The following is a 113178-nucleotide window of genomic DNA, read 5'->3' as shown; positions in this document are numbered from 1 at the left end:
CACAACGAAGATATCGCCTTGCTTCAGCGTACCGGTTTCCACCAGTACGGTCGCAACTGGGCCACGACCCACGTCAAGCTGCGCTTCAATCACAGCACCTTGTGCGGCGCGATCAGGGTTGGCCTTCAGTTCGAGGATTTCGGACTGCAGCGCAATCGCCTCAAGCAATTCATCAAGGCCCTGACCGGTGGTCGCGGACACTTCGACGTCCTGTACTTCACCGGACATCTTTTCGACGATGACTTCGTGCTGCAACAGGTCGGTGCGGACCTTATCGGGGTTCGCGGCTGGCTTGTCGCACTTGTTGATCGCCACGATCATCGGCACGTTGGCGGCCTTTGCGTGGTTAATCGCCTCAATCGTCTGGGGCATCACGGCGTCATCTGCTGCAACCACCAAAACGACGATATCCGTGACCTGCGCACCACGGGCACGCATGGATGTAAACGCCGCGTGGCCAGGTGTATCGAGGAAGGTCAGAACAGACCCGCCTTCGGTTGTGACCTGATAGGCGCCAATGTGCTGCGTGATGCCACCGGCCTCACCTGCCACAACACGGGCGTTCCGGATCGCGTCCAAAAGCGATGTTTTACCGTGATCAACATGACCCATGATCGTGATGACCGGCGGGCGGCCTTTCAGATCTTCGGGGTTGTCGTCTGTGATGTTGATCACATCTTCGACGTCGGCGTCAGACACGCGGACCACGTTGTGGCCGAATTCTTCAACGATCAGTTCAGCGGTGTCCGCATCGATTGTCTGGGTTTGTGTCGCCATGATGCCGTTGGTCATCAACGACTTCACAACATCCGCAACCTTCTCGGACATCCGGTTGGCAAGTTCCGACACCATGATAGCCTCGGGGATTTGCACGTCACGGATAACCTTTTCGCGTTCAACCGCTTCGCCCATGGCTTTTTTGCGAGCACGTTCCTGCTGGCGCTTCATCTGCGCCATGGACCGCTGACGGCCACCTTCGCCGCCGCGCAATGCTTGGTTCAGCGTCAGTTTGCCAGAACGACGACCGTCGTCTTGCTTGGCTTTGCCACGCTGGTCACGATCGTTTTCTTTCTTGCGCGGGGTGGCAGCCGGGGCCGGGCCACTAGGCGCACGACGCTGGGCCGGGGCCACAGCGGGATCGATCGCCGCGGGGGCCGCCGCCGCCTGTGCAGCAGCTTCGGCTTCACGCTTTTTGCGCTCTTCCTCTTCCTGCTTGGCCTTAACGGCCTCCTCGCGCTCTTTTTCTTCGCGCTCTTTGGCTTCTTGTTCGGCACGCCGTTTGGCGCGCTCTTCAGCGCGGGCTTTTTCTTCGGCTTCGCGCTTGGCGGCATCTTCAGCTTCGCGGGCCTTGGCGGCCTGCAATGCTTTCATGCGACGCTCAAGTTCCGCCTCGGAGATACCAGCAGGACGCTTGGACGGGTCGCCGCCCAGTGGCGTTTTCGCAGCACCGCCAGATGCTGCAGGCTTCGCTGCACCCGGTTTGGGCACAACAACGCGCTTGCGCTTTGTTTCAACAACAACGCTTTTGGTCCGACCGTGGCTGAAGCTTTGCTTCACCTGACCGGGCCGTGCAATTCCAAGTGGTTTTTTGCCGTCTGAATCGCTCATGTAGCTTTACTATCCTCTCGGGCGGTGTCGTCACCGCCACTTATCTCACGCAGGCCTCTCAGCTTTGCGGCTTCCTCTACTACACGGTCACTGAGTCCACCAGAGGCGAGCGCCCCATGTATCACAGTTTGCCGTCCGAATGCCAAACCCAATTCCAGGGCCGTCAGGCATCCGTAATATCTTGCGCCCTCAGGCGTCCAAAGTTTTGTCTTCCCACGTTCAGACCCGTCAGAGGCCTGCAACAAGGCGCGGACATTGGCTGCGCCGGACAACCAGCCCTTGACCTTTTCAAAGCCACAAACGGCCAACCCAGCCTTGCGCGCCAAAGCAATCAGATCAACCACGCGGCGGGCCAACTGGCGTTCTACCTCATCGGCCAAACCGTCGGGCACCTGTACGGGTGCCTTGGCCGATTTGGAAAACTGGCCCTTACCGGCCTTATCCAACGCATCGCGGCTCGCGGTGACCCACATACCGCGACCGGGCAATTTACCCAACACATCCGGCACAACCGTCCCATCGGGGCCGACAACGAACCGGATCAGCCCCGCCTGAGGCGCGACCTCACCGGTGACGATGCACCGACGGTCTGGGACATCACGGTCCTTGGAGCGTCCACCACGCGCCATCAGGTGCCTCGGAGGCCTGAGATCAGGCCTCCTGCTCCTCGTCTTCAGCGGACTCTTCGGCAGACACAAGGTCATCCGGATCGACCCAACCCAACATAACGCGGGCTGTCATGATCATGTCCTGTGCTTCTTCAAGGCTGATGTCGAAGGGTTCAAGCGACCCGTCATCTTTGCTGCGTTCGCCATCTACGACTGTCCAGCCACCGGCCAGTTCCCAATCCGCACAGGTCGCAAAGTCTTCAAGCGTTTTAACGCCGTCGTTTGCCAGCGCTTCAATCATTTGGGGTGTCAGACCTTCGAATGCAATAAGGCTGTCTTCGACACCCAACGCACGGGCGTTTTCAAGCGCCTTGGCGTTCTGTGCATCAATGACATCACGGGCACGGGCCTGCAATTCGCCTGCGGTTGCTTCGTCCACGCCATCAATGACCAGCAGTTCATCAACCTCGACATAGGCGACTTCTTCGAGGTTGGTGAAACCTTCGGACACCAACAGCTGGGCGAAGAATTCATCCAGATCGAGCGTTTCCATGAACAGTTTGGTGCGCACTTCAAACTCTGCCTGACGACGCTTGGATTCTTCTTCCTCGGTCAGGATGTCGATATCGAGGCCGGTCAGCTGGGATGCCAGACGCACGTTTTGACCACGGCGACCAATGGCCAGGGACAGCTGCTCTTCCGGAACGACAACTTCGATCCGTTCGGCTTCCTCGTCGAAGACAACCTTGGACACTTCAGCAGGCTGAAGCGCGTTCACGAGGAACGTTGGCATGTCTTCATTCCAAGGAATGATGTCGATCTTTTCGCCTTGCAATTCGTTTACAACGGCCTGCACCCGGCTGCCGCGCATACCAACGCAGGCACCCACGGGGTCGATAGACCCGTCATAGGAAATCACGGCGATCTTGGCGCGCGAACCCGGGTCGCGGGCGACGGCTTTGATTTCGATGATGCCTTCATAGATTTCAGGCACTTCCATTTTGAACAATTCAGCCATGAATTCAGGCGCGGTGCGGCTCAGGAAAATTTGGGGGCCGCGCTGTTCGCGACGCACATCCTTGATGAAACACCGGATACGATCGTTCGGGCGATAGCTTTCGCGACCGATCTTTTCGTTGCGACGCAGGATCGCCTCACCAGTGCCCACATCAACGATGACGTTGCCGTATTCTTCGCGTTTGACCTGCGCGTTGATGATGGTGCCAGCACGGTCTTTGAAATCTTCGTACTGCTTGTCACGTTCGGCTTCGCGGACCTTTTGCAGGATCACCTGCTTTGCGGATTGGGCAGCAATGCGGCCCATCTCAACCGGGGGGACTTCTTCGACCAGCGTATCACCAACCTGTGGCGCGCCAGAGAAATCCTCAACCACAGCGCCTTCGCGCATCCAGTAGGACCCGGCTTTGGGCTGTTCAAAGTATGGCTTGGCCTGATCCACGGAAAATTCCGCCTGATAATTTTCAAGCTCCTCTTCCTCGACGACGGTGCGCACACGAGTAAATGTCGCGCGGCCTGTCTTGCGGTCGATGGACACGTCGATGTCCATCTCAGCGCCGTAACGGGATTTTGCCGCACGGGCGAGGGATTCTTCCATCGCTTCCACGACCAAACCGGGGTCGATCTGCTTTTCGCGGGCCACGGCCTCGGCGGTTTGCAACAGTTCAAGCTGGTTGGCAGATGTAATCGCCATCAGTCTTTCTCCTCTTCAGAGCCGTCCAACACGGTCTCAACTTCGTCAAATTGTGTCTCATCGATCTGGCCCGCATCTTTGCGGCCCCGCAAAACGTCGCGGATCAATTCATCGGTCAGAACCAGCTTCGCATCGGTCAGCCAGTCAAACTGCAGGCCGATGGTCATGGGTTCGCCGTTCTCTTCGATCTCAATCAAAACTTCGGAGCCTTCGGTCCCTTGCAGCGTACCTTTGAACCGGCGACGGCCATCAATCAGCTGCTCGGTTTCGATCTTGGCCTCAAAGCTTTCCCATTGATCAAAATCTTTCAGACGTGTCAGCGGCCGGTCGATACCTGGGCTGCTGACCTCAAGCGTATAGGCATCAAGGATCGGGTCTTCGACGTCGAGAACGGCAGAAACAGCCGTGCTGATCTGCGCGCAATCATCAACCTCAATCGTGCCATCGGGTTTCTGCGCCATGATCTGCAGGATCGATTCTTTGCCGGTCATCAACCGCACGCGCACGACCTCATACCCCATGTCCTCAATGACGGGGGTGATGATTTCTGTGATGCGACGATCCATTGCCGCGCGGGCGATCAGGTCTGACATTCGGTCCTCTGGCGTGTTGGACAGCGGGCATAAAAAAACGGGCCCGCGGCCCGTTGGTGTATCCGGTGGGCTTCGGGGGTGGAGGCCGAAGCGCCGCTGTTGGGGCACATATACGGACAACAAAGCGAAACTGCAAGGGCTGCTTGATAGGCGTAAAACGCCGTGGCGGTTTTCGCGGATACCATACGTCAAAAATCCGCCCTAATCAGCCGTTAACCATACGCTGTCAAAGACCAGAGGAGATGAATTATGGATATGACACTTTTGTTCGCCGTCGGCGGCGCGTCATTTTTGTGCGGTGTCGCACTGATGTATCTTGTGATGATGCGCACAATGAAAAAGCGCATTGCCGAAGGCGCGTTCAAGCCTGCCTAAAGACCACGGTTTTCGCGCACCTACGGGATCGCGGGAACCAACCAGTTATCACACGCGTTCTTTTGATGGATTGTGAAAGAACTTTGCGTGTCTGACCTCAAGACGATCAAACATCTGTTGGCTGGGATTTTGTTCCTGCTTTTGTTCGGCGCTGTATTCTTCACGCGCGAACTGGTTTTGCCTGTTCTGCTGGGACTTATCATCGCGATGACATTCAGCCCGCTCTGTCGGGTCCTTGTGCGGGCGGGTTTGAATCAAGTCATCGCTGCAACCTTGATCGTGATCAGCCTTGGATCAATCCTGACACTGACCTTGGTGATCGTCGCCGCGCCGATTTCCGACTGGTTGGCGGACCTGCCCGGTCTTGAAAGCGAAATCCGCAGCAAAGTCGCCAGCCTGTCCAGCAGCGTCGAAACCGTCCGAGACGTTGCTCGACAGGTCGAAGGCATTGCTGAGGACACAAGTGCAGGCGACGAGAATGTGCAGCGCGTCACCGTCGAACAACCGCAGCTTTTGACGACGGCAGCGTCAGGTGCGGTGACGATCCTCACCACGATGATGATAGCCTTGGTGCTGGCCCTGTTCTTTTTGTCGTCCAACGCCCTGATCATCGACAAAATGTCCCGTCTGTCACAAACGACGGAACAGCGTGATATGGCCATTCAAGCCCTCAACGATGTGGAACGCGGTATCTCCCGCTACCTCTTGTCGATCACGGTGATCAACGCGGGCCTTGGGTTGTGCGTCGCATTGGCGATGTGGGCCTTGGGGCTGTCGATGCCGTGGATTTGGGGCGTTGTCGCGTTTTTGCTGAACTTCATTCCTGTCCTCGGGGCGATGGCAGGGTCCGTGGCCATCTTTGCCATCGCGATCATCCAGTTTGACACCATTGCATATGCCGCACTTGCGCCTGTCATCTACATGACCCTCAGCAGCTTTGAGGGCCAGTTCGTAACACCCGCACTGGTTGGCAAACAGATGGAGATCAACGCCGTATCGGTCATTCTGACAGTCGTGGCATGGGGCTGGCTATGGGGCATTCCGGGCGTTGTTATCGCAGTGCCGTTTTTAGTGATCGTCAAATCCATTGCGGACAATGTGCCCGGCTGGAAGACCGTATCCCTGGTCCTGTCCCCCGTCAGGGAAGACCAACCCTCCAAATGAAAAGCCCCACCGGTGAGGGCGGGGCTTTCCAGAATTTATCTTAGGCGATTTACGCCACAGACCAACGTTCAGCCATGCGGGCGTTGTCCATCTGCCAGAGGTTACCCACTGTGTCAGGGGACATGATCCGGTTGTTCACGGCCTGAACATAGTTCGCAAACATCGGGATCAGAACACCGCCCTCGTCACGCAGGATCTGCTGCATTTCAAAGTACTGCATCTGACGCTTGTCGCTGTCGAGTTCGGCACGCGCGCTCAGCAGCAGTTCCTGGAACCGGGCGCTGTCCTTGCTGTCCCACTGGCTGTCGTTCCATGGCACACCTTCTTCGTAGGCGGTCGAGAACATCCAGTCTTCTGTCGCGCGGCCGGACCAGTAGCTGGCGCAGAATGGCTTGTTCAGCCAAACGTTTGACCAATAGCCGTCGGCCGGCTCCTGAATCACGTTGATGTTGATGCCAGCGGCAGCCGCAGATGCCTGGAACAATTGGCCCGCATCAACCGCGCCTTCAAACGCAGCATTGGACGCAGAGAATTCGATGTCGAGGCTGTCCATACCTGCCTGCTGCAGGTAGAACTTCGCCTGATCGGGATCGTATTCCAGCTGCTCCATCTCGGCATGGTAGTACTGGTTTGCAGGGCCGATGGGCGTGTCGTTGCCAACAGCACCGTGACCCAGCAGGATCTTTTCGACCAGTTCCTGACGGTTGATACCGTACTTCAACGCCTTGCGGACGTTGACGTCATTGTAAGGTGCGACGTCTGTCAGCATCGGCATGGAGTAGTGCTGGTTGCCGGTGACTTCCTGAATGCGCAGCGCGGGGTTGGCGCGCAGCAGGCTTTCGGTCTTGAAGTCGATCCGGTTGATCGTATCAACCTGACCCGTCATCAGCGCGTTCATACGGGCCGTGTTGTCGTTGATCGCAATGTATTCGATCTCGTCAAAGAAGCCGGCGCTGTCGCCTTTGTAGTGGTCAGGATAACGGGTCGCAGTCATGCGAACGCCGGGATCAAAGGACTGAACCTGATAGAGGCCCGTGCCGATGCCCTGCGCAATGGCCTCTTCGATCTGGCCCGCAGGATACATCAGGATGTGGTAATCCGACATGAGGTACGGGAAGTCGGCATTGCCCGAGGCCAGCACGAATTCGACCTGCGTCTCGCTGAGCTTGTTCATCTCGGTGATGGCTTCGACGATCGGCTTGGCGGCGGACTTGGAATCCTCGCCCACGTGCATCTGCAGCGATTCGATCACGTCATCGGCGCCGAAAGGCTTGCCGTTGTGGAACGTCACACCCGAGCGCAGGTTGAACGTCCAGGTCTTGGCGTCGGCGGTGGCTTCCCAGCTTTCGGCCAATTCGCCAACAAGGGAGCCGTCTGCGGCAACCTCGGTCAGGCAATCGAACACGCAGCCATGGGCCGATGCGATCATGAAGATGTCCGAGTGGGTACGTCCGTCCCAGCTGTCCGAGGTGTTCGCCCCGCCCAGACCGGCCGTCAGTTTGCCCCCGCGCGTCTGTGCGCGTAGCGGCAGGCCCGTTGCCGCCAGAACACCGGCCGCAACACCGGATTGCAACAATCCACGTCTGCTAATTCCATACATATTTTAGTCTCCCTGAGTTTATGACGCTTATTCTACGCCGATTCGGTCACATTTTATCAACAGCGGCATCGCCGATGTTTTCAACGCCCCGTTCTTTCAACAGATCTGTCAGCCAATCGGGGTCCATTTCAGGGACCGAGCTGAGAAGCAGATCTGTGTAGGCATGGTGCGGAGGCGTAAACATTTCGGTCTTCGGACCTTGCTCCACGACTTTGCCATCCTTCATTACCACAACTTCGTCCGCGATGGATTTCACAGTCGCGAGATCGTGGGTGATAAACATATACGACAGCCCGAGGGTGTCCTGCAAATCGGCCAAAAGTCGCAAGATGCCTTCGGCCACAAGCTGATCGAGGGCTGACGTGACCTCATCGCAGATGATGAACTTCGGCTCTGCGGCCAGCGCACGAGCGATCCCGATCCGCTGTTTTTGCCCACCTGACAGTTCGGACGGCAGGCGATTGTAATATTGTGACGGCTCCAACTCGATCTGATCGAGGAGTTCGTTCACGCGTTCCCGTTTCTGCGCCCCACGCAAACCGCCATAAAACTGCACGGGTCTGCCGATGATCTCACCGATGGTTTTCCGGGGGTTAAGGGCCGTGTCCGCCATCTGGTAGATCATCTGCGCCTGACGCAGCTGATCTTTGGTGCGCTTGCGGTAGTCGGCAGGAAGGGTTTCACCATCAAATGCGATTTCGCCCATGCGTGGCGGCAGCAGGCCGGTGATGCAACGTGCTGTTGTTGATTTGCCGGATCCGGATTCACCGACGACTGCAACCGTTCGGCCCGCATGAATATCGAAGCTCACGTCATGCAACACGTCCGTTGTGCCATAGGCAGCCGTGATACCGCGCACGGACACGACAGGCACCGCACCGGCAGGTGGGGGCGGCTGTTGTGGCCGTTGGAATTCGCGCACGGCCCACAGGGACTTGGTGTAGTCTTCCTTGGGTGCAGACAGCATTGTGCGTGTGTCCGCCTCCTCAACCTCATCCCCGCGCAGCAGGACTTTGATCTTGTCGGCCATTTGCGCCACCACGGCGAGGTCATGGGTGATATAGATCGCAGCGGTATCAAACTCCTCCACGATCTCACGGATCGCGGCGAGGACTTCGATCTGCGTTGTCACATCCAGCGCCGTTGTTGGCTCGTCAAAGATGATCAGGTCGGGACGGCATGACATGGCCATCGCCGTCATGGCGCGCTGCAACTGTCCACCGGACACTTGGTGCGGATAGCGAAACCCGATCTCATCAGGGTTGGGCAGCCGCAGTTTACGGTACAGTTCAATCCCGTCTTCGACGCTGCTGGACCGGTTGGCGACACCATGTTGGGTCGGGCCCTCGGTGTGCTGATCAATCAGTTTGTGCGCGGGGTTGAACGACGCCGCAGCCGATTGCGCCACATAGGCGATGCGTTTGCCCAAAAGGCTGCGTTTGGTCGCGGCGGAGGCACTGACCAGATCAATCCCGTCAAATTCAACCGACCCACCCGATATGCGAACGCCATCACGGGTATACCCCATCGACGCGAGCCCGATGGTGGATTTCCCGGCACCGGATTCCCCGATCAGCCCGAGGACCTCGCCTTTGCTCAATTCAAGGTCGACACCGTTGATGATAGGGTTCCATGTCTCGTCCGAGCGGCCTTCGATCTTCAGGCCCTTGATGGTCAGCAAACGGCTCATTCTTTTAGCCCCGATGATTTGTGCAGCATCCAGTCGACCACGAAGTTCACAGCAACGGTGAGCAAGGCAATGGCACCCGCAGCCAGCAACGGCGCGACAGCAGCAGTGGGCGCAAACGCCGCGAAGTTGATGAAGGGCGCAAGGTCACGGACCATCGTGCCCCAGTCTGCCAAGGGTGGCTGAATACCCACGCCAAGGAACGACAAGGCGGCAATCGTCAGGAAGACAAAGCAGAAACGCAGGCCAAATTCGGCAAGCAACGGCGCCATGGCGTTGGGCAGGATTTCTTTGAACACCAGATAACCCAGACCCTCACCCCGCAGTTTGGCGGCCTCGATATAATCCATGACCACGATGTTCAGACCCACAGCGCGCGCCAGTCGGTAGACCCGGGTGCTGTCGATGACAGCGATGATCAACACCATAAAGATCGTCAGCGGCACGCCCAGTTCGTTGGCCCAAACAGACGCAATCGTCATCAAGAGCAAAGCAAAGATCAGCGATGGGATCGCCATCAGCACGTCAACACCACGCGACAACAGCTGATCCAACCACCCCTGCAACGTCGCCGCCAGAAAGCCCAAGGACCCCCCGATGAAAAACGCCAGACAGGTGGTGACAAATGCGATGCCAACAGTGTTCTGCGCACCGTAGATCAGGCGGGACAGAATATCGCGGCCAATCTGGTCGGTCCCCAGCGGATAATCGGGGTTGCCCCCAATCGCAGGATCACCGCCGGCCATCACATTTGCGGCCCCCAGAATTTCGGCCTGACCATAGGGCGCGATGGCACCGGCAAAAACCGCCACAACCGCGTAGATGATGATGACCAAAATACCAAATGCCGCCGTCAGAGGCATCGACCGGAACATCTTTTTCGTCCCTTCGGTCCCGACCTTGCGGCCGAACAGTCGGAACAGGAATGCGGCAATCGCCGCGATGATGAACCCCTGAACGGCCCAGCGGAAGAACACCACGCCCGCGTTTGGCACGCCGGTGTCCAGCACCTTGGGCTGGAAGTAATAATAGATCGCCCAAACGAACAACGCCGCGGCAAGGACATATCCGAAGGCCACACCAAAGGTCATATCGCGGAAGCGTGGCGCATTGCCCGTCGCCGTCTGCCCTGCAAAACGGAACACGTAGGCGCTAACAAAAAGCGCAACGAGGAGTGCTGCGAACATCATCAAGCCGCTCATTTCGGGTGCCTCAGGCGTGGGTTGGACACGATCGACAAGATGTCAGCGGTCAGGTTCAACAGGATGTAGGCAGCGGCAAAGATCAGGCAGCAGGCCTGCACAACGGGGATGTCACGAATTTTTACGCTGTCGACGAAAAGCTGGCCGATGCCTGGATAAACGAAGACCACCTCAACCACGACCACACCAGTGATCAAATAGGCGAGGTTCAGCGCGATCACGTTGATGATTGGCGCCAACGCATTGGGCAGCGCGTGCTTCACGATCACCCGCATCGGGCTTAGCCCCTTCAGGCGCGCCATTTCAATGTAGGGCGACGCCAGCAAGTTGATGATCGCGGCCCGTGTCATCCGCATCATGTGCGCAGTCACAACCAAGGTCAGTGTCAGGGCGGGCAACATGGATTTTTCCAGCCGCTCAGAGAACGGCATGCCGTCAAAAATATTCGACAGGCTCGGGAAGATCGGGTTCAGCACGGCGAGGAACAAGATCAGGATATAGGCCATGAAAAATTCAGGGCTGGAGATCGAGCTTAGAGTAAAAATGTTCGCGGCTTTGTCGAACGCCGTATTCCGATAGAGCGCCGCCAGAATGCCCAACGTCACCGCCAAGGGCACCGCGATGCTCGCGGTCACAGTGGCAAGGAACATCGTGTTCGACAAACGTGGCGCGATTTGTTCGGCTACGGTCACAGACCCTGCCCCGCCAAAATTCGCAAAGTTCAACTGGGCGAAACTGGTGCCCAGATCGAACGTCAGCATGCCCATCAGCCATTCAAAATACCGAACGACGAGGGGCTGATCCAACCCGAGGTCCTGTCTGATTTTTGCGACGGATTCAGGGGTTGCGCCCTGCCCCAAAATTGCTTCAGCAAAATCACCGGGCAGTAGGTTGACCGCGACAAAGATAACGATTGAGACCACGAAAAGCGTTACGAGGCCCAGCCCCAAGCGCTGTAAAATAATTCGTAATAGAGATGACAAGCTCTGTCCCCTGATTTCCCTAGGAATCAGGTTAATGACTAGGGACCAGCAATCAACCCCCTATATTGTCGTGATTTTTGAGACTCCGATGGCCTTCATCGTCTTGACCAACTCAGCCGAAATGCCGGGTTCTGACAGCGCATGCCCAGCCTTGCCGACCATCACAAGGCGACTTGCGGGCCACAGCCGCGACAGACTGTAGGCAGAGACCGGAGGACAGATCATATCATATCGGCCCTGCACGATCACGCCGGGGATATGGGCGATCTTGCCCATATTTTCCAAAATCTGCTGATCGTCAGCAAGGAAGCAACCATTTGAAAAGTAGTGGTTTTCCAGACGGGCAAACGCCCGCGCGTATTCGGCAGGACCAGACCCCCCGCTACCTTCACTGTCAATTGATGCCAGAGCGTTTTCCCAAGAGGCCCAGGCACGGGCATACCGGGTTTCAAGCATGGTATCACCAGAAAACAAGCGCCGGTTGTAGGCCGCGATCATGTCGCCTCGTTCATCTTCGGGGATCAGGCCTACGAATTGCTGCCATAGATCGGGCCAGAAGTTTCCAGCACCCCCGCCATAGAACCAATCCAGTTCCCGCTGGGTGCTCAAAAATACACCGCGCAGGATCAAATGGGTGGCACGGGACGGATGGGCCTGCGCATAGATCAGGGCCAAGGTCGCGCCCCAGCTTCCACCGAACACGATCCAACGGTCGATATCCAAAGTCTGCCGGATCAATTCAATATCGGCCACAAGGTGCCATGTGGTGTTGTCAGTGACACTGGCATGCGGTCGCGATCGCCCGCAGCCGCGCTGGTCAAACAGAATGATCCGGTAGATGTCAGGATCAAAGTAGCGCCGCATCATAGGGCTGCAGCCGCCACCGGGCCCACCATGCAGGACAACAACAGGCATCCCGTCCGGATTGCCGCATTGTTCGACATAAACAGTATGACCATCGCCCACGTCCAGCATTCGCTGATCGAAGGGATCAATCGGCGGAAAAAGATGTGCGCCTGCGCGTTTTTGACCTGAGACCTTATCCATATTCGACCTATATAGCCCGTTAGATATATTGCCCAGTCAAGCCGGGCGCACAAAGACAGTTTCGGAGGCATCCATGCAAGGCGCACAGACAACCGTTGATCCAGGCGAGATCGCCAAGTTTGAGGCCATGGCTGCGGAATGGTGGGATCTCGAAGGTAAGTTCAAGCCTCTGCACATGCTCAACCCCACGCGGCTGGATTACATCACGCGGCAAATCGCGGCGGAGTTTGATCGTGATTTGACCGACGATAAACCCTTCGCGGGTTTGCGCATCCTCGATATCGGGTGCGGTGGCGGTTTGCTCTGTGAACCCATGGCACGTTTGGGCGCGGACGTCGTTGGGGCCGATGCGGCAGAACGCAACATTCCTGTCGCTGTGGTCCATGCCGAACAATCCGGGCTTGAGATTGATTATCGTCACACCACGGCTGAGGACATGGCCGCCGCGGGCGAACAATTCGATATCGTCCTGAACATGGAAGTGGTGGAACACGTCGCCGACCCGCTGTCTTACCTGACAGCATGCCAGCAACTGCTGAAACCGGGTGGGCTGCACATCTGTTCAACCATCAATCGCAATCCTAAAAGTTTCGCCATGGCGATTGTCGGCGCTGAATATGTCATGCGCTGGCTGCCCAAGGGCACCCACGAATGGAACAAATTTATCACCCCCGATGAACTGTTTGATCTTATGACACAGGCAGGTCTGAACCCTGTGGACCGTAAGGGGTTCAAATTCGACTTTCTGGGATGGAACTGGTCCATTTCGGACACTGATATGTCCGTCAACTACGTGACCGCGGCGCTTAAGCCCGAAGTCTAATACCCCGGCTTCGACATGCAATGGATCGTCTCGGCATGGGCAAACCCCATCCGCAGATAAAGGCGTCCCGCCGCACTGTCCGCTTCGGCCACGATGGTGACTTTGGCATCGGGCGCACGGCCCAGCGCCCAAAGGGCGGCCGTGCGTAGCAAAGCCGCGCAGATACCGCGCCTTCGGTGTGTGATCTTGGTCTCTACACATTGATACCGCGCGACGGTTTGGTCGTGGAACATCCCCATATGTGCCACCAACTGGTCCCCGTCGAACGCACCGAACCATCCGCCCATATCTTGCGCGATCAGTTTTTGCCGGTTGGCATTTCGTTTCATCAAGAAAGGCCGGTGGGTGTCTGCTGGGTAGCCTTCTTCGATGCCGACCTCATCCATCAAATCCAAAACCTGCGCCCATTCAGCATCCCCCTCAATCTGTCGTAAGGTGATCCCATTTGGTACGGGCGCATCGCCAATCGTGCCGCGTAAGACAAGCGCATCGGTGCTGTCTGTCGTCCCGCCGAGCGTTGAAAAATCGGGAAGGTCCGACACGGAAAGGTTAGGCATATCCCACACAATCGCGCGGCGGCTGGCCGTCGGAAAATACCGTTCGAACAAGGCAAACACCTGATCCGCCGTGCGGCTATTGCTGTGCAGGATCAGTTGATTGCCATGCCAGAAATCAGGCTCTGTCGGGGTGGTTTGGACGGCGTAGTCATCAAACCAGTCTAAGCGCGACACACCTGTCATCGTCAGCAACTCACTGCGCATCTCAAGTGAACGCAGGGTCACTCGCCCTCGCTCAACTTGATCCGCAAGTCCCGCATCACCGGCAAAATTTGACGCACCTTTTCCGCGCCCACCTGTTCCACCGCTTCTGCGATAATGGGCGCAATCGCGGCAAGGGCGGCATCCCGTGCACTGCGGCCTGACGGACTAATGGTGACCATCTTGCGCCGCGCATCATCCCAATCGGGACGGATGTGGATGTATCCCGCGACTTCAAGTTTCCGCAGCGTGTTGGTCATCGCCCCACGCGTCAGATGGAATGTCCGCGCCAGTTGCGCAGGGGTCCGTTCGGACTGGGTCCGTGCCAGATGATTGAGAACCGAGAAGTGCGACAAAACCATGCCACGCGGCAACGCCTTGGCCACGTTGTTGCGGGCCAACTGATCGACCGTCAGGATTTCGCTGAACAGCGCGACGGCAAGGCTATCAGTTTGGTTGCTCATATCTCGGGCCGCTGAACTTTCTGTCATGGGTCAGCGCAGGAATGCGCTTGCGTGCTTTAGACACTTCCCTGACGTCTAGATCAACGAATGTGATGCCGCAATCTGTGCCAGCGTCGGCCAGAACCTCCCCCCACGGGGAAATGGCGAGGGTATGACCGTAGGTTTCGCGCGCCTTGGCCGATGTTGTGGCATGCGTCCCTGTTTGCGCCGCAGCAAGAACATAGCAGCCCGTTTCAATGGCCCGTGCCCGCAACAGTGGTTCCCAATGGGCGGCCCCAGTGACGGGGGAGAACGCAGAGGGCACCAGCAGGATATCGGCCCCCGCTTTGGCCAGATCACGGTGCAGTTGGGGGAATCGAAGATCATAGCAAATGGTCAGACCAATCTTGGCAAAGCCCGCATCAGCCAAAACGGCATGATCGCCCGGCGCATAGCCGGAGGATTCATTGTATGTCTCAGCCTCGCTCACCTGAACGTCGAACATATGTATCTTGTCGTAGCGCGCGGCGATCTGACCGTCAGGCGTGATCAAAAACGATCGGTTCACGAACCGGCCGTCCGCCCCGCCCTTCAACGCAATGGACCCGACAGACAGCCAGATGTTGTGACGCTGGGCGGTCGCCTGTAGGGCGGTAAGCGTCTGATCCTCGGCCTCGGTCTGCAAAACACGCGTCTGGTGGGCGCGGTCCATGCTGACGCAATTTGTGACTTCCGGCGTGCAAATGAAACCGGCCCCTTGGGCGGCGGCCTCGGCGATCAGGCCTTCGACTATTGTGAGGTTTTGGGCCGGGTCATCCGATGAGGTCAGTTGAAGAAGTGCGACCTTCACGCGTTCAACAGGGCGTCCAGTTTGCCGGCACGGTCGAGTGCGGCCAGATCATCGCTACCGCCGATGTGTTTGCCATCGATAAAGATCTGAGGAACGGTGCGCCCGCCATTGGCACGCTGCATCATCTCAGCACGCCGGGACGGGTCGGCCATGACGTCAACTTCGGAAAAGCTGACGCCTTTGGAGGTCAGCAATGATTTGGCGCGGTGGCAAAAGCCGCAGATGGGCGTGGTATAGAGTTCGACGGTGGCCATGGGGCATTCCTTTGATTGATTTACCCCTATTTAGGCATCCTTGACCACGCGGGCCAGTGCCAGCACGCAAACGTCATCTGCACCAGCGGCAAAGCACGCCTCCGTCGCAGCGGCAAAAGTGGCACCGGATGTCATGACGTCGTCGATCAACACAATCTGCCTGCCTTTGATCACGTCGCGCGCCTTCGGGTTGGCACATATGGCGGCATCCAAGGCCGCGAACCGCTGGTCTTTTGTATGCCCCTCCAACGGGGCGGTGGTTTTGATGCGGTCCAATGCGTCGACCAAAAGGTGCGCGCCGGTCACCTGCGCCAGCTGGGTCGCAAGCAATGCTGCTTGATTATAGGTCCGCCTGATCAGCCGAAACCGATGCAGTGGCACGGGCACGATCAACGAACTATCCGCCACGATATCGCGCCCAGCGCGCGCCAGCCACGGACCTGCGGCGCGGGCCAGATCGGTCCGATCACCGTGCTTCAAAGACAGCACAAACCGCCGCGCCTTATCTTTATAGACCAGCGCGGCGCGCCCCTTGGACCAAGGGCGCGCAATCGTCATGCAATCGTCGCACAAGATGGCTGGATCGGGCGTGCCACTGCCAGGCAAGGGCTGGCCACAGCCATCGCAACAAAACCCGTCAATAAAGGGCGTTTCGGACCAACAGGACCCACAGAGCGCGAAGTCGCCTTCGGTCCGGGCCTCACACATGACGCACTGTGGCGGGTAGATCGTCTGGATCAGACTTTGCAACATGGGCCAAACCTCCTATCTGACGGTCATGGACACGCCACCCCGCCTAACCGACCGCCCTGCCCTCGCCCGCAACCGTGCGCGCGCGGATGCAATGTTTCTGCAAGAGGCCGCCGCCGATGACGTGCAGGAAAGACTGATCGAGGTTAACAGAACGTTTACGTCACCCGCGGTTGTGACGGGTTTTCCCGATTTCTGGCGAAATCAAATGCCTGAAGCCCAGATTGTGGCGGACGGGGACACCCTTGATCTGCAAGAAAACGCCCATGATCTGATCATCCACGCCCTGTCGCTTCATTGGGCGGATGATCCGATTGGGCAATTGGTGCAATGCCGTCGCGCTCTCAAACCCGATGGTCTTTTGCTGGCGACGCTTTTTGCGGGGCAAACGCTTCATGAATTGCGCAGTGCGCTGGCGCAGGCCGAAGCGCAGGTGACCGGTGGTCTGTCGCCACGCATTTTGCCCATGGGTGAGGTTCGTGATTTGGGCGGGCTGTTGCAACGTGCAGGCTTTGCCCTGCCGGTGGCCGATATGATGCCCCTGACGGCGAGCTATGAAACCGCGCTGCATCTGATGCGCGATCTGCGCGCCATGGGTGAGGCCAATGCAATGGACGCACGTCGCAAGACCTTTACCCCGCGCGCGGTGATCGGTCAGGCGGCGTCCATCTATCACGACGCCTTCGGCACGCCCGATGGCCGCATCCCCGCGACGTTTGAAATAATTGCGCTCACCGGTTGGGCCCCGGCTGACAGCCAACCCAAACCCTTGCGTCCAGGATCAGCCACCCACCGTTTGGCCGATGCGCTGGGCACATCAGAAACCCCCTTAAATCGGTCCAAAGATTGACGGGCCGCGTAATACCGTTATCTGACCCCAATGAAACCCGATGATGCACACGAGGCCCCGATGTTTGATGCCAAGTCAAAAGACACGCTGAATGATGTCGCCGTGTGCCCGATGCACGCGCCTTCCGATCACCCGAAGATCAAACCGGCCAAGGTCGGTGTTCTGCTGGCCAACCTCGGCACACCGGATGCGACCGACTATTGGTCCATGCGCCGCTACCTGAATGAATTCCTCAGCGACAAACGCGTGGTCGATTATTCTGCATGGGTCTGGCAGCCGCTGCTTCAGCTTATCATCCTGACGAAGCGTCCTTTTTCCAGCGGTGCGGCCTACAAAAGCATTTGGAACGAAGAGGCGAATGAAAGCCCCCTTTTGACCATCACCAAAGCGCAAACGGCGGCTATGAAAGACCGGCTTAAGGATATCTACGGCGACGATGTCGTTGTCGATTTCTGCATGCGCTACGGCAACCCCTCGACCAAATCCAAAGTGCAGGAAATGATCGAGGCCGGGTGCCAGAAAATCCTCTTCTTCCCGCTGTATCCGCACTACGCGGGCGCCACATCCGCCACAGCCAATGACCAGTTTTTCCGCGCCTTGATGGACGAAAAGTGGCAGCCGATCGCGCGGATTGTCGAACCTTACTATGAAGACACCGCCTATATTGAGGCTTTGGCCCAATCCATCGAAACAGCCTATGCCAAGGCCGAAACGCGGCCCGAGGTTCTGGTGTGTTCCTACCACGGCGTCCCGCAGCGCTACCTGCGCGAAGGCGATCCTTACCACTGCCAGTGCCAGAAAACGACGCGTTTGCTGAAAGAACGGCTGGGTTGGGACGACACTCAGATCATAACCACCTTCCAAAGCCGTTTTGGCCCTGAGGAATGGTTGCAGCCCTACACTGTCGAAGAGGTCGCGCGGCTGGCGGAAAAAGGCAAAACCAACATCGCCGTCTGCGCGCCTGCATTCTCAGCCGATTGCATCGAGACGCTTGAAGAGATCAACGAAGAGATCAAGGAAAGCTTCGAAGAAGCGGGCGGTGAACATTTCACATACATCCCCTGCCTCAACGATGATCCGGCCCACATGGATGCACTTACCGGTGTGGTCCAGCGGAACCTCAAAGGCTGGCTGGACTAGCCTCACCAAATTTCAGTTTGGCAAAAGAAAAGGCCGCCCGATTGGGGCGGCCTTTCCAATAAAACTGCGGCAGCAGAATTACTCGGACATCGCAACCGCGATGAGAGCAACCAGGATCAGTGGAATGATCAGGCCAGCAGAAGAAGAGGAACCTGCGGTCTCTTCGATCACGACAACTGGTTCCATTTCCATGACTGGCTCAGCCAGGTTACCAGCGAAAGCTGTGGAAGCGGCGCCAGCGAAAGCAGCGGCAAGTGCGAATTTTTTCATTTTAGTTCTCCAGTTAATTGCCCACGGCAAAGTAAGTGAGGTCGCGCCATGGGCACCCAAGACTTCCCTCGAAGTATGCAAAATCACGATTGCGATAAGAATGCAAAGGATATGCAGGTAAAGGTCAGGAAAACCAATCCCGTTGTGGTCAAATCAGCAACACATAGATGCCGCATTCAAAAACAAGACGTTATGCCACTTTTGGCGGACTCCGCATGTTCCGCAAATCGACGGCGTCTAATTTGGCCCCCGTCATTCATAAAAATAGTTTCTTCTCAAAGGGTTATTCCATTTTCGAAACTGTTTTTGACTGGTTAACAACGTGGTCCGAGAGCCCGTGACGTGATCGCCATTTGGGCCCTTGGGGCTAAACCAGACGGGCTATTCGGACGACAGTTTGGGCCAATCGCACCCTATCCCCTCGTTTTTTCGGCACCACATCCGTTTGGGTCAAAAAAACGGAAGCATGCGAAGAGAATCATTGAGAAATTCAGCCTGTTCGCCTCTGGATCGGCCAAAATACGCCAGAGATTATGGCCTATATGCCTCACCCACATAGCAAAGTGATGGCACGTGATAGGGTTTCGCGCTGTTGTGGGTTTGAATCAACACACTCAACCGGCTATGGCATAAAAAAACTTTGAAAGTGTTCATATGCTACGTCGTTCTTTTGTTGCAGGGTTAGTGACCGTCGGCCTTACGGCGTGCGGTGGACCTCAGGCTGGCATCGGTGCTGATGGCCTTCCCGGCCAGCAGATCTACCGAATTTCCCCGCGAGATGCGGGCGACATTCAGTTTCGCATGCTCGATGGTCTAAACGCATTGCGCCAAGCTGCAGGCGCTGGACCCGTTCAATTGAACGCGCAACTTAATGCAGCGGCTGCGACGCATTCCCGTGATATGTCGGTACAAAACCGCCCTTGGCATTTTGGGTCCGACGGATCATCCCCTATCGACCGTTTGCAGCGAGTTGGCTATTCCGGCCGCCTGACCGGTGAGACAATCTCAGAAACCTATGAGACCGAGCTTGAGACATTAGCCGCATGGATGCATCAGCCGAATACGCGGGCTGTGCTTCTGAACCCGACAGCCAATGACATGGGCTTTTCGTGGTTTCAGGAAGGCAACGGCAAGATCTGGTGGACGTTGGTTCTGGCAGACCGGACACGTACAGCTGCCAAAGCGCAAGTGAACCCTCTCGCGCTGCAGTGATTAGGGATAGACGAAGATCGGCGTCCCGACGTTGACCATCGCATAGATATCTTCCATTTCGCGGTCCTTGACCGCCAGACAGCCCCACGTCCAATCCTCATCATTGCGGAACCTTTTGGGTGTTCCGTGAATGAAGATGTCACCGCCGAGTGACTGCCCCATGGCTGCGGCTTTTGCGCGGTCTCGGGCATTTGATAAGAAATCCCGATTGACAGGTGAAACTGGCTGTTGGGGTTTTTGCGGTCGATGAAGTACGCGCCTTCCGGCGTACGCCCGTCGCCTTCAATTTCCTCGTGACCGGTCGGGGCAAAGCCCAGTTCGAAATCGTAGGTCTTCAAGACATCTCACTGGTTGAGAAGGTACATCTTGCGACAATCCTTTTGCACAACGATGCTTGTGACAGGCGGACCTGTGTAAATGCGAAACTTATTCGAACACGCGGTCAACGCGAAAAGCGCAGCAACGCTTGTGAATTTGCGTCGGTTCATCATTACTTTACTGCCCATTTGGGTTTTCTTTTTGCTTTCCTGAAAGCCGATGATCTGCCTAGGATCACCTCTGGGTTTTAGGTCACGTCCGTGTGAAGGATGCCACAACCTCAACGTGAGGGGACCAGCGGAATTGGTCAACGACATCGATCCACCCCATGGTAAAACCGGCCGAGACCAGCGCAGAGGCATCGCGGGCGAAAGTCACAGGATTGCACGACACCATCGTCACGGCCTTCAGATCGGACGCCGCCAAAGTCGTGATTTGGGCCTGCGCGCCAGCACGTGGGGGATCAAGAACGGCCAAGTCAAAACGGTTCAGTTCATCTGGCTCCAATGGACGACGAAACAGATCACGCGCCTCGGTCGTGACAGTTTTGAGGCCTGTCGCGTGACGCCAACCGCGGTCTAGTGCGGCCAACATCTCGTCCTCTCCCTCGATGGCGTGGACTTCGCATTTTGCAGCCATAGGCAGGCTGAAGGTGCCCGCGCCAGAAAACAGGTCAACAACCGTCTTGGCTTTGCCCAGTGATCCCATGACCGCATCGACCAAGGCCTGTTCACCTTCACGGGTGGCTTGCAAAAACGATGCCGCAGGCGGGGCCACGCGGGCTGTCCCAAACTGCTGGTCTGGCGATTTACGCGTGACAACGACATCGTCGTTCCACGCCAGACGCGCCAGATTGTGCGCATCCGCCACGCCCGCCAGTTCGATCCGCAACGGGCCATCAAGATCCCGCTCGGTCGCCACATGCACATCCAATCCGCCCATTGTGTCGGTGACGGTCAAATTGACCTCAGACTTGCGGGAGGCCGCGATGACAGTCAGCGCCTCCAACGCGGGAAACCCGGCGCGAATGCCGGGCAGCAACAGCTGGCAATCGGGCACATCAATCAGCGCGTCAGAACCTTTTGCGTGAAACCCGACCATCGCGCCCTTCTTGGTCCGACGTCCCGAGAGCCGCGCGCGCCTGCGGCTTTGTGGCGGAGACGTGTGAACGGTGCGCAGGGGAAACGGCAGTTCACGTGCAGCCAGCGCGCGTTCCACAATCTGCGTTTTCCACGCTTCAACAAAACTGTCGGACGCATGTTGCACGGCGCAACCACCGCAGCTTTTGAAATGACGACACGGCGCTTTGACACGGTCCACCACCGGCGTGATCACGCGAGGCGTGCCATCGGCCTGAACCTCGACCTCTTCTCCGGGCAAAACCCGTTCGATCAGGGTGCCATCGGCCAACTGACCCAGACCCGCCTGCGTTATCTTTTCAACAATTTCAGTCATTCACTCAGCCGCGTTGTCTGCCGTATCAAACCCACCGGATTGGCGGGTCCAATAACGGGCATATGTGCCATCTTGCGCCAGCAGGTCATCATGGGTGCCTTGTTCCACAATGCGGCCCTGTTCAAGCACAATGATGCGATCCATGTGGGCGATGGTCGATAAACGGTGCGCAATAGCCACGACGGTTTTGCCCTCCATGGCGCGATCAAGGGCGATTTGAATGGCGGCCTCGACCTCACTGTCCAAGGCGCTGGTCGCCTCATCCAGCACCAGAATTGGCGCGTCTTTCAGCATGGCCCGCGCCAGCGCGATGCGCTGCCGTTGGCCGCCCGATAATTTCACACCCCGTTCACCAAGATGGGCGTCAAAGCCGGTCCGCCCCTTAGTATCACGCAGGTCTTGAATGAAAGATTCGGCTTCGGCCCGTTGAGCAGCATCGCGCAGTTCGTCATTTGTAGCGCTCGGTCGCCCGTATAGGATATTCGCCCGAACGGATCGATTGAACATCGCCGTTTCCTGCGTGACCACGCCAATGGCGTGACGCAGGCTGTCTTGGGACACATTTGAAATATCCTGCCCATCGATAGAGATGGACCCCGATTTGGCATCGTAAAGGCGCAACAACAGGTTCACGAGGGTCGATTTACCCGCACCTGATCCGCCGACGATCCCCAGTTTTTCGCCGGGCCGCACAGTCAGACTTACATTGCGCACGCCGCCGCCTGTGCCGTCATAATCGAAGGTCACGTTGTCAAATGTGATTGCGCCACCGGACACGTCCAACTCCGCCGCATTTGGCACATCGGTCAATGTGTGTCCCCGCGCCAAAAGCTTCATCCCGTCCTCAATCTCACCCACGTCTGCGTAGATCGACATGAGGGTGAAACTGATAAAGCCTGTCATCTGGCTCAACCGAATGGCGACCGCACCCATAGCTGCGATATCCCCCGCGCTGGCCCCCGGTTGCATCAGGCCAATACCAACGAGGGCTATGGGCAAAAGACCCGCGATGAAGGTCAGGCCAAGCCGGAACAGCACGCTGATTTCACCAAAGTCACCTTGGCGTTCATGCAATTCACGCATGGCGCGGATTGCTTGTTCGTCTTCATGTTCGGCGCGGGCGAACAATTTGACCGTTTTGATGTTGGTCACCGTATCAACGACCTGCCCCGCAACCTGGCTGCGCGCCTCGGCACGGGCACCGGCACGGGACCGCACCTTGGGGATCGTAACACGCAAGAATGCCAGATATCCTAGAAACCAGACCAGCATGACCAGCACCAGAACCGGCGCGATGGTGGCAACCAGAACGACAGCACCCAGAACACTGGCCAACCCGAACAAGATCGGACCACTGCTTTCGGTGATCGCCTGCGCCATAGCGCCAGCCGTTTGCATGTGTTTTTGCGCGATCCGTCCGGCGAAATCATCGTCAAAGAAACTGACGGCCTGATTCACGCTGTGGCGATACAGCCGCTGCAACGTCTGGGTAAAAATACCGGGGCCAAGGATAATCGATTGCACATAGGCCACCGCACTGAACAAGGCAGGCCGCGCGAAAAGCAGCAGCCCCAAGGCAAGCGCAAGGATCCAGCCCGCATCCGCCAAGGCGCCTTCTGCGACGGCGTCGACAATGCGGCCCAACGCCCAAGCGGTCGCGACTTCGGTGGCACCATGAAGCAATGACAAACCGATTGTCACACCAATGGCCCAGCCCGCGCCGCGTACCGACCAGCGGACGAATTTCAACAGCGATTGGGGCGGCGGCGTGACGGCGCGGTCTTCGCTGCGCAAGGCGCGCACGCCCCACCTGACGGCGCGATGCCATAGATCAAGGATCATTCAGCGGCCTCCGCATCGGTGCCGATAAACCCGCCGGATTGCCGTTTCCAGAACCCTGCATATTGCCCGCCCAGCGCCAGAAGGTCGTTGTGGGTTCCGTCTTCGACGATGCGGCCAGCATCCAAAACCACGATCCGGTCCATCTGTGATATTGTGGACAGACGGTGGGCAATGGCGATGACAGTTTTGCCCTGCATCAGGTCCGACAGGGTTGCCTGAATGGTCGCCTCGACCTCAGAATCCAGTGCAGACGTCGCCTCATCCAGCAGCAAGATCGGTGCGTCTTTCAGAATAACCCGCGCCAGTGAAATGCGTTGCCTTTGACCGCCCGACAGTTTCACGCCGCGTTCACCAACCTGCGCATCATAGCCCTTGCGGCCCTCGCCATCTTCGAGATCAAGGATAAAATCATGGGCCTCCGCCCTTTTGGCAGCGGCGATCATCTGGTCTTCGGTCGCTGTGGGGTCACCATACAGAATGTTGTCGCGGACCGAACGATGCAAAAGTGAGCTTTCCTGCTGCACCATCCCGACCGCTTTGCGCAGGCTATCCTGACTAACCCCCGCGATGTCCTGCCCATCGATAAGAATGCGCCCGCCCTCGGCGTCATAAAACCGCAGCAGCAATTTCACGAGGGTTGATTTACCCGCACCGGACCGCCCCACAAGACCGATCTTTTCACCGGGCTGGATGGAAAGCGACAGCGCGTCGATGCCACCACTGTCACGCCCGTAGTGGTGGGTCAGTGCCTCAACCTCAATCGCGCCGCCACGAACGGTCAGGTCGCGCGCGTCCCCTGTGTCTTTGAGGGTGATCGGCTGGGCAATCGTTTCCATCCCCTCGGACACAACGCCAAGGTTCTGGAACAGGTTCGTCACCGCCCACATGATCCAGCCAGTCATTGCATTCAACCGCAACGTCAGCGCGGCAGCCGCGGCCACGATCCCAGCAGAGGCCAACCCGCCGGACCACAACCACAAGGCCCAACCGACCACGGACACGATGAGGAACCCGTTCAGGATCACCAGTGAAACATCCATGATCGTATAAAGGCGCATTTCCCGTTGCAGGGCTGTGCGTGTCGCCTCAATCGCTTCGCGGGCATAGATGATCTCACGATCATGGTGCGCGAACATCTTGACCGAGTGGATGTTGGTATAACTGTCAACGACGCGGCCCGTCACCTCAGACCGGGCATCCGATGACGCCTTGGCCGCAGGTCCGACCCGGCGGACCGTCCACCGGACGAGGGCGGCATAAAGGACAAACCAGATCACCAATGGCAGCAACAACCGCGGGTCCGCGCCCATCAACAAGACCGCCGCGCCGATGATATAGGCCAAGGCAAATGTCACCGCGTCAAAGACCTGAAACGCAACCTCACCAGCAGCAGGCGGGGTCTGCATAATGCGGTTGGCGATGCGCCCGGCGAAGTCGTTTTCAAACCAGCCAACCGATTGACGCAACACATGGCGGTGGGCGCGCCACCGCACAATAGTGCCGAAATTGGGCACGATGGATTGGTTCAAAAGCGCCACATCAATGACCTGCAACAGCGGCCGCAACGTCAGCAGGAACAGGCCGACAGCAAAGAATTCCCAGCCGTAGTCTGACCAGACGGTCCCTTCCGATCCTGGTGCAATCAGATCAACCAAACGACCCATGTAGGCGATCAACCAGATCTCAATCACGGCGACAACGACAGACATGATCCCCGCCGCCCAGAATACCTGTTTGAACGGACGGGCATAGGTTTTCAGGAACGGCCAAAGGCGCGTAGGTGGGCTGTCGTCCTCCACATAGGGTTCATACGGGTCGACGAGATTTTCGAAAAAGCGGAACACAGGATTGTCCTTTCCTGTGCTGATGTAGACCGGTTCTCCCTACAGGAAAACCAACGCTGAGAAAACGGCGAGGGCGACGGCCATGATACGCATGAAAATGCGCCACTTTGCCGGATCGGACAGCAAGGTTTTTAGAAGGCTCCCCGCATAGGTCCAGAACAGGCAGACGCACAGGTTCGTCACTGAGAACGTAACCGCCAAAGTGGTGGCTTGGGCAAACGGCGCCATCCCCGCCACCATGGCTGAGGCGGACGTCGCAACCGCCCATATTTTCGGGTTCACCCATTGGAACAGCATGGCTTGGACAAAAGTGAAAGGCTGGTCCGTATCCTTTGCCTCAGCAGGTTTGGCGTGCCACAGCTTCCACGCCATCCACAAGATCCACAGCGACGCGATGATCATCAAGACCAACCGCAAGGCGGGATAGGCAGTGATCAATGCGCCAAGACCAAGGCCGGTGACAAAGGCGATAACGCCAACGCCCAGCGCCACGCCCAACAGGTGGGGCAGCGTCCGCCGAAACCCGAACCGTGCGCCTGAGGCTGTGAGGAGGATCACATTCGGGCCCGGTGAAAACAGGCCGAAGAATACAAACCCGATCAGTGCGGTCATGTTATTTTCAACAAATCGTCACGTGTGAATGAGAAGCGTGATTTGATCCAAGCTGACTCAAGCATCTTAAGCTGGTCGCCCAGTGCTTTGCCCGAAAACTTGGGCATCAAATCGGGGGCTGAGACTGGAAACTTTGCCTTGGCCCCTAAGGCCGCATCGGCCTGTGCGACCTCATCAAAGGGCTGAAGGAGGACCGCCCAGCGCAGCAGCAAACACTGCAACGCAGGCAGGTACCCGTGACGATAGCCAAGTTCATGGGCGGGGGTCAGTGTGCCTGCTTCTTTGCGGACCAAATCGACTTTGGCTGCGTCTCGTTTGGAAAGCCGCAACCGTTCCGCGACATCCTCACATCCCAAAGACGCCAATCGTGTGGGCATGTCCCTGATGCCAGCAACCGCAGACGTTTCTTCAAGATCAATCAAACGAGCGAGCGTTACGACACCTGCGCCTGGCAGGATGCGGCCCAGAACGCCCGAATGTTCCATCATGCCAACAGTGGGCGCTGCATTCATGTCCGACACAATTCGGGTAAATTCCATGCCGATCCGTTCGCGCGATACGCCGTCCAACCCATCGGCCAGCATCGCGCAGGCAGATAGGCCGTCCGCATCCACCCCGTCCTCCGATGCGCCATGGGACCCGGTGAAGCGGAAAAAGCGCAGGATACGCAAGTAGTCTTCGCGGATGCGCTCCGTGGGATCACCGATGAACCGGATATGCCGCCGCGCGAGGTCCGTTGATCCACCCACCACATCACGCACAGCGCCGGTCCGGTCTGCATAAAATGCGTTGATGGTGAAGTCGCGGCGCATGGCGTCGTCTTCGATCCGGTCCGAAAAAGCAACAACGGCGTGGCGGCCATCGGTTTCCACGTCCTTGCGGAATGTCGTGATTTCGTACGCGGGCGCGCCCTTAGGCGGCACTGCGGTGACGGTGCCATGGTCGATCCCTGTGGGGACAGATTTCCAGCCCATATCATCAATGATCTTGGTGGTTTGATCCGGCCGCGCATCGGTGGACAGATCCACGTCTTTGACCGGACGATCCATGGCAGCATCCCGAACACATCCGCCCACGGCGTAAATCTGATGACCTGCATCTTCAAAGGCCGCCATCAAAGATTGCAAAGGCGGGTGGACCAGCCAATCGGGTGCGCCAATGGTCGTCAGCAGTCCGTCCGTGCCGATCATTCCCAAACCTCCGCCAACCCATGCAGCATCCGCGCGGTCGCGCCCCAGATATAATAAGGGCCGAAAGGAACTGTGTAGTAGAACCGTTTTTGCCCGCGCCAACGTCTACCTTCGATGGCGAAATTGGCGGGGTTCATCACATGAGACAAAGGTACGGTGAAAACTTCTGCCACCTCACCGGGTTCGGACACAAATCCCAGGTCTGCTGGAACCATGGCGACAATGGGCGTGACGGCGTAGCTGGTGACGGTTTCATGGCTGGGCAGCGGGCTGAGGATATCGACGCGGGAGGGATCGAGGCCGATTTCTTCCTCAGCTTCACGCAGTGCCGTATGTGTCAGATCGCGGTCTGTGTCGTCACGCCGACCGCCGGGAAAAGCAATCTGTCCGGGGTGGTGTTTAAGGTGTGCTGCACGTTTCGTCAGGATCAGCCGGGCGTCTTCCGTGACGGCGATAAGAACGGCTGCCTCTTTCAACACTCTGCTTTCGGGCAACACCACGCCCGGGTTCAGATCGAAATCCGATGACGCTTGCCGCACCCGTTCAATTGCGCGGCAAAGCGTTGTTTTCATGTCTTCAGGGCTTTGCATCCGGCCCGTCCGTGGCCTCAAACCCCAGCGTTTCGGGCTGAAATTCATAATGCGCCCCGCAGAACTGACAGTCGGCGGTCACGATGCCTTCATCCGTGGTCATCGTTTTGATGTCCTTAGCGGAATAGATCGACAGGGACTGCCGAACCTTGTCGTCGGAACACGAACAGCCGAAGTGCACAGGTTGTGGGTCGAACACACGGGGTTTTTCTTCGTGGAACAGCCGGACCAACAGATCGGTTGGCGCGACACTTGGGCCGATCAATTCCATCTCCTCTACAGTGCGCAAAAGGTGGTTCGCCCGGTTCCAGTTTTCGCTTTCGTCGTCATTCAACAAGTCTTCGGCGGTGGTCAATCCATCCTCTGCCGCATCGCCGGGATTGGCCAAGGGTGACGCCTTGGGCATTGCCTGCATCATGATCCCACCTGCGCGCCAACCTTCTTTGCCACCAGGTTCAGAGGACTTTCCAAACGTCAGTTGGAACGACGTGGGAAGCTGTTCGGACTGCGCAAAGTAAGCCTCGGCGCAGGCGGACAGCGATGCACCGGCAATCGGCGTGATCCCTTGGTACGGGGTCGTGCCTTTGCCTTGATCAATGAGGATCGCAAAGTAGCCTTTCCCGATCTGGCTGAACGGATGACCCGTAGGATCAATGCGGTCCTTGTCATAGCTGGCATAGGCACGGATGCGGGCAGGCTCCCCCTCTTTGGTGGGGCCATAGTAATCCGTCGCAATCAATCGGGCCGGTCCGTCACCGCGCACCTGCAAGGACAATTTCCACCGCAAATCGATGGTCTGACCAATCAGTGCTGTCAGCAAAGCCATCTCAGCCACCAAGGCTTCGACCGCCGGAGGGTAATCATGCTGCGCGAGGACTTGATCCAAAACGCCATCCAAACGCGCAACGCGTCCGCGGATATCGGAGTTGTCCAGTTGAAACGGCAGAACGGTATCGTCCCACGCAATATGTGATGCAGTGGTCATTTGGCTTTCCTAACAAGTCAGGGATTGGCATACCGCGTCCATATAGGTGTCACAAGATGAGGTAAAAGGGTCATGATACGGCGGTACGGCGAACGTGTTGACCCTGCTATGCGGTATACGCCGCGTCCAGGGGCCTATGTCATCCTGCAAAGGGGGGCAGATTTGCTTCTGACGATACAAGATGGTGACGCGCCAGAATTGCAGCTGCCAGGTGGTGGGATCGATGCCGGCGAACATACTTTACCCGCTTTGCATCGTGAAGTGATGGAAGAAACCGGCTGGCGCATGGATAAACCCCGCCGCCTAGGTGCCTTTAAACGCTTTGTTTACATGCCGGAGTACGACCTGTGGGCCGAAAAAATCTGCACGGTGTACTGGTCCCAACCGACCCTTAGGTTCGGCCCACCCTCGGAGGCCGGACACCACGCTATTTGGGTCCCTATGGCTGAGGCCCCTGCCCTTTTATCCAACGAGGGTGACGCGGCATTTGTCGCCAGCTTGCTCTAACCTGCAAATAAGCGTAATTCGCGGCAAACAGCCTTAGGAGTTTGCCCCATGTCCGCGCCCAAAAAAGTCGTCCTCGCCTATTCCGGTGGTCTGGACACGTCAATCATCCTGAAATGGTTGCAGACGGAATATGGCTGTGAGGTCGTGACCTTCACCGCTGATTTGGGCCAAGGCGAAGAATTGGAACCCGCGCGCGAAAAGGCCGTGACGCTGGGGATCAAGGAAGAAAACATCTTCATCGAAGATGTCCGTGAAGAATTCGTGCGCGATTTCGTCTTTCCCATGTTCCGCGCCAACGCGCTGTATGAAGGTCTGTATCTGCTGGGCACGTCCATCGCGCGGCCATTGATTTCGAAACGTTTGGTTGAAATCGCAGCAGAAACTGGCGCCGATGCTGTATCCCATGGTGCGACCGGTAAGGGCAACGATCAGGTCCGGTTTGAACTGAGCGCATATGCCCTGAACCCCGACATCAAAGTCATCGCCCCATGGCGGGAATGGGATTTGTCGTCTCGCACCAAACTGTTGGATTTTGCCGAAAAGAACCAAATCCCGATTGCCAAAGACAAACGCGGCGAAGCGCCGTTTTCGGTCGATGCGAACCTGTTGCACACCTCATCCGAGGGTAAGGTCCTTGAAGACCCGGCCGTGGCCGCACCCGACTATGTCTATCAGCGTACCGTCGCGCCAGAGGATGCACCTGACACAGCCGAAGTTATCGAAGTCACCTTTGAAAAGGGCGACGCAACAGCCATCAATGGTGAGGCAATGTCGCCTGCGACCATCCTCACGAAGCTGAACGAACTGGGCGGCAAACATGGGATTGGTCGGTTGGATTTCGTTGAAAACCGGTTTGTGGGCATGAAATCACGCGGCATTTATGAAACGCCGGGCGGGACAGTATTGCTTGAGGCCCATCGCGGAATTGAACAGATCACGTTGGACAGCGGCGCTGGGCATCTCAAAGACAGCTTGATGCCACGTTATGCCGAACTGATTTACAACGGCTTCTGGTTCTCCCCCGAACGCGAAATGCTTCAGGCCGCAATCGATAAGTCACAAGAACATGTCAGCGGAACGGTTGCGCTGAAGCTTTACAAGGGGTCGGTCAACTGTGTGGGCCGGTGGTCAGACCACTCCCTCTACTCCGAAGCGCACGTGACGTTTGAAGATGATGCCGGGGCTTATGATCAGAAAGACGCCGCAGGCTTCATTCAGTTGAACGCGCTGCGCCTGAAGCTGCTGGCCGCACGGGATCGGCGGTTCAAATAACGCCGCAGCGTCACGGTTGAACCAAACCAACAACGCCCGCCTTATGTGCGGGCGTTTTCATTTAGGACACCGACATGCTGACTGATCTTTTGCCGAAACTTCAACGGGCCCTTGAAACCAAACCGTTCGACGGGAGCCTTAAGTTTGACTGCGGCACAGACGGTGTGATCGTGCTGGCAGATGGCACCGCCACCGACGTTGATCGCGATGCCGACTGCACGCTGAAAATGTCTGGCGAAAACCTGTTGAAGCTTCTTGGCGGGAAGCTGAACCCCATGACCGCATTGGCGCTGGGCAAGATTAAAATCAGCGGCAATCCGGCGGTGGCGATGCGGTTGAAGGACCTGCTTTAGACCTGAAGGCACCAGTGGCCCTCGTCGTGCGATAAAGTTGGCGTGACCTATCCGTTTGGTGAATTGCATTGAAGGGATGTTCCCGCGATGCTTACCCAAACAAGGAGGCAAGCCCATGCATTCGTCCATGAGAAATCTGAAAACCCTCGCACTGGCCGTTGGAATTGGTGTGGCGTCCTTGCTTCACGCCGGCAAAGCCGAGGCGCGGGATATGCAAACGATCACGGTGGCCGGCGGCTGTTTCTGGTGTGTTGAGGCAGATTTCGAAAAAGTGCGCGGCGTACGTGAGGTGACGTCAGGCTACATCGGCGGAACGACCGAGAAACCTCTACCTATCGTCAAGTGACGGGCGGAAGCACGGGCCATTACGAAGCGGTTGAGATCGGGTTTGATCGCGACCAAATCACCGAGCGTCAGATTTACGACCTGTTTTTCCGGCCCATTGACCCGCTGGACGCAGGCGGACAGTTTTGTGACCGTGGGGACAGCTACCGCACGGCGATTTTCGTCTCTACTCAAGCGCAACTTGATGCCGCGCGCGAGGCTAAAGCTGCGGCAGAGGCAGAGTTGGGCCAAACCGTCGTAACCCCGATTTTGCAGGCAGCCCCGTTCTATGACGCCGAAGCCTATCATCAGGATTACTACAAGGGCCGAAACCGGCTGCTGACCCGCGCAGGGGTAAAGACCCAGGAAGAGGCATATCAGTTTTACCGCGATGCCTGCCGCCGTGATGAACGGGTTGAGGCTGTTTGGGGCGCGGACGCCCCGTTTATCAACTGAACGCCTGAACCTCCGCCAGATCAGGGATGACATCTGCGGTGCCACTGCGTGTGACCATAAGCGCAGATGCTTTGGCCGCTGTTTTCAAAGCCTGCTCCATCGGCTGGCCCCGATCCAAACCGGCGAGGGTATAGCCCGTGAACGTATCCCCTGCCCCAGTGGTATCAACGGCATTCACCTTGTGAGAGGCGATGTCGATCTGCCCGTTTGGGCCGAACCATGTAGCCCCCTTTGACCCCAACGTGACAACAACGTCTTTGACCGGCAGGTCTGCTGGCCCTTCGCCGGTGGCCTGTTTGAGCTGGTCAGCCTCAACTTCGTTGAGGATCAGAAAATCCAGATACGGAAGAAGCGATTTTGTGATCACAGGGTCGAACGGGGCGGCTGCATAGGCCACGTTGAGACCCATATCCCGGGCGAGTTTGATCGCCTTTTCCTGCAAGTTGACTTCGTTTTGGCAGACAAACCAATCACCCGTTTGTGCCTGCGTTAGAGCCTGTTTCAGGTGGTCCGCAGGGATAACGCGGTTTGCACCCGGATAGACCATGATGGCATTTTCACCGTCATTCGCCACAAAGATGATTGCATGTGCGGTATCGGTGTCCACCGTCGTGATAGCGCGGGTATCGACACCGTATTCCATCAGGCGGTTAACGGTCCATTTGCCGTCTTTACCAACGGCCCCAATGTGGCGCACATGCGCGCCTGCACGGGCGGCAGCGACAGACATATTTGCGCCTTTCCCGCCGAGATAGACACTATGGTCCGACCCATCGAGGGTTTCACCCGGGGCCGGAATATGCGGGACGGCATAGACGTGGTCAGCATTGATGCCACCAAGATTCCAGATCGCCATCTACTTGGCCGTGCTTGAGGCGAGGACCGCCATGTTAAGGATGTCGTTCACAGTGCTGACCGTGGAACAGATTTGGATGGGCCGATCAATACCAGCAAGGATCGGACCGATGACCGTAGCACCTGCCATTTCCTGCATAAGCTTGACCGAAATGGATGCCGAATGGCGGGCAGGGACAACAAGGACATTGGCGGGGCCTGTTAGCCGCTGGAAGGGATAAGCCTCCTGCGCCTTGGTATTGAGGGCCACGTCGACCGTCATTTCACCTTCGTATTCAAAATCAACGCCCCGCGCATCAAGAACATCGGGCGCACGGTGCATCTTTTCAGCCCGTTCTGAGACCGGATACCCAAAGGTAGAGAACGACAGGAACGCAACGCGAGGCTCAAGCCCCAATGTCCGCGCAACCTCCGCCCCCCGTTCAGCGATATCAGCAAGATCGTTTTCATCGGGCCATTCGTGAACAAGCGTGTCGGAGATCAACACGATACGACCCTTGTGGAGGAGCGCGGTGACCCCGACCGCGCCATCATGAGGGCCCGCATCAAAAACGTGATTGATCAGTTCAAGCACATGCGCAGACTTACGGGTCGCCCCCGTCACCATCCCATCAGCATGACCATGGGCCAACATAAGTGAAGCAAAGACATGCCGATCGCGTGAGGCCATGCGGTGGATATCCTGCCGGTCATGGCCCTTACGTTGTAGGCGGTCATAGAGGAAATCCTTATAGGTCTCCAAATGATCGGTGTTGGCGGCATTGACGACGTGCAGTTCGCGCACTGCATCGCCAAGTCCCTCGGCCTCAAGCTTTTGCTTTACGTCTTTGGCGCGGCCAACGACCAGCGCACGACCAAACCCGGACCGTTGGTATTGCACAGCGGCACGTAACACGCGGGGGTCGTCGCCTTCCGCAAAAACGACGGTATTCTGGTTGGCTCGGGCACGGGCGTTAATGCCGCGCAGGATCGACGCCGTCGGGTCCATCCGCGTTTTCAAGCCAAGTTCGTAGCTATCCATGTCTACAATCGGGCGGCGCGCAACGCCAGTATCCATACCTGCACGGGCAACGGCAGGCGGGATAACGTGGATGAGACGAGGATCGAATGGCGTGGGAATGATATAATCGCGCCCGAAGGTGAGCTTTTTGCCATAGGCCATCGCAACCTCATCAGGCACGTCCTCCCGCGCAAGTTGGGCAAGGGCGTGGGCACAAGCAATCTTCATTTCATCATTGATGGCGCGGGCGTGAATATCGAGGGCACCACGGAACAAATAGGGAAACCCGAGGACGTTATTCACTTGGTTGGGATAATCGCTTCGGCCGGTGGCGACGATGGCATCGACGCGGACTTGATGCGCCTCTTCGGGGGTGATTTCCGGATCTGGGTTCGCCATGGCGAAGATGACGGGGTTGTCGGCCATGGACAGAACCATGTCAGGCGTGACGGCGCCTTTGACGGAGACGCCAAGGAACACGTCGGCGCCTTTCATCGCGTCCTCAAGACTGCGCAGGTCGGTTGAAATGGCGTGGGCCGATTTCCACTGGTTCATACCTTCGGTACGACCTTGGTAGATCACGCCTTTGGTGTCACAAACGATGCAATTCTCGTGCCGTGCGCCCATTGCTTTCAATAGTTCAATACAGGCGATGCCCGCAGCCCCAGCGCCGTTCAGAACGATTTTGACGTCTTCGATCTTTTTGCCTGAAATATGTAGCGCGTTGATCAGGCCAGCGGCGCAGATAACGGCTGTGCCATGTTGGTCATCATGGAAGACGGGGATGTCCATTTCTTCCTTGAGGCGCTGTTCGATCATGAAGCACTCAGGCGCCTTGATATCCTCAAGGTTGATCCCGCCGAAGGTAGGGCCCATTAGCTTTACGGCGTTGCAAAAGGCATCCACGTCCTCGGTATCAAGTTCGATATCGATGGAATTCACGTCAGCGAAGCGTTTGAACAGTACGGCCTTCCCCTCCATCACCGGTTTCGACCCTAGTGCGCCCAAATTGCCCAATCCAAGGACGGCTGTACCGTTTGAAATGACCGCGACCAAATTGCCCTTGTTTGTGTAATCGTAAGCGAGTTCAGGGTTTGCGGCGATGTCTTCGCAAGGAACCGCGACGCCGGGGGAGTAGGCAAGCGACAAGTCACGTTGGGTCGTCATTGGGACGGTCGCGTTAATCTCCCATTTGCCTGGTGTTGGTTCCAGATGAAATGCGAGCGCGTCTTCACGCGTGATTTTCGTGTTCGCCATGTGTGCCTCCCTTTGACCTGACATTGATAGGGGGCCGGATCAGGGGCGGCAACCGCCCGATTTTGCACTTTCGTCGCTAACATTGGCTGGATAGGTTGCGGGGAGAGCATCCGGGGGGATCCATGAGCAGCACCGTGACGCCAATGATGGCGCAATACCTTGAGATTAAAGCCGATCACCCGGACGCTTTGCTGTTCTACCGGATGGGTGATTTCTATGAGCTGTTCTTTGAAGATGCCGTGAAGGCGGCAGAGGCGTTGGATATCGCGCTGACCAAACGAGGCAAGCACTTGGGTGAAGATATCGCTATGTGCGGCGTCCCCTTTCATGCAGCCGAAGGATATCTTCTGACATTGATCCGCAAAGGGCATCGCGTCGCGGTTTGTGAACAGTTGGAAAGCCCCGCGGAGGCGAAAAAGCGCGGGTATAAGGCGGTCGTCAAACGCGGGGTGACGCGGGTGGTCACGCCTGGGACGCTGACCGAAGATTCACTGCTCGATGCACGGCGGCATAACTTTTTGGCGGCCTACGCCGACGTGCGCGGGGAAGGTGCTTTGGCCTGGGTGGACATCTCAACCGGTGCATTTTCCGTTCTGGGCTGTGACGCGTCAGGGCTGGGGCCTGAGTTGGCGCGACTGACCCCGAAAGAGGTGTTGCTGGCGGAGAGCGGTGAAGCCGGGTTCGGTGAGATCGTCGAGGATTCAGGTGCTGCCTTAACTGTTCTAGGAAACGCGGCATTCGACAGTACGAATGGCGAAAAGCGCTTGAACAGTGTCTATTCCGTGAAGTCTTTGGACGGGTTCGGGGCGTTTTCACGTGCCGAAGTTGCGGCGATGGCTGCAGTTGTTGAGTATCTGGACATCACCCAAAAGGGGAAATTGCCCATGCTCCGCCCACCGGTGCGCGAAGCAAGGGATGCAGCGATGCAAATTGATGCAGCGACCCGGCGTTCGTTAGAGCTAACCCGCGGAATGTCCGGCGGGCGGGCAGGGTCGCTATTGTCTGTTGTGGACAAAACACTGACATCGGGTGGGGCACGGTTGCTCGAACGCCGCATGTCGTCGCCATCGCGTGATTTAGGGCTGATCGGCGCACGCCATGATGCTGTGGCTTGGTGTTTAGAGCGGGGCGATATCGCGGCCCTTCTGGAAGACCGATTGCGGGAGGTGCCTGATCTTGATCGCGCCCTTTCGCGGTTGTCGCTGGATCGGGGCGGGCCGCGTGACATGGCGGCCGTCCGTGGCGCGATTGCGCAGGCGGCGGTCATAGCGGACGCTTTGCCAGAAGACATGCCTGAGGTCTTAGGGCAGGCGGCGCGGAGTTTGATAGGGCAGGACACGCTGTTGGATCTGTTGGACGCAGCACTTGTTGCCGAACCGCCTTTATTGGCGAGGGACGGGGGGTTTGTTGCGACAGGTTATGACGCCGACTTGGATGAATTCCGGTCATTGCGCGATGAGGGCCGCTCTGTGATTGCGCAGATGCAGTCGCGCTATGCTGATGAAACCGAGATTGCCGCACTTAAGATCAAGCACAACAATGTACTGGGCTATTTCATCGAAGTAACTGCCACCCATTCCGCCAAAATGTTGGCTGCGCCGCTGTCCGAAACATTCATACACAGGCAGACGACAGCCAACCAAGTGCGGTTCACGACGGTAGAACTATCGGAGTTGGAAAGCCGTATTTTGAATGCGGGCGGGCAATGCCTTGAAATTGAAAAACGGCTCTATTCCAGCCTGAGACATGCTATTTTAGATCAAGCGCCCGCGCTTTTTGAACTGGCGCGCGGATTGGCGGAGTTTGATCTGAACGCCGCCTTGGCGCGATTGGCACGGGAAGAGGGTTGGCTCCGGCCCGTGATGTCATCAGGGCGTGAATTTGTGATCACAGATGGGCGGCATCCGGTGGTTGAGGCCGCGTTGAAGCCGACAGGAACGCCTTTTGTGGCCAATGATTGTGATTTATCGGCGGAGTCGATCTGGTTGCTGACGGGTCCGAACATGGCGGGTAAGTCGACCTATTTGCGTCAGAACGCTTTGATCGCAGTTCTGGCGCAGATGGGGGCATTCGTACCGGCGTTGGAGGCTCATATCGGCGTGGTCAGCCAGATATTCAGCCGCGTCGGCGCGTCAGATGATTTGAGCAAAGGGCAGTCCACGTTCATGGTCGAAATGGTTGAGACAGCGGCGATCCTAAACCAAGCGGACGACCGCGCCTTGGTGATTTTGGATGAAATCGGGCGGGGCACGGCGACCTATGACGGATTGTCGATCGCCTGGGCGACCTTAGAGCACTTGCATGATGTGAATCGCTGCCGCGCGCTGTTTGCGACGCATTACCATGAGATGACGCAGTTGTCGGAGAAGTTGGATTCTGTCGCCAACGCGACGGTGACGGTGAAGGAGTGGGAAGGGGACGTAATTTTCCTCCACGAGGTGAAACGTGGCACGGCCGACCGATCTTACGGTGTGCAAGTGGCGCGACTGGCTGGTTTGCCCAGCGTTGTCGTCGACCGTGCGAAAGTCGTTTTAGAGGCCTTGGAGAAGGGCGAACGGGAGGGCAAACAGAAGGCCGTCATCGACGATTTGCCGCTGTTTAGTGCCACACCAGCGCCCGCCCCAACAAAAACCGCGCCATCCGAAGTGGAGGCGCGGCTGAAAGATGTTTTACCAGATGATCTGTCGCCCAAAGCGGCGTTGGATCTGATTTACGAGCTTCGTGGGTTGGTTAAGACTTCGGAGTAGAAGACACACCGACCTGCGCAGGTCGCAACAAACGGTCGTGCAACATAAAGCCGGTTGTGGACACCTGAATGATGTCGCCCTTTTGGGTGCCGGGCACGGGCGCTTCGAACATAGCTTCGTGGTGCTGAGGATCAAATTTATCGCCAACCTCGGGGCGGATCGGGTCGATACCGTGCTTTTTGAACACTTCGACCAAAGCACGCATCGTCAGTTCAACACCCTCAAGCAGCGCTTTGTCGCCGTCTTTGCCGTCTTCCTTGGCATTGGCCAGCGCACGTTCAAGGTTGTCATAGACAGGCAGAAGATCACGGGCGAGGCGGGAACCGCCGTAATTCTCGGCCTCACGCCGGTCACGGTCGGCCCGTTTGCGGGTGTTTTCGGCGTCAGCGAGGGCACGCATATAGGCGTTCTTCAGCTCATCAATTTCAGCCTGAAGTTCGACAGTGTTTTCATCGACCTCTTCATTGGCGAGGTCTTCGAGGGTCATTTCATCCTCAGGGCCGCTGTTCACGTCAGCCATGATGTCATCCAGAAATTCGTTTTCTTTGTCAGCCATAACTCTGCCTTCTTATCCGCGGTCCGAAATCAGTTTCCCGACCAGTTGCGCGGTGTAATCCACGATGGGCACGATGCGCCCGTAATTGAGGCGGGTGGGTCCGATGACCCCGACCGCGCCCACGATCTTTCGATCAGCGTTCATATATGGGGAAACCACCAAAGAGGAACCCGAAAGTGAGAAAAGTTTGTTTTCAGACCCGATGAAAATGCGCACGCCTTCGCCAGCCTCCGTCAGATCGAGGAATTCAGCGATGTCGCGTTTGCGTTCAAGGTCGTCAAAGAGGGTGCGGATGCGGGCGAGGTCGGATTGGTCATCGTCAGACAACAAATTGCCGCGGCCACGCACGATCAGACGTTCGGTCGATTCGCCTTTGTTTTCCCAGATGGCGGCGCCGGATTCGACCAGTTCACGTGCGATGCTGTCGATTTCCTGACGGCGGGTTTTCATCTCACGTGAGATCGCGTGGCCAAGCTCCGTCAGTGTGCGGCCCTCGGCGAGGGAGTTGATGAAATTCGCAGCCTCCCGCATTGATGACGGCGTTTGACCGGGGGGCGGGGTGAAGACGCGGTTTTCTACGTGACCATCGGCAAACACAAGAACAACGAGGGCGCGGTCAGCGGCGAGGCTTACAAACTCTATATGTTTGATCGCGGCTTCATGTTTGGGGGCGAGGACAAGGCTGGCACCTTGGGTCACACCAGACAAAGCGGAGCCAACGCGATCCAAAAGCGTGGTCACATCGTCGGAGTTGCCGCCCATGGTCTGATCGATCGCGGCACGGTCGGTGCCGTCCAGATCGCCTACCTCAAGCAGGCCATCCACGAACATACGCAGGCCTTGTTGGGTCGGAATACGTCCGGCAGAAATATGCGGACTATCGAGCAGACCAAGATATTCGAGGTCTTGCATGACATTCCGGATCGTCGCCGCGCTGACCTGTTCGGACAATGTGCGCGTCAGTGTTCTGGATCCAACCGGTGAGCCTGTTTCCAAATACCCCTCAACCACGCGGCGAAACACCTCGCGTGAGCGGGCGTTCATGTCATCAAGGCTGGGCGTTTGATCGGTCATGGGCGGTCCCTTGGGGCGATGGCATATAGGCCTGTGCGTGCCGAAAGGTCAATCGGGGTTGGAATTAAGGGGCAGGGGGCGTATCGGACAGGGGAAAGTCACGAAAGGACATATGATGCGACCCTCTGGACGTCAGATAGATGAAATGCGGACGATTTCAATTGAGACAGGCGTGACCCGCCATGCGGAGGGTTCGTGTTTGATCAAATGCGGAGACACGCATGTGTTGTGCACTGCAACGATTGATGACCGCGTTCCGCCGTTCTTGAAGAACTCCGGTTTGGGGTGGGTCACTGCAGAATATGGCATGCTGCCCCGCGCAACAAACACGCGGATGCGGCGGGAGGCCAAGAATGGACAGAGCGGCCGGACACAGGAAATCCAACGGTTGATCGGGCGGTCTTTGCGCGCAGGTGTGGACCGGGTGGCTTTGGGTGAGCGACAGATCGTTGTGGATTGTGATGTGATCCAAGCCGATGGTGGAACCCGCTGCGCGTCGATCACGGGTGGCTGGGTCGCGCTGAAGCTGGCGGTCCAAAAGCTGATGAAAGCGGGCGACGTTGTGTCTGATCCGCTGGTCGATCCGGTGGCGGCTGTGTCTTGTGGTGTCTATGCGGGGCAGTCCGTTCTGGATTTGGATTACCCCGAGGACAGCGAGGCCGGTGTTGACGGAAATTTCGTGATGTCGGGGTCAAAGCTGATCGAGATTCAGATGTCGGCGGAAGGTTCAACGTTCAGCCGTGACCAGATGAATGCGATGATGGAACTGGCGGACAAGGGCATTGCGGAATTGTCTGCCGCCCAGCTGGCAGCTGTGAATGCGTAAGTTTGACGGACAGGAGCTGCTGATCGCGACACACAATCGCGGCAAGCTGGAAGAGATCGCGGATTTGCTGTCCCCGTTCGGGGTATCAGTCTCGTCGAACGCCGATCATGGGTTGCCTGAACCAGAAGAGACTGAAACGACGTTCACTGGAAACGCGCGGATCAAGGCCCGTGCGGCTGTGAAGGCGACCGGGCTGCCGGCCTTGTCCGATGACAGTGGGATTACGGTGGATGGACTTGATGGCGCGCCCGGGGTGTATACGGCGGATTGGGCCGAAACCCCAACGGGCCGTGATTTTGAGATGGCGATGACCCGCACGTGGTCCGAACTGGAAGCGCGGGACGCCCCCCATCCCCGCCGCGCGCAATTTCGCTGTTGTCTGGTCCTTGCCTGGCCCGATGGGCACGATGAGGTATTCGAAGGCGTGATGCCCGGTCAATTGGTGTGGCCTATGCGCGGTGATCAAGGGCATGGATATGATCCGATTTTCCAACCCGACGGGTATGACATCACCTTTGGTGAAATGGACCGTTGGGAGAAGAACAAGATCAGCCACCGCGCCGATGCCTTCACCAAACTGATCGAGGGCTGCTTTGCCTGAAGGTGGCTTTGGCATCTATCTGCATTGGCCATTTTGCCAAGCGAAGTGTCCTTATTGCGATTTCAATTCCCACGTCGTGGCGACAGTGGACGACGATGCTTGGGCCTCTGCGTTTGAGGCGGAGTTGGACCGTATTGCGGACCTGACCGGAGGCCGCGTTCTAAATTCTGTGTTTTTCGGCGGCGGAACACCGAGCCTCATGAAGGTATCCACCGTTGAACGCATTTTGGACCGGATCGCAAAGCACTGGCGCTTGGCCAATGATCTGGAAGTCACATTAGAAGCGAACCCGACATCGATCGAAGCTGACCGTTTTGCTGGTTATCGTAAAGCCGGGGTAAATCGGGTGTCCGTTGGCGTGCAGGCTTTGGACGATAAAGATCTAAAGGCTTTAGGCCGATTGCATTCCGTTGCCGAAGCCTTGACTGCTGTCGACGTTGCGCGCTCCACCTTTGACCGCGTCAGCTTTGATCTGATTTATGCTCGGCAACACCAAGACGTTGCGAGCTGGCGTAAGGAGCTGACGCAGGCATTGTCATTTGATCCCGATCATCTGTCTTTGTACCAGCTCACAATCGAAGACGGTACAGCATTTGGTGACCGATTTAAGCGCGGCACACTGAAAGGTCTTCCCGATGAAGATGTCGCGGCCGATCTATGGGATGTAACCCAAGAGCTATGTGTTGAAGCCGAGCTTCCGGCATATGAAGTGTCTAATCATGCTAAAATAGGGCAAGAGAGCAGACACAATCAAATCTATTGGGCATCTGGAGACTGGGCTGGAATCGGGCCCGGTGCTCACGGTCGTTTGACGTTGGATGGCGTTCGGTTCGAAACCATCGGGGCGCGGGCGCCTGCCGCTTGGTTGGAACGTGTAAAGGCGACCGGATCGGGCGACGTTTCTAAATCGGCCATGAATGAAAAAGACGTGTTGTCCGAGCGTATTCTTATGGGCCTGCGGATGAGGGACGGCATCGAGCTTCCATCGTCTTGGATTGACGAAAATAGAAAAAATATCAATGTGTTAGCTGATCTAGGGCTCCTCTATCAGACCCATCGCACCTTGCGCGTGACGCAATCAGGCCGACCTGTTCTGAATGCCATCATCGCAAAACTGCTGGCCAACTAGCCGCCTGACAAAAGGCGAAGAAGATCGTCAAGTTGTTCAAGATCACGGTAATGCAAAACCAGTTGGCCATTTTCTCGACCTGCGGCGTGGTTCACATTAACCTTCATCCCTAGTTGAGCAGAAAGTTCATTTTCCACCTGAATAGTGTCTGCATCCTTCGCCGGGGAGGCGGCTTTCGTTGGCTTAGGCTTGTCAGATTTTGCGGCTTTACTCAGCTTCTCGGCATCTCTGACGGAAAGACCTTTCTTTACGATCTCGGCCGCCAAGGCGTCTGCATCGGGATGTCCAACAAGTGTACGCGCATGACCGGCAGAAAGCCGTCCATCAGCCAAGAGCGATTGAACGGAATCTGGAAGCGAGAGGAGGCGAACCGAGTTTGCGATATGGCTTCGGCTTTTGCCGAGAGCTTTGCCCATTTCCTCCTGCGTCCGTCCAAACTTTTCCATCAGTTGTTTATAACCCGCCGCTTCATCAATGGCGTTAAGGTCAGACCGTTGAATATTCTCAATGATCGCAACTTCTAGGACTTCAACATCGTTGAAATCGCGAATAATGACGGGGACTTCATGGAGCTTGGCCCGCTGGGACGCACGCCAACGGCGTTCACCGGCGACAATCTCATATGATCCTTTCGGACCCTCTTTCCGACGCACGATGAGTGGCTGAATAACCCCCTTTTCGGAAATCGACGCAGTAAGATCATCCATAGCCTGATCATCAAAAGAGCGGCGCGGCTGATCTGGATTTGGGTAAATTTGTTCAATGGGAATTTGACGCTCAGATGCCACTGTCGCGGCTTCACCTTCGGCAGGAGCCGGCGGAACATCGGACATCAGAGCGGATAGACCACGCCCAAGACCACGTGCTTGTTTTCTTGAATTGCTCATGAGGCTTTCCGATCAGAGTGTGACGCACGTTTGGTAAGCTCTTTGGCCAAATCAACGTAGGCAATAGAGCCCTTGGAGGCAGGGTCGTAGTCAATCGCGGAGAGCGCATACGAAGGCGCCTCGCTCAAACGCACATTCCGCGGGATGACCGTCTGAAAGACCATATCTCCTAAGTTACTGCGCGCATCTTCCTCGACTTGTTGAGAGAGATTGTTTCGTTTGTCGTACATCGTCAGGACAACGCCCTCAATCCTGAGGTTTGGATTCGCAGTTTGCCGCACTTCACGAACAGTCAGCATCAATTGGGATAATCCTTCCAGTGCAAAGAATTCGCTTTGAAGAGGCACAATGACGGAATCCGATGCGATCATAGCATTTACCGTCAATATATTGAGAGATGGCGGACAGTCGATCAAGATGTAGTCTAAGTTCAGAGCATCGATACTCGGCTGATGGATCGCGTCATGTAGCATAAAGCTTCGTTTTTCGTTCGCCATCAGGTTCATGTCAGCGGAACTTAGATCGGTGGTTGCCGCGATGATCAAGAGGTCTTCAACGTTTGTAGTTTGGGCAGCTTCGGTTGGACCCGCCTCACCAGACAACAGATCATAGGTGGTCACAAGACGATTTTCTGGATCAATACCGAGCCCGGTGGACGCATTGCCCTGCGGATCAAGGTCAATGAGCAACGTTCTATGCCCCTGTTTTGCCAAGGCAGCGCCAAGGTTAATGGTTGTCGTTGTCTTGCCCACGCCGCCTTTTTGATTGGCCACTGCGATAATTTTGGGGTTGGTTGTGCGACTAATGTTCACGAGGGGCTATCCTTGAGATTTCGAGTACTCCAGCATCGGGATGAGTATGGCTGGGGTGAATTGTGAGGTCAAAATCATACTTTTCTTTGGCAACTGAAATTTCATCTATATGTTTTGATCCCTTAGGAAACAGACACATCCCCGATGGCTTGATGAGATTGGAGGAGTAGTGCAGAAGGTCCGACAGCGGCGCTAGCGCCCGAGCAGACACAACATCCGTCGGTGACACTGAAACATCCCCTATACGGCCAGCGACAATTGTCACGTTAAGATGCAATTCTCGCTTTGCAGTTCTTAAAAAAGAACACTTTCTTTGGTCACTCTCAATTAAAGTGATCGGCCGCGAGTCAGGATCCAGAATTGCGATGACAAGTGCCGGAAGACCGCCACCACTGCCCATGTCTGTCCAAGACGCCCATCCTTCCGGCGCCAATTTGTATAACTGGGCGCTGTCTACAATGTGACGCGTCCAGAGATCGGGTACACTTCTTGGCGCAATTAGGTTGATGGACTTGGTCCATTTTTCGAGAAGCGTGCCAAAATTCTCTAACTTCTCTATTGTTTCACGTGAAACATTTAGCTGTCTCAGGACTAAATGATCGGCCATCAAGACGCCTTTTGACCGAAAGACAGGTGCTTCAGTTCAGCTAGGATGAGCATTAATGCCGCGGGGGTCATTCCATCCACTCGAGATGCTTGAGCTAAATTATCGGGCTTTGCTGCAATTAACTTGGTCCGAAGTTCATTCGAAAGACCATCTATGCCGTCATAAGAGAAGTCATGCGGTATCGATTTATTTTCGTCTCTTTTGAGGGCTTGTACATCATTGGCTTGGCGGTTGATGTAGTGGGCATAAAGGGCATCCCTCTCTAGTTGAGTCCGTATATCCCCAGCCAATTGAGCGAGTTCGGGCTCGAATGAAAGAAGTGTTTCAATCTGAGTTCCAGCAATGGTCAGCGCCTCATACAGGCTCCGCCTTGGACCATCCGCACTCACTTTTACCCCAGCAGCATTCAAATCTCGTGATGGAACACTCTTCCCTTCAAGCAGACCCATACCTTTTTCAAGGTTATTCTTCTTTTCCTTGAACACCTTCCAGCGTCTATCACCCACACAACCGTGTTGATGGCCAATCGGAGTTAACCTCTGATCCGCATTGTCTGCTCGCAAGGACAGCCTAAACTCGGCGCGGGAGGTGAACATTCGATAAGGTTCAGTCACACCTCTGACTGTAAGGTCATCGACCATCACCCCAATGTAGGACGTCGCCCTATCAAACATGACCGGTGGCCGATCATGCGCCGCAGCTGCAGCATTCAATCCTGCAACAAGGCCTTGCGCTGCAGCCTCCTCATATCCAGTCGTTCCATTGATTTGACCAGCCAAATAAAGGCCTGGGAGAGACTTGAGCTCTAGCTTCATACTCAGACTTCTCGGATCAACGTAATCATACTCAATGGCATAGCCAGGCTGAAGAATCTCCGCATTCTCAAGCCCATAGATTGAGTGAACGTAATCCATCTGCACATCAACCGGCAAAGACGTCGAAATTCCATTTGGATAGACCGTGTCGTCAGTCAGTCCTTCAGGTTCTAGAAATATTTGGTGAGATGACTTATCAGCAAATCTTACGACTTTATCCTCAATCGAAGGGCAATATCTTGGTCCGACTCCATCGATGTGCCCACCATACATTGCGGATCTCTCGAGGTTGGTCCGAATGATTTCATGGGTCTTTTCATTGGTATGGGTAATTCCGCAAGAAATCTGATCTGCGATGGCAGTCTTATGAAGGAACGAAAAAACGTCCGGAACAGGATCTGCATCTTGATGATCGAGCACATCCCATCTGAGTGTCTTTCCGTTTAGTCGGGGCGGCGTACCAGTTTTTAGGCGGCCCAATGGTAAATTTAACTCATCCAATCGGTGCGCCAGAGAAACCGAAGGCGCATCGCCCATTCGGCCGCCCGATGACGCTTCATCACCAATGTGGATGACTCCGCGCAAAAACGTCCCTGATGTCAGAACAACGGAACGAGCACTGATTTCCGTACCATCAGCAAGGACAACGCCCTCGACCCTATTTTTTCTGACAATTAGATCAACCACTTCCCCCGTCAGAACGGATAAATTCTCGTAACCGTAAATCAGATTGTGAACTGCTCGCTTATACAGCGCACGATCTGCCTGGGTCCTCGGCCCCTGTACTGCTGGCCCTTTTTTGCGGTTCAACAGCCTAAACTGAATTCCGGCCCGATCAGCGGCAATACCCATGATCCCGTCTAACGCATCAATTTCGCGAACGAGATGCCCCTTACCAAGACCACCGATAGCTGGATTGCATGACATCACGCCCAAATCTGCAGCACGCAGTGTAATCAAAGCGGTTTTTGCCCCCATGCGAGCGGACGCACATGCGGCTTCACTTCCGGCGTGTCCACCGCCAACAACAATAACGTCAAACTGATGTTTCACGTGAAACAATCCTTATTTACCGATGCAGAAGCTTGAGAAAATTTCATCTAACAGATTCTCGACGTCGACGCGACCAATCAAAGCATCCAATGATCTAATTGATTGACGCAGGTCCTCGGCAATTAAATCCACCGGCAAAGAGTGATCCTCAAGAGAGGCGAGAACACCTCCCAACTTGCCAGACGCTTCCTTCAGCGCAACTTCATGGCGTTGACGAGTCGCGACGCCAGCACCCGCCACTCGACTGGAAAGGTATTCACTGATTTTGTCCAACAGCTCTTCAACACCTTCAGAAGTCTTGGCGGACAGCGAAAGGCCCTGACTTGAACCCCCCAAATCTGACTTTGACCGGACAAACAAATCAAGTCCGTCCTCGCCAAACATATCGTCAAACCGACCATCGACGGACAGATGAATACGGACATCTGAATTCAGGGCACGCGTACGTCCACGTTCGATCCCTATTTCTTCGAGCACATCCGCACTATCTCGCAGTCCGGCTGTGTCCAAAATCGTAACGGGAAAACCATTAAGGTCCATTTTTACTTCGATCACATCACGGGTTGTCCCTGCGATCTCAGAGGTAATGGCTGCTTCACGACCAGCAAGACGATTTAACAAAGTCGACTTACCCGCATTGGGAGGACCCACAAGAGCAACCTCAAATCCGTCCCTCACGCGCTCACGAATAGCGACACCGTTTGCCTCTCGCTGGACATCTTCCAAAACGCTTTGCAGAAGACCACGAACTTCTGGAAACACATCAATCGGAACATCTTCGTCAACGAAATCGATGGTCGCTTCAATAAGCGACGCGGCCCGAACCAGATCATGTCGCCAACCGTCAACCAAAGCGCCCAAATCACCACTGAACACCTTCAGAGCTTGGCGCTGCTGGCTTTCCGTTTCCGCATCAATCAGATCGGCCAGACCTTCAACTTGGGCAAGGTCCAATGCACCCGATTCCAGTGCACGTCGTGTAAATTCTCCAGGCTCCGCCGGGCGCAACCCAATTTGTCCCAATTCCGAAAGCAGAGCAGCTACGATAGCTGGCGATCCATGGGTTTGAAACTCAACGACCTGCTCCCCAGTAAAACTTCGTCCAGGCCCGAAGCTCAGTACAAAGGCTTGATCAATCAAGGTTCCATCACAAGACACAAGTTGGACCAACTTACGATCATGTGGCTCAACTCGGGCACCCAGACGACCCGCAGCATCTAAAGCCTGTGGGCCTGATACCCGAACAACTGAAACGCCGGCCTTACCGGCTGCAGACGCCAATGCAAAAATTGTATCCATCGTATCAACCCATTGTTTTATAACAATAAGTTAGGTGTTCATTGAATCGAAGAAGTCCGAATTGGTCTTGGTCTGTTTCAATTTCGAAATCAGGAACTCAATCGCATCTGTCGTTCCCATAGGGTTAAGAATCCGACGCAAAACATAGGTCTTTTGTAGGTCAACCTTGTCGACCAACAAATCCTCTTTCCGGGTACCAGATTTAAGAATGTCCATTGCAGGGAACACACGCTTGTCCGCCACCTTGCGGTCCAGAACAATTTCAGAGTTACCGGTACCTTTAAACTCTTCGAAAATAACTTCATCCATCCGGCTACCGGTATCGATCAGAGCAGTCGCAATAATTGTCAAAGACCCGCCCTCTTCGATATTCCGCGCCGCACCAAAGAACCGCTTCGGACGTTGCAACGCATTGGCATCTACACCACCAGTCAACACTTTACCCGATGATGGCACTGTCGTGTTAAACGCACGGCCCAGACGTGTGATGGAGTCCAGCAAAATCACGACATCCCGCTTATGTTCTACAAGCCGCTTGGCCTTTTCGATCACCATATCGGATACCGCAACGTGGCGGGATGGCGGTTCATCAAAGGTCGAGCTCACAACTTCGCCTTTCACAGACCGCTGCATGTCTGTCACCTCTTCGGGGCGCTCATCGATCAACAAAACAATCAGGTAGCATTCCGGATGGTTGGCCGCGATCGAATGGGCAATATTTTGCAAAAGGACCGTCTTACCCGTCCGCGGCGGGGCCACGATCAAGGATCGCTGTCCCTTCCCAATCGGCGCCACCAGATCAATAATCCGCGCAGACCGGTCCTTGGCCGTCGGATCATCTGTTTCCATGTTGAGACGTTCATCAGGATAGAGAGGTGTCAGGTTATCGAACGCAACCTTGTGACGCGCCTTTTCAGGGTCTTCGAAGTTGATCTTCTCGACTTTGGTCAAAGCAAAGTACCGCTCTGTGTCAGATGGTTCTTGAATGACACCCTCGACCGTATCTCCAGTCCGCAACGCATGCAGACGGATCATTTCCGGTGAAACGTAAATATCGTCAGGACCCGGCAAATAGTTTGCCTCGGGCGACCGCAAAAAACCGAAGCCATCTTGCAGAACCTCAAGAACACCATCACCGCCGATAACCCAATCATCTTCGGCGCGTTCCTTGAGAATGGCGAACATCATGTCGCCCTTACGCATCGTTGACGCGTTCTCAATCTCAAGCTCTTCAGCCATAGACAACAAATCTTTTGGGCTTTGCGCCTTCAAGTCTGCAAGGTTCAAACGGTCGATGGATGTCATGTCTTCAGACATTACGGATCTCCGGGCCGCAACCGCAGCCTCTTCATTCTTAGATCTGGAAAAAACCACCTTCGGACGAAGGTTGACGATCACTAGGCAATAAAACCCAAGCTGTCAATTCAAGGCAAGAAGTGTCGAAAACCCCGTATCTTTCTTTCTCAATAAAAAAGAATCTTAAGAATGTAGTTGAAGTAGTAGGCATGTGGAAAACATGCCAGATCAGGATTGTCCCCGTTATTATCCACGGAATACAGGTGACAGACCTGTCAAAAAATTCTGTTCATGATCTACTAAATATTTAAATTTATTACATAAAATATAGAAATATCGGTTTGATCTGTAGCATGATTTGAGTCCCTCCAGAACTTATCCACATCCGTGATTCTTCCTTGTCCCGAGGGGATAACCCGTCATGGATCAAGGATATCTCGTATAACTTTTTCAAGTTCGGGGTTCTCTTGCTCTTAACCCCATTTCCGCCCATCACATGTCCAGCGGTTCACCCACGGGGATATCCACATGTCTTTTGATCTTATTCTCGCCTCCGCCTCCGAAAGTCGGGCGAGGTTACTACAGCAAGCGGGCGTTCTGGTCGAAGCCATACCAGCGCGAATCGATGAAGATTCGGTCAAGATCGCGTTGGAAGCAGAGGATGCTCCACCCCGTGATATCGCCGATACTTTGGCCGAGATGAAGGCGAGAAAGGTCGCGGAAAAGGGGTCTGGCCGCCTCATCCTCGGGTGCGATCAGGTCCTCGCTTTCAAAGGGGGCATTTTGTCGAAGCCCACTTCGCCTGAGGATGCGCACGACCAGCTGACCCAATTACGGGGGGAGACGCATCAATTACTGTCTGCTGCGGTCATCTATGACGGGCTTGAACCGGTTTGGCGGCATGTGGGCGTCGCCCGTTTAACCATGCGCGACTTCTCCGACGCGTATTTGGACGACTACATCGACCGGAATTGGGACAGCATCCGGTGGTCTGTTGGCGGCTATAAAATCGAAGAAGAAGGCATTCGTCTTTTCAGGTCTATAATGGGGGACACATTTACCATTCAGGGCCTGCCACTGTTGGAACTCTTGTCTTATCTCACGCTTCGCGGGACATTGCGTGCATGACTGATCGATCAATCCCCCTCGCTGGCGTTATCGGGAATCCGATTTCACACTCCAAATCGCCTAAACTGTTTCGCCATTGGCTTAAGACCTACAACCGCTCCGGCTACTACATCCCAATGCCTGTGCAGGAAGGTGACCTTGAAACCGTCATCCGGACGCTTCCCTCTATGGGGTTCGTCGGGTGCAATGTGACGATCCCGCATAAGGTTGACGTCTTGCAGATCGCGGATTTGGCCACCGACCGCGCGACGCTGATCGGCGCAGCGAATACGCTGATTTTCCGACGGGACGGTAAAATCCATGCGGACAATACGGATGGTTACGGTTTTATCGCCAACCTTAAACAAGGCGCACCTGGCTGGGCCCCATCCATCGGTCCGGCGGCAGTTTTGGGCGCAGGCGGCGCGGCCCGTGCCGTCATTGCATCGTTGATTGAGGTTGGCGTGCAGGAAATCTACCTCACGAACCGAACACGCCCAAAAGCCGAAGCCCTGCAATCGGCTTTTGGCACCAAAGTGACGGTCGTCGATTGGGTTCAGGCGGGCAACATGCTTGAAGAAGCAGCGACCGTTGTGAACACTACGTCGCTCGGCATGCAAGGCCAACCTGAATTGCGGGTGCCTTTGGACGGTCTGCGCCGTGGAACCGTGGTGACTGATCTTGTTTATACGCCGCTAAAAACTCGGTTCTTGGCCGAAGCGGAGGAGGCGGGCTGCATCACCATCGACGGCCTCGGCATGTTGTTGCATCAGGCGGTGCCAGGTTTTGAAAGGTGGTTCGGCGTGCGGCCTGAGGTGGACGTTGATACACGGGCTGCCATTCTGGGATGACCTACGTCCTTGGATTGACCGGTTCGATCGGCATGGGCAAATCCACAACGGCGCGCATGTTTGCGAGTGAAAGCGTGCCGGTTTGGGATGCGGATGCAACGGTTCGGATGCTCTATGCCAAGGGCGGCCCTGCCGCGCACAAGGTGGCGCAGCTTTATCCCGATGCGATGGACCGTGGTGCTGTGTCTCGTGACAAACTTCGGGGCTTGATTGCGCAGGATCCGGGGATCCTCGATCATCTGCAAGACATCGTGCATCCTTTGGTCGCAAAAGACCGCGCTGATTTTCTATCTGTCACGACATCGCCGGTCGTCTTGCTGGATATCCCGCTTTTGTTTGAAACGGGTACCGACGCGGTTTGCGATGGCGTTGTCGTCGTCACCGCCTCAGCCGACGAACAGCGCAGACGCGTGCTTGAACGCGGCGAGATGTCCGAGGCGGACCTCAATATGATCCTGTCCCGCCAGATGCCAGATTCCGAAAAACGCGCCCGTGCCGATTGGGTGATTGAAACAACATCGCTGGACGCCGCCCGCCACTCTGTGAGAGATATCTTGCAGCAAATCAAAGGCAGGCAGACCGATGCGTGAAATCGTACTTGATACCGAAACCACTGGGTTTGAACCCAGCGAAGGTGACCGGATTGTTGAGATCGGGGCGATTGAGCTGCACAATCATATGCCGACCGGCCGGACCTATCACCAATACATCAACCCTATGCGATCCATGCCCGCCGGAGCCTTTGAAATTCATGGGATCGGTCCGGATTTGTTGGACAGCCCACGCCCTGCGGAAAAGGGTGAGGTGATCCTGAAAGACAAACCTGTCTTTGCCGATATCGCGCAGGCCTTTGTGGATTTCATTGGCGACGCCAAACTGGTCATTCACAACGCAGCTTTCGATATGAAATTCCTGAATGCGGAGCTTGGCTGGCTCAACCGCCCGCTTTTACCGATGGATCAGGCACTCGATACGCTGGCGATTGCACGTAAGAAATTCCCCGGCTCACCCGCATCACTGGACGCGCTGTGTCGGCGCTTTGGCATCGACAATTCAAACCGTACGCTGCACGGCGCGCTGTTGGACAGTGAAATTCTGGCTGAGGTTTACCTTGAACTGATCGGGGGCCGGCAGCCTGATCTGGTGTTGGCTGGCAATCAGACCGCCAAGACATCTACGACCGGCGGGTCAGATTGGCGCCCTACGCCGCGCCCTAATCCGCTGGGGTCAAAAATAAACGCGGCGGAGGCAGAGGCCCACGCCGCGTTCGTTGAAAAACTGGGCGACAACGCCCTTTGGAACAAACTTTAGGCGTCTGCTTTTTTCTGCTGTGCCGCGCGCAGGGCCAGCTGCTGACGATAGATGGCCACAAAATCGATCTGTTCAAGGTTCAGCGGCGGGAAGCCACCGTCGCGTGTCACGTCGCTGACGATGCGGCGGATGAACGGGAAAGTCATGCGCGGGCATTCGATCATCAGGTAGGGGTGCATCTGCTGTTCTGGTACGCCTTCGATTTCGAACACACCGGAATACTCCAGCTCAAGCAGGAACAAGGTTTTGTCAGACCCTGCGTTGGTGGATGTAACCTTCAGCTTGGTGATGATTTCGTACTGGTTGTCCGCACCGCGCTTGCGGGCATCAAGGTTCACTTCAACCTTGATCTCTGGCTTCACTTCGCCATCGACACCTTTTTGCGCCATGACGTTTTCAAACGACATATCGCGCACAAACTGGGCGAGGATGCGCTGTTTGATCTGCGGTGGTGTTGCGGCAGCGGCGGCGTCTGTTGCGCCATTTGCGGGTGTAGTGTCGTCTTCGGCCATGTGGCCCTCCGGATTTCAATAAAGTTGTCGCTGTGTATCAGGCCCCGCAGGGGGCCTCAATGTTTCGTCCAGCCAGACGGGCCGCTTTGTGGTGGGTTTTGGAGGTCAATTTCCTCAAACTCACCATCAATCACACGGTCTTGGGGGTGGCGGGGGTGTCTGGCAGCTGTGCCTTGGTCCGGTCCCATCTGGAATGAGTGGATTTTGACACGGGATTTGAGGTGCCGGTAAACGGCCGTTCGCACTGCGGGGATCAGGAGCGCAAAACCGACAAAATCAGTAAAAAACCCCGGCGTCAGCAACAAAGCGCCGGAAAACAGGATCATTGCGCCATGGGCCAAGGGTTCTGTCGGGTCTTGCAACGTTGAAAATGAGGATCGTAGGTTCAACATGGCCTGCGCGCCCTGACTGCGAACCATCCACGCACCTAAAATGGCCGTCAAAACGACGATCGCGAGCGTCCAGCCCAACCCGATTGCGCCGCCAACTTGGATAAAAAGCGTAATTTCGAGCAGTGGAATGCCGATGAAAAGCAAAAGAAGCAGCATGTGCCCTCCGGTGAGACAATGAATCACGGGGGTGACGGTGGACTCGGCCCACCCCCAACCCTACATAAGGCTGGTAAGGCTTCGTTACCACTTATTGGAAAGAAACATCCATGAATTCGCCCATTCTTCAGCTTCTGGTGCTCGCCGGAATTGCGATTTTCCTAATTCTGCGACTGCGCAGCGTGCTGGGAACACGCGAAGGGTTTGAGAAGCCTCAGGTGCAGCCACCAACCCAAACACACCGCGCTGCACCTGAATTTGACGTGATCGAAGGCGGTCCGGACCCCGATGTGACGGATTATGTCGATGCCGACAGCAATGCAGCGACTGCCCTGACCGCAATGAAATCCGCAGATCGGACGTTTAACGTGCGGGAATTCCTACGCGGTGCACGCGGTGCCTACGAAATGATTTTGACCGGCTTTGAAAAAGGCGATCTGGCTGAAATCAAACCCTTTTTGTCCGATGACGTGTATGAGGCCTTTGCCGGTGTCGTTGAGGCACGTGAGCAAAATGGCCTCAGCGTCGATTTCACCTTTGTCGGTATTTCCGAGACAACCTTGGTTGATGCGACATTCGACGACGTGACCAAAGAGGCTGAGATTTCGGTTCGATTTATCGCGGAAAGCACCTCAGCGGTGTATGACAAGGGCGGTGATCTGATCGAAGGATCGCCTACAGATGTTAAGAAACAACGCGACGTTTGGACGTTTGGCCGTACGATGGGCACGGGCGATCCGAATTGGTTCCTCGTCGCCACGGGCGAATGATCCTGCGCGCGGCAGCCTTCGGGCTGTCGTTTTTTGCGGCGGAGGCGGCCATGGCACAACCCAGCTATCAGTTGTTGCAGTTTGACGATTTGTCTGGCTGGGCAGACGATGACCATCAGGCCGCTATGGAAGTTTTCCTGAGCACCTGTAGCGACATGCGCGACCCCGCGTGGTCCGCACTGTGTGACGTTGCAGGACAACGCCAAGAACCGCGAGATTTTTTCGAACGGTTTTTCACGCCTGTCCTGATCGAAGACGGTCAGGACGCATTGTTCACGGGATATTTTGAACCCGAGCTTCGCGGGTCTTTGACCCGTGGTGGGCCATATCAATACCCCTTGTACCGGCTTCCTGCGAACCCGGGAGAATACTCCCGACGTGAAATTGAAGAAGGCGCTGTGTTTGACGGGCAGGGCCTAGAAATCGCGTGGATCGATGATCCGGTCGATGTGTTTTTCCTTCAGGTGCAGGGGTCTGGTCGTGTGAAACTCGACACCGGTGGCTGGCTGCGTGTGGGATATGGGGGCGCCAATGGGCGTGAATATTCGTCCGTTGGTTTGGCACTTGTCGAACGCGGAGTGTATCAACCCCATCAGGTGTCCGCAGATGTGATCCGCAATTGGGTCCGTGCCAATGGTGCGGTCGGGCGCCAGCTTCTTTGGGCGAATGAAAGTTTCGTTTTCTTCCGCGAAGTGAATGAGGTCCCGGCAGACAAGGGCCCGCTCGGTGCGATGAACCGGTCCGTGACAACGATGCGCACGGTTGCGGTCGATCCTGCTTACGTGCCCTTAGGTGCGCCTGTCTGGATTGAAAAGCAGGGACGTGATCCATTGAACCGGTTGATGGTGGCGCAAGACACGGGGTCCGCGATCAAGGGGTCGCAACGGGCCGATATTTTCTTTGGCACAGGCGATGATGCCGGTCAGGCTGCGGGTCGCATCAAGGACGGGGGCCGCATGGTTGTGTTGATGCCGGTCCAGTCGGCCTATGCGCTTTTGCCGGATGTGATTGAATGAAACGCCCGCGTCATTTGTCCACCGAAGAACGCGCTTTGTGGGATTTGGTGGCAAAACGGGCAGAGCCTTTGGAGAAGCCCCGTGCGAAGGCTGTTCGCCCTTCGCCAAAAATGCCGGACGTGAAGGGGACGCCGCAACCGCGGTCTATCCCATCGTTCAAAGTGGGCGAACGGGTCGATCATTCCGCGGATCACGATCTACTGCCATCGCTAGGTCAGCAGTTACGGGCTGCACCGGTCCAGATGGATCAAAAGGCCTATGGTCGGTTGCGCCGTGGCAAGTTGAAACCTGAGGCCCGGATCGATCTGCACGGCATGACCTTGGCGCAGGCGCATCCTGCGTTGACGGGGTTTATTCTGCGGTCTGCCTCCATGGGGCATCGGTTGGTTCTGGTCATCACCGGCAAGGGCAAGAACCGAGATGACGGTGGGCCGATCCCGACGAAGTTTGGCGTGTTGCGTCATCAGGTGCCACAGTGGCTGGCGATGGCGCCCTTGAGCGGCTTGGTTTTGCAAGTGACCGAAGCGCACATCCGCCATGGCGGCGGCGGGGCCTACTACGTCTACCTACGCCGAGGCCGCTGATCGTTTGGCGACTGCGACAGGATACAGCAACAAAAGCGCAGCAATCGCGAAGGTCGCAGCATAGCCCAACATTTGGACCTCAAATCCGACACCACGATCAATGAGCCATCCGGACACACCGGGGCCAAGCGCCGAACCGAGCACCATCAGCGCAGTGGTTGCGGCTTTGATTGATCCTAAATGCAACGTGCCAAAAAATTCAGCCCAACAGGCATTAAGTAACGTGGCTTGCCCCCCGCCAGCCGCCCCCATCAGAATGATTGCCAGTGCAGTCCACCCCAAGGACGGTGCGTACCAATGGAGTATGAAGGCGACCACATAAGGGATGAGGTAAAACGGTAAAAGCCGCACGGCACCCAAACGATCAACCAGCCAGCCAAACAGGATTGTTGATGCGAACAGGGTGATCGTGCCCAGCGGAAAAACCGCCACAAGGGCAAGGTGGGACCAGCCTTTGATCTCCGCGAAGTGGACTTGATGAAACCAGAATGCGGTCCCAAAGCCAGAGAACGACATGACAGCCGGGGCCATGGCCCAGAACAGCGGATGACGCAGGGCATCGGCGCGGGTCCAGTGTTTTCCGAACAGGCCGGTGGATTGGTCTTCGTCGGCAACGGACTGCGGCGTGCGTTCCAGCCGAAGGAACCTGTAAAGGACGGGGGCCATGGCCACGCAAAACAGCGCGCAGCCGATCCAGATCAGATGCCAGTCGACGTAGGATTTCAGCCAGACCATCAAAAGCGGCAACGTGGCCTCACCCAGCATAAAGCCCATGGCGGCCACGGCCAACGCGCGGCCGCGCGTGGCGACAAACCAGCGGGCCATGGCAACTGTGGCCACATGGGTCGTCATCCCCTGACCGAAGAACCGCAAAAAGAAGACGACAAAGGGCAGAGCCGAGGCGATCGGGTTGACTGCCATCAGCAGGCAGGACAGACCCAACAGCAAGACCACAGTGATGCCCAGTTGTCGCACACGAAACCTGTCCGCCAAGCCCCCTGCAAAAACCATCACCGCCGCGGATGCACCGGTGCCGATCATATAGATCACGCCCCATTCCCCGTTTGTCAGACCGTAACTTTGCCGGATTTCACCCCCGAAGATTGAGATGAAGAAGGTCTGTCCGAAACTGCTGAGAAACGACAACAATGCGCCCGTCGCAAGGAAGGGGGCGTTGTGTTTGATGAAGGTCAGATAGCCAAGATCGCTCATCCGCCTTTGTTGGACGGCTTGGGCGTTGGTGAAAACCCCTAAAGCACGTAGCGGCTGAGGTCCGTGGACCGGCTCAGTTCGCCCAAATGTTCTTCGACAAAGGCTGCATTCACGTCGATGACGTCACCGGATCGATCCGGTGCAGTAAAGCTAAGGTCTTCGAACACACGTTCCATGACCGTATAGAGCCGCCGCGCGCCGATGTTTTCGACACTTTCGTTCACCTCTGCCGCAATACGGGCAAGGGCGGCGATCCCATCGTCGGTGAAGGACACGGTCACTTCCTCGGTTCCCATAAGGGCGGTGTACTGGCGGGTGAGCGCGTTGTCGGTCTCTGTCAGGATGCGGACAAAATCATCCTCGGTCAGGGCGCGGAGTTCAACACGGATCGGCAGGCGACCCTGCAATTCGGGCAACAGGTCAGACGGCTTGGCGATGTGGAACGCGCCGCTGGCGATGAACAGGATATGGTCGGTTTTGACCGACCCATGTTTGGTGCTGACGGTGGTGCCTTCGATCAACGGCAACAGATCGCGCTGCACCCCTTCGCGGGACACATCCGCACCACGGGCGTCGGCGTTCCGGCAGACCTTGTCGATCTCATCCAGAAAAACGATGCCGTTTTGTTCAACCGCCTCGAGCGCCTTTTTGGTGACTGTTTCGTCATCCAGAAGCTTGTCCGCCTCATCAGCGATCAGCAGATCGTAACTGGCGGCGACGGTGACTTTTTTGCGGACGGTCCGTCCGCCAAACGCCTTGCCAAACATCGCACCCAGATCCATGCCGCCCATGCCAGGGGGTTGGCCGGGGATTTCCATGCCGCCAAGGGGGGATGATGTGTCGGTCAGTTCTAGTTCGATGATCGTGTCATCCAATTCCCCTGTCTTGAGCTTTTTGCGGAACATATCGCGCGTGCCAGATCGCGCATCTTCTCCGGCAATGGCGGTGATGACACGTTCTTCGGCGGCCTCATGGGCCTTTTGTTTCACATCGTCACGCATGTAGTCGCGGGTTTCGACAATGGCCGCTTCGACCAGATCGCGCACGATCTGCTCCACATCTCGGCCGACATAGCCCACTTCGGTGAATTTGGTCGCCTCAACCTTAATGAAGGGCGCGCGGGCGAGTTTCGCCAGACGACGGGAGATTTCGGTTTTGCCCACACCAGTGGGCCCGATCATCAGGATGTTCTTTGGGTAAACTTCGTCGCGCAGGTCATCGCCAAGCTGCTTGCGCCGCCAGCGGTTGCGCAAGGCCACAGCGACGGCGCGCTTGGCATCCTTCTGACCGATGATGAACCGGTCGAGTTCGGAGACAATTTCGCGGGGGGTGAGGTCAGTCATGGCGGTTCCTTTCGGGGGCCAAAGCCTCAACGAGGCTTTGAGGACAGAGTTTCAAGGAAACTCTGCCGCTAGGACGAGATGGTTTCGACAGTCAGGTTGCCGTTCGTGTAGACGCAAATTTCAGATGCGATGACCATAGCCCGACGTGCAATGGTTTCGGCGTCAAGGTCCTGATCCATCAGGGCACGACCAGCAGCCAGTGCATAGTTGCCTCCGGACCCGATGGCAGTGACATCATGTTCGGGTTCCAGCACATCACCAGCGCCCGTGATGACGAACAGGTCTTTGCCGTCGCTGACGATCAACATCGCCTCAAGCTTTTGCAGGTATTTGTCGGTGCGCCAGTCTTTGGCGAGTTCGACCGAAGCGCGGGCGAGTTGTCCCGGTGTTGCTTCAAGCTTTTTCTCAAGCCGCTCAAGCAAGGTAAACGCATCCGCCGTTGATCCGGCAAAACCGCAGATCACGTCATTGCCGCCGGGCGACAATCGCCGCACCTTGTGGGCAGTGCCCTTCATCACGGTTTGACCGACGGACACTTGCCCATCGCCTGCGATGACGACGTCGTTGCCTTTGCGCACACCGATAATTGTTGTCATGTCGTGTCCTACTCATGCTTTGAATTTATATGGCGGCGCCGGGCGCAGCCTGCAAGGCTACAACGCAAAAGGGCGCCCCGTATGGGACGCCCCTTATAAGAAATTCAAGGTCTTAGATGCTTTCTTCGATCCAACCCTGCAGTGCAGCTTTTGGGGCCGCGCCTGTTTTGTTAGATACGACTTCGCCGTCTTTGAACATGAACAGCGCTGGAATGCCGCGCACACCCATTTGGGCGGGGGAATTAGGGTTTTCGTCTACGTTCACTTTGACGATCTTTACCTTGCCGTCCATTTCTGTGGACAGTTCTTCCAAAGCGGGGCCGATCTGCTTGCAGGGGCCGCACCACTCTGCCCAGAAGTCCACGACGACTGGAATGTCGGACTGGCGCACTTCGGCGTCAAATGTTGCGTCTGTTACTGCTACGGTGGCCATCGGCTCTGCTCCTGAATGTTTGTTTGAGGTCGGAACGTATGGGGGACATGGGGGGGCCGTCAAGTCGTGGTCACGCCTTTGAGAGCAGCGTCGAGGATCGTGTCGGGCAGTTCCGTCGTTGTACGCGATTTGGTCCACAAAAGAACCGTGCGAATTCGGTGACTTGGGTAAATCAGCCGCAGCGCATCGCGATATGCCGCCATCTGACGGATAAGGCCATCAGGCGTTTTATCTGACGTCGGTGGCGTGGCGCGGTTCGATTTATAGTCGATCGCGATCACGTCCGTGTCCGTCACCAACAGCCGGTCAATCAGGCCAAAGGTACGGTGCGGTCCGATATGGGGCAGATCGGCGGAAATCGGGACTTCCACCAAAGCGTCCTCAAACACCCAAGCAAGGGCTGGATCGTTCAAAACCCCCGTTGCCTCAGTGATCAAGTTGTCGGAGTTTTCAATCAGGCCTGTGTCCGGTTGGTTTGCGATCAGCGCCTTTGCGACGGTGGTGCGGTGTGACGGTTCAATCTCCGGCAAGACCTCAAGCAGAAGATGGATCAACCGCCCGAAGGCCAAGGCCGTTTCACTGTCATCTGTATGAGTCTCGCCGGGCATAATCTTGGCCCCGCCAAGGTCAGACGGGGAAAGGGTCGTCGGACGATCCGGGATCGGTGGAATCTGTGCGCCGAAGTCAGGGCTCAGGGTGGCAGGTGCCGTGCTTTGTTGCGGCTGAACCATCTGCCCCGCATCCCAATTCCAACGGCTAAACCGTTTGCCAGTCCCAATGGACGTGTCCAGATCAACGGCATCGAGGTGCGACATCGCGCTTAGGGTCGTTGCGTGCCAACTGTCATCCACGTCTTTGCCAGTATCACCAGCGGCAGCCACAATCAGCCAGTTTTCCGCACGTGTCAGGGCCACGTACAACAACCTGCGTCGTTCGCGATCTTGCGCCTCTAGCATATCGTCCTTCACGTCCGTCAGAACGGCGGGCATCTCGGCTGATTTGGGTTTCCAGAACACATTCTTGTCGCGGACTAGGAAATCACCCTTCACCTCCCGCTTGCGCTTTGTCGTGTCAGGCAGGATGACGATCGGGGCTTCTAGCCCCTTGGCGCCATGCACTGTCATCACGCGGATGCGGTCGCCCGCGCTGTCCATCTGCCGTTTGACGGTGACGTCTTCGGTCTGCAGCCAGCTGAGGAATCCGGTAAGGCTGGGCACCGCGGATTGTTCGTATCCCAAGGCCTGTGACAAAAGCGCGTCAATGCCGTCTTCGGCCTCATGCCCCAGTCGAGCAATCAGGTTCTTGCGGCCATTGTGTCGGATCAGCAAGCGGTTGATCAGATCATAGGGGCGCAGAAAATCGGACTGGTTCCGCAAGTCGGTCAGAACAGCGCGGGTTGCGTCATGTTTGCCGGATGTGCGCAAAGCTTCCCACAAGGTCTGGCCCTTGGGGCGGGGCTGGGCGAGGTGGTAGAGTTGCTGTTCGGACCACCCAAACAGCGGTGATTTCAGTGCGGCAGCAAGAGACAGGTCATCGTCTTGCAGCGACAAAAACTGCAACAAGGCGGAGATGTCTTTGACCGCCAGCTCACCGCCCAGCTTCAACCGGTCCGCCCCTGCAATATTAAGGTTCGAAGCTTTGCAGGCGGCGATAATTTCCCCAAAAATGTCTGACCTGCGCTGCACGAGGATCAGGATATCACCGGGCGTGATTTTGCGACGGCCCCATTCCGCATCGTCGCGGCCTTTGATCGGCAGCGTGTCATGCTTGATCATGCGTTTGATTTCGGCGGCGATGGTACGGGCCAAAATGACCTCGTGATTGGTGTCCCCTTTCAGGTCCACGGGGTCGTCCCATTCGCGGTCATCATCTGACTTGGACGGTTCGATCACGGGCCAGATATCTACGCGGCCTGGCATGTCGTCTTTGAACGCAAGATGGTTGATCCGCGTGTCCAGCCCATCGGCCATGTCGCCGGTACATGTCTGATCGACGAACTGCAGCACGGCGGCGGAGGACCGGAAGGAGTATTCGAGTTCGGTTTTTTGCAGGTCCTTGCGGACCTTTGACAGTTCTTCTGCGAAGTATTCCCGCATCCGGTCAAAGCCTTCGGGGTCGGCCCCTTGGAATGAATAGATCGACTGTTTCTTGTCGCCCACCACAAAAACGGTGCGTTCGCGGTCAGGGTTGGCCCCTTCGCCTGTCGAAAATTCCTGCGTTAACAGGCGGACGATGTCCCATTGATCGGGGGAGGTGTCCTGCGCCTCATCCACCAGCACGTGGTCCACGCCACCGTCCAGACGAAACAACACCCATTGGGCGACGGCAGGGTCTTGCAACAGGGCTTTGGCCTTGCCGATCAGGTCGTCAAAATCCAGCGCGCCGCGTTGAAGTTTCTTGGCTTCGTATCGATCAATAAACGGCGTGGCGAAGGTATAAAGCGCCTTGGTTTTGTGAAAGGCCGAGATGGCGTTGAGGTAATCCCAAGCATCCGCGACCCTATCCATCCATGCAAACATATCGTCCAGCAGGTCTTCGAACGCTGTCCATGCGGATTTGTGGTTTGACGCGGGCCATTTGCGCCGTTGGCCAGAGGTGAGGAACTTGGCGAACAGCGCGTTCAGGGTGTTCATATCAGGCGCGTTCAAGTTCAGCGCGGCAAGGTCTTTGGCGAAGGTCACATAAGATGCGGAGGCGTTGGGTGCCGCGTCCAGCAGATCTTGGGCGAGGTCGGCTTCGCCGCCGGTGAAGGCGATTTTGAGAGCGGCTGTTGGATCGACCCCGTGGGTGAGACCAAGGATGTGGATCAGCTGGTCTTCGTTCAAGGGTGCAGCAAAGGCCGATTTGCGTGCGGTCACAGAGGCGAGGAAGCTGCCGACCTCCGCGCCGGTATAATGCTGAGCAAAAAGGGCAAGCGCGTCAGCATCCGCGCCCGTCGCCATATCGTCCAACACCTCTTCGCGCAAAAGCTGAGCGGCGCGATCTTCCATTTCCTTGAACTGCGGGCTGACCTCAGCCTCCAAAGGAAACCGCCGCAGAACACCTGCACAGAACGAGTGGATGGTTTGGATTTTCAAACCGCCCGGTGTTTCGATCGCTGAGGCAAAGAGCGTACGGGCCATGGCGATGTAAGTGTGATCAATGGATGCTTCGATCCCGAGGTCCTTGAGGTCGCGGCGCAGACGGTCGGGCGGCATCATCGCCCATTCGCCCAGACGCTGGAACAACCGGTTCTGCATCTCGGACGCGGCAGCCTTGGTATAGGTCAGACACAGGATGTTTTCGGGTTTGGTGCCTGCCAACAAAAGCCGCGCCACACGGTCGGTCAGAACACGGGTCTTGCCGGAACCGGCATTGGCGGACAGCCACGTGGATCGGTTCGGATCGGCGGCCTCAATCTGGCGACGGGTGGCGTCGTTGGGGATCATGTCATGTCCTCCGCCACAGCCTCGGCGGTTTCGTCCCATTCACCATATCGTGCGAGGTGGTCGTAGGGCCCCTCAAACCGCGTCGTTTCATTGGCGGAGCGGGAGGTGAACCCCTTGGCGGGGTCCATCCATTTACGGATCAACCCCTCGAAGCGGTCCCACGTTTCCATCGCAGGCGCTTTGTTCAAAGGCGCGCGCTGGTTTTTGAGGGTGGACCCAAGGCCGATATATACGGCGGCCTTTGTGCGCACAGCGGGCACATTCTTGAACGCGCCTTTTTCGACCATCGCAGCCTCAAGCAACAGTTGTTTGTCGAAATGCAGCTGCTGTTTTTCGCTCGGAACCGCGCCGGTTTTATAGTCGTAGATCAGCGCCTCACCATCGCCGTCCAGATCGATACGATCCGCTGTTCCGGTCAGGGTAAATGCCACGGCACTGAGAGGCTGTTCACCACGCAATTCGGTCCCAAGGTTCCGCGCGTCCGTTTGTCGGTCCTGTTCTTCGGTCAGGAAATGTGCGGCAAATCCCGCGATACGGGCACGCCAGAGGGCGCGCATGGCGGGCCAAGGACATTCGGCTGCCAGAACATCATCCGCGATGGCCATCAACTCCGCCTCCGCCGTGGGGCTGGCGGGGTCGATCTTTTGGGTGATGAAACGTTCGAGGACCTCATGCACGATGATCCCGCGCAGGGGGGCGTCTGCGGATTGCGACAACGGATCAAGCGTGTTCAGGCCCAAAACCTTGCGTGCATAGATCGCATAGGGATCGCGGATCAGTGTCTTGATCTGAGTAACTGAGAGCTGGTCAGGGCGCGCATCTGCCGGTGGCGCGGGTGACGGGCGTGGCGCGGGATCGGTGGTAAATGACGGGGCGGCAATGACGTCAGCCAAGGCAATCCAATGGTCGCCACGGTGGCGCATCGCCTCCAGACATGCGGGGCCGCCTTGGTCGATCAACCCGCCTAGCAGATTGGTCAGTCGGTTGATCCAACGACTGGGGACGGTTTCAGCCTCATCCGATCTGACAGCGCGCGACAGGATCACCTCACGCGCGCAGGCGGCTTGTTGGTAATCATGGGCCGACAGGCCAATGCGACGTTCGGGCAACAGCAGCCCCGCCTCTTTTCGCAAGGGACGGTTTAGCCATGGATCAGGGGCCGGGGCCTCAGGCCAGGTGCCTTCGTTGAGGCCAGCGAGGATCACAAGATCGGCCGACTGAACGCGGGCCTCCAACGTGCCCCAAATCAGGACACCAGGATGTCCCGCATCGCGGTCGCGGACTTCGCCGGTGGCCAGAACAGCCCCCACCAGTCGGCGGTAATCCGTGGCGGTCATCGAACCGCCCGCCTCTGCATGGGTCTGAAGTTCGGACATCACGCGGTGGGCTTCGCGGCCGGCCTGCTGTCGCCACAGCTCCCCCGTTCCGTCGCCGTCAGGGCCAGAAGCCAACATCGCCGCGATGCGCAAATGGGTTGCGATGTGGTCTGCCAGATGCGCGTTACCCACGGCTGGCACGGTGATGACTGTGCCGATCCATGCGGCCCACGCGATCCGGTCAGGGTGCTTGTCAGCAGTTTTGTTCGCCCATTCCAGCAGGCTGTCGGTGGTTGGAAAGGCCGGGCCATAACGGCGCAGGCGCAGTTCCAGATCGTTGGTGTGAAGCGCATGACGGTTCTGCGCTTGTTCCGAATTGGTCAGTGGATGGCGCAGCAAAACCAACAGCCGTTCGGCGTCCAATGTTTCACTCATCAGATCGGCCACATGCCGCAAAAACCGTCCCGGTGCGGACAGTTGCAAAGGCTGGCCCGCACTATCGTCCGGCTTGATGTCCCACCGGTCCAATGCAGCGGTGACCTGACGGGTCAGCATCCGGTCAGGGGATATCAGGGCAGCGGTTTGCCCGTCTTCGACCGCTTGGCGCAACCGTGTGGCGATGGCGTCTGCTTCGGCGCGGGGGGTCGGGGCCTCAATCAGCGTCATGTTTTCTGTGGCGGTATCAAGATCGGTCAGACCTGGCCCATCGTTGATCCACTGGTGGGTCACAGGCGCAGGGCGCAGGGAAAGGGAAATCAGCCGCGTGCGGGCTTGGTTCTGTACCGCAGTGTCGATCCAAGGTGGTACGTCAGTAGGTTGGATATCAAGCGTCGCACATAGGGTCTTGAACCGAAATTGGGGGTGATCCTCACCCCCTTGATCGGGGTCGAGCATATCCCACACGTGATCCGGCATATCTGTATCAAAACCGGGCAAGACGATTGCACCCTGCGGCAGTTTCGCCACCGCCTGCATGAACAGCTGAGTGGCCCCCCGCGAACCTGTGGATCCGGCAACGATGATCGGATGGGTCGGCGGCGCGTCCGCCCAGCGCGCGATCAGTGTTTCGATAACCAGCCGCTGACGGCCTTCGGCATCCAATCGGTCCTCGGCGAAAAAGTCCTGCACCAGATTTACGAAACCCAAGGCGCGTTCCCAATGGCCCGATTGATCGGCCACGTTCAGGTTTTTGATTGTATCAGGTGACACGCCTTCGCCCTGCATCTCGCTCATGAGATTCACGAGGCTGTCCGCCAGATCAAAGGCGGCTTCTTGCGCGGCAAGTGTTGGGTCCACCTCGAGCAAGCCTTTGACCAGTTGGGCGACCTCAAGCTTGCGGCGCAGGGGCGCGATCGCGGGCGGAACGTCTGCCGTCAGTCGATCTTGTGCAAGGTCGGTGATCAGCCGGATCCGCGGTAAGAGCAAAGCCGCGTCTTGATGAAACAGTTCGGTCAGGCGGCGGGCCATCCGGCGGGTGTTCACATAAATTTCGACGCGTGCAACGTCTGTGGGGGACATGGTTTTGAACCGCGCACGCAGTCCTTGATAGAGCGCGGATGAAAAGTCATGCCCAAGTGGGACACCGAACAGGCGGGGGTCTGTTTGCGGATCAAACATTGGGCGTGTCCAGCATGGCTTCGGCCAAGGGAATGCAATCGGGGCGGCCGACATCGCACCACTGACCATCATAGGCAACGCCGTACATCCGGCCAGCATCCAACATCGGTTGCCACAAAGACCACATGGAGAACGCGACATCCTGAATGGCAGTCAGCCCATCGGTTTTGATGATTTGCAGGCCAGAATAAACCGTGTCCGGTCCTCTTCGAAGGGCGCCATTCGGCTCAATGATAAAATCCCCATTGCCAGAGTGTCCAACAGCTGCCCCGCGCGGGATCATCAGCAACAGGGCGTCCATTGTGTCAGGGTTCCATGCTGAAGTGAGGGCCAGCAGCGGGTTCGGTCCTTTCCACACGGCATCGGTGTTCATCGTGAACGTGGGATTTGAATTCAGAAGCGGCAGAGCCTTCTTGAGGCCGCCACCCGTCTCCAGAAGCTGCGTGCGTTCGTCCGAGATCAGGACGTCAGTGTCTTTGAGGTGCTCTTCAATTTGGTGTGCTTTGTAGTGGACATTCACCACCCTATTGAGCCTGTCGCAAAATTGCAGGGCATGATCCAGCAGCGGCTTGCCTGCGACACGGATCATCGGTTTGGGCTGCGTGTCTGTCAGCGGGGCCATTCGCGTGCCCAGCCCTGCTGCAAACAAAAGAACCGATCTGGGCAGCGTCATTCTGTGCCCCCCAGAAACGCGCGAATAGCCAAAGGCCGGAGCGTCGCCAACGCGGGGTGGGCCAGATCACGGCGAAGATGCGATGTCACCCTTGGTACGAAATCAAGGTAACGGGGCTTACAGGCGTCTTTGGCCAGTCGCTGAAAGATGCCCAGAATGCGCAGGTTCCTCTGGACGGCCATGACGTGAAAGGTCGTGCGAAGGTGATCCTGATCAGCCTCCGGATCGAGGCGGGACAGAAGATCGGGCAGCAGATCCTCTGACACGTCGCGTCGTGCATCGCGCAACAGCGAGGCGAGGTCGTAAGCTTTGTGAGTGATAAAAGCGTCCTGAAAGTCGAGAAGTCCAACTCGGTCGGTTCCGTCCTGATCGGGCCGCCAGATCAAATTTTCTGCATGGAAATCCCGCAACGATAAGGTGGAAGGTGCCGGGTCAACTTTGGCAAACAGGGATTGCAGCTCATCTTCAATCTCGGACCTAAGGGCGGCGCTTGGATCTTTGCAGGCCCAGTCAAAGGCAGGCCCCAGCATTTGCGCGGCCACCTGCGGTGTCATGGTGGTTAGGCCGTCTATGGCCGACACATCTGCAAGCCGAAGAAGGACATCAACAGCGGCAGAATACAGCGCGGCTTCATCGCTTGGCTGGGCTTTCAAATGACTGGCAAAATCGGTTTGACCCAAGTCGCCCAGTACCAAAAGACCAAGGGTATCGTCATGCGCCAGTACCTCTGGCGCGCAAAGCCCAGCTGCGCGAAGATGGCGGGCGATGGTCACGAACAGGGACTGGCTGCCGCAGGTGTCAGGTGGCGCATCCATAAAGATCACTGTGCTGCCGTTCGGGCCTGTCAGTCGTTCATATCTCCGGGCGGAGGCATCACCTGTGATCGCCGCGCGATTCCAAGCGCCCCATTCTTGCCGGTCAAGCCAATCTGCGACCTGTTCACTTCGCATCGGAAATGACCTGCGCAATGCGGTCCGACCAATCAGGACCGTAGGAGATCTGGGCTACGTGCGAAACATCTTGCACGGTGAGGTGGATACGCAACGCCTGTGCTGGCGCCAGATTTTCCAAAAGGTCCGGCCACTCGATCAGGGTGACCGCAGTGTCAAAGGCATCGGTCAAACCAAGTTCAACCGCCTCTTGCGTGTCGGACAGACGATAAAGGTCAGCGTGCCAGATTTCAAAATCGCTGTGTACGTAGGTTTGAACCAAGGTGAACGTGGGGGAGGGAACGTCGGTCTCAGGACCAAGAAGCGCACGGATAAAAGCGCGGGCAATCGCGGATTTTCCGGCCCCAATCTGCCCGCTGAGAAGGATGCAATCACCGAACTTGGCAATGCCGGCCAAAGCCGCGCCAAGTCGATCGGTGGCAGCCGCGTCAGGAAGGGAAATTGTAATTGGGCCTGAGGTCATGCCCCATCATTAAAGGCTGCCCCCAGACCCGCAAGGGCAATCAGCCGGACATCTTCCGCGTTGGCCTCTGGTGAAAAGCCGACGCGTCGACAGATTGTTTTTCACTCGGCGCGATTTGGGTGAAAGTGATCTGATGGTGTCCATCGGGTAACGTTGCATATTGGCATGCAAGTTCGACATCAGCGCTGAGCCTGACGGTATCGTCCCAAACCATATTGCCGCTTCCTCGCAAGACGGCTTCATTCAGCTTCACCCACAGTGGAGAAGGGGACGCCACACCCTGCCAAATCTTCAATTCCTCATCGAAGTCGCGGCTGGCAAGGATGCCTTCTTCGTCGCCACCCCACAAAGCATGATAGGCAGCATTTGCCATGATCATGGCACCAGACGAGGAAAAGACAGCGACAGCGGAAGTCAGGTTATCCAATACGGCTGAACTGACATTGATCTGTGACCGGAATTTGCGCGTCAGCGAAATTTCATCGCTGATATCTTCGATCAAGAAAGCAATCGCCCCATCAGGGTGCGGCTTGCCCGAGACACGGAATGTCTGGCCATTGGGCAGCAGCCAACTTTCGTGATAGCTTCCTTGCTCCGCCGCAGTCTCAAGTTCCAGCATGTTATCGCGCCAAGAGGCGTAGTTCTTGGGTTCTGGCATCATTTGCCCATCCCGCAGACGGTCGAGGAACGCAAAAAGGGTCGGGCGGCCGATCAGAAAATCGGGGGGCAATTCCGTCAGATCAACCAACGCGGGGTTAAACAAGACCAGACGTCTCTCCGCGTTGAAAATCGCCAGACCGACGGACAATTGAGCGAAAGTCTTGGTCAGGGTCTGGACAAAATTCCGCTGGGCATCTTGGGCTGTCACCACGGCGGTCGCATCGACCGCGAAGTGGATCGATTCCGTGCCGCGCCGCTGGCTGCTCACTTCAAAATAGGTTGGGCTGGAATGGTCCGAAAAGTCGATGCGGTGCATTTCTATAACCGGCGCACTGCCAGCAGGCTTTGGTGCATCTTTGAAAATTTCCTGTGGGGGCCATGGACGAATTTCATCTTCAGCCAGTGGAAAAATCGTCTCGCTCAGTTCGATGTAAGCGCGGTTTGCCCAGACGAGGACACCTTCGGCGTCGCGTTTCCAAATCAGCTGGGGAGAATCCTCCCCAATCCCCCGCAAGGTTTCGAGTTCATGTTCGATCGCGTCCGCTGTGAGAGGATCAATCGTTTGGTCTGGTCGGTCTTTGTCTTGGACCAAAGTCAGACGCGCGAGCCCATGCCAAAATTCCGCATCAATCCATCCGGGTTGGTCGTCTTCAGGTGCGATTTTCTTGTGGCCAAGCTGCGCAAGGTCACCCAGTTGAGACCGCAGATGGGGGAACCGAGCGGACAGCAAGCCCAAAAAGTTTTCCCAGTCAGATCGTTCGTTTTGACCGCTTTTCAGCAATGCATAGGCACGGGGCGTGGCATCGATCAAACGTTCATCGTCAAACAGAAATGTGACCGATCCTTCGGCCTCCTGCATCAGGCTGCGGGCGAGAATTGAAGTCGGGCGGGTTTGCAGAATCCACAAGCCGATCAAAATAACAGCCGCAACACACCCGACCAGCAGCGCACCGACAATGACGATTGGGTCTTGCTGCATTGAGATGTCCTCCGACTCAGCGAAGTACAGAATTGTTCAATTTGGTTAATTTGCAGTTAAGATTTAGGTGATCGGGCTGTTTTCGCCCAAAGCACCGCGGCTGGTTTCCGATGTTGCCTCTATCGCGGCACGGGGCCATTCGGCGCTGACGATGGCACCGCCGCGCAGGCCCGACAGCGCCCTTCCACCACCATTGGCAAAGCCTAAGTTTGCACCGGACCGTTCAAGCAAAGTCTTCGCAATAAAGAGGCCAAGGCCCATCCCCTCATACCCAGGTCGCTGGCGCCGGTCTTCCCCCGACCGTCGGCTGCGCACAAAAGGATCGCCGATCCGCCCAAACACAGAGTGCGGAAAGCCGGGGCCATCATCGCTAATGCGGACGCTGATAACGGAGGCGGACCAACTGATTTCGATCCGTACAGTGGAAGATGCAAAATCCACGGCGTTCTGCGCCAGATTCCGTATGCCATGGATGATCTCAGGTCGGCGAAAAATGTCAGGTTGACGAAGCGGCCCTTCGTCGGGCGGAAGTGTTTGAAATTCGACAGTTTTGCCGCGGTCCATGTGGGGTTCGCAGGCTTCGCGGATCACGGTTTCAATTGGCGCATATCGCAACAGGTTATCTTCTTTTCCGGCGCGCCCCATGGACCGCAAGATATCACGACACCGGTCGGCCTGTTCCCGTATTAACAAGGCGTCTTCGCGTAAATCATCCTTGTCCTGCAATTCATCGATAAGTTCGCTGCTGACCAGTTTGATCGTCGCCAATGGCGTCCCCAGTTCATGTGCGGCGGCTGCCACAACGCCACCCAGATCGGTCAGCTTTTGTTCACGGGCCAGCGCCATTTGAGTTGCCACCAGCGCCTCGCCCATTGAAAGGGTTTCTTGGGTGACTTGCCGCGCATAGATGCCGACGAAGATCACCCCGATGACAAGCGAAAGCCAAAAGCCGAACACGAAGAGATCGGGCAGTATCAGTGGCGCGCCAGATTGCGTCATAATCGGAATGTTGATGAACCAAAGGGCCGTCACGATCACCAATCCCGTCCCACCGAGAATCAACGTGCTGCGCAGCGGCAGGATGGTGGAGGCCACGGTGATGGGCGCCAAGATTAGCAACGCGAAAGGGTTGTTAAGTCCGCCCGTCAGATACAACAGCAAACCGAGTTGCAGCAGGTCAAAGCCGATCAAAAGATCGGCCTGCCCTTCTGTCAGACGTCTGTTTTCTGGATAGAGGAAATACGAAACCACATTCACCAGAACGGGCGCCCCGATGACCAGGGCGATCAACCCGATCTCAAGCTGCAAATCGTAGATATAGCGCGCCGCCAAGACGGCACCGATCTGGCCTGCTACAGCAAACCATCGTAGCACCAAAAGGGTCCGCATCCGCAGCCAGTTGCTGCGTTTGTTGTTTTGGAAAACATCCGGTTCCGACTGCGCCATATTGCCCTGTTACGCTGTTGTGACTTCCCACCTGAACATGGTGCGCATACTTAGGCGTCAACCGCGAGACTTTTCAAAAAGGTGTTCCATGTCCAACACCTATGCCGTTGCTGCAGGTGCAGTTGTTGTTGCTTTGCTGGGCGGCACCTTCGCCGCCAGTCAACTGGGTGGATCGGGAGATGCCTTTGCCCAATGCCGTGCGTCGCAGGCGGCGGGCGGGGCGATTTGTGGGCCCTTTGAATTGGTCCGCGAAGATCGCCATACGGTCACAGATGCGGATGTGATCACCGGCCCCACGTTGATCTACTTTGGTTATACGTTCTGCCCTGATGTCTGTCCGCTGGATGTGCAGCGCAATGCACAGGCTGTGAATATCTTGGATGATCAAGGGGTTGAGGTTACGCCTGTCTTTATCTCAATCGATCCAGAACGGGACACCGTAGATGTGGTTCGGAACTTTACCGACAACTTTCACGACCGGATGGTCGGTTTGACAGGATCGGCTGAACAGGTGCGGGGCGCGTCGCAGGCCTATCGCACCTATTATGCCAAGCAAGACAGTGAGGATGAGTATTACCTCGTCGATCATACGACGATGTCCTCCCTTGTTTTCCCCGAGATCGGTTTTCAGGAATTCTATCGCGGTGATGTCACGCCTGAGCAAATGGCAGAAAGCCTTTCGTGCTTTGTTGAGGCCGCAGATCAGTCAAGTTGACGCGGTCGTTTGACCGACGCGGACCCCAGCGCTACCTGTAGCTCAACACTGAAGGGTAAGATCATGGAACTGGAACCGATTGGCGAAGACGCATCCTTGTTGTTGGTGGATGACGATGAGCCCTTTTTGAGGCGCTTGGCGAAAGCCATGGAAAAGCGCGGATTTTCTGTTGAAACGGCTGATTCAGTCGCCGCTGGCAAAGCAATCGCAACCGCACGGCCGCCGGCCTATGCCGTGGTTGATCTGCGGCTTGAAGACGGCACAGGTCTGGACGTGGTTGAAACACTGCGGGAACGCAGACCGGAAAGCCGGATAGTCGTGTTGACCGGCTATGGGGCGATTGCGACGGCTGTGGCCGCTGTGAAAATTGGTGCGACAGATTACCTATCAAAGCCCGCTGATGCGGCGGATGTGATGAACGCGCTGTTGTCGAAGGGTGATGAACTTCCACCCCCGCCAGAAAATCCTATGTCGGCAGATCGGGTGCGGTGGGAACACATTCAGCGTGTTTATGAATTGTGTGATCGTAACGTGTCGGAAACGGCGCGACGCCTGAACATGCACCGTCGGACGCTGCAACGGATTCTGGCGAAACGCAGCCCGCGTTAACGCGTGTCTTACCAATTTCTTTCTTACGCTTTGGCTTGGGATCTCAGCCATTTGACGAACACGTCCCGCATGGGGGACACGACCTCGGGTCTTGTAAGTATGTGATAGCCAACGGCGCTGTCATGTTCTGCGCACAGTGTGACAAGGTTTCCCGATGCCACATGCAGATCTGCAATCGGCGCAGGAAGAACTGTGATACCCAAGCCGGCAAGGGCCGCTTCACGTGACAGCTGACCGGTCGCAAATTGTGTGACCGTTTCTTCGGCCAGATCGATGCCATTTTCTGACATCCAGAATCGTTCTTCAGAGCGGGTCCCATCCAAGAGCCATCGCGACCCCTTCAGATCAGCCAGACAGTTGATGGTTCGACCCGCGATGTAGCTGGGTGCCGCGACAGCCACATGACCAGCTGGCATCAGGTGGATAGATTGAACGCCTGGCCATCCTCCTTTGCCATATCGGATCGCAACATCGATCCCGTCACGCCGCAAATCGACCAGCTGCATTGAAGGCAGGAGTTCGACTTCGACATCGGGGTGCTTGTCCCAGAAATCACCAATGCGCGGCATCAGCCAATTGGCGGCAAGCGAAGGGGTGACAGCCACGCGGATGGCGCGCGTCTTTGATTGGTCAAGAAGATCGGCAGAGGCGGCGGCAATGGTGCTGAAAGCGTCGGTCAAGGCATCTGCAAGGCCGCGGCCAGCCTCCGTCGGTGCCATGCCCCGACCTTCGCGGATCATCAGGCTTTGACCGAAATGATCTTCAAGCGTCCGGACGTGCTGGCCAATCGCGGCATGCGTCACGTTCAGGTCACGGGCTGCAGCAGAGAAACTGCCGTGGCGTGCGGCGGCTTCAAACGCGCGCAGCGCAGAGAGGGAGGGGATATCTGACCATTTCATATGAAATCCATTCTAACATATTGAAAGTCTTCCTGACTAGGGAAGAGGCGAAAAACGACGTAAATCTTGGCCATCAACAGCGCCATAGGAGGCCGATATGTTTACTTTACTTGCAGATGCGATGTACACTGCGACCCTTGCCCGTCGTGGATCAAACATTCCCGATCATCTGAAATCCCATGCGGGCCGGCACGTACCAAACGGGCGTCGCCGGCCGGATTGGCAGGCCCGGAGTTTCAACCCTTACCGCGATTTGTGGTAATATGGCTGGGCGGTCCTTCCTTGGGCCGCCCCTACAGGACGTACCGCTTGATAATTCGGTCCACGGCCGTCCCGTTCTTGCGGATATGGTCGTGGGGGATCACAATCTCGTCTTCGAAGCCCATTTTCGAATAAAACGCTAAGCCGCCTGTGTTGTCAGAGGTGATTTTCGCGATGATTGAATGACCTCCCAACGCGCGGCAATCAGATTTGGTTTTGTCGGTGACAACTTTACCTGCCCCACGCACGGGGTTCTGCTGGTCGGTAAACGACCCAATGGAATAGACACCGGGTTCGACTTCGAAGGTGGATTGAAAGCCAACGATACGGTCCCCTTCCACGACGACATTCGCAGTTACCGCATCGCCAATGTAGTGATCCCCGAGGGCAGTTTCGGTATAAGGGTCCTCATAAGCCGTGGACCCGCCAAGAGAGATGATATGATTGATAATGGCCAAGCAGGCGGGCACATCGGCACGGGTCATTTCGCGGGCGAATAGGGTCATAGCAGGTCCATCAGTTGGGCGTGGCGGGCGGTGAAATCTGTCCGGACCTCAACCGGGGGACGCAGACGAATCTGAAGCGATTGGGCAATAACAGGGTCTAATTTGCCAAAAAACTTATCCGCCTCCGGCGTGGTGAAGCCTGCGATCTGTACGGCCTCAAGCCAGGCGGAAACTTTATCAGCCTTCTTGATCTGTTTTTTGACTGCGGCGGGCACCTGCACGGGCAGGCCGAAGCGGATGTGAATGGCGGCCATAAGGCGATCATCAAGCACCTCATATCCTGGACCGACAGCGGCCTTTACCGGGCTGATCATATCGCCAATTACATATTCCGGCGCATCGTGAAGAAGGGCTGCAAGCTGCCATTTGACCGGTGCATTGGGGTTCATCTGGCGGTAAATCTGTTCGACCAGCAAAGAATGTTCGGCTACGGAATAGGCGAAGTCCCCACGGGTTTGACCATTCCAGCGGGCCACGAAGGCAAGGCCATGAGCGATGTCCTCGATCTCGATATCCATCGGTGTTGGGTCAAGAAGGTCCAGCCTGCGGCCAGATAGCATCCGTTGCCATGCGCGGGGTTGTTTCATTTCAGCACTCCGATTTGAGGGGCGACCCTAAGGCGCAGCATGGTCGATTGTCGAGAGGGGCTGGCGGTGATACAGCACGGCAAATATGTAATGCAAGGAGAGCCGGTATGGCCAAAGACTACATAGTTAAGGATATCGAACTCGCGGCCTTTGGGCGTCGTGAGCTGGACATCGCAGAAACAGAAATGCCGGGCCTGATGGCCTGCCGTGAAGAGTACGGCGAAAGGAAGCCATTGAAAGGCGCGCGCATCGTTGGGTCTTTGCACATGACAATCCAGACCGCGGTTTTGATTGAAACGCTGACAGCCCTTGGCGCAGATGTGCGCTGGGCGTCGTGCAACATCTTTTCCACGCAGGACCACGCAGCGGCGGCGATTGCTGAGGCAGGCGTGCCCGTCTTCGCGATTAAGGGTCAGTCGCTGGAAGAACATTGGGATTATCTGGACCGGTCGTTCATGTTCGATGATGGGCCGAACATGATCCTTGATGACGGTGGTGATGCGACGCTCTACATCCTGTTTGGTGCGCGTATGGAAGCGGGTGAGGATGTAATCCCTGTGCCGCAGTCCGAAGAAGAAACTGTAATCAAGGCGCAGATCGAAAAGCGCATGGCGGCAAGCCCTGGCTGGTTCACTAAGATGCGCAGCCAGATTGTGGGCGTGTCCGAGGAAACGACGACCGGCGTGCATCGTTTGTATGATCTGCACAAGAACGGCCAGCTGCCGTTCCCCGCGATCAACGTGAACGATTCCGTTACGAAGTCAAAATTCGACAATAAATATGGCTGTAAGGAATCTCTGGTCGACGGCATTCGTCGCGCCACGGATACGATGATGGCCGGTAAGGTCGCCGTGGTCATGGGTTATGGTGATGTGGGAAAAGGCTCCGCTGCGTCTCTGGCCGGTGCCGGTGCCCGTGTGATCGTGACCGAAGTTGACCCGATCTGCGCGCTTCAGGCCGCGATGGATGGGTTTCAAGTGACGACATTGGATGACGTGGTTGAGACGGCTGACGTGTTTGTCACGACGACGGGCAACAAAGACGTGATCCGCATCGAACACATGCGCCGCATGAAGGACATGGCGATCGTCGGAAATATCGGCCACTTCGACAATGAAATTCAGGTCGCTGCGTTGAAGAACCACAAGTGGACTAACATCAAAGAACAAGTCGACATGATCGAGATGCCGAACGGCAATCGTTTGATCCTTCTATCCGAAGGCCGCTTGCTGAACCTTGGCAATGCGACGGGCCATCCGTCCTTCGTGATGTCTGCATCCTTCACAAACCAAGTGTTGGCCCAGATTGAATTGTGGACCAAGGGTGATGAGTACCAGCCCGGCGTCTACATCTTGCCGAAGCATCTGGATGAAAAGGTCGCCCGCCTGCATCTGGACCGTATCGGCGTGAAGTTGTCGAAGCTTGATTCTGAACAGGCAGCCTACATTGGTGTGTCCCCGGAAGGCCCGTTTAAGCCGGAGCATTATCGCTATTAAGCGGCTGTTTTAACGCGATAACCGGCCTCCGGTTCCATAAATAATTTGAAGCCCTGCAGCGGAACAGCTGCGGGGCTTTTTGTGTTGAGGAGGCAATGACAACTTCCAAACTGGAGATTGAAAATGCTTAAGACACTTATGACAACCACCGCTCTGACCTTTGCACTTGCTGTGCCTTCCTTTGCGGAGAGCCACGTAGACGAAGACACCTCGATGGACACATCTATGGAAGAGACATTTGAAGCCGTCGAAGCCGAAGATGGCGCAATGGAAGGCGAAGACGGCGCGATGGAAACTGCTGACGCAGACGCCGACCTGGTGATCCCAGAAGATCTGGATGGCGAAGAAGACATGACCGTGACAGCCGAAACGCTCAACGGTGAGACAGACATGGAAGCCACCGATAACGAGACTGTTCTGGCCGATGCACCGATGTCGTCCGATGGTTTGGAACAGCTGTCTCAGTTTACAGGTATGACCGTGGACCAGATCGTGGGCCTCAACGTGCTAAGTGCGGACGGTGAAGACGTCGGTGAAATCGATTACGTGATTTCTGATGGTGAAGGTTATCAGGCCGTCATCGGTATCGGTGGGTTCTTGGGCTTGGGTGAATATACAGTTGCCCTGCCGCTGGAAAACTTCGCGATGAACGACGACGATGAGTTGATCCTTGACGCCACGACTGAAGATGAACTCAACAACATGCCAGAAATCGACGAGAGCGAACTGGAAGAGTTGGACGGTGACTACGTCATCAGCTAAGGCTAAGTGACGTTTAAAGAAGGCGCTCGGTGGAAACATCGGGCGCCTTTTTCGTGGGAAAGTACACTGGCGTAGGATAGGGTCTTATCGACAAAGAAGGGCTACATATGGCGGACTTGCCACCACCAGATGATGAACCAAAGCGCCCGCTCGTTTCAAGTTGGGCCATCCTCCGGTCCGTCGCTTTCACGCTATTTACTTTGCTGGGTATTGCAGTGGTCGGGGGGTCAATTTTTGCTCTGACCCACCCTGAAACGCCGCTTCCACCTCAATGGAACCCGCTGGAACCTTTGGAGGTTGATGCGCCCGTTACGCCTTTGACGACATGGAAATTGCGCCGGACATGGAATGATCCAGAGATGTGTCTGGCGGCATTGGATGAAGCGGCGCGCATGACACGCCGCGATCCGTTTGAGGTCTCCGAGGAGTGTCATATTCGAAATCGGGTAGATTTGGCAGGCGTTGGGCGGGCGCGCATTGATCCGATCGAAACATCCTGTGCGACGGCCCTTCGGACAGCGATGTGGGAACGCCATGGGGTTCAACCCGCAGCGGTCAACGTCTTCGGGTCTGAGGTCACGGTGATCCGCCAGATCGGAAGTTACAACTGTCGCCCAATCCGCACAACGCAAGGAGGATCGACCCGTTGGAGCACCCATGCCACAGCTGATGCCATCGACATCAGTGGGTTCGATTTGGCGGATGGGACGACCATTCGTCTCATTCGAGATTGGGAGGGCGACGACGATGCGGCGCAATTCTTGCGCGCCGTGCGTGACAGCGCCTGCACGTGGTTCGCAACAACTTTGGGTCCTGACTACAACGCGCTGCATGCCGATCACTTTCACCTTCAGGCCCGCGGTTGGGGCACGTGCCGGTGAATAGAGGGGAATAGACCCTATGGATTTCCCTTTGCGTAGAGCGAATCAGCCATTATCGTTTGCACAACGCCGAAGACCGGCGGGAACCAAGGTGGGAGAATACCATGAGCAAACGTGATGATTTGATCGCGAAATACGCAGATGATCTGAAAACAAAGTGCGGCATGACGCCGGACATGGACCTGTTGACCAAAGTCACCATCGGCTGCGGCCCGTCCATTTACAATGCTGACGCCTCTACAGTCGCGGGCGGCCAGCCTGCTGAACTTGAGACCGTCAAAAAGAACTTCTTGATGAAAAAGCTGGGTCTTGCCGACAGCCCCCAGCTGATGGAAGCAATTGATTAAGTGATTGAGACTTATGGCCGGTCCGAGCGTAACAAATACCGCGCTGTGATCTACTACATGCTGACAAAGCATTTCGGCAAAGAGTCTGTTTACGGCTAAGTCCTAAAGCCGATTTTTTGAACGCCCGCCTAGTTTTGGCGGGCGTTTTTGTTTGGGCAGGTTGTTCGGCCTTACAGGAGTGTCAGCGCGGCCCCCATAAGTGCACAGCCAATCGTCGCATAACCGCCGTTGATCAGGGTCAGCCGATGGGAATGCATTGAGTACCCATGAAAGAGAGCGATCCACGGTGTGACAAAGAACAGTCCTATGCCTGCGCCAGACATGATCCCCTTGCCCAATGTATCGATGCCTGCGGTTGCAAAGCTATGTCGCATCATTCCAGCAACCAAGATCAGCGCGATGGCGCATGTGACGTATGGCACAGGGTTGCGCATGTTTTCAGGGTTTCCGTCCGCGTCCAACGGCACCCTGCTGCTTTGTTTCCAGCTGTCAGAAAATATCCCGTACCAAAACGCACCAAAGGCAAAACTGGCTGCCGCGCCGACTATGATTGCAAGAATTCCCATGATAGCGTCCCTTCTTTGGCTATTGGGACCCATCGTGGCAATGGATTGGCCATCTGGCTAGGGTTTTGTGTGCCCTAACGCGCAGATGATGCCCCATTCAGCTTCCGTAACGGGCTGCACGGACAGACGGGAATTTTTGACAAGGATCATGTCGGACAAACGTTCATCAGCTTTGATGTGGTCTAGGTCGACGGGGGTCTCTAAGGGACGAACCGCTTTGATGTCCACACACTCCCACCGGTCGTCGTCCGTTGTGCTGTCGGGGTGGGCTACGGCACAGACTTCGACAATTCCGACCACCGCACGTTCCTTTTGGGAATGATAGAAAAAGCCAAGATCACCTACAGACATCTCACGCATGAAATTGCGGGCCTGATAGTTGCGGACACCGTCCCATTCCTCGCCAGCTTCGCCTTTGGCGACCTGTTGATCCCAACCCCAGGTGGACGGTTCGGATTTAAACAGCCAATACCGCATCAACCGATTACCTTTTTCCATTCCTCAATACGGACATGTTTGAACAAGCCAGCTTTGGCATAGGGATCGTTGTCGGCCCAATTCTGTGCGGCGGACAGGCTGTCGACGTTCAAAATGATCAGGGATCCACACATGGTGCCTTCGGGGTCAAGGAACGGGCCGGCCATCTCAACCACTCCGGTATCTTTGATGTAGGCCAAGTGGGCGTCGCGGGTGTCGAGGCGGATTTGCAGGGCGTCGGATTTATCGCGGGTGATAACGGCGAAGAGCATTAATTATTCCTTTCGAAGGGGGCGGGATAGGAGGGTGGCCAGCGCCACGTCAGGCGTGATCGAACCGTCAGAAAGTGCCGCGACGATGGCGCAGATGGGCAGGTCCAGATCGTGCTTTTTGGCAAGGTTTGTGACTGAAATCGCCGTCGCAGCACCTTCGACAGTGGTTGTCGGATCAAAGTCACTTTGCGCACCAATGGAGAGGCCAAACCGATAGTTGCGCGATGCATCCGACGTGCACGTCAGCGCCAAGTCGCCAAACCCCGACAGGCCGGTCAAGGTTTCAGGATCAGCGCCCAGTGTTGCCCCGATCCGGCGCATCTCGGCAAAGCCACGGGTGATGACGGCGGCGCGCGCGCTTTCCCCGAACCCAGCACCCATGCAAACGCCGCAGGCGATGGCGATGACATTCTTCAACGCACCACCCAGTTCGGCCCCGATCACATCGTGGCTAAGGTAAAGCCGCAAGGTGGGGGTCGACAGGATGCTTTGAAGATAGGCGCCTTCGTCCGCATCCGAACAGGCAAGGGTCAATGCGGTCGGCAGGTGTTTCGCTATGTCCGCCGCGAAACTGGGACCAGTCAGCATCGCGGCGATGGCGTCTGGCACAAGCGTTTCGATCAATGCAACCGGCCCGCGAAGGGTCGCTTGATCGATGCCTTTGCAGCACGCAATCAGACGCTTTCCAGAAAGGGCCTTGGCATGGGTTTCGATCCACGCGCCAAGTTTCTGGGTCGGGATCGCAAGAAGGATCGTATCAGCGGCAAATAGTTCATCGGTGTTTTCGGTGACCGTGACGTCGTCCGGCAGGCGATGGCTCGGCAGACGGGTCGTGTTCTCCCGCGTGGTCTGCATATCGCCTGCGTCACGCGCCCAAAGGGAAACTGGGCCGTTGGCCGCCAGCGCAATCGCAAGACCTGTCCCGAATGCGCCTGCACCTGCAACGGCAATCTTCATGCCTTGGCTCCCTTCTTTCCACTGCCTAACATCGTCGGGCTTTTTTGGTCCAATGGCCACCTTGGGCGGGCCGACAGGGATAAGTCATCTGTGTGACCAGCCGCCATCCGGTGCAATCCTGCGAAGGCAATCATGGCCGCGTTGTCCGTGCAAAGGGCAAGGGGAGGCGCGACAAAATCAGTCTCTGCTTCGGCACAAACTGCTTCAAGCGCAGTCCGAATTGAGGCGTTCGCTGCAACCCCGCCCGCTACGGCAAGCGTCCGCACATTAAGGTTAATTTCCCGCGCGGCCCGCAAGGCACAACGAGACTTGTTTGCCAGAACATCCACAACGGCGGCTTGAAAGCTGGCGCAAAGATCGGCTTGGGACTGACGGGGCAGGCCCCCGTGATCCTTTACGACTTCATCACGCGCCCGCAAGATCGCCGTTTTCAAACCCGAAAATGACATGTTGCAATCGTCGCGATTAAGAAGGGGGCGAGGGAGGGCGTAGGCCGCAGGATTTCCGGTCTTGGCGGCGTCCTCGACGGATGGACCGCCTGGTTGCGGCAGGCCAAGGATACGCGCAGTCTTGTCGAATGCCTCCCCCGGGGCGTCATCAATCGTGCCACCAAGACGCGTATAGCGATCAGGGCCTTCAACAAGCAGAAATTGGCAGTGCCCTCCAGACACGAGGAGCATCAGGTAAGGAAAGCGGATGCCATCGGTCAGTTGTGGCGTCAGTGCGTGACCAGCAAGGTGATTGACGCCGATCAGAGGCTTGCCGATGGCCGCAGATAACCCCTTGGCGCACATGACGCCTGACAAGACGCCCCCGATCAAACCGGGGCCAGCGGTAACGGCAATTGCGTCGATGTCACCAAAGCGAATTTTTGCATTATCCAGAGCCTGTTCCGCTACAATATCGATCTTTTCCGCATGGGCCCGTGCGGCGATTTCAGGCACGACGCCGCCGAAAGCCGCGTGGGCATCGGTCTGTGTAAACACGACGTTTGATAGAATCTCACTGTCAGTAGGCTGGCCGCGAACGACCGCAGCCGCTGTATCGTCACAGCTGCTTTCAATACCAAGAATCGTGAAATTGGGGGGCATGAAGGGTGCCGTTGCTTGCGTCTAGATGCCTTGCAGGTAACACTTGACTGCAATCGCTACAATGGCAGGGGGTGCGCTGTGGCGCCGTATCACAATCCGATCGTATTGGTGACAAGGCCTGAAGGGAGTGCTGTCGCGTTCGTCGACGAACTGCGAATTCATACCGACGCATTTGAGCCGATCATCGCGCCTGCCTTCGGGTTTGAGGACGTGCCCCACAGTCTGCCGCCTTTTGAGATGGCGATTTTCACGTCCAAAGCGGGGGTTTCGACAGCGCCAGACGGCAAAGGTCGTGTGGCCTGGTGTGTGGGTGACGTGACGGCGCAGGCAGCACGTGCCAAAGGCTACGCCCCCCGCAGTGCGCGAGGTGATGCTAGCGTTCTGGTTGAGGTGATTCTTGCCCAGCGACCAACATCTTCCATGATGCACATCAGGGGGGAAACTTCGCACGGCGACGTCAGTTCCCATTTGACGGCTGCCGGTTTGAACTGTGTGGATGTGGTCACTTACCGCAAATCCAGACTGGGTCGGCCTGCGGGTTTGGCTGAGGCTCTTTTAGCCGGAAGAAGTCTTATCCTCCCAGTATTTTCAGCTGAAACAGTGTCGATTCTTGGTGATTGGGGGCTTCCGTGGTCTGGTGCCCATGTTGTTGCCATCAGCCCCAAAGTCGCCCAATCGGCGGAGGTGATGCAACCAATGGCAATTACGGTCGTTGAGACGCCAGAGGTGGCATCGATGACGCAGGCCGTTGTGCGTTTGATTGCTTGAGGGTCTGTCTGGCCGGATGTACAGTGAAGGAGTGGGCGCAGTGGCTCGGATGCAAGGTAGTGGGTGGCAAACGTGGCCAAATCTCCGATGAATGAGAATGATAAGATTGCCGGTGTAGATGCTGAAGATCAGCAAACCATCGAAACGATTGAGGATGCCGAAATTATCGATGATGACAATTCATCCGATGACGATGTCATAGAAGATGCGGCTGCCGATGGGGAAGTTATGGACGACATTACCGAGCCGGAGACACTGCCCGAACCGACGCCAGAGCCTGTCCAGCAATCATCAGGCAGCGGCGGATTTTTGATGCTGTTGCTTGGCGGAGTTGCTGCCGGTGCAATTGGCTATGGAATTGCTGAATATACAAATGCTGACACCAGCGCGGCACAACTGCAGTTGCAAGCGGAACAGATTGCGGCCCTGCAAGACCAGTTGGATAGTCTGCCCAGCACAGATTTGTCCGACATCGAATCCCAGATTGCCAACGTGTCGACGAACATCGGCGCCACAGTGGATGAGGCGACGGCGACCCTTGGTGCCCAGATGACAGCACTTGAAGACCGGATTGCCGCTGTTGAACGTCAGCCAAACGCCGATGGGACTTTGTCGGATACCGCCTTGGCGGCGTATCAAAGCGAGTTGGATGCCCTGCGGGCCGAGCTGAATGATCGTCAGGATGCGGTGATGGGGGCTGCGGCGCAGGCAGAGGCCGATTTGGCGGCTGCCCGTGCGGAAGCGGAACGGTTGGAGCAAGAAGCCCTCGCTGCCGCTGAGGCCGCGCAAGCCCGCGCTGCGATCAACAGAATTGCTGCAGCGGTAGAAACTGGGGCGCCTTTCGCGGATGCCTTGGCGGATCTGGATGCCAACATTCCAACTGCTTTGACAGATGCAGCTGACACCGGCGTTGCAACGACTGCTTCGCTTGTTGCTGATTTCCCGGCGGCGGCACGATCCGCCTTAGCGGTCGCCCGATCTGAGGGCGTGTCTGATGATGCCGGCGGCATTGGTGGGTTCTTGCGGAACCAATTCGATGTCCGTTCAACCACCCCGCAAGAGGGCCCCGGCCCCGATGCGGTTTTGTCCCGCGCGGAAGCGGCGGCAAAGGAAGGCCGTGTCGCAGATGCGCTGGCCGAAATTGAGGCGCTGCCCGAAGTGGTGCGCGCTGATCTGACGGATTGGACCGCCCGCGCGCAACAACGTGCGGACGTTCTGGATGCTCTCTCCGACCTCTCTGAAACTTATCAATAACCGAAGGCTGCGTATTCATGCTCTGGTCCCTTATTAAGATTTTGGCCTTCGTTGCGGTCGTCATGGCCGCCACGTTTGGTGCGACGATATTGATGGATATGGAGGGCAGCGCGACCTTCGACATTGGCGGGCAGGCGGCGACGCTGTCGGTTCTGGAGTTGTTTATCGGCTTCATCGTATTGGTGGCGCTGGTGTGGCTGACCTTCAAACTGATCGGCTTAGCGATTGCGACATTCAAATTCCTCAACGGTGATGAAACAGCGATCTCGCGTTATTTTTCGCGCAATCGCGAACGCAAGGGGTTTGAGGCGCTGTCTGAGGGCATGATGGCCTTGGCATCCGGCGAAGGTCGCTTGGCGATGGCCAAGGCGAACCGTGCCGAACGGTATCTGGAACGTCCCGAACTGACCAATTTGTTGACCGCGCAGGCGGCGGAGTTGGCCGGCGATCGCAAGACGGCAGAACAGACCTATCGCAAGCTTCTTGAGGATGAGCGGACACGGTTCGTAGGTGTGCGCGGGATCATGAAGCAAAAGCTGGAAGATGGGGATACCGACACGGCTTTGGCCTTGGCTGAGAAAGCCTTTGCGATCAAACCCAAGCATGTGGAAACCCAAGACACCTTGTTGCGCCTTCAAGCCGAGAAATCCGATTGGGCTGGCGCACGCAAGACGTTGACTGCGAAGCTGAAGACAGGGCAATTGCCACGCAATGTGCATCGTCGCCGGGATGCGGTTCTGGCGCTGTCGGAGGCTAAGGGCATTCTGGACGACGGCCAGACCATCGAGGCGCAAGAGGCCGCGATTGAGGCGAACCGCATGTCCCCCGATCTGATCCCTGCCGCCGTCATGGCGTCTGAGATGTATCTTGAAAAGGACAACAAGCGGGCCGCCACACGGGTCGTGAAAAAGGCGTGGGATGTTGCCCCGCACCCTGATCTGGCCTCGGCCTATGCGGCGATTGAACCCGACGAAGATGCGGCCACGCGGCTTAAGCGGTTCCGCGCGTTGACGAAGGTGCATCCTGACCATCCTGAGACGAAGATGCTGTTGGCGGAACTGTATATCGCAGCCGAAGACTTCCCTGAGGCGCGGCGCACAATCACCGAACTGGTCGCAGAACACCCAACGGCGCGCAGCTTGACCATCATGGCGGCGATCGAACGTGGCGAAGGATCTGCGGATGCGGTCGTGCGCGGTTGGCTGGCCAAGGCGCTAACAGCGCCGCGCGGTCCCCAGTGGATTTGCGACAACTGTCAGCATATTCACCCCGCGTGGGAGCCTGTATGCTCCAATTGTTCGGGTTTTGATACGCTCACATGGCGGGACCCCCCCGAGGGTGAAGTCGCGATGCCAGCAGGCGTAGAAATGCTGCCTCTGATCGTAGGTCAGATCGAAGCGCCGAAGACTGATATGGCCGTCGTAGACGCGGAAACCGTCGAAGATAACGTCGAGGCTGCGGACGAAAAATAACACTTTTCGAAGCTATGGCGCGGTGCTAAAGACCGCGCCGTGGCCGCTGTAGCTCAGATGGTAGAGCACGTCATTCGTAATGATGGGGTCGGGGGTTCGAGTCCCTTCAGCGGCACCACAACCGTCAATAAAAAGGCCAGCGTCCGTGCGGATCGCTGGCCTTTTCGTTAGGTCGTCGCCCTCTAGGCTGTTGCTTTACGGGCTTTTCGGGTGCGCAGCACTGGCAGGATAATCAATGCGGCTGCGATCAGCAGAAGGATCATCGTCATCGGGCGTTCAATAACAAAATTGACGCCGCCATAAAGCTGCATCGAACGGGAGAAGTTGTCCTCCATCATCCCGCCAAGGATAAACCCGACTAGCAAGGGCGGCAGCGGGTAGTTCGCGAATTTCAGCGCGATGCCACAGATGCCGAAGCCCACCAGAAGCAGCAGTTCGGTTGCGTTGTTCTGGCCGATGTAAGCCCCCATGAGGGTGAAGAACAGGATGAACGGGATCAGATAGTTTCGTGGGATCGCCAGCAGTTTCGCGATGTATGGGATCAGCGGCAGGTTCAGGATCAGCAACACCAGATTGCCGATGAACATCGACATGATGACCGCCCAGAAGATTTGCGGTTCATCCACCATCAGCCGTGGACCCGGCGTGACGTTTAGCGCGATGAGGGCACCCAACAAGATCGCCGTGGTGCCAGAGCCAGGAATGCCCAGCGTCAGCAAGGGCACAAAGGACCCTGTACAAGCGGCGTTGTTGGCCGTTTCCGGTGCGGCAAGGCCTTTGATAGACCCTTTGCCGAATTCCTCTTGTTCGGCTTTAGGCGCGATGTTGCGTTCCACAGCGTAGCCCAAGAAGGACGCGATGGTGGCACCCGCACCCGGCAAGACACCGATGAAAAAGCCCTGAACGGACTGACGACCAATGACTGGTGCAATGGCGCGTGCTTCTGCCCGTGTGATGCGCAGGTCCTTGATCTCACCGCCGTTGTCGCCGAGGTTTTTGGGTTTGAGGACCAAGAATATGGCCTCAGGTAAGGCGAACATGGCCATGGCGAGCGTGATAAATCCAAACCCCGACTGCAGATCCATAATGCCACCGGTAAAACGTGGCAGGTTGAACAGTGCGCCTTCGCCCACAGTCGCCATGATGAGGCCAAGGACCGTCATCAAAAGCGCCTTGGTGACTTGGCCCGGGCCTGCGAAGGCCGCAATGGCGGAGAGGCCGACGACCATCAACGCGAAGTATTCGGGCGAATGGAACAGCAGCGCCACTGACGACAACATAGGTGCAAAGACCATCAGAAGGATCGCGCCAATCGTACCACCCGCGAAACTTGCGATGGCGGCGATGGTCAGCGCCTTACCGGCTTTGCCCTGCCGTGCCATCGGATAGCCATCAAACGACGACGCCACTGTGCCAGCGACGCCCGGCGCATTGAGCAGGATCGATGACGTCGAACCGCCAAAGATCGCGCCGTAGTAGACACCCGCCAACAAGATCAACGCGGCAGACGGATCACCCATTGTAATGGCAACGGGGATCATGATCGCGATGATCGACATCGGCCCAAGGCCCGGCAACATGCCAATAAAGGTGCCGATCAGACAGCCACCGATGACCACCATCAGGTTTTGAAAGGAAAGGGCCGTTTGCAGGCCGATGAGAATACCTTCAAGCATGACTTACGCTCCCAAGAAGTACGGCAGGGGACGCAGGAAAATCCCGAGGACTTCTTGCACCAGATACCAGACGGCGACTGTGGCGATCAGGGATACGGGTATCATGATGTGCCACTTACGCTCGCCCAAGATGAACGACCCGATGATGAGGAACAGGCTGGTTGAGCCAAGAAACCCCAGCGGGCGAAGACACAACGCGTAGACGACCATGAGGCCAAGCAGCAAAAGCGCTTGTCCAAGGAAATAGTCGGTCAGACGGCGATGATCGATGTCGCCAATTTTCTGTTCGCCTTTCTCAAGGCCAAATAAAATGACCAAAGAGGCGATGATCCCGAAGATGGACAGAACCTTTGGGAAGGTGCTGGGCCAGATCGGGTTGCGGCGCATAAAGGGCGCAAGGCCTGCGTCCATGGTGAACCAAGCGGTGTAGCCATAGACGATGCAAATACCCAATAGGATGAGAGCGATCCAACGATCGAGTGCCATGAGGTGTCTTCCTGTAGTGTCGAGAAAGAAGGCGGAGCAGTTTCCTGCCCCGCCTCATTTTGTGCTGATCAACTGGCCTTTAGAGGAAGCCGAGTTTTGTCATCAGATCGCCGATGACCTTTTCTTGGTCTTCGAGGAAGGTCGCGAAGTCGTCACCGGGGTTGTGGATGTTGACCCAACCGTTGCGGGCGCGCACGGCTTCCCACTCAGGTGTTTCATACATGGCCGCAATCGCGGTTTTGTAGGCCTCAAGCTTGTCTTCAGGCAGGCCAGGCGCCGCGAAGAAACCGCGCCAGTTGACGAAGGTGGTGTCGATGCCCTGCTCCATCATTGTCATTGCGTCAGGGGCCGCGTCGACACGATCCTCAGACGTCACGCCAATAATTTTCACTTCGCCTTGGTTGGCCAGATCGACTGCTTCGGAGAAACCTGTCGACAGTGCCTTGATTTCACCGGACAGCAAAGCAGCCATAGCGGTGCCGCCTGCGTCGTACGGGATGTAGTTCACGCCCAGCGCATCACGACCGGAGGCTTCCATCACCATGGCTGCAACCAAGTGGTCCATGCCGCCTGGAACAGAACCACCGCCGATGGGGGTCCCATTGGGATCAGCGTCATAAACCGCGAGGAATTCTTCCATGTTGGACACATCGCTGTCTGCAGGCACGACGAGTGCCGCATAGTCACCGATGGTGCCGGACACGAGGGTCAGGTCGCGGAAGTTATGGGGGAACACACCTGTCAGTGACCGGATCACGATGGGCGTCGAATTGACCATCAGCGTGTCATAGTTGCTTTCGGCGTTTTCGATCAGAAACCCGATCGCAGTACCGCCGCCGCCACCAGACATGTTTTCGTAAGATGCGGAACCGACAAGGCCTGCTTCGGTCAGGGCTTCGCCTGTGCCGCGCGCTGTGCCGTCCCAACCACCGCCGGCGCCGCCGGGGATGAGGAAGTGAATATCGTCCAGAACCTGGTGGCCATCTGCAAAGGCCGCATTGCCCAGGCCAAGAGTGGCAACAGCAGTTACCATGAGGGCGCGACGGCCCATTTTCATCGTTTTCATTATAGTCTCCCTTTTGGTAGCCATCTCCTCATGGCTCCTGACAGAGTATGAACACGGGAACCTGACACGCACCTGTCACGGGTCGATTTAGTGGAAGCGGCAATGAAATACCTGTTGGTTGAGGACAATCCAGAACTGGCAAACGCCGTGTCATCACGGCTGCGATTGGATGGTCACAGCGTTGATCATGCAGGCAAAATCGAGGATGCGCGGGCCTTCGTTGCGGCGGGTGAATATGACCTGATTCTGCTGGACATCATGTTGCCAGACGGGGATGGTCGGACCTTCCTTAAACACCACCGCGCCGCTGACAATGACACGCCTGTCATCGTTTTGACCGCCCGCAGTCAGGTGTCTGATCGAATCAGTATGTTGGATTTGGGTGCCGATGATTACGTCACCAAACCCTTCGATCATGCCGAACTTGAGGCCCGTTGCCGTGCCGTGTTGCGGCGAAAGAACGGGTCATCCAGGTCTGTGAAGACGATGGGCGATGTGGAATTTGATGCCGTTGGCGGGCATCTGCGGGTGAAGGGGCAAGCGTTGGAGTTACGTAACCGAGAGTTGCGGTTGCTAGAGGTTTTGATGAACGCGCCCGGTCAGGTTTTTTCAAAACAAAAGCTCGTCGACCGGTTGTTCTCTTATGATGACGATGTGTCCGAGAACGCGATTGAGGTTTACGTCGGACGGCTACGCAAACATCTAGAAGGATCGGCCGTACAGATCAAAACCCTGCGTGGGCTCGGATATCGGCTGGACCATGACGGCTGAGGTGAACACACGCGGGTCATTGCGCAAGCGGTTGGCCTTGATCTTGACGGGGGGTGCGGCTGTTCTGGCTGTCATCTTGTTTGTGGTCGTACGCGCCTTGTCCGCACAGATTGCCCAGCAGGGTCAGGACAATGTTCTCAGCGCGTCGATGTCATCGATCCTTGATTCAGCAGTGATACGCGATGGACGTATATCGCTGGATTTCCCCTATTCGTCATTATCGATGTTGACGACGGACGCCGATGACCGTGTGTTCTATGCGATCTATGAAGGGGACATTTTATTGTCGGGTTACGGCGACCTGATGGTGCCGCCAGGCATCACGCCGGACGTCAGCCAGTTTTCGACCGTCGATTACAAGGGTCAGCCGGTGCGTGTCGCGACCGGCGCGCGCACATTGGTTGGGGCTGATGGTCAGCGCAATATCTCTGTGTCGATTGGTCAGACACAGGACGCTTTGTCCAATACCCTTAACGCAATTTCACGCAATGTGGCGTTGCTTGGAGTGGGGTTTTTTGTGCTGGCGACCGGGCTCGCGATTTGGGCTGCGTCGTTCACGTCGGGCCAGTTGCGGCGGCTGACCACGTCCGTGACCAAACGCGGACCACAAGACCTCAGCCCGGTGGCGAAACCTGTCCCCTATGAGATGGTGCCTCTGGTGGGGTCGTTGAACACGTTGATGTCGCGTCTGGATCATACGTTGACCCAATCGGAAGATTTCATCGCTGAGGCCGCACACCGCATCCGCACGCCTTTGGCCACGGTGCGGTCCCATGCTGAGGCGACGTTGCAGCGTGTCGAACACCCCGAAAACCGACAGGCACTGGTGTCTATGGTGCGCGCTATCGACGAAAGCAGCCGCGCTGCGGGGCAGTTGTTGGACCACGCCATGGTGACCTTCCGCGCCGAAAACCTGGAACGAAGTGACGTTGATCTGACGGAGCTGTTGCGCGAATTGGTACAGAGAATGCGGCCTATCGCAGACATGAAGGACATCACGTTGGATTTGGTCGCGGATGGTCCGGCGATGCTGCACGGCGATGCGATCTTGTTGCAGAACGCCTTTCGCAATTTAATCGACAATGCCCTGAAATACGCACCTGCGGAAACAGCGGTCAAAATCAGGGTGGCAGGCCGGTCCGTCACGGTGTGCGATGGTGGATCGGGCTTTGCAGCTGATGAAATCCATTTGCTGTCGGGCCGCTTTGTCCGTGGCAAGGACACGGGCAATAAGGTGGGGTCCGGCCTTGGCTTGACCATCGTGCAGGCGGTGACAACGGCCCACGGCGGGACCATGACGCTGAGCAACAGACCGGAGGGCGGCGCATGCGCTACTGTGCAATTCTAGCAGCGATATTGTGGGCCTCGGTTGTCGCGGCACAGGATTGGGAAGACCGTCAGATGTTTGGCACCGGTGAGGCCACGTTGCGGATTTTGTCCAGCACAGACACATCCTTCTTTGCGCCGATCATCACAGATTTCATCGCAGCCAATTCACAGGTCTCAGTTGAATACTTGGTGACGGGAACTGCCGATATTGATGGTTTATTTCGCGAAGACCCATCCGCCTATGACGTTGTCATTTCCAGCGCGATGGATTTGCAGCTTAAGCTGGCCAACGACGGGTTTGCTGCCCCCTTGGTTGAGATCACCCACCCTGATTGGGCGGAATGGCATGACAGCCTGTTTGCCTTTACCACAGAACCTGCAGCGATTGTGATCAACCGGGCTGCTTTGGGTGATCTGCCCGTTCCAGGAACGCGGCAGGACCTGATCGAACTTATGCGGGCCTACCCCGACACCTTTGAAGGTCGCGTGGGCACATATGATGTGCGTCAATCTGGTTTGGGGTATCTGTTTGCCACTCAAGACGCCCGCGCATCTGAAACCTATTGGCGGCTGATTGAAGTCATGGGTCGGATGGGTGCGCGGCTCTATTGCTGTTCAGGTGCGATGATTGACGATTTGATCGCGGGCGATCTGGTGGTCGCTTACAATGTCTTGGGCAGCTACGCGCAGGCCCGGTCAGAAACCGAAGACGCGTTGCGTGTGATCCTTCCGTCCGAATTTCCGACGACCATGATGCGTACCGTTTTAGTATCTCGTGACGCATCAAACCTTGCCTCGGCTGAGGCATTCGTGCGCCACGTGTTGACCCTGCAAGCCGCAGGCGATCCCGTGCGGTTTCCTCTGCCGCCCCTCGCGGGGGGCGACGGATCTGTCATCGGGCTCAACCCGGCGCTGATGACCTATTTGGATCAGATGAAGCGGGAGACCTTCATCTCAGAATGGGAAGACGCGATCCTTCAGGACGACTAAGTTTCCTTTCGACGACAATGCCCGCAGTATTGCACCCGAATTTCAGACAAAGGGTGGCTTTTGGGACTTGGCGCGCGGGCCAGTGCCCGTGCATATCTGCGCCAACCATAGATAGGGACAGACATGGACGACAATAGGCTGGTGCGCGGCGCCCCCGTACGGGACCGCATTTTGGATGAAGTCCGATCGTATGCTGACGCGCAGACGGACCTGCCGACCATCGTGTCGATCCTGATCGGCGATACGCCGGAGGCGGCCGTCTATATCCGAAATCAGGCCCGTGGCGCGGAAAAGGCCGGTCTGCCGTTCCGTCAGGAAAACTGGCCCGCCGATATGACGCAAGAGGCCTGCAAGGCCCGCATTCTTGAGATGAACGATGATGCCGACGTGCTGGGGATCATTCTGCAACGTCCTGTACCGGATCATATCAATGTCCGGTCTCTGCAATCCGCCATTCACCCTCTGAAGGACGTGGAAGGGATGAACCCTGCCTCCATCGGCAACATTGTCTATTCTGATGTGGCGCTGGCGCCCTGTACGGCGGCGGCCAGCGTGGAATTGATCAAGGAAACCGGCCTGCCCCTCGAAGGGCTTGAGGTGGTGATGATTGGCCATTCCGAAATTGTCGGAAAACCAGCGGCGATGATGCTGATGGCCGAAGGCTGCACCGTCACCGTTTGCCATCACATGACGCGGTCGGTCGCGATGCATTCACGTCGTGCCGATGTGGTTGTGGTGGCCGTGGGCAAGGCGCATTTGATAGGCCCCGAAATGATCAAACCCGGCGCGGCTGTCATCGACATCGGTATCAACCAGATCGAGACGGAAGATGGCGTCAAGATCGTCGGTGATGTGGACACCGATGGCGTCAAAGAGCTGGCCGGTTGGATTACCCCGGTGCCCGGCGGCGTTGGCCCCGTGACCGTCGCAATGTTGATGCGGAATGCCATGGTCGCCCATCAGCGGCAGAATGCGGCGGGCTGGCTGTAGCCCTTGCATCTGCGCGCCCATGGGGTGAGGTATGGGAAAATAGCCTCTGGAGGATCCAATGACATTCAAACCTGCAAAATGGCCCCGCAAACTGCGGTCTCAGGAATGGTTCGGCGGGACCAGCAAGGATGCGATTTATCACCGTGGCTGGATGAAAAACCAAGGCTATCCCGATGACCTATTTGACGGTCGGCCTGTCATTGGCATTTGCAACACATGGTCCGATCTGACGCCGTGCAATGGGCACCTGCGTGAACTGGCCGAGAAGGTGAAAAACGGCGTGTGGGAGGCAGGGGGCTTTCCGGTGGAATTCCCCGTGTTCAGCCCTTCGGAAAGCGCATTGCGCCCCACGGCAATGATGTTCCGCAACCTGTGCGCGATGGACGTCGAAGAGGCGCTGCGCGGCAAACCAATTGACGGCGTTGTGCTGATGGCGGGTTGTGACAAGACCACGCCTGCGTTGCTAATGGGCGCTGCATCTGTCGATTTGCCCGCGATTGTCGTCAGCGGCGGGCCGATGTTGAATGGCCATTTCCGCGGTGAAAGGGTTGGATCGGGCACGCACATCCGGCGGTTCAATGAGGCCGTCAAGGCCGGTGAGATGACGCCGGAAGAATTCGTTGAGGCCGAAGGATCGATGAGCCGTTCCGCAGGCGGGTGCAACACGATGGGCACCGCCAGCACGATGGCGTCAATGGCTGAGGCGCTGGGCATGGCGTTGTCGGGCAACGCCGCGATCCCTGCTGTGGATTCCCGTCGCCGGATGATGAGCCAACTGACAGGTCGGCGGATCGTGCAGATGGTGAAGGATGATCTGAAGCCGTCCGATATCATGACGAAAGAGGCATTCGAAAACGCAATCCGCACCAATGGTGCCATTGGCGGATCGACCAATGCGGTCGTCCATTTGCAGGCTTTGGCTGGCCGGTGCGAAGTCCCCCTGACGCTTGAAGACTGGGACCGTTGCGGCAAGGACGTGCCCACGATCGTGAACCTTCTGCCATCGGGCAAGTGGCTGATGGAGGAGTTCTTCTTTGCGGGCGGTCTGCCTGTCGTCATCAAACGGTTGGGTGAAATGGGGTTGCTCCATCGTGAAGCACTGACAGTCTCGGGTGGGTCGATCTGGGATGAGGTGAAGGACGTTCAGAACTGGAACGAAGACGTTATTGTGCCGACCGAAAAGGCGCTGCGCAAATCTGGCGGTATCGCGGTGCTGCGCGGCAATCTGGCGCCTAATGGCGCCATTCTGAAACCATCTGCCGCCTCGCCTGAACTGATGCAGCATCGCGGCCGTGCCGTCGTTTTCGAAGATATCGACGACTACAAAGCGCGGATTGATCTACCTGATCTCGATATTGATGAGACCTGTGTGATGGTCTTGAAATATTGCGGGCCCAAGGGCTATCCCGGTATGGCGGAGGTCGGCGATATGGCTTTGCCAGCGAAGCTGTTGAAGCAGGGCGTGCGCGATATGGTGCGTATTTCGGATGCGCGGATGTCCGGCACGGCCTATGGGACCGTTGTGTTGCATACCGCCCCTGAGGCCGCTGCAGGCGGTCCGCTGGCCGTTGTGCAAAACGGGGATATGATCGAACTCGACGTCGAAAACCGGCGGGTCCACCTCGATATTTCTGATGAGGAACTGACCAAACGGTTGGCCGATTGGACACCCCCTGTTGAACGGCCTGTCGGAGGATATGCCCAGCTTTACTATGATAAAGTGAACCGCGCGGATGAGGGGGCTGATTTTGATTTCCTCGTCGGACGGCGCGGCAGCGCGGTCGCAAGGGAGTCGCACTGATGAAGGTTGCATTGGTAGGGATCGGCAAGATCGCCGTCGATCAACACGTGCCGTCGATTGGGGCATCGGACGAATGGGAATTGGCGGCTACTGTTAGCCGTTCTGGCACGGTAGATGGGGTCCCGTCATACACAGAAATCGACACTATGCTTGCCGAAAACCCCGATATTGAGGTTGTGAGCCTGTGTCTGCCACCGGTGCCACGGTTTGATTACGCGGCAGCCTGTATCAAAGCTGGCCGTCATGTGATGCTGGAAAAACCCCCCGGTGCAACTCTGGCTGAGGTTCACGCGCTTCAGGCGATGGCAAATGACGCAGGTGTGGTCCTGTTTGCGACGTGGCACAGCCGAATGGCCAAAGGGGTCGCTGCGGCGAAGGCTGCCCTCGACGGCAAGATCCTTGAAAGCGCACATATCGATTGGAAAGAAAACGTGCGCAAATGGCACCCCGGCCAAGATTGGGTGTGGGAACCTGGTGGTATGGGGGTCCTTGATCCGGGCATCAACGCACTGTCGATCCTGACCGAGATTTTGCCCGCGCCGGTACATTTGCGCAGTGGCGTGCTGGAAGTGCCTGCGAACCGGCAAACACCCGTCACGGCGGAGTTGAAGTTCACAGGCAATGTCACGGCATCTTTCGATTGGCTCAAAGAGGGCGAACAGCTGTGGGAAATGCAACTTACAGCGACGGATGGCACAGCGGTGCAGCTAAAGGACGGTGGCAACCGGTGTCTGGTCGACGGGGAAGAGCAGCCAGAGGCCCAGCTCGGCGAATATCCCGGCCTTTATGCCCGTATGGCCGATCTGGCCCGTAAGGGCCAATCTGATGTTGACCTTGCCCCGATGGTGCATGTGTCCGACATCATGACCCTGTGCGAACGTGAGCCCGCGCCTGCGTTCGAGTGGTGATTAAACTGTCACCATCCGGTTCGGCTGATGGGTAAGTTGTGGTGGCGCCCCGTCCGTGACGAACAGCGCGATATCGGACATCCGCGCGATCCGCGCGGGGGCCTGACGGGAAAACTTTGATTTGTCGGCCACAAGCGCGGTGGCCTGACTGTTTTCGATGACGGTCTGGCTGACGATGACTTCGTCCAGATCATAGTCGAACAGATCGCCGGTCTGGTCCAAGGCCGAACACCCGATAACGGCAAGGTCGAATTTAAGCATCCGTACACTCGCCGCAGCCTGCGCACCGACAAGCCCCGCATCCGCATGACGCAGTGCGCCCCCCGATACCATGACACGGTTGGAGGCATTGGCGGAAAGAATCGGCACAGCGTTAAGGTTGTTGGTCATGACCAACAGCCCCTCATGATGCACCAAGGCACGCGCGACCGCTTCGCAGGTGGTGCCGATGCCGATAAAAATCGAAGATCCGGCTTGTACCTCATTCGCGCAGGCCAGACCAATTCGCGCCTTGGCTTCGTCATTCAGACGCCTGCGGTCTTCATACCGGATGTTCCGCAGACCAGATGGCAGGATGGCACCGCCGTGAACTCTTTCTAATCGACCCTGTTCCGCCAGATCAGACAAGTCTCGCCTTATCGTTTGAAGCGTGACGCCAAACTCGGTGGCAAGGCCATCGACCGTGACTTTTCCTTCGGTTCGGGCGAGTTCGAGGATTTTTGCGTGTCTAAAATTCATGAAGACTCACTATCGTAAAATGTTCGCTTTTTCTATAAGCGAACATCATTTAATTTCGATCTTTTTCTTTCTGGGAAGGTTTGCTAAATGCGCTACTTAAGAAGTGACTCCAAACGCGGACAGACCCATGGCAGACGTAGAGACAGATTTTGACCTTTTCATCATTGGCGGCGGCATCAACGGATGCGGCATCGCGCGGGATGCGTCTGGACGCGGGCTGAAGGTCGGACTGGCGGAGATGAACGATCTTGCTTCGGCCACATCCAGTGCGTCGACGAAGCTCTTTCATGGTGGCTTGCGGTATCTTGAATACTTCGAGGTCCGTTTGGTCCGCGAAGCTTTGATTGAACGTGAGACGTTGCTGCGCGCCATGCCGCACATCAGCTGGCCGATGCGGTTTGTTTTGCCCTATCACAAAGACATGCGGTTCGAGGGATCGACGCCGACGTCCAAGATCCTCAACATTATGATGCCTTGGATGAAGGGACGTCGGCCCGCGTGGCTGATCCGTCTTGGGCTGTTTATGTATGACAATCTTGGCGGCCGAAAAATTCTGCCCGGCACGTCGACAGTTGATCTGACGACAGCGCCCGAAGGCAAGGGCATCGAAGACCGGTTTGAATTTGCCTATGAATATTCGGATTGCTGGATTGAGGATTCTCGCCTCGTGGTTTTGAACGCGCGTGATGCGGAAAACCGGGGCGCAAAAATCATGGTCCGGACCAAGGTCACATCGACAATCCGCCATGAGGATCATTGGGTCGTTCAGCTTGAAGATACCGACACAGGTGAGGCGCGGACGATCCGCGCCAAAATGCTAGTGAATGCAGCAGGCCCTTGGGTTGGTGATATCATCCAGCAAAAGGTCCGCTTGAACTCCACCGAAGGCGTTCGGTTGGTGCGGGGGTCCCACATTGTAACCAAACGTCTGTTTGATCACGACAAGTGCTACTTTTTCCAGGGCACCGACGGTCGGATTATTTTTGCCATTCCTTACGAGACGGATTTCACTCTGATCGGAACAACGGATGCTGAACATGACGATCCGAGCGTGAAACCTGTCTGTACCGACGAAGAGCGCGACTATTTGGTGGCATTCGCAAACGGATATTTCAAACAGGATATCACCAGCGATGATGTGGTCTGGACTTATTCCGGCGTTCGTCCCCTTTATGATGACGGCGCGCAAAGCGCGACAGCCGCGACCCGCGATTACACGTTGAAGGTCGATACCAATGGCGGCGCACCGATCTTGAACATCTTCGGCGGTAAGATCACGACATATCGCAGGCTTGCGCAAAGCGCCTTGGCGAAGATCTCCCCCCATTTTGATGGCGTTACCGGGGATTGGACGGCGGGGGTGCCTCTGCCCGGTGGTGATTTCCCAGTGGATGGCGTGGATGCGTTGATCCGCGATCTTATGCGGGACTATCCCTTTGTCGATGCGCGCTGGGCAAAGCGGCTGGTGCGGGCCTATGGCACCGACGCTAAGAACGTTTTGGGTATGGCGAAATCAGCCGCTGACTTGGGCCAAGATTTTGGTGCGACCCTGACCGAGGCTGAGGTGCGTTGGCTGATGGACAAGGAATATGCGCGCCGCGCTGAAGACGTGGTTTGGCGGCGCAACAAGCTTGGCCTACGCTTGAATGACATGCAGATTGCGGCACTTGACGCTTGGATGGTCTCTCAGCGCGAAGCGGCTTGAAGACACGTTTCAATCAAGGCTGCGATCTGTTCAGGGTCTTCTTCATGGGCAAGATGCCCGAGCTTAGTGACGCGGTGAATGTGGGCATCTGGCATCTGTTTCGCGGCATTGACGCTCGATGCGGGTGGTACGGCCTTGTCGCCATCCGCAACGATCAAATCGACGCGGGATGCTATGTTGGGCAGGGCGGTGGTTAACCCATCCAAGGACCATTGCGCCATCATCGACAATGTCGCATCCACGTGTGCCGCGTCTTGAACAAGACGGGTATAAAGTGCCTCTCCCGCAGCATCCAAATTCGAACCTGTTCCAGCAATAAGGTTATGAACCGATGCAGGCGTTGCTGCCTTCGAAAACAACTTGGCTGACAGTGGATTAAGCGCCAGCGCCTTTGCCATCATCGGAAACAGCCAGCCCGCAACACCTCTGAAATTGGACAGGGCTGCGTTGATGCCGATTACATGGGTAGGTTTATCGCGCGCCAGCTGTAGGGCAATGGCGGCGCCGGCGGAATGGCCGACAATGGCTTTCGGTTTCCATCCTTCTTGCGCAATCAGGGACGCGAGGTCGTCTGTCATATGCGCCAATCCGCACCGTCCACGGGCACCGATTTCGGTGAAGCCCTGACCGGGTAGGTCAACGGCTACGACATGATGGTTTTGTGCCAACAGAGGAAACAGACCACGCCAGCTTTGCGTGGCGCCACCCGCCCCATGGATGAGCAGTAGGGTATCGCCGGTTCCGCCTTCCTGAATGTGCCACCGGTGCGGGCGGCACAGCACTTTGCGGGACTGGTCCGCCAAAGGCCAACCGGCCAAATCCTCCGGCCAATGCATGGCTACTCCGCCAACGCGGCGGAGACAGCGCCAGACATCTTCTGGGCGTCCGCGCGGGGCAGCGGCACATAAAGGCCGTCCATTTTCCGTGCAAGGCCGGACAGAAACGCCGATGGCCGATTGCCAAGATCAAGAACGATCGATTCCAACCGATTTGCGCGAATATGGGCCGCGATTGTCTCTGAATCTTCGCACGCCGATGGTCTATCTGGACGACCGTCCAGCGCGATATTCGCACGCCCGTCGGTGAGAATGACGATGCAAGGGGACATGCCTTGGCGTTTTGCCGTCTGTGCAATTTGCATCGCCGCGTTCATCCCGGCAGCCAGCGGGGTGCCACCGCCACCGGGCAGCGCCGCAAGCCTGCGTTTGGTTTGAACGAGGGACCGTGTTGGCGGCAACAATGTCTCGCCCGTCTCACCACGAAACGCCACAAGGCTCACGTGATCGCGGCGTGAATAGGCTTCGGACAGCAGCAATTCGACAGCGCCCTTCGCCTCACCTAGGCGAGCCATGGCCGCGCTGCCGGAGGCATCGACCGTGAAGATCAGCAATCGGTCAGATTTCTCTTCGAACTGTTTGATCTGAAAGTCTGATGGGAGGACTTTGACGTGCCCCTTCGACGCATTGCGCAGCTTTTGCCACGGGGCAGCGGTCCGTAGCGTGGCAATCAGATCGAGGCGGTTACGACCTGTCAGGCGTCCGGCGCGCGCGGGCTTTGGCCGACCCCGTCGGTTGCCCCGGTGTTTTGCACCAGCACCTGCCCCTTTTCCAACCGCACCATGGGCACCGATCTGATCCAAAAGACCAGCGGGCAGGTTCGCTAGGACGGCGTCAAGAACACGGTCTTCCAATTGTCCGATGTCTTGCGGATCACTGGGGGCGGGGGCGTCCTGTTCTTCAGGGGTTTGTTCTGCCTCATCTTGCTGTGGCAGTTGCGTCGCACGGTGCGCGAGGGTGAGGGCAGCGGCGACCTCAATATCCTCAGGCTCAATCGTTTTTCGCAGAAATAGAGCCGCATGTGCGCGTGCGGCACGCAGGGCGAACAACGCGGGGCGCTGGCTGTCGATACCCAGTTGCACACACAGCGATACCAACGTGGTGATCGCTTCAGTCGATGTTGCGACACTCGGCAAGTCCCGTTTTGCACGTGCGATGTCATAAGCATCCGGAAGAAGTCCGACATCGCGTACGGGAAGATCGAGTGTGATGTGAAATGCCAGACGCTCTGTCAAAACGCTTGGCGGTGTTTCATCTTCATCCGCGCCTTCGTCCAGAACGATCAGCGTGGACAATCTGGCGTCATCCATCGCCAAAGACAGGCGCGCGGCAAGATCGGTTTCGCATCGATCGCCCATGGTCAAAACGGCCGTCCCGCAGCCAGCCAAAAGGCCCTGTTGCAATGCCAATGTGCCTGATTGCAAAGTCTGCGTCAGGTCAATTCCGCCAAAAAGGGTCTCATCGTCCATGGCGGGGTGCAGCTTGACCAGCGGGGCGGGCAGGATGCCCAACGCTTCAAGAAAAGCGTCGCGAACGGGGCCAGACCGCGCGCGGATATTGGCCCCGCCAAGTCCTGTCGGATCAATGGCGAGGAGGGACAGCGCAAGGGTGGCCCTGTCCCACGACATCAGGCCAGCACGTCTTCGACGACACGCGCGACGCGCGCATCGCTTCCTGCATCGTCCAATGGATCCCGGCGCAGACGGTGACGCAGTGCCATAGGGGCCACCGCGCGAATGTGATCTCGTCCAATGGCGGTGTCTTCGCGGAATGCTGCAAATGCGCGCGCGGCCTTCAGCAACGTCAGTTCGCCACGCAAGCCATCAGCGCCAAGTTTTAGGCAAAGACCAGCAATGTCTGTCAGGGCTGTTTCGGTTGTCTTAAGCTGACGTAGAGTCTGTTTCGCGGCCTCAATCTGGGTGCGTACAAGGGCATCTTCGGCTTTCCATCGCACCATGAACGCTTCGTAATCCGTTTCAAACGCGTCACGGCGTTTGATCACTTCAACCCGTTCTTCGATGGTGGTGGGGGAGGTCACTTCGACGCTCAGACCGAAACGATCCAGAAGTTGGGGGCGTAATTCGCCCTCTTCGGGGTTGCCGGAACCAACCAAAACAAAGCGCGCTGGATGGCGGATCGAGAGGCCCTCGCGTTCGACGACGTTTTCACCGGATTGGGCCACATCGAGGAGGAGATCAACAATGTGATCTTCGAGAAGGTTCACCTCATCAATATACAGGTAGCCGCGATTGGCGCGGGCCAAAAGACCCGGCTGAAATGCCTTTTCGCCGTGTGATAGGGCCTTTTCGATATCCAATGCGCCGGTCACACGGTCTTCGGTGACGCCCAAGGGCAGATCAACGACCGGCGTCGGCGCAGCGGAGATCGTTTTCTCCCCCATCTCAACCCAAACTGGGACCTCTTCGGCGCGTTCGGAGTTCACAGGGCAGCCTTCGACCCGTTGAATTTGCGGCAGCAGGGCGGCAAGGGCGCGGACGGCGGTCGACTTGCCTGTGCCGCGGTCGCCAAAGACCAGAACGCCACCCAACGAAGGGTCAATAGCGGTCAGGATCATGGCGAGTTTCATGTCCTCTTGGCCGACAATGGCGGAGAATGGAAAAGGCTGTTTCATGGCATATCCAGATTTGCGAGGGGGGAGGCACCGTTCCAGGTGCCCATGTCGGATTTCACAGCGAACCGCGCGTAGAGTTCTTCTCGAAACCAGTTGTTGTCGCGCACGGCGCGGATGGCTTCCGCGTGGTGGCCGGTGCGGGCGAAATTCGCCATGCGTTTGGCGTCCGGCCAGATGGAAAACGTCACCTGATGCAAGAGCGGAACCTCACCGATGCCGATTTTGAAGGCGACGTTTTGGTCCGCGCCGATGACGGAAGAAATATCGGGGACACGTTTCCAGAACTTGGCCGCAATCGAAGGTTTGACCGTTGCACGCGTCAAGGCTGCGAGGGGGCCGTCCGCTGTTTCGTCCGCAATCGTAAAAGGCGCCGTGCCCGACCATTCGCCTTTGACCGATGTTGGCGACAGAAAGACTGTCCAGTCTTCTGCGGCGCGGTTGCGGTAACGCTGAAAAATAGTCGCTGTGCCGATCCGGTTACGGGCGGTTTCGTGATCCGGCCACGTGGCGAGGATCGCATAGACGCCTAAGTTCGGGATCGGGGTGAACCCTTCGCCGGTGCCTGACCCGCAAAGTTTCCAGAACCCGATGTCAGGTGTGCGCGGCAGCGACAACCGGGCCGCACCCATCATCGCAAACGCCCAAAGGCGGTCGCGCGTCCGGTCAAACCGGAACAGGCTGAGGGTGACGATTTGGCTCACGCGCGTGGTTCCCTTTGCGGTGTCAGGATGAGTTTACACATTTTGAAGCATTTGGGAAGTCTGCCGCTCCCCACGGTCCAAAGGATAAGTTGTAAAAGAGGGCATCGCGGATTACTGTCAGCTTATGTTGACACATGATCCCCGTTTCGAATCGTCTGATGTGGCTTTGGTCGTTGGTGCCGGCCTTGGCGGATTGGCCGCCGCAATGCGGCTGGGCGCCAAAGGCTACCGTGTGCAGGTGCTGGATAAACTGGACCGCGCTGGTGGGCGCGGATCGTCGATCAGCCAGAACGGTCACCGGTTTGATTTGGGCCCCACCATTGTAACCATGCCTGAAGTGTTTGAAGACCTTTGGGCCGCGTGCGGACGGGACTTTCACCGCGATGTAGACCTGCGCCCCATGGATCCGTTCTATGAGATGAGGTGGGAAGACGGCAGTTCGTTCAAGGCACGACAAAGCACCGATGCCATGGTGGCTCAGGTGGCGAAACTATCGCCCCGCGATGTCCCCGGTTTCCACAAGTTTCTGAAAAGCGCCAAGGCGCGCTACAAGGTCGGGTTTGAGGGGCTGGGCCGCCGGTCCATGCATGAACTGTGGGAGACCATTAAGGTCCTGCCAAAATTCGCCCAGCTGCGCGCCGACAGGTCGATCCTTGGGCATGCGCGGGCCTACGTCAAAGATGAACGGTTGCGCATGGCGCTGTCGTTTCATCCGCTGTTTATTGGCGGCGATCCCATGCATGTGACGTCCATGTATGCTTTGGTCAGTTACCTCGAAAAGGAATACGGCGTGCACTACGCCATGGGCGGTGTGCAGGCGATAGCCGATGCCATGGTCCGTGTGATTGAGGATCAAGGCGGCACCGTGCGGTTGGGTGTTGAGGTAGACGAAATCCTTGTCGAGGGCGGCCGCGCGTCAGGCGTGTCCATGACCGATGGCAAAAAAATGCACGCAGGTGTTGTTGTCAGCAATGCGGACGCTGGCCACACCTATGATCGTCTGATGCGAAACCACAAACGCAAACGTTGGACGGCGTCCAAGTTGAAACGCAGCCGGTGGTCCATGGGGCTTTACGTCTGGTATTTCGGCACCAAGGGCACGGCGGGCAAATGGGGGGATGTGGGACATCACACGATCCTCAGCGGGCCACGTTACGAAGGGCTGCTGCGTGATATTTTCATGAAGGGCAAGTTGGCCGACGACATGAGCCTTTATCTGCATAGGCCATCAGTGACGGACCCCAGCGCGGCACCGCAGGGGGATGACACATGGTATGCGCTGTCGCCTGTCCCGCATTTGGGCCATGCGGAGGCTGTCGATTGGCAGGCCGAGGCCCCGAAGTATCGCGAAAAGGTTGCCGCCGTTTTGGAAAAGACCATTCCGGGGTTTCAGGATCACCTGTCCGCGTCCGAAGAATTCACGCCTGAAACCTTCCGCGACAGGTATCTGTCCCCTCACGGCAGCGGCTTTTCCATTGAACCACGGATTCTACAATCGGCGTGGTTTCGGCCCCATAACGTTAGTGAAGAGGCCAAGGGTCTCTACCTTGTTGGCGCGGGCACCCACCCCGGTGCGGGCCTGCCAGGTGTGATTTCCAGTGCCGAAGTTCTGGGCCAACTGGTGCCAGAGGCCCCTCGTGTTGCAGTGGCAGAAAGATTGGCTGCCGAATGATCCGCGAAGAAGATTTGAACCACTGCCGTGAGGCGATCCGCACGGGGTCTTATTCATTCCACGCAGCGTCCCGTTTGCTGCCAGCGGCGGTTCGTGATCCGGCCTTGGTTCTCTATGCGTTTTGCCGTTTGGCTGATGATGAGGTCGATGAGGGCGATCACAAACGCCGCGCTGTCCTGAGCCTGCAGGACAGGCTAGATGCGATCTATGCAGGGCGTCCCAAAGATGCGCCTGAGGATCGGGCGTTTGCCTCGGTGGTTGAAGAATTCGATATGCCTAAAGCCCTGCCGGATGCTTTGCTCGAAGGTTTGGCATGGGATGCACAGGAACGACGCTATGACGATCTGTCGGGCGTGCGGGATTATTCTGCGCGTGTCGCGTCCGCCGTTGGCGTTATGATGTGCGTGCTGATGCGGGTGCGCGACGCCGATGCACTGGCGCGGGCCTGTGATCTGGGCGTGGCCATGCAGTTGACCAACATTGCCCGCGACATTGGTGAGGACGCGTGCGCTGGGCGTATTTACCTGCCTCTCGACTGGTTCGATGAAGCAGGACTGGATGTCGAGGCTTTTCTGGCTGATCCGCAGGCAACCCCGGATGTGCGCCGCATGGCGCGGCGCCTCTTGGCGGAGGCAAAGCGGCTATATCTGCGGTCTGAGGCTGGTGTGCCAGCCTTGCCCCGCAATTCGCGCATGGGCATCTATGCGGCGCGTTTCATCTATGCTGGCATCGGCCACGAAGTACGCCGCGCCGGGCACGACAGCATCACGCAGCGGGCGCATACATCGAAGGCGCAAAAAATCGGGTGGATGGGGCAGGCGATGCTGCGCACAGGTGTGAGCCTGATCACGCCACGATCCCCGATCCTGCATGCGCGACCCTTGGATGAGGTCGCATTTCTTGTGGATGCGGCATCGCGCGAAGGACGGCCTATGGGACGCACGGCCGCATTGCTTGATGTGTTGGCGCAGTTGCAGCGACAAGACGACGATATTGGACAACACTCCAACCCCGTCTAGATAACGGGCAACACCGCTTTTAGGGACCCACTATGGATATTTGGCTGTTCTTGTTGTTCCTCGCCGCGACATTTGCAGCCGGTGCTACGGGTGCAATGTTTCCACCTGGCAAGTGGTATGAGGCCTTGGAAAAGCCAAGCTGGACACCGCCGAACTGGATGTTCCCTGTGGCCTGGACGACGCTTTATCTGCTCATGTCATTCGCAGGTGCGCGTGTGGCGGGTGAAGCGGGCGCAGGGTTCGCTATGGGGTTTTGGGCTTTGCAAATCGCGCTCAACACCTTGTGGACGCCGGTGTTCTTTGGCCTTCGCCGGCTAAAACAAGCGGTGCCAATCATGGGTGCGCTGTGGATTGCGGTCGCAGGCTCCATGATCACCCATTGGATGGTCGATACGTGGGCTGGGTTGGCGTTTGTGCCCTATCTGGCATGGGTTACGGTTGCGGGCGCGTTGAACATTTCCGTCGCCCAGCGCAATCCGGATGTGGCCCCAGTGGCCCTGCAGGATCAGCCCTAAAACCGCCACTTCGCGCGGCGCGGGACGCGACAGGCGAGCATCGGTTTCAAGAACGGTGACGCAAAGCGGTTCAGGTCAAGCGCCTCATGCACACCCGTCACACGTTCACCGTTCAATGTCGTTTCCACGGCTGAGCGTGAATAGAATGGTGCGTCCAGCATCGGCAAAACTTGGCGGGGCGTGGTTCCTGCATCCGCCCGTGTCTCACGACGGACTTGCCAGAGGGAGCGTTTGAACGGCGTACGCGGGGGGGCGTCAGTGTAGGCCATGTCCCCGTCTGGCGAAAACCCGATCGCGCTGTCCAGCGTCGTGCCATCGCGGCGTTCGGCGTCGTAGATACAGACGGCCCCGTCCGAGGTCGGGTATCTGCCCCACGTCCAGAAACTGAAATCCTCCTCCAATGCGCGGGTGCCAAAGTTGCTGTCGAAATACCCGTGTCCGTCCCACTGCCATCCGTCCGCCTCAAGATCGACGGTGATGTCGCTGATGGGCGCGAAGGGACGCCAGACATGGGCGCCGTCATTGGTCAGCAACAGTTCCTTCGATGTCACCGCCTTTGGCGTCAACTTGATCTGCCCCCGCACGCGACTGATGACCGGCGGGGCAGAGATTTCGTTGATATCGATGGTAAGGGATGTGCCATCCCAATGCAGTGATGAGGGGCCGACAGTGAAAGTATCCTCTGTCTGGCGCAAAGCGCTGCGGCCACGGTCAGTCATACTGAACCGCCCGCCGGGGCCATAGGTGGCCACGTTGATGCAGACGTGGTTTTCTGGGTCACGCCTGCCGGACCATTTATACCAAGGCGAAAAGACCGATCCTATGAAGGCGATGACGCTGACGGCGCGGGTGCCGTCGTGGCTGATGCCGTCGACGTACCACCAAGCGTAACCGTTGGGCGGGACGGCAAGGTTAAACGCAGGTCCGTGGAGATCGCCTCTGCCGCGTGCAGTCCGGAGAGGGTCGCCATGGGAACCCCCGCCCCCGGATGTGCCCCGCCCCCCGCCAGATAGAGCCCCCCCATCGCCGTGCGTGCCGTCGGGCGTTTCAACCCCGCTGTCATCCCATGCGGGGATCGCCCGTAAAGCGACCCGAGGCTGGCCGGAAACAGCTGATTGAAGTCCGCCGGCTGGGTCAGCGTCGTGGTGTCCGGCATGGGTGTGAAGCTGAGCCCCATCTGCTCCAGACGGGTGAGGATATGTGTCTGACATTGGGCGGCCCTTTCGTGGGTGGCAGTGTCGTCTGGCCCGCAAGGGGCGGCGTTCATAATGATCTCAAAGCGTTCGGGGCCGGAGGGGATGGCGTTGCCGCCTCGGTCCTGCGCACAGATATAAAGTGTTGGATCAGTCGGAATTTTACCGGCCGCGATGGGATCGAATTCATCACGGGGGTCATCGCCGAAAAAGACGTTGTGATGGGAGAGATCGACGCCTTGTGGGATGGCGGCAAAGGCCATGACATCAGCAGACAAGCTGCGTGGTGTCACGGCGGCGTCCGGCACGGCTGTGCGTGCGGTGTCGCCCAAATGGCCAGTCGTCAAAGCCCGTGGGTCGCCATTAAAGGCCACCGCATCGGCATGATGTCGGATGCCGTCTACAGTGATGCAAGCGCCCGTATCCGTATCGGCAATGTGGGACACCGGCGTGCCCAGATGAATGACCCCGCCGCGCGCGACGATCAGGTCGTGCAGAGCGCGGGCCAGTGCATGCATCCCACCTTTGACGGACCACACGCCGGTGCCCTCCGCGTGCCAGATCAGCGACAGCAAAGAAGGTGCCGCATAGGGGGAGCCGCCAACATAAGTCGCGTACCGACCGAACATTTGCCGCAACTTCGGGTCAGAAAACTGACCGCGCAACATCTGGGCGAGGGTCTGATGGGGGGCCATGGCGCGTAGAATGCGCGGATCTTTCATCACGACACCCGCCAACGCCAAAGACGACGGTTTTGCCGCCTGCATCATCGGGCGATCAAAGGCAGTGAACAGACGTTTCGCACGGTTGGAAAAGGCTTCGAATTCTTGTGCCGCGCGTGCGCCAAAAGCCTCTGCGACGTTTTGGGCCGATGCTGATGGGTCTGACATTAAATCAAGTGTCGTCCCGTCGGACCAAAAGTGTCGTGCGATTGTTGTGTCGGGGGTCAACGTTACGTGGTCGTCCAGCCGTTCGCCGCAGGCCTCGAACAGATCATCGAAGACCCACCGCATCGTTAAGACCGTGGGACCCGCATCGACCGGTCCTGCCATTGACGGAACCGTCCGCATCTTGCCGCCCACAGCCTCAGCCGCTTCAAACATCGTGACCTGTGCGCCGGTGGCCAAAAGGCGCAGGGCAGTGGCCAGCCCGCCGATGCCTGTTCCGATGACAATGATATGGGCGGGGGACGACATAAGGCTTTCGTTGACTCGCTTTCTGAATGTGTCCACTATAGTTTACACATTGCCTGTCTGACAACATAGACAGATCGGGCAGCAGTTTGGAGGTCCCATGCCCTTGAGTGTGTTCAGTCAACGGATCGAAGCCGCGATGACAGCTGCGGTATCGACGACCCAAAACGGAACTCCGCCTGATCAGCTGACCCGTGCAGTGGCCTATGCGGCAGCACCGGGTGGCGCGCGAATCAGGCCCACAATTTTGCTAAGCGTTGCCATGGCCTGTGGCGATGACCGCCCCGATGTCAGCAATGCGGCCGCCGCTGCGCTGGAGCTTATTCACTGCGCCAGCCTCGTGCATGATGACATGCCCTGTTTTGATGACGCCGATATTCGCCGCGGGAAGCCGACGGTGCATTTGGCTTTCTCGGAACCTTTGGCCCTGCTGACTGGCGATAGCCTGATCGTTCTTGCCTTTGATCATCTGGCACAGCAGGACGCGGATCGGGCCCTGCCGTTGATCCGCCATTTGGCCACACGCACAGGCACGCCCTTTGGCATTTGCGCCGGTCAAGGTTGGGAAAGCGAGCGCGACATCAATCTGTCCGCCTACCACCGTGCCAAAACTGGCGCGCTGTTTATTGCAGCGACCCAAATGGGCGCGATTGCAGCGGGTCAAGATCCGGAACCTTGGGAAGAACTCGGCGCGCGCATCGGGGAGGCCTTTCAGGTCGCCGACGATCTACGTGATGCCCTCTATGATGAGGCTGAGCTTGGCAAACCTGTCGGCCAAGACGAAATCCACAACCGCCCCAATGCGGTGACGGAGCTGGGGGTTGACGGTGCTGTGACACGGTTGAAAGACATTCTGGGCGGTGCGATCTCGTCCATTCCGTCCTGCCATGGTGAGGCCGCTTTGGCTCAGTTGGTGCAAGCCACGGCGAAGAAACTCATCCCGTCCAGTTCGGTTATCCGCGTTCCAGGTGAATGATATGGCCGATGGTGCGCGCTTTACGGGCGGTCTGACGGCGACCGCCCCCAAGGGCTGGCGCAACCGGTTAATGGCCTCATCGCGGTTTCAGACATGGGCGGCATGGTTCCCCCTGACACGTGGTTTGGTCCGCCGCGAAGGACAGGCCCTTTTCGACATCATGGCGGGTTTTTGTCATTCGCAAATCTTGATGGCCTTGGCTGAACTGAAACTGCCAGAGGCGTTGTTGGCAGGGCCCGTCACCGTCGATGCATTGGTCCAGGATACGGCAATCCCGCAGGATCGATTGACGATATTGCTGCGCGGCGGGGCCGCGATTGGGATGTTGAAGCTGCGGCGTGGGAAAGTGTCATTGACCCAGCGCGGTGCAGCCTTCGCCACCGTCCCCGGTTTGTCCGCCATGGTCCGCCACCACCGCGCGTTCTACCGCGACCTTGAGGACCCCGTGGCATTCTTTCGTGGTGAAACGACGACCGAACTGGCCGAGGTTTGGCCATATGTTTTCGGAACTGGGACAGCTATAGACGGGACGACCGCGCAGGCCTATTCCGACCTCATGGCCCAAAGTCAGGTCTTGGTCGCGCAGGACACATTGCGGATGGTGTCGTTTGACGGAATTTCCAAGCTTATGGATGTGGGTGGCGGCACCGGTGCGTTCTTGGAGGCCGTAGGGCGCGCCAATACCGATATATCGCTGCGACTTTTTGATCTGCCTGCTGTGGCCCCTGCCGCGTCCGACCGGTTTCAGGATGCCGGATTATCGCCCCGCGCTGAGGTTTTGACAGGATCGTTCAAGGAAGATGTCTTGCCGGATGGGGCAGATGCGATCTCACTTGTGCGGGTGTTGTACGATCATTCTGACACCACGGTTGCCGATCTTTTGGCCAAAGCCTTTGCCGCACTGCCACCGGGTGGACGTATCATCATTTCGGAACCGATGAGCGGCGGCACGAGGCCGGACAAAGCAACCGACGCCTATTTTGCCTTGTATACATTGGCGATGCGGACGGGCCGGACCCGTTCAGCTGCGGAAATTTCAAGCCTCCTTGAAGCGGCAGGCTTTGTGGCCATCACCGCAAAACGTCCCCTACGCAGTTATGTCACCGCTGTTGTGATGGCTGAAAAGCCAAGCTGACAGATAGTTGTCTAACTAGATTGACACACATAACTGTCAGGTTAAACTTACACATAACGAATACTGTAATTTTGACACCCTGATTCTGTGGGTGTCTTCGATTGGGACGATCAATGGAAACGACTGCTGTCATCTTGGAGGGGCCACGCAAGCTGTCGCTTAATGCTGTTCCTTTGAAGGATCCCGGCGCGGATGATCTGATTGTCGACATCAAATATTCAGGCATTTCAACGGGCACGGAAAAGCTATTTTGGTCCGGAGAAATGCCGCCCTTCCCAGGTATGGGTTATCCTTTAGTTCCTGGATATGAAGCTGCGGGTGAAGTCGTCGAGGCACCGCGTGCATCCGGCTTTAAGCCCGGCGATCATGTGTTTGTGCCTGGTGCCAATTGCTATGATGGCGCCTTTGGCTTGTTTGGCGGGTCCGCCCGCCGATTGGTCACAACACCCGATCGCGTTTCGCGGATTGATGCGGGACTTGGCCCGCAATCGGCCCTTTTGGCGCTGGCGGCAACAGCCCGTCATGCCATGGCCGGTGTAGGTAAAACCGTCCCCGATCTGATTGTAGGTCACGGTGTTCTGGGTCGCTTGCTCTCGCGGTTGACTGTAGCGGCTGGCGCACCCGCTCCCACCGTGTGGGAGATTGACCCCACCCGCCGCACCGGTGCGGTCGGTTATGACGTGGTCGCCCCCGAAGATGATCCGCGCCGCGATTATCAGTGCATCTACGATGCCTCCGGCAATGGTGATCTGCTCAACGATTTGGTGGGGCGCATTGCCAAGGGCGGCGAAGTTGTGCTTGCCGGTTTCTACACCAAGCCCCTGAATTTCGCGTTTCCGCCTGCCTTCATGAAAGAGGCGCGGTTCCGCATTGCCGCCGAATGGGCCGCGGATGATCTGGTGGCCACACGGCAACTGGTCGAATCCGGCGCGCTGTCGCTGGACGGTCTTATCACACACACACGCCCCGCCGCAGATGCGCCGGTGGCCTACGAACAGGCGTTCAGCGATCCCGCGTGCCTGAAAATGATCCTCGATTGGAGTGCCGTCTCATGAAAGACGAAGTGCCGAACCTCAAAGATTTCGACCAACGTCTGCGCGATGAGGCCAATGAGCCGTCGTTGGAGGTCCCCCAGGGGGAGCCGACAAAAAAGACCCAGATCATCGCGATCTACGGCAAGGGCGGGATCGGCAAATCCTTCACACTGGCCAACCTCAGCCACATGATGGCGGAGCAGGGCAAACGTGTGCTGCTGATCGGTTGTGACCCGAAATCGGACACCACCAGCCTGCTGTTTGGCGGCAAGGCGTGCCCCACAATCATCGAAACATCCACCAAGAAAAAACTGGCCGGTGAAGAGGTCGCGATTGGCGACGTTTGTTTCAAGCGCGGCGGTGTTTTCGCGATGGAACTCGGCGGGCCAGAGGTCGGTCGTGGTTGCGGCGGTCGCGGGATCATCCATGGGTTCGAACTGCTGGAAAAGTTGGGATTCCACGATTGGGATTTTGACTACGTGCTGCTGGATTTCCTCGGCGATGTGGTCTGCGGCGGCTTTGGCCTGCCCATCGCGCGGGACATGGCGCAGAAGGTGATCTTGGTCGCCTCCAATGACCTGCAATCCTTGTATGTGGCCAACAATGTGTGTTCGGCCGTGGAATACTTCCGCAAGCTGGGTGGCAATGTTGGTGTGGCCGGTCTGGTCATCAACAAGGACGACGGATCGGGTGAGGCGCAGGCCTTTGCCAAGGCGGTCGACATTCCGGTGCTGGCTTCGATTCCGCAGAACGATGATTTGCGCAAGAAGTCCGCAAATTACCAAATTGTCGGCACGTCCGAGAGTGAATGGGGCGATATGTTTGCGGCCCTTGGTGACAACGTTGCTGTTGCCCCGCCACAGCGCCCAACTGCGTTGAACCAAGACGAATTGCTCGAACTATTCGACGGGTCTGAAACCGGCGCCGGATATGAATTGGTGCCTGCGACGGACATGGACATGCGCGGTAAGAACTCCGCACCCAAAGCATCGCTTGAGGTCATCTACGATGAAGCATGACCGCGACGTTCATCTGACGGCCCCGAAGGTCGATCCCAACGCCCAAACGTACGATCGTGTTGCTGACGTCTTTGGACGTCAGGATAAGGCTGAGGCGGTCTTTACCAATGCGTCCGAATTGGTGGCGCAGACCAATCAGCGGATCGAAGCGGTCCGCAATATGATGACCCGCATCGGCAAGGGCGACCTGATCGATGAGTGAAGGGCGCGAAACATATAAGGTCGAATACGACGAGACCGGCGCCGTGGACGTGATCCAGGCCGAGGCTATGCCTGTCGACCGGCCCGCAGACGCGCCCGAGACACTTGGTTGTCACAGTGGGTCAGAAATGGCCGAAGCCGCGAAGATGGCCGGATCGTCGGACATTCTGGATCAATACGCCAAAGACTACCCGCAAGGTCCACACGACAAGCCGCAATCCATGTGCCCCGCTTTTGGGTCCCTTCGTGTCGGTCTGCGCATGCGCCGTACGGCGACGGTTTTGTCCGGTTCTGCCTGTTGCGTTTACGGCCTCACTTTCGTGAGCCACTTTTACGGCGCGCGCCGATCAGTTGGCTATGTCCCGTTCAATTCCGAAACACTTGTGACAGGCAAACTGTTCGAGGACATCCGCGAGAGCGTTCATGACCTCGCCGACCCAGACCGCTACGACGCGATTGTGGTGACGAACCTGTGTGTGCCCACGGCGTCCGGTGTGCCGTTGCGGCTGCTGCCGTCCGAAATTAATGGGGTGCGGATCGTCGGGATCGATGTCCCTGGCTTTGGCATCCCGACCCACGCCGAGGCCAAGGATGTACTGGCTGGCGCGATGCTGAACTACGCCCGTGCCGAGATTGAGGCAGGCCCCGTTCAGGCCCCTGCCTCCGGCAAATCGGACCGCCCGACGGTCGCGCTGTTGGGTGAGATGTTCCCCGCCGATCCCATGATGATTGGCGCGATGCTTGCCCCAATGGGCATGGCCGTTGGCCCGACTGTTCCGTGCCGCGAGTGGCGTGAATTGTATGCGGCCCTTGATAGTTCTGTCGTGGCGGCGGTGCATCCGTTCTATACTGCCTCTGTGCGGGAATTTCAGGCCGCTGGTCGCCCTGTTGTGGGCTCTGCCCCTGTGGGACGCGACGGCACAGCCGAATGGCTGCGCGGGATCGGTGAGGCCCATGGCGTCAGCGCTGACCAGATCGCGGCGTCCCAGAATGCGTTTTTGCCAGCCATTGATCAGGCGCTTCAAGGTGCGCGGATCAACGGAACGATCACGGTCAGCGGTTACGAAGGCAGTGAACTTCTTGTTGCGCGCTTGCTGATCGAAAGCGGTGCAGATGTTCCTTATGTGGGCACAGCCTGTCCCAAGACGCCATGGAACACCGCAGACGAAGAATGGCTCAAGGCCAAGGGCGTGACGGTCAAATTCCGCGCCTCGCTCGAAGATGATTGTGCGGCGATGGAGGGTGTGAGGCCTGACCTTGCGATCGGAACAACGCCAGTCGTTCAAAAGGGCAAAGAGCTGGGCATTCCCAGCCTTTATTTCACGAACCTGATTTCCGCGCGCCCCTTGATGGGCCCCGCCGGTGCGGGTTCGTTGCAAGAGGTCGTGAATGCGGCCATGGGCAACAAAGATCGTATGCATTCCATGCGCGAATTCTTCGAAGGCGTTGGCCATTCCGACACCGCCGGTGTCTGGGAAGGCGCACCCAATGTGCGTGAGGATTTCCGCGCCACGAACCTTAAGAAACTGGAACGCGCCGCCAAGGCCGCCAAAGCGGCGGAGATGATCTGATGCTTGTTCAAGATCACGACCGCGCAGGTGGATACTGGGGGGCCATCTACGCCTTCTGCGCAACCAAAGGATTGCAGTGTGTTATTGATGGTCCGGTTGGCTGTGAGAACCTGCCAGTGACCTCCGTGTTGCATTACACTGACGCTCTGCCGCCTCATGAGTTGCCAATTGTGGTCACGGGTCTTGGCGAAGAAGAGCTGGGTCGTGATGGCACCGAGGGCGCGATGAAACGCGCGTGGGGCACGCTCGACCCCGCATTGCCTGCCGTTGTTGTGACCGGATCCATTGCCGAGATGATTGGCGGCGGTGTGACGCCCATGGGCACCAACATCCAACGCTTTTTGCCGCGCACCATTGATGAAGACCAATGGGAAGCCGCGGACCGCGCGATGACATGGATCTTTACCGAATTTGGTATGACCAAGGGCCGGATGCCCAAGGAAGCCAAACATGAGGAGGGCGCAGCCCCCCGCGTCAATATCCTCGGTCCGATGTACGGCACGTTTAACATGCCCTCCGATCTGGCCGAAATCCGGCGTTTGGTCGAAGGCATTGGCGCTGAGGTGAACATGGTCATGCCGTTGGGCAGTCACGTCGCCGAAATGCGCAATCTGGTGAACGCCGACGTGAACGTCTGCATGTACCGCGAATTTGGACGCGGATTATGTGAGGTTCTCGGCAAGCCCTATTTGCAAGCCCCCATCGGGATCGACAGCACCACCAAATTCCTCCGCACTCTGGGTGAGATGTTGGACCTCGATCCCGAGCCGTTCATCGAACGCGAAAAGCATTCGAC

Annotated in this window: 108 protein-coding genes, 1 tRNA gene and 3 pseudogenes (2 of these 112 running past the window's edge); 48 read left to right on the top strand and 64 right to left on the bottom strand. The window is 57.1% G+C overall.

Annotated features, from left to right (window positions below; genetic code table 11):
* The 4 genes in view from infB to rimP are tightly spaced (at most 22 nt apart) and all read right to left on the bottom strand, a layout consistent with a single transcriptional unit that may run on beyond the window.
* On the bottom strand, positions 1 to 1608 hold the 5' portion of the coding sequence (gene infB / locus ACTG36_RS01665; protein ID WP_375279603.1) for a translation initiation factor IF-2. Its footprint begins 876 nt before the window's first position; the window shows 1608 of its 2484 coding nt (coding positions 1-1608); its start codon is at positions 1606 to 1608; its stop codon lies beyond the left edge, outside the window.
* Positions 1605 to 2237: an RNA-binding protein gene (locus ACTG36_RS01660; protein WP_375279602.1), complete on the bottom strand. Its 633-nt coding sequence runs from the start codon at positions 2235 to 2237 to the stop codon at positions 1605 to 1607. The genes infB and ACTG36_RS01660 overlap by 4 nt, the downstream gene beginning before the upstream one ends.
* Before the next feature lie 22 nt (positions 2238 to 2259).
* On the bottom strand, positions 2260 to 3927 hold the full coding sequence (gene nusA, locus ACTG36_RS01655; RefSeq protein WP_375279601.1) for a transcription termination factor NusA: 1668 nt from the start codon (positions 3925 to 3927) through the stop codon (positions 2260 to 2262).
* The gene (gene rimP, locus ACTG36_RS01650) at positions 3927 to 4520 is read right to left on the bottom strand and encodes a ribosome maturation factor RimP (protein ID WP_375279600.1); all 594 of its coding nucleotides are present in this window, start codon (positions 4518 to 4520) and stop codon (positions 3927 to 3929) included. Before rimP ends, nusA begins: the two co-directional genes overlap by 1 nt.
* 249 nt (positions 4521 to 4769) lie before the next feature.
* Here rimP and ACTG36_RS01645 point away from each other — a divergent pair, with 249 nt between their 5' ends.
* Together ACTG36_RS01645 and ACTG36_RS01640 are read left to right on the top strand one after the other, a co-directional pair.
* The gene (locus tag ACTG36_RS01645) at positions 4770 to 4895 is read left to right on the top strand and encodes a hypothetical protein (RefSeq protein WP_375279599.1); all 126 of its coding nucleotides are present in this window, start codon (positions 4770 to 4772) and stop codon (positions 4893 to 4895) included.
* A gap of 87 nt (positions 4896 to 4982) precedes the next feature.
* Positions 4983 to 6059: an AI-2E family transporter gene (locus ACTG36_RS01640; protein ID WP_375279598.1), complete on the top strand. Its 1077-nt coding sequence runs from the start codon at positions 4983 to 4985 to the stop codon at positions 6057 to 6059.
* A 49-nt stretch (positions 6060 to 6108) separates the two neighbouring features.
* Here the strand turns inward: ACTG36_RS01640 and ACTG36_RS01635 are convergent, their stop codons facing one another.
* Genes ACTG36_RS01635 through pip form a run of 5 tightly spaced genes read right to left on the bottom strand, consistent with a single transcriptional unit; the run spans position 6109 to position 12578 of the window.
* The gene (locus ACTG36_RS01635; RefSeq protein ID WP_375279597.1) at positions 6109 to 7659 is read right to left on the bottom strand and encodes an ABC transporter substrate-binding protein; all 1551 of its coding nucleotides are present in this window, start codon (positions 7657 to 7659) and stop codon (positions 6109 to 6111) included.
* 46 nt (positions 7660 to 7705) lie between these two features.
* Entirely contained in the window at positions 7706 to 9349 is a 1644-nt protein-coding gene (locus ACTG36_RS01630; protein ID WP_375279596.1) for an ABC transporter ATP-binding protein, read from the bottom strand.
* Positions 9346 to 10548 carry an ABC transporter permease gene (locus tag ACTG36_RS01625; RefSeq protein WP_375279595.1) on the bottom strand — a complete coding sequence of 401 codons (1203 nt, stop codon included), beginning with the start codon at positions 10546 to 10548 and terminating at the stop codon, positions 9346 to 9348. The genes ACTG36_RS01630 and ACTG36_RS01625 overlap by 4 nt, the downstream gene beginning before the upstream one ends.
* Positions 10545 to 11531: an ABC transporter permease gene (locus ACTG36_RS01620; protein WP_375279594.1), complete on the bottom strand. Its 987-nt coding sequence runs from the start codon at positions 11529 to 11531 to the stop codon at positions 10545 to 10547. The genes ACTG36_RS01625 and ACTG36_RS01620 overlap by 4 nt, the downstream gene beginning before the upstream one ends.
* A gap of 60 nt (positions 11532 to 11591) precedes the next feature.
* Complete coding sequence (pip, locus tag ACTG36_RS01615) at positions 11592 to 12578, bottom strand: prolyl aminopeptidase (RefSeq protein ID WP_375279593.1); 987 nt, start codon at positions 12576 to 12578, stop codon at positions 11592 to 11594.
* A 73-nt stretch (positions 12579 to 12651) separates the two neighbouring features.
* On the opposite strand from pip, the gene ubiG reads away from it, so the two are divergent.
* Positions 12652 to 13401 (top strand): bifunctional 2-polyprenyl-6-hydroxyphenol methylase/3-demethylubiquinol 3-O-methyltransferase UbiG, encoded by a 750-nt coding sequence (gene ubiG / locus ACTG36_RS01610; protein WP_375279592.1) that lies wholly within the window; start codon positions 12652 to 12654, stop codon positions 13399 to 13401.
* On the opposite strand, the gene ACTG36_RS01605 is transcribed toward ubiG, so the two are convergent.
* The 5 genes from ACTG36_RS01605 to ACTG36_RS01585 are packed head-to-tail and all read right to left on the bottom strand — an operon-like array spanning position 13398 to position 16459.
* The gene (locus ACTG36_RS01605; RefSeq protein WP_375279591.1) at positions 13398 to 14183 is read right to left on the bottom strand and encodes a GNAT family N-acetyltransferase; all 786 of its coding nucleotides are present in this window, start codon (positions 14181 to 14183) and stop codon (positions 13398 to 13400) included. The two genes, ubiG and ACTG36_RS01605, sit on opposite strands and share 4 nt — an antisense overlap.
* On the bottom strand, positions 14180 to 14623 hold the full coding sequence (locus ACTG36_RS01600) for a MarR family winged helix-turn-helix transcriptional regulator (protein WP_375279590.1): 444 nt from the start codon (positions 14621 to 14623) through the stop codon (positions 14180 to 14182). The genes ACTG36_RS01605 and ACTG36_RS01600 overlap by 4 nt, the downstream gene beginning before the upstream one ends.
* Positions 14607 to 15452 (bottom strand): carbon-nitrogen hydrolase family protein, encoded by an 846-nt coding sequence (locus ACTG36_RS01595; protein ID WP_375279589.1) that lies wholly within the window; start codon positions 15450 to 15452, stop codon positions 14607 to 14609. Before ACTG36_RS01595 ends, ACTG36_RS01600 begins: the two co-directional genes overlap by 17 nt.
* Positions 15449 to 15706 (bottom strand): glutaredoxin 3, encoded by a 258-nt coding sequence (gene grxC, locus ACTG36_RS01590; protein ID WP_375279588.1) that lies wholly within the window; start codon positions 15704 to 15706, stop codon positions 15449 to 15451. The genes ACTG36_RS01595 and grxC overlap by 4 nt, the downstream gene beginning before the upstream one ends.
* 30 nt (positions 15707 to 15736) lie before the next feature.
* Positions 15737 to 16459 carry a double zinc ribbon domain-containing protein gene (locus tag ACTG36_RS01585; RefSeq protein ID WP_375279587.1) on the bottom strand — a complete coding sequence of 241 codons (723 nt, stop codon included), beginning with the start codon at positions 16457 to 16459 and terminating at the stop codon, positions 15737 to 15739.
* Here ACTG36_RS01585 and ACTG36_RS01580 point away from each other — a divergent pair.
* Positions 16458 to 17306, top strand: coding sequence for a methyltransferase domain-containing protein (locus ACTG36_RS01580; RefSeq protein WP_375279586.1), 849 nt, complete (start codon positions 16458 to 16460; stop codon positions 17304 to 17306). The two genes, ACTG36_RS01585 and ACTG36_RS01580, sit on opposite strands and share 2 nt — an antisense overlap.
* A 60-nt stretch (positions 17307 to 17366) precedes the next feature.
* A complete protein-coding gene (gene hemH, locus ACTG36_RS01575) occupies positions 17367 to 18446 on the top strand; it encodes a ferrochelatase (RefSeq protein ID WP_375279684.1) in 1080 nt (359 codons plus the stop codon).
* A 78-nt stretch (positions 18447 to 18524) separates the two neighbouring features.
* On the opposite strand, the gene ACTG36_RS01570 is transcribed toward hemH, so the two are convergent.
* Complete coding sequence (locus ACTG36_RS01570; protein WP_375279585.1) at positions 18525 to 18716, bottom strand: hypothetical protein; 192 nt, start codon at positions 18714 to 18716, stop codon at positions 18525 to 18527.
* 654 nt (positions 18717 to 19370) lie between these two features.
* Here ACTG36_RS01570 and ACTG36_RS01565 point away from each other — a divergent pair.
* Positions 19371 to 19928 carry a CAP domain-containing protein gene (locus ACTG36_RS01565; protein ID WP_375279584.1) on the top strand — a complete coding sequence of 186 codons (558 nt, stop codon included), beginning with the start codon at positions 19371 to 19373 and terminating at the stop codon, positions 19926 to 19928.
* Here ACTG36_RS01565 and ACTG36_RS01560 read toward each other — a convergent pair.
* The 8 genes and pseudogenes from ACTG36_RS01560 to ACTG36_RS01525 form a co-directional block, all read right to left on the bottom strand.
* Positions 19929 to 20416: pseudogene (locus ACTG36_RS01560) on the bottom strand (L,D-transpeptidase family protein).
* A gap of 82 nt (positions 20417 to 20498) precedes the next feature.
* Positions 20499 to 21701 (bottom strand): class I SAM-dependent RNA methyltransferase, encoded by a 1203-nt coding sequence (locus ACTG36_RS01555; RefSeq protein WP_375279583.1) that lies wholly within the window; start codon positions 21699 to 21701, stop codon positions 20499 to 20501.
* Entirely contained in the window at positions 21702 to 23543 is a 1842-nt protein-coding gene (locus ACTG36_RS01550; protein ID WP_375279582.1) for an ABC transporter ATP-binding protein, read from the bottom strand.
* Positions 23540 to 25387 (bottom strand): ABC transporter ATP-binding protein, encoded by a 1848-nt coding sequence (locus ACTG36_RS01545; protein ID WP_375279581.1) that lies wholly within the window; start codon positions 25385 to 25387, stop codon positions 23540 to 23542. The genes ACTG36_RS01550 and ACTG36_RS01545 overlap by 4 nt, the downstream gene beginning before the upstream one ends.
* A 39-nt stretch (positions 25388 to 25426) precedes the next feature.
* Positions 25427 to 25999: a LysE family translocator gene (locus ACTG36_RS01540; RefSeq protein ID WP_375279580.1), complete on the bottom strand. Its 573-nt coding sequence runs from the start codon at positions 25997 to 25999 to the stop codon at positions 25427 to 25429.
* Positions 25996 to 27189 carry a CCA tRNA nucleotidyltransferase gene (locus ACTG36_RS01535; RefSeq protein ID WP_375279579.1) on the bottom strand — a complete coding sequence of 398 codons (1194 nt, stop codon included), beginning with the start codon at positions 27187 to 27189 and terminating at the stop codon, positions 25996 to 25998. The genes ACTG36_RS01540 and ACTG36_RS01535 overlap by 4 nt, the downstream gene beginning before the upstream one ends.
* Positions 27186 to 27761 (bottom strand): CoA pyrophosphatase, encoded by a 576-nt coding sequence (locus ACTG36_RS01530; RefSeq protein WP_375279578.1) that lies wholly within the window; start codon positions 27759 to 27761, stop codon positions 27186 to 27188. The genes ACTG36_RS01535 and ACTG36_RS01530 overlap by 4 nt, the downstream gene beginning before the upstream one ends.
* 4 nt (positions 27762 to 27765) lie before the next feature.
* Positions 27766 to 28764, bottom strand: coding sequence for an Hsp33 family molecular chaperone HslO (locus ACTG36_RS01525; protein WP_375279577.1), 999 nt, complete (start codon positions 28762 to 28764; stop codon positions 27766 to 27768).
* 72 nt (positions 28765 to 28836) lie between these two features.
* Between ACTG36_RS01525 and ACTG36_RS01520 the strand changes: the two genes are divergently transcribed.
* The 4 genes and pseudogenes from ACTG36_RS01520 to msrA all read left to right on the top strand — a co-directional run bounded on the left by ACTG36_RS01520 (position 28837) and on the right by msrA (position 31676).
* Positions 28837 to 29271, top strand: coding sequence for an NUDIX domain-containing protein (locus ACTG36_RS01520; protein WP_375279576.1), 435 nt, complete (start codon positions 28837 to 28839; stop codon positions 29269 to 29271).
* A 48-nt stretch (positions 29272 to 29319) separates the two neighbouring features.
* Positions 29320 to 30543: an argininosuccinate synthase gene (locus ACTG36_RS01515; protein ID WP_375279575.1), complete on the top strand. Its 1224-nt coding sequence runs from the start codon at positions 29320 to 29322 to the stop codon at positions 30541 to 30543.
* A gap of 74 nt (positions 30544 to 30617) precedes the next feature.
* Complete coding sequence (locus tag ACTG36_RS01510) at positions 30618 to 30896, top strand: SCP2 sterol-binding domain-containing protein (protein ID WP_375279574.1); 279 nt, start codon at positions 30618 to 30620, stop codon at positions 30894 to 30896.
* A 115-nt stretch (positions 30897 to 31011) separates the two neighbouring features.
* Positions 31012 to 31676 (top strand): annotated as a pseudogene (msrA, locus tag ACTG36_RS01505) (peptide-methionine (S)-S-oxide reductase MsrA).
* Here msrA and ACTG36_RS01500 read toward each other — a convergent pair.
* Together ACTG36_RS01500 and ACTG36_RS01495 are read right to left on the bottom strand one after the other, a co-directional pair.
* Positions 31669 to 32532 carry a ribokinase gene (locus tag ACTG36_RS01500; RefSeq protein ID WP_375279573.1) on the bottom strand — a complete coding sequence of 288 codons (864 nt, stop codon included), beginning with the start codon at positions 32530 to 32532 and terminating at the stop codon, positions 31669 to 31671. The pseudogene msrA and the gene ACTG36_RS01500 sit on opposite strands and share 8 nt — an antisense overlap.
* Entirely contained in the window at positions 32533 to 34788 is a 2256-nt protein-coding gene (locus ACTG36_RS01495; protein ID WP_375279572.1) for an NADP-dependent malic enzyme, read from the bottom strand.
* Positions 34789 to 34910: 122 nt separating this feature from the next.
* Between ACTG36_RS01495 and mutS the strand changes: the two genes are divergently transcribed.
* Positions 34911 to 37535: a DNA mismatch repair protein MutS gene (mutS, locus tag ACTG36_RS01490; RefSeq protein WP_375279571.1), complete on the top strand. Its 2625-nt coding sequence runs from the start codon at positions 34911 to 34913 to the stop codon at positions 37533 to 37535.
* Here mutS and ACTG36_RS01485 read toward each other — a convergent pair.
* Complete coding sequence (locus ACTG36_RS01485) at positions 37519 to 38091, bottom strand: nucleotide exchange factor GrpE (protein ID WP_375279570.1); 573 nt, start codon at positions 38089 to 38091, stop codon at positions 37519 to 37521. The genes mutS and ACTG36_RS01485 overlap by 17 nt on opposite strands.
* 12 nt (positions 38092 to 38103) lie before the next feature.
* Positions 38104 to 39165, bottom strand: coding sequence for a heat-inducible transcriptional repressor HrcA (hrcA, locus tag ACTG36_RS01480; RefSeq protein ID WP_375279569.1), 1062 nt, complete (start codon positions 39163 to 39165; stop codon positions 38104 to 38106).
* Positions 39166 to 39280: 115 nt separating this feature from the next.
* Between hrcA and rph the strand changes: the two genes are divergently transcribed.
* The 3 genes from rph to hemW are packed head-to-tail and all read left to right on the top strand — an operon-like array spanning position 39281 to position 41721.
* Positions 39281 to 39991 (top strand): ribonuclease PH, encoded by a 711-nt coding sequence (gene rph, locus ACTG36_RS01475; RefSeq protein ID WP_375279683.1) that lies wholly within the window; start codon positions 39281 to 39283, stop codon positions 39989 to 39991.
* A complete protein-coding gene (gene rdgB, locus ACTG36_RS01470; protein ID WP_375279568.1) occupies positions 39984 to 40592 on the top strand; it encodes an RdgB/HAM1 family non-canonical purine NTP pyrophosphatase in 609 nt (202 codons plus the stop codon). The genes rph and rdgB overlap by 8 nt, the downstream gene beginning before the upstream one ends.
* The gene (gene hemW, locus ACTG36_RS01465) at positions 40585 to 41721 is read left to right on the top strand and encodes a radical SAM family heme chaperone HemW (RefSeq protein WP_375279567.1); all 1137 of its coding nucleotides are present in this window, start codon (positions 40585 to 40587) and stop codon (positions 41719 to 41721) included. Before rdgB ends, hemW begins: the two co-directional genes overlap by 8 nt.
* On the opposite strand, the gene ACTG36_RS01460 is transcribed toward hemW, so the two are convergent.
* The 6 genes from ACTG36_RS01460 to rho are packed head-to-tail and all read right to left on the bottom strand — an operon-like array spanning position 41718 to position 48499.
* On the bottom strand, positions 41718 to 42608 hold the full coding sequence (locus ACTG36_RS01460; protein ID WP_375279566.1) for a ParB/RepB/Spo0J family partition protein: 891 nt from the start codon (positions 42606 to 42608) through the stop codon (positions 41718 to 41720). The genes hemW and ACTG36_RS01460 overlap by 4 nt on opposite strands.
* Positions 42605 to 43420, bottom strand: a complete 816-nt coding sequence (locus tag ACTG36_RS01455; RefSeq protein ID WP_375279565.1) for a ParA family protein — start codon at positions 43418 to 43420, stop codon at positions 42605 to 42607. Before ACTG36_RS01455 ends, ACTG36_RS01460 begins: the two co-directional genes overlap by 4 nt.
* Complete coding sequence (rsmG, locus tag ACTG36_RS01450) at positions 43410 to 44027, bottom strand: 16S rRNA (guanine(527)-N(7))-methyltransferase RsmG (protein ID WP_375279564.1); 618 nt, start codon at positions 44025 to 44027, stop codon at positions 43410 to 43412. Before rsmG ends, ACTG36_RS01455 begins: the two co-directional genes overlap by 11 nt.
* The gene (gene mnmG / locus ACTG36_RS01445; RefSeq protein WP_375279563.1) at positions 44027 to 45904 is read right to left on the bottom strand and encodes a tRNA uridine-5-carboxymethylaminomethyl(34) synthesis enzyme MnmG; all 1878 of its coding nucleotides are present in this window, start codon (positions 45902 to 45904) and stop codon (positions 44027 to 44029) included. The genes rsmG and mnmG overlap by 1 nt, the downstream gene beginning before the upstream one ends.
* 3 nt (positions 45905 to 45907) lie before the next feature.
* On the bottom strand, positions 45908 to 47194 hold the full coding sequence (mnmE, locus tag ACTG36_RS01440) for a tRNA uridine-5-carboxymethylaminomethyl(34) synthesis GTPase MnmE (protein ID WP_375279562.1): 1287 nt from the start codon (positions 47192 to 47194) through the stop codon (positions 45908 to 45910).
* Positions 47195 to 47224: 30 nt separating this feature from the next.
* On the bottom strand, positions 47225 to 48499 hold the full coding sequence (rho, locus tag ACTG36_RS01435) for a transcription termination factor Rho (RefSeq protein WP_375279561.1): 1275 nt from the start codon (positions 48497 to 48499) through the stop codon (positions 47225 to 47227).
* A gap of 519 nt (positions 48500 to 49018) precedes the next feature.
* On the opposite strand from rho, the gene ACTG36_RS01430 reads away from it, so the two are divergent.
* The 4 genes from ACTG36_RS01430 to dnaQ are packed head-to-tail and all read left to right on the top strand — an operon-like array spanning position 49019 to position 51759.
* Positions 49019 to 49618, top strand: coding sequence for a Maf family protein (locus ACTG36_RS01430; RefSeq protein WP_375279560.1), 600 nt, complete (start codon positions 49019 to 49021; stop codon positions 49616 to 49618).
* Entirely contained in the window at positions 49615 to 50448 is an 834-nt protein-coding gene (locus tag ACTG36_RS01425) for a shikimate dehydrogenase (RefSeq protein WP_375279559.1), read from the top strand. The genes ACTG36_RS01430 and ACTG36_RS01425 overlap by 4 nt, the downstream gene beginning before the upstream one ends.
* Entirely contained in the window at positions 50445 to 51038 is a 594-nt protein-coding gene (gene coaE / locus ACTG36_RS01420; RefSeq protein WP_375279558.1) for a dephospho-CoA kinase, read from the top strand. The genes ACTG36_RS01425 and coaE overlap by 4 nt, the downstream gene beginning before the upstream one ends.
* Entirely contained in the window at positions 51031 to 51759 is a 729-nt protein-coding gene (gene dnaQ / locus ACTG36_RS01415; RefSeq protein WP_375279557.1) for a DNA polymerase III subunit epsilon, read from the top strand. Before coaE ends, dnaQ begins: the two co-directional genes overlap by 8 nt.
* Here dnaQ and secB read toward each other — a convergent pair.
* A complete protein-coding gene (secB, locus tag ACTG36_RS01410; RefSeq protein ID WP_375279556.1) occupies positions 51756 to 52271 on the bottom strand; it encodes a protein-export chaperone SecB in 516 nt (171 codons plus the stop codon). The two genes, dnaQ and secB, sit on opposite strands and share 4 nt — an antisense overlap.
* Before the next feature lie 56 nt (positions 52272 to 52327).
* Positions 52328 to 52819, bottom strand: coding sequence for an FxsA family protein (locus ACTG36_RS01405; protein WP_375279555.1), 492 nt, complete (start codon positions 52817 to 52819; stop codon positions 52328 to 52330).
* A gap of 110 nt (positions 52820 to 52929) precedes the next feature.
* Here ACTG36_RS01405 and ACTG36_RS01400 point away from each other — a divergent pair, with 110 nt between their 5' ends.
* The 3 genes from ACTG36_RS01400 to ACTG36_RS01390 are packed head-to-tail and all read left to right on the top strand — an operon-like array spanning position 52930 to position 55189.
* Positions 52930 to 53589, top strand: coding sequence for a Tim44/TimA family putative adaptor protein (locus ACTG36_RS01400; protein WP_375279554.1), 660 nt, complete (start codon positions 52930 to 52932; stop codon positions 53587 to 53589).
* Positions 53586 to 54605: a murein transglycosylase A gene (gene mltA, locus ACTG36_RS01395; protein WP_375279553.1), complete on the top strand. Its 1020-nt coding sequence runs from the start codon at positions 53586 to 53588 to the stop codon at positions 54603 to 54605. Before ACTG36_RS01400 ends, mltA begins: the two co-directional genes overlap by 4 nt.
* On the top strand, positions 54602 to 55189 hold the full coding sequence (locus ACTG36_RS01390) for a Smr/MutS family protein (protein ID WP_375279552.1): 588 nt from the start codon (positions 54602 to 54604) through the stop codon (positions 55187 to 55189). Before mltA ends, ACTG36_RS01390 begins: the two co-directional genes overlap by 4 nt.
* On the opposite strand, the gene ACTG36_RS01385 is transcribed toward ACTG36_RS01390, so the two are convergent.
* The 11 genes from ACTG36_RS01385 to regB form a co-directional block, all read right to left on the bottom strand.
* Complete coding sequence (locus tag ACTG36_RS01385) at positions 55172 to 56401, bottom strand: MFS transporter (RefSeq protein ID WP_439141258.1); 1230 nt, start codon at positions 56399 to 56401, stop codon at positions 55172 to 55174. The two genes, ACTG36_RS01390 and ACTG36_RS01385, sit on opposite strands and share 18 nt — an antisense overlap.
* 38 nt (positions 56402 to 56439) lie before the next feature.
* Positions 56440 to 57744 (bottom strand): ATP-dependent protease ATPase subunit HslU, encoded by a 1305-nt coding sequence (gene hslU, locus ACTG36_RS01380; RefSeq protein ID WP_375279550.1) that lies wholly within the window; start codon positions 57742 to 57744, stop codon positions 56440 to 56442.
* A gap of 68 nt (positions 57745 to 57812) precedes the next feature.
* On the bottom strand, positions 57813 to 58340 hold the full coding sequence (gene hslV / locus ACTG36_RS01375) for an ATP-dependent protease subunit HslV (RefSeq protein ID WP_375279549.1): 528 nt from the start codon (positions 58338 to 58340) through the stop codon (positions 57813 to 57815).
* A gap of 112 nt (positions 58341 to 58452) precedes the next feature.
* Positions 58453 to 58773: a thioredoxin gene (trxA, locus tag ACTG36_RS01370; RefSeq protein WP_375279548.1), complete on the bottom strand. Its 321-nt coding sequence runs from the start codon at positions 58771 to 58773 to the stop codon at positions 58453 to 58455.
* Positions 58774 to 58832: 59 nt separating this feature from the next.
* On the bottom strand, positions 58833 to 62201 hold the full coding sequence (addA, locus tag ACTG36_RS01365) for a double-strand break repair helicase AddA (RefSeq protein ID WP_439141255.1): 3369 nt from the start codon (positions 62199 to 62201) through the stop codon (positions 58833 to 58835).
* Positions 62198 to 65134 carry a double-strand break repair protein AddB gene (addB, locus tag ACTG36_RS01360; protein ID WP_375279546.1) on the bottom strand — a complete coding sequence of 979 codons (2937 nt, stop codon included), beginning with the start codon at positions 65132 to 65134 and terminating at the stop codon, positions 62198 to 62200. Before addB ends, addA begins: the two co-directional genes overlap by 4 nt.
* Positions 65127 to 65807: a nucleotidyltransferase family protein gene (locus ACTG36_RS01355; RefSeq protein WP_375279545.1), complete on the bottom strand. Its 681-nt coding sequence runs from the start codon at positions 65805 to 65807 to the stop codon at positions 65127 to 65129. The genes addB and ACTG36_RS01355 overlap by 8 nt, the downstream gene beginning before the upstream one ends.
* Positions 65804 to 66757, bottom strand: coding sequence for an aminoglycoside phosphotransferase family protein (locus ACTG36_RS01350; protein WP_375279544.1), 954 nt, complete (start codon positions 66755 to 66757; stop codon positions 65804 to 65806). Before ACTG36_RS01350 ends, ACTG36_RS01355 begins: the two co-directional genes overlap by 4 nt.
* Positions 66747 to 67220, bottom strand: coding sequence for a tRNA (adenosine(37)-N6)-threonylcarbamoyltransferase complex ATPase subunit type 1 TsaE (gene tsaE / locus ACTG36_RS01345; protein ID WP_375279543.1), 474 nt, complete (start codon positions 67218 to 67220; stop codon positions 66747 to 66749). The genes ACTG36_RS01350 and tsaE overlap by 11 nt, the downstream gene beginning before the upstream one ends.
* 40 nt (positions 67221 to 67260) lie before the next feature.
* Complete coding sequence (locus ACTG36_RS01340) at positions 67261 to 68859, bottom strand: PAS-domain containing protein (protein ID WP_375279542.1); 1599 nt, start codon at positions 68857 to 68859, stop codon at positions 67261 to 67263.
* A gap of 63 nt (positions 68860 to 68922) precedes the next feature.
* The gene (regB, locus tag ACTG36_RS01335; RefSeq protein WP_375279541.1) at positions 68923 to 70305 is read right to left on the bottom strand and encodes a sensor histidine kinase RegB; all 1383 of its coding nucleotides are present in this window, start codon (positions 70303 to 70305) and stop codon (positions 68923 to 68925) included.
* An 88-nt stretch (positions 70306 to 70393) separates the two neighbouring features.
* Here regB and ACTG36_RS01330 point away from each other — a divergent pair, with 88 nt between their 5' ends.
* Together ACTG36_RS01330 and ACTG36_RS01325 are read left to right on the top strand one after the other, a co-directional pair.
* Positions 70394 to 71020: an SCO family protein gene (locus ACTG36_RS01330; protein ID WP_439141251.1), complete on the top strand. Its 627-nt coding sequence runs from the start codon at positions 70394 to 70396 to the stop codon at positions 71018 to 71020.
* 63 nt (positions 71021 to 71083) lie between these two features.
* Positions 71084 to 71629 carry an ActR/PrrA/RegA family redox response regulator transcription factor gene (locus tag ACTG36_RS01325; RefSeq protein ID WP_375279539.1) on the top strand — a complete coding sequence of 182 codons (546 nt, stop codon included), beginning with the start codon at positions 71084 to 71086 and terminating at the stop codon, positions 71627 to 71629.
* Positions 71630 to 71652: 23 nt separating this feature from the next.
* Here the strand turns inward: ACTG36_RS01325 and ACTG36_RS01320 are convergent, their stop codons facing one another.
* From ACTG36_RS01320 to ACTG36_RS01310, 3 genes are all read right to left on the bottom strand, one after another.
* Positions 71653 to 72528: a LysR family transcriptional regulator gene (locus ACTG36_RS01320; RefSeq protein WP_375279538.1), complete on the bottom strand. Its 876-nt coding sequence runs from the start codon at positions 72526 to 72528 to the stop codon at positions 71653 to 71655.
* A gap of 293 nt (positions 72529 to 72821) precedes the next feature.
* Positions 72822 to 73295: a GNAT family N-acetyltransferase gene (locus ACTG36_RS01315; protein ID WP_375279537.1), complete on the bottom strand. Its 474-nt coding sequence runs from the start codon at positions 73293 to 73295 to the stop codon at positions 72822 to 72824.
* Positions 73292 to 73882 carry an HD domain-containing protein gene (locus ACTG36_RS01310; RefSeq protein ID WP_375279536.1) on the bottom strand — a complete coding sequence of 197 codons (591 nt, stop codon included), beginning with the start codon at positions 73880 to 73882 and terminating at the stop codon, positions 73292 to 73294. Before ACTG36_RS01310 ends, ACTG36_RS01315 begins: the two co-directional genes overlap by 4 nt.
* Before the next feature lie 107 nt (positions 73883 to 73989).
* Here ACTG36_RS01310 and ahcY point away from each other — a divergent pair, with 107 nt between their 5' ends.
* The 4 genes and pseudogenes from ahcY (at position 73990) to ACTG36_RS01290 (ending at position 77467) form a co-directional block, all read left to right on the top strand.
* Positions 73990 to 75378 (top strand): adenosylhomocysteinase, encoded by a 1389-nt coding sequence (gene ahcY, locus ACTG36_RS01305; protein WP_375279535.1) that lies wholly within the window; start codon positions 73990 to 73992, stop codon positions 75376 to 75378.
* Between the two features lie 123 nt (positions 75379 to 75501).
* Positions 75502 to 76140, top strand: coding sequence for a PRC-barrel domain-containing protein (locus tag ACTG36_RS01300; RefSeq protein WP_375279534.1), 639 nt, complete (start codon positions 75502 to 75504; stop codon positions 76138 to 76140).
* 107 nt (positions 76141 to 76247) lie between these two features.
* On the top strand, positions 76248 to 77021 hold the full coding sequence (locus tag ACTG36_RS01295; RefSeq protein WP_375279533.1) for an extensin-like domain-containing protein: 774 nt from the start codon (positions 76248 to 76250) through the stop codon (positions 77019 to 77021).
* 104 nt (positions 77022 to 77125) lie between these two features.
* Positions 77126 to 77467: pseudogene (locus tag ACTG36_RS01290) on the top strand (DUF2853 family protein).
* 71 nt (positions 77468 to 77538) lie between these two features.
* Here ACTG36_RS01290 and ACTG36_RS01285 read toward each other — a convergent pair.
* From ACTG36_RS01285 to tsaD, 5 genes are read right to left on the bottom strand one after another with little or no spacing between them, the layout of a single operon-like run.
* Positions 77539 to 77934 (bottom strand): DUF1761 domain-containing protein, encoded by a 396-nt coding sequence (locus ACTG36_RS01285; protein WP_375279531.1) that lies wholly within the window; start codon positions 77932 to 77934, stop codon positions 77539 to 77541.
* A 57-nt stretch (positions 77935 to 77991) separates the two neighbouring features.
* Entirely contained in the window at positions 77992 to 78411 is a 420-nt protein-coding gene (locus ACTG36_RS01280) for an EVE domain-containing protein (protein ID WP_375279530.1), read from the bottom strand.
* Positions 78411 to 78683 (bottom strand): YciI family protein, encoded by a 273-nt coding sequence (locus ACTG36_RS01275; RefSeq protein WP_375279529.1) that lies wholly within the window; start codon positions 78681 to 78683, stop codon positions 78411 to 78413. The genes ACTG36_RS01280 and ACTG36_RS01275 overlap by 1 nt, the downstream gene beginning before the upstream one ends.
* A gap of 3 nt (positions 78684 to 78686) precedes the next feature.
* A complete protein-coding gene (locus ACTG36_RS01270) occupies positions 78687 to 79640 on the bottom strand; it encodes an NAD(P)H-dependent glycerol-3-phosphate dehydrogenase (protein ID WP_375279528.1) in 954 nt (317 codons plus the stop codon).
* Positions 79637 to 80731, bottom strand: coding sequence for a tRNA (adenosine(37)-N6)-threonylcarbamoyltransferase complex transferase subunit TsaD (gene tsaD, locus ACTG36_RS01265; RefSeq protein ID WP_375279527.1), 1095 nt, complete (start codon positions 80729 to 80731; stop codon positions 79637 to 79639). The genes ACTG36_RS01270 and tsaD overlap by 4 nt, the downstream gene beginning before the upstream one ends.
* A 78-nt stretch (positions 80732 to 80809) precedes the next feature.
* On the opposite strand from tsaD, the gene ACTG36_RS01260 reads away from it, so the two are divergent.
* The 4 genes from ACTG36_RS01260 to ACTG36_RS01245 all read left to right on the top strand — a co-directional run bounded on the left by ACTG36_RS01260 (position 80810) and on the right by ACTG36_RS01245 (position 84343).
* Complete coding sequence (locus ACTG36_RS01260; RefSeq protein WP_375279526.1) at positions 80810 to 81499, top strand: uroporphyrinogen-III synthase; 690 nt, start codon at positions 80810 to 80812, stop codon at positions 81497 to 81499.
* A gap of 87 nt (positions 81500 to 81586) precedes the next feature.
* Positions 81587 to 82753 carry a COG4223 family protein gene (locus ACTG36_RS01255; RefSeq protein ID WP_375279525.1) on the top strand — a complete coding sequence of 389 codons (1167 nt, stop codon included), beginning with the start codon at positions 81587 to 81589 and terminating at the stop codon, positions 82751 to 82753.
* 17 nt (positions 82754 to 82770) lie between these two features.
* Entirely contained in the window at positions 82771 to 84225 is a 1455-nt protein-coding gene (locus ACTG36_RS01250; RefSeq protein WP_375279524.1) for a heme biosynthesis protein HemY, read from the top strand.
* Positions 84226 to 84267: 42 nt separating this feature from the next.
* Positions 84268 to 84343: transfer RNA gene (locus ACTG36_RS01245), tRNA-Thr, on the top strand.
* Positions 84344 to 84407: 64 nt separating this feature from the next.
* Here the strand turns inward: ACTG36_RS01245 and ACTG36_RS01240 are convergent.
* The 3 genes from ACTG36_RS01240 to ACTG36_RS01230 form a co-directional block, all read right to left on the bottom strand.
* Positions 84408 to 85901 carry a tripartite tricarboxylate transporter permease gene (locus tag ACTG36_RS01240; protein WP_439141244.1) on the bottom strand — a complete coding sequence of 498 codons (1494 nt, stop codon included), beginning with the start codon at positions 85899 to 85901 and terminating at the stop codon, positions 84408 to 84410.
* Positions 85902 to 85904: 3 nt separating this feature from the next.
* Positions 85905 to 86387, bottom strand: coding sequence for a tripartite tricarboxylate transporter TctB family protein (locus tag ACTG36_RS01235; RefSeq protein ID WP_375279522.1), 483 nt, complete (start codon positions 86385 to 86387; stop codon positions 85905 to 85907).
* A 79-nt stretch (positions 86388 to 86466) separates the two neighbouring features.
* Positions 86467 to 87453, bottom strand: a complete 987-nt coding sequence (locus ACTG36_RS01230) for a Bug family tripartite tricarboxylate transporter substrate binding protein (protein ID WP_375279521.1) — start codon at positions 87451 to 87453, stop codon at positions 86467 to 86469.
* A 102-nt stretch (positions 87454 to 87555) separates the two neighbouring features.
* Here ACTG36_RS01230 and ACTG36_RS01225 point away from each other — a divergent pair, with 102 nt between their 5' ends.
* The 6 genes from ACTG36_RS01225 to ACTG36_RS01200 all read left to right on the top strand — a co-directional run bounded on the left by ACTG36_RS01225 (position 87556) and on the right by ACTG36_RS01200 (position 94242).
* Positions 87556 to 88224: a response regulator transcription factor gene (locus ACTG36_RS01225; RefSeq protein WP_375279520.1), complete on the top strand. Its 669-nt coding sequence runs from the start codon at positions 87556 to 87558 to the stop codon at positions 88222 to 88224.
* Positions 88214 to 89572, top strand: a complete 1359-nt coding sequence (locus ACTG36_RS01220) for a sensor histidine kinase (protein ID WP_375279519.1) — start codon at positions 88214 to 88216, stop codon at positions 89570 to 89572. The genes ACTG36_RS01225 and ACTG36_RS01220 overlap by 11 nt, the downstream gene beginning before the upstream one ends.
* Entirely contained in the window at positions 89551 to 90543 is a 993-nt protein-coding gene (locus ACTG36_RS01215; protein WP_375279518.1) for an ABC transporter substrate-binding protein, read from the top strand. Before ACTG36_RS01220 ends, ACTG36_RS01215 begins: the two co-directional genes overlap by 22 nt.
* 123 nt (positions 90544 to 90666) lie before the next feature.
* A complete protein-coding gene (locus tag ACTG36_RS01210) occupies positions 90667 to 91533 on the top strand; it encodes a bifunctional 5,10-methylenetetrahydrofolate dehydrogenase/5,10-methenyltetrahydrofolate cyclohydrolase (RefSeq protein ID WP_375279517.1) in 867 nt (288 codons plus the stop codon).
* 58 nt (positions 91534 to 91591) lie between these two features.
* The gene (gene araD / locus ACTG36_RS01205) at positions 91592 to 93334 is read left to right on the top strand and encodes an L-arabinonate dehydratase (RefSeq protein ID WP_375279516.1); all 1743 of its coding nucleotides are present in this window, start codon (positions 91592 to 91594) and stop codon (positions 93332 to 93334) included.
* Positions 93334 to 94242 carry a Gfo/Idh/MocA family protein gene (locus ACTG36_RS01200; RefSeq protein ID WP_375279515.1) on the top strand — a complete coding sequence of 303 codons (909 nt, stop codon included), beginning with the start codon at positions 93334 to 93336 and terminating at the stop codon, positions 94240 to 94242. Before araD ends, ACTG36_RS01200 begins: the two co-directional genes overlap by 1 nt.
* Here ACTG36_RS01200 and ACTG36_RS01195 read toward each other — a convergent pair whose 3' ends face one another.
* The gene (locus tag ACTG36_RS01195; protein WP_375279514.1) at positions 94243 to 94980 is read right to left on the bottom strand and encodes a DeoR/GlpR family DNA-binding transcription regulator; all 738 of its coding nucleotides are present in this window, start codon (positions 94978 to 94980) and stop codon (positions 94243 to 94245) included.
* Positions 94981 to 95107: 127 nt separating this feature from the next.
* Here ACTG36_RS01195 and glpD point away from each other — a divergent pair, with 127 nt between their 5' ends.
* Positions 95108 to 96685 carry a glycerol-3-phosphate dehydrogenase gene (gene glpD, locus ACTG36_RS01190; protein ID WP_375279513.1) on the top strand — a complete coding sequence of 526 codons (1578 nt, stop codon included), beginning with the start codon at positions 95108 to 95110 and terminating at the stop codon, positions 96683 to 96685.
* On the opposite strand, the gene bchO is transcribed toward glpD, so the two are convergent.
* Genes bchO through crtA form a run of 4 tightly spaced genes read right to left on the bottom strand, consistent with a single transcriptional unit; the run spans position 96667 to position 100854 of the window.
* On the bottom strand, positions 96667 to 97521 hold the full coding sequence (gene bchO / locus ACTG36_RS01185) for an alpha/beta fold hydrolase BchO (RefSeq protein ID WP_375279512.1): 855 nt from the start codon (positions 97519 to 97521) through the stop codon (positions 96667 to 96669). The two genes, glpD and bchO, sit on opposite strands and share 19 nt — an antisense overlap.
* Positions 97522 to 97523: 2 nt before the next feature.
* A complete protein-coding gene (locus tag ACTG36_RS01180; RefSeq protein ID WP_375279511.1) occupies positions 97524 to 99149 on the bottom strand; it encodes a magnesium chelatase subunit D in 1626 nt (541 codons plus the stop codon).
* On the bottom strand, positions 99149 to 100153 hold the full coding sequence (gene bchI / locus ACTG36_RS01175; RefSeq protein ID WP_375279510.1) for a magnesium chelatase ATPase subunit I: 1005 nt from the start codon (positions 100151 to 100153) through the stop codon (positions 99149 to 99151). The genes ACTG36_RS01180 and bchI overlap by 1 nt, the downstream gene beginning before the upstream one ends.
* Entirely contained in the window at positions 100150 to 100854 is a 705-nt protein-coding gene (gene crtA, locus ACTG36_RS01170; RefSeq protein ID WP_375279509.1) for a spheroidene monooxygenase, read from the bottom strand. The genes bchI and crtA overlap by 4 nt, the downstream gene beginning before the upstream one ends.
* 124 nt (positions 100855 to 100978) lie before the next feature.
* Between crtA and ACTG36_RS01165 the strand changes: the two genes are divergently transcribed.
* From ACTG36_RS01165 to tspO, 3 genes are read left to right on the top strand one after another with little or no spacing between them, the layout of a single operon-like run.
* Positions 100979 to 102526 carry a phytoene desaturase gene (locus ACTG36_RS01165; RefSeq protein WP_375279508.1) on the top strand — a complete coding sequence of 516 codons (1548 nt, stop codon included), beginning with the start codon at positions 100979 to 100981 and terminating at the stop codon, positions 102524 to 102526.
* On the top strand, positions 102523 to 103545 hold the full coding sequence (gene crtB, locus ACTG36_RS01160) for a 15-cis-phytoene synthase (RefSeq protein ID WP_375279507.1): 1023 nt from the start codon (positions 102523 to 102525) through the stop codon (positions 103543 to 103545). The genes ACTG36_RS01165 and crtB overlap by 4 nt, the downstream gene beginning before the upstream one ends.
* Before the next feature lie 32 nt (positions 103546 to 103577).
* A complete protein-coding gene (gene tspO / locus ACTG36_RS01155) occupies positions 103578 to 104060 on the top strand; it encodes a tryptophan-rich sensory protein TspO (RefSeq protein WP_375279506.1) in 483 nt (160 codons plus the stop codon).
* Here the strand turns inward: tspO and crtC are convergent.
* Positions 104057 to 104926, bottom strand: coding sequence for a carotenoid 1,2-hydratase (gene crtC / locus ACTG36_RS01150; protein ID WP_375279682.1), 870 nt, complete (start codon positions 104924 to 104926; stop codon positions 104057 to 104059). The two genes, tspO and crtC, sit on opposite strands and share 4 nt — an antisense overlap.
* The gene (gene crtD / locus ACTG36_RS01145) at positions 104881 to 106449 is read right to left on the bottom strand and encodes a 1-hydroxycarotenoid 3,4-desaturase CrtD (RefSeq protein WP_375279505.1); all 1569 of its coding nucleotides are present in this window, start codon (positions 106447 to 106449) and stop codon (positions 104881 to 104883) included. Before crtD ends, crtC begins: the two co-directional genes overlap by 46 nt.
* Before the next feature lie 97 nt (positions 106450 to 106546).
* Between crtD and ACTG36_RS01140 the strand changes: the two genes are divergently transcribed.
* From ACTG36_RS01140 to bchZ, 7 genes are all read left to right on the top strand, one after another.
* On the top strand, positions 106547 to 107422 hold the full coding sequence (locus ACTG36_RS01140; protein ID WP_375279504.1) for a polyprenyl synthetase family protein: 876 nt from the start codon (positions 106547 to 106549) through the stop codon (positions 107420 to 107422).
* 1 nt (position 107423) lies between these two features.
* Positions 107424 to 108557 carry a methyltransferase gene (locus tag ACTG36_RS01135; protein ID WP_375279503.1) on the top strand — a complete coding sequence of 378 codons (1134 nt, stop codon included), beginning with the start codon at positions 107424 to 107426 and terminating at the stop codon, positions 108555 to 108557.
* 113 nt (positions 108558 to 108670) lie between these two features.
* Positions 108671 to 109612: a chlorophyll synthesis pathway protein BchC gene (bchC, locus tag ACTG36_RS01130; protein ID WP_375279502.1), complete on the top strand. Its 942-nt coding sequence runs from the start codon at positions 108671 to 108673 to the stop codon at positions 109610 to 109612.
* Positions 109609 to 110610: a chlorophyllide a reductase iron protein subunit X gene (locus ACTG36_RS01125; protein ID WP_375279501.1), complete on the top strand. Its 1002-nt coding sequence runs from the start codon at positions 109609 to 109611 to the stop codon at positions 110608 to 110610. Before bchC ends, ACTG36_RS01125 begins: the two co-directional genes overlap by 4 nt.
* Positions 110600 to 110812, top strand: coding sequence for a hypothetical protein (locus ACTG36_RS01120; RefSeq protein ID WP_375279500.1), 213 nt, complete (start codon positions 110600 to 110602; stop codon positions 110810 to 110812). Before ACTG36_RS01125 ends, ACTG36_RS01120 begins: the two co-directional genes overlap by 11 nt.
* Positions 110805 to 112382, top strand: a complete 1578-nt coding sequence (gene bchY / locus ACTG36_RS01115) for a chlorophyllide a reductase subunit Y (protein WP_439141234.1) — start codon at positions 110805 to 110807, stop codon at positions 112380 to 112382. The genes ACTG36_RS01120 and bchY overlap by 8 nt, the downstream gene beginning before the upstream one ends.
* Positions 112382 to 113178, top strand: the 5' portion of a protein-coding gene (gene bchZ / locus ACTG36_RS01110; protein ID WP_375279498.1) for a chlorophyllide a reductase subunit Z. Its footprint extends 670 nt past the window's final position; 797 of the gene's 1467 nt are visible here — the first part of the coding sequence; its start codon is at positions 112382 to 112384; the stop codon falls past the right edge of the window. The genes bchY and bchZ overlap by 1 nt, the downstream gene beginning before the upstream one ends.

The organism is Pseudooctadecabacter sp. (assembly GCF_965657175.1).
GTDB lineage: Bacteria > Pseudomonadota > Alphaproteobacteria > Rhodobacterales > Rhodobacteraceae > Octadecabacter.
Note: the sequence above shows the minus strand (reverse complement) of the source record. Positions and strands in the feature narration are given on the sequence as shown.

What these genes read in the sequence shown, in the direction of transcription:
- ACTG36_RS01660 (WP_375279602.1), bottom strand. Translation starts at nt 2,237, where the DNA reads ATGGCGCGTGGTGGACGCTCCAAGGACCGTGATGTCCCAGACCGTCGG.
- nusA (WP_375279601.1), bottom strand. Translation starts at nt 3,927, where the DNA reads ATGGCGATTACATCTGCCAACCAGCTTGAACTGTTGCAAACCGCCGAG.
- rimP (WP_375279600.1), bottom strand. Translation starts at nt 4,520, where the DNA reads ATGTCAGACCTGATCGCCCGCGCGGCAATGGATCGTCGCATCACAGAA.
- ACTG36_RS01645 (WP_375279599.1), top strand. Translation starts at nt 4,770, where the DNA reads ATGGATATGACACTTTTGTTCGCCGTCGGCGGCGCGTCATTTTTGTGC.
- ACTG36_RS01635 (WP_375279597.1), bottom strand. Translation starts at nt 7,659, where the DNA reads ATGTATGGAATTAGCAGACGTGGATTGTTGCAATCCGGTGTTGCGGCC.
- ACTG36_RS01630 (WP_375279596.1), bottom strand. Translation starts at nt 9,349, where the DNA reads ATGAGCCGTTTGCTGACCATCAAGGGCCTGAAGATCGAAGGCCGCTCG.
- ACTG36_RS01625 (WP_375279595.1), bottom strand. Translation starts at nt 10,548, where the DNA reads ATGAGCGGCTTGATGATGTTCGCAGCACTCCTCGTTGCGCTTTTTGTT.
- pip (WP_375279593.1), bottom strand. Translation starts at nt 12,578, where the DNA reads ATGGATAAGGTCTCAGGTCAAAAACGCGCAGGCGCACATCTTTTTCCG.
- ubiG (WP_375279592.1), top strand. Translation starts at nt 12,652, where the DNA reads ATGCAAGGCGCACAGACAACCGTTGATCCAGGCGAGATCGCCAAGTTT.
- ACTG36_RS01600 (WP_375279590.1), bottom strand. Translation starts at nt 14,623, where the DNA reads ATGAGCAACCAAACTGATAGCCTTGCCGTCGCGCTGTTCAGCGAAATC.
- grxC (WP_375279588.1), bottom strand. Translation starts at nt 15,706, where the DNA reads ATGGCCACCGTCGAACTCTATACCACGCCCATCTGCGGCTTTTGCCAC.
- ACTG36_RS01580 (WP_375279586.1), top strand. Translation starts at nt 16,458, where the DNA reads ATGGGCCAAACCTCCTATCTGACGGTCATGGACACGCCACCCCGCCTA.
- ACTG36_RS01585 (WP_375279587.1), bottom strand. Translation starts at nt 16,459, where the DNA reads ATGTTGCAAAGTCTGATCCAGACGATCTACCCGCCACAGTGCGTCATG.
- hemH (WP_375279684.1), top strand. Translation starts at nt 17,367, where the DNA reads ATGTTTGATGCCAAGTCAAAAGACACGCTGAATGATGTCGCCGTGTGC.
- ACTG36_RS01570 (WP_375279585.1), bottom strand. Translation starts at nt 18,716, where the DNA reads ATGAAAAAATTCGCACTTGCCGCTGCTTTCGCTGGCGCCGCTTCCACA.
- ACTG36_RS01565 (WP_375279584.1), top strand. Translation starts at nt 19,371, where the DNA reads ATGCTACGTCGTTCTTTTGTTGCAGGGTTAGTGACCGTCGGCCTTACG.
- ACTG36_RS01555 (WP_375279583.1), bottom strand. Translation starts at nt 21,701, where the DNA reads ATGACTGAAATTGTTGAAAAGATAACGCAGGCGGGTCTGGGTCAGTTG.
- ACTG36_RS01550 (WP_375279582.1), bottom strand. Translation starts at nt 23,543, where the DNA reads ATGATCCTTGATCTATGGCATCGCGCCGTCAGGTGGGGCGTGCGCGCC.
- ACTG36_RS01540 (WP_375279580.1), bottom strand. Translation starts at nt 25,999, where the DNA reads ATGACCGCACTGATCGGGTTTGTATTCTTCGGCCTGTTTTCACCGGGC.
- ACTG36_RS01535 (WP_375279579.1), bottom strand. Translation starts at nt 27,189, where the DNA reads ATGATCGGCACGGACGGACTGCTGACGACCATTGGCGCACCCGATTGG.
- ACTG36_RS01530 (WP_375279578.1), bottom strand. Translation starts at nt 27,761, where the DNA reads ATGAAAACAACGCTTTGCCGCGCAATTGAACGGGTGCGGCAAGCGTCA.
- ACTG36_RS01525 (WP_375279577.1), bottom strand. Translation starts at nt 28,764, where the DNA reads ATGACCACTGCATCACATATTGCGTGGGACGATACCGTTCTGCCGTTT.
- ACTG36_RS01520 (WP_375279576.1), top strand. Translation starts at nt 28,837, where the DNA reads ATGATACGGCGGTACGGCGAACGTGTTGACCCTGCTATGCGGTATACG.
- ACTG36_RS01515 (WP_375279575.1), top strand. Translation starts at nt 29,320, where the DNA reads ATGTCCGCGCCCAAAAAAGTCGTCCTCGCCTATTCCGGTGGTCTGGAC.
- ACTG36_RS01510 (WP_375279574.1), top strand. Translation starts at nt 30,618, where the DNA reads ATGCTGACTGATCTTTTGCCGAAACTTCAACGGGCCCTTGAAACCAAA.
- ACTG36_RS01500 (WP_375279573.1), bottom strand. Translation starts at nt 32,532, where the DNA reads ATGGCGATCTGGAATCTTGGTGGCATCAATGCTGACCACGTCTATGCC.
- ACTG36_RS01495 (WP_375279572.1), bottom strand. Translation starts at nt 34,788, where the DNA reads ATGGCGAACACGAAAATCACGCGTGAAGACGCGCTCGCATTTCATCTG.
- mutS (WP_375279571.1), top strand. Translation starts at nt 34,911, where the DNA reads ATGAGCAGCACCGTGACGCCAATGATGGCGCAATACCTTGAGATTAAA.
- ACTG36_RS01485 (WP_375279570.1), bottom strand. Translation starts at nt 38,091, where the DNA reads ATGGCTGACAAAGAAAACGAATTTCTGGATGACATCATGGCTGACGTG.
- hrcA (WP_375279569.1), bottom strand. Translation starts at nt 39,165, where the DNA reads ATGACCGATCAAACGCCCAGCCTTGATGACATGAACGCCCGCTCACGC.
- rph (WP_375279683.1), top strand. Translation starts at nt 39,281, where the DNA reads ATGCGACCCTCTGGACGTCAGATAGATGAAATGCGGACGATTTCAATT.
- rdgB (WP_375279568.1), top strand. Translation starts at nt 39,984, where the DNA reads ATGCGTAAGTTTGACGGACAGGAGCTGCTGATCGCGACACACAATCGC.
- ACTG36_RS01460 (WP_375279566.1), bottom strand. Translation starts at nt 42,608, where the DNA reads ATGAGCAATTCAAGAAAACAAGCACGTGGTCTTGGGCGTGGTCTATCC.
- rsmG (WP_375279564.1), bottom strand. Translation starts at nt 44,027, where the DNA reads ATGGCCGATCATTTAGTCCTGAGACAGCTAAATGTTTCACGTGAAACA.
- mnmE (WP_375279562.1), bottom strand. Translation starts at nt 47,194, where the DNA reads ATGGATACAATTTTTGCATTGGCGTCTGCAGCCGGTAAGGCCGGCGTT.
- rho (WP_375279561.1), bottom strand. Translation starts at nt 48,499, where the DNA reads ATGACATCCATCGACCGTTTGAACCTTGCAGACTTGAAGGCGCAAAGC.
- ACTG36_RS01430 (WP_375279560.1), top strand. Translation starts at nt 49,019, where the DNA reads ATGTCTTTTGATCTTATTCTCGCCTCCGCCTCCGAAAGTCGGGCGAGG.
- ACTG36_RS01425 (WP_375279559.1), top strand. Translation starts at nt 49,615, where the DNA reads ATGACTGATCGATCAATCCCCCTCGCTGGCGTTATCGGGAATCCGATT.
- coaE (WP_375279558.1), top strand. Translation starts at nt 50,445, where the DNA reads ATGACCTACGTCCTTGGATTGACCGGTTCGATCGGCATGGGCAAATCC.
- dnaQ (WP_375279557.1), top strand. Translation starts at nt 51,031, where the DNA reads ATGCGTGAAATCGTACTTGATACCGAAACCACTGGGTTTGAACCCAGC.
- secB (WP_375279556.1), bottom strand. Translation starts at nt 52,271, where the DNA reads ATGGCCGAAGACGACACTACACCCGCAAATGGCGCAACAGACGCCGCC.
- ACTG36_RS01405 (WP_375279555.1), bottom strand. Translation starts at nt 52,819, where the DNA reads ATGCTGCTTCTTTTGCTTTTCATCGGCATTCCACTGCTCGAAATTACG.
- ACTG36_RS01400 (WP_375279554.1), top strand. Translation starts at nt 52,930, where the DNA reads ATGAATTCGCCCATTCTTCAGCTTCTGGTGCTCGCCGGAATTGCGATT.
- mltA (WP_375279553.1), top strand. Translation starts at nt 53,586, where the DNA reads ATGATCCTGCGCGCGGCAGCCTTCGGGCTGTCGTTTTTTGCGGCGGAG.
- ACTG36_RS01390 (WP_375279552.1), top strand. Translation starts at nt 54,602, where the DNA reads ATGAAACGCCCGCGTCATTTGTCCACCGAAGAACGCGCTTTGTGGGAT.
- ACTG36_RS01385 (WP_439141258.1), bottom strand. Translation starts at nt 56,401, where the DNA reads ATGAGCGATCTTGGCTATCTGACCTTCATCAAACACAACGCCCCCTTC.
- hslU (WP_375279550.1), bottom strand. Translation starts at nt 57,744, where the DNA reads ATGACTGACCTCACCCCCCGCGAAATTGTCTCCGAACTCGACCGGTTC.
- hslV (WP_375279549.1), bottom strand. Translation starts at nt 58,340, where the DNA reads ATGACAACAATTATCGGTGTGCGCAAAGGCAACGACGTCGTCATCGCA.
- trxA (WP_375279548.1), bottom strand. Translation starts at nt 58,773, where the DNA reads ATGGCCACCGTAGCAGTAACAGACGCAACATTTGACGCCGAAGTGCGC.
- addA (WP_439141255.1), bottom strand. Translation starts at nt 62,201, where the DNA reads ATGATCCCCAACGACGCCACCCGTCGCCAGATTGAGGCCGCCGATCCG.
- addB (WP_375279546.1), bottom strand. Translation starts at nt 65,134, where the DNA reads ATGTTTGATCCGCAAACAGACCCCCGCCTGTTCGGTGTCCCACTTGGG.
- ACTG36_RS01355 (WP_375279545.1), bottom strand. Translation starts at nt 65,807, where the DNA reads ATGACGCTGCCCAGATCGGTTCTTTTGTTTGCAGCAGGGCTGGGCACG.
- ACTG36_RS01350 (WP_375279544.1), bottom strand. Translation starts at nt 66,757, where the DNA reads ATGCGAAGTGAACAGGTCGCAGATTGGCTTGACCGGCAAGAATGGGGC.
- tsaE (WP_375279543.1), bottom strand. Translation starts at nt 67,220, where the DNA reads ATGACCTCAGGCCCAATTACAATTTCCCTTCCTGACGCGGCTGCCACC.
- ACTG36_RS01340 (WP_375279542.1), bottom strand. Translation starts at nt 68,859, where the DNA reads ATGCAGCAAGACCCAATCGTCATTGTCGGTGCGCTGCTGGTCGGGTGT.
- regB (WP_375279541.1), bottom strand. Translation starts at nt 70,305, where the DNA reads ATGGCGCAGTCGGAACCGGATGTTTTCCAAAACAACAAACGCAGCAAC.
- ACTG36_RS01330 (WP_439141251.1), top strand. Translation starts at nt 70,394, where the DNA reads ATGTCCAACACCTATGCCGTTGCTGCAGGTGCAGTTGTTGTTGCTTTG.
- ACTG36_RS01325 (WP_375279539.1), top strand. Translation starts at nt 71,084, where the DNA reads ATGGAACTGGAACCGATTGGCGAAGACGCATCCTTGTTGTTGGTGGAT.
- ACTG36_RS01320 (WP_375279538.1), bottom strand. Translation starts at nt 72,528, where the DNA reads ATGAAATGGTCAGATATCCCCTCCCTCTCTGCGCTGCGCGCGTTTGAA.
- ACTG36_RS01315 (WP_375279537.1), bottom strand. Translation starts at nt 73,295, where the DNA reads ATGACCCTATTCGCCCGCGAAATGACCCGTGCCGATGTGCCCGCCTGC.
- ACTG36_RS01310 (WP_375279536.1), bottom strand. Translation starts at nt 73,882, where the DNA reads ATGAAACAACCCCGCGCATGGCAACGGATGCTATCTGGCCGCAGGCTG.
- ahcY (WP_375279535.1), top strand. Translation starts at nt 73,990, where the DNA reads ATGGCCAAAGACTACATAGTTAAGGATATCGAACTCGCGGCCTTTGGG.
- ACTG36_RS01300 (WP_375279534.1), top strand. Translation starts at nt 75,502, where the DNA reads ATGCTTAAGACACTTATGACAACCACCGCTCTGACCTTTGCACTTGCT.
- ACTG36_RS01295 (WP_375279533.1), top strand. Translation starts at nt 76,248, where the DNA reads ATGGCGGACTTGCCACCACCAGATGATGAACCAAAGCGCCCGCTCGTT.
- ACTG36_RS01285 (WP_375279531.1), bottom strand. Translation starts at nt 77,934, where the DNA reads ATGGGAATTCTTGCAATCATAGTCGGCGCGGCAGCCAGTTTTGCCTTT.
- ACTG36_RS01280 (WP_375279530.1), bottom strand. Translation starts at nt 78,411, where the DNA reads ATGCGGTATTGGCTGTTTAAATCCGAACCGTCCACCTGGGGTTGGGAT.
- ACTG36_RS01275 (WP_375279529.1), bottom strand. Translation starts at nt 78,683, where the DNA reads ATGCTCTTCGCCGTTATCACCCGCGATAAATCCGACGCCCTGCAAATC.
- ACTG36_RS01270 (WP_375279528.1), bottom strand. Translation starts at nt 79,640, where the DNA reads ATGAAGATTGCCGTTGCAGGTGCAGGCGCATTCGGGACAGGTCTTGCG.
- tsaD (WP_375279527.1), bottom strand. Translation starts at nt 80,731, where the DNA reads ATGCCCCCCAATTTCACGATTCTTGGTATTGAAAGCAGCTGTGACGAT.
- ACTG36_RS01255 (WP_375279525.1), top strand. Translation starts at nt 81,587, where the DNA reads ATGAATGAGAATGATAAGATTGCCGGTGTAGATGCTGAAGATCAGCAA.
- ACTG36_RS01250 (WP_375279524.1), top strand. Translation starts at nt 82,771, where the DNA reads ATGCTCTGGTCCCTTATTAAGATTTTGGCCTTCGTTGCGGTCGTCATG.
- ACTG36_RS01240 (WP_439141244.1), bottom strand. Translation starts at nt 85,901, where the DNA reads ATGCTTGAAGGTATTCTCATCGGCCTGCAAACGGCCCTTTCCTTTCAA.
- ACTG36_RS01235 (WP_375279522.1), bottom strand. Translation starts at nt 86,387, where the DNA reads ATGGCACTCGATCGTTGGATCGCTCTCATCCTATTGGGTATTTGCATC.
- ACTG36_RS01230 (WP_375279521.1), bottom strand. Translation starts at nt 87,453, where the DNA reads ATGAAAACGATGAAAATGGGCCGTCGCGCCCTCATGGTAACTGCTGTT.
- ACTG36_RS01225 (WP_375279520.1), top strand. Translation starts at nt 87,556, where the DNA reads ATGAAATACCTGTTGGTTGAGGACAATCCAGAACTGGCAAACGCCGTG.
- ACTG36_RS01220 (WP_375279519.1), top strand. Translation starts at nt 88,214, where the DNA reads ATGACGGCTGAGGTGAACACACGCGGGTCATTGCGCAAGCGGTTGGCC.
- ACTG36_RS01215 (WP_375279518.1), top strand. Translation starts at nt 89,551, where the DNA reads ATGCGCTACTGTGCAATTCTAGCAGCGATATTGTGGGCCTCGGTTGTC.
- ACTG36_RS01210 (WP_375279517.1), top strand. Translation starts at nt 90,667, where the DNA reads ATGGACGACAATAGGCTGGTGCGCGGCGCCCCCGTACGGGACCGCATT.
- araD (WP_375279516.1), top strand. Translation starts at nt 91,592, where the DNA reads ATGACATTCAAACCTGCAAAATGGCCCCGCAAACTGCGGTCTCAGGAA.
- ACTG36_RS01200 (WP_375279515.1), top strand. Translation starts at nt 93,334, where the DNA reads ATGAAGGTTGCATTGGTAGGGATCGGCAAGATCGCCGTCGATCAACAC.
- ACTG36_RS01195 (WP_375279514.1), bottom strand. Translation starts at nt 94,980, where the DNA reads ATGAATTTTAGACACGCAAAAATCCTCGAACTCGCCCGAACCGAAGGA.
- glpD (WP_375279513.1), top strand. Translation starts at nt 95,108, where the DNA reads ATGGCAGACGTAGAGACAGATTTTGACCTTTTCATCATTGGCGGCGGC.
- bchO (WP_375279512.1), bottom strand. Translation starts at nt 97,521, where the DNA reads ATGCATTGGCCGGAGGATTTGGCCGGTTGGCCTTTGGCGGACCAGTCC.
- ACTG36_RS01180 (WP_375279511.1), bottom strand. Translation starts at nt 99,149, where the DNA reads ATGTCGTGGGACAGGGCCACCCTTGCGCTGTCCCTCCTCGCCATTGAT.
- bchI (WP_375279510.1), bottom strand. Translation starts at nt 100,153, where the DNA reads ATGAAACAGCCTTTTCCATTCTCCGCCATTGTCGGCCAAGAGGACATG.
- ACTG36_RS01165 (WP_375279508.1), top strand. Translation starts at nt 100,979, where the DNA reads ATGTTGACACATGATCCCCGTTTCGAATCGTCTGATGTGGCTTTGGTC.
- crtB (WP_375279507.1), top strand. Translation starts at nt 102,523, where the DNA reads ATGATCCGCGAAGAAGATTTGAACCACTGCCGTGAGGCGATCCGCACG.
- tspO (WP_375279506.1), top strand. Translation starts at nt 103,578, where the DNA reads ATGGATATTTGGCTGTTCTTGTTGTTCCTCGCCGCGACATTTGCAGCC.
- crtD (WP_375279505.1), bottom strand. Translation starts at nt 106,449, where the DNA reads ATGTCGTCCCCCGCCCATATCATTGTCATCGGAACAGGCATCGGCGGG.
- ACTG36_RS01140 (WP_375279504.1), top strand. Translation starts at nt 106,547, where the DNA reads ATGCCCTTGAGTGTGTTCAGTCAACGGATCGAAGCCGCGATGACAGCT.
- ACTG36_RS01135 (WP_375279503.1), top strand. Translation starts at nt 107,424, where the DNA reads ATGGCCGATGGTGCGCGCTTTACGGGCGGTCTGACGGCGACCGCCCCC.
- bchC (WP_375279502.1), top strand. Translation starts at nt 108,671, where the DNA reads ATGGAAACGACTGCTGTCATCTTGGAGGGGCCACGCAAGCTGTCGCTT.
- ACTG36_RS01125 (WP_375279501.1), top strand. Translation starts at nt 109,609, where the DNA reads ATGAAAGACGAAGTGCCGAACCTCAAAGATTTCGACCAACGTCTGCGC.
- ACTG36_RS01120 (WP_375279500.1), top strand. Translation starts at nt 110,600, where the DNA reads ATGAAGCATGACCGCGACGTTCATCTGACGGCCCCGAAGGTCGATCCC.
- bchY (WP_439141234.1), top strand. Translation starts at nt 110,805, where the DNA reads ATGAGTGAAGGGCGCGAAACATATAAGGTCGAATACGACGAGACCGGC.